Annotated in this window: 75 protein-coding genes and 3 pseudogenes; 37 read left to right on the top strand and 41 right to left on the bottom strand. The window is 54.7% G+C overall.

What is annotated here, in order from left to right; all coding sequences use genetic code 11:
- Positions 1-259, top strand: a 259-nt coding sequence (locus AB1A64_RS15455; protein WP_366552221.1) for a GMC oxidoreductase, incomplete at its 5' end; no start/stop codon positions are given.
- Here AB1A64_RS15455 and AB1A64_RS15450 read toward each other — a convergent pair.
- The 4 genes from AB1A64_RS15450 to AB1A64_RS15435 form a co-directional block, all read right to left on the bottom strand.
- The gene (locus tag AB1A64_RS15450) at positions 225-1,202 is read right to left on the bottom strand and encodes a 2-dehydropantoate 2-reductase (protein WP_366552220.1); all 978 of its coding nucleotides are present in this window, start codon (positions 1,200-1,202) and stop codon (positions 225-227) included. The two genes, AB1A64_RS15455 and AB1A64_RS15450, sit on opposite strands and share 35 nt — an antisense overlap.
- 4 nt (positions 1,203-1,206) lie before the next feature.
- Positions 1,207-2,742 carry an acyl--CoA ligase gene (locus AB1A64_RS15445; RefSeq protein WP_366552219.1) on the bottom strand — a complete coding sequence of 512 codons (1,536 nt, stop codon included), beginning with the start codon at positions 2,740-2,742 and terminating at the stop codon, positions 1,207-1,209.
- A 60-nt stretch (positions 2,743-2,802) separates the two neighbouring features.
- Complete coding sequence (locus AB1A64_RS15440; RefSeq protein ID WP_366552218.1) at positions 2,803-3,486, bottom strand: fumarylacetoacetate hydrolase family protein; 684 nt, start codon at positions 3,484-3,486, stop codon at positions 2,803-2,805.
- A gap of 192 nt (positions 3,487-3,678) precedes the next feature.
- Positions 3,679-4,359, bottom strand: a complete 681-nt coding sequence (locus AB1A64_RS15435) for a FadR/GntR family transcriptional regulator (protein WP_366552217.1) — start codon at positions 4,357-4,359, stop codon at positions 3,679-3,681.
- Positions 4,360-4,498: 139 nt separating this feature from the next.
- Between AB1A64_RS15435 and AB1A64_RS15430 the strand changes: the two genes are divergently transcribed.
- The 5 genes from AB1A64_RS15430 to AB1A64_RS15410 all read left to right on the top strand — a co-directional run bounded on the left by AB1A64_RS15430 (position 4,499) and on the right by AB1A64_RS15410 (position 9,245).
- Positions 4,499-5,419, top strand: a complete 921-nt coding sequence (locus tag AB1A64_RS15430) for a fumarylacetoacetate hydrolase family protein (RefSeq protein ID WP_366552216.1) — start codon at positions 4,499-4,501, stop codon at positions 5,417-5,419.
- 125 nt (positions 5,420-5,544) lie between these two features.
- On the top strand, positions 5,545-6,504 hold the full coding sequence (locus AB1A64_RS15425) for an ABC transporter substrate-binding protein (RefSeq protein ID WP_366552215.1): 960 nt from the start codon (positions 5,545-5,547) through the stop codon (positions 6,502-6,504).
- Positions 6,501-7,310: an ABC transporter ATP-binding protein gene (locus tag AB1A64_RS15420; protein ID WP_170336353.1), complete on the top strand. Its 810-nt coding sequence runs from the start codon at positions 6,501-6,503 to the stop codon at positions 7,308-7,310. Before AB1A64_RS15425 ends, AB1A64_RS15420 begins: the two co-directional genes overlap by 4 nt.
- Positions 7,307-8,179, top strand: a complete 873-nt coding sequence (locus AB1A64_RS15415) for an ABC transporter permease (RefSeq protein ID WP_170716461.1) — start codon at positions 7,307-7,309, stop codon at positions 8,177-8,179. Before AB1A64_RS15420 ends, AB1A64_RS15415 begins: the two co-directional genes overlap by 4 nt.
- A complete protein-coding gene (locus AB1A64_RS15410) occupies positions 8,169-9,245 on the top strand; it encodes an Ldh family oxidoreductase (protein ID WP_366552214.1) in 1,077 nt (358 codons plus the stop codon). The genes AB1A64_RS15415 and AB1A64_RS15410 overlap by 11 nt, the downstream gene beginning before the upstream one ends.
- A gap of 42 nt (positions 9,246-9,287) precedes the next feature.
- Here the strand turns inward: AB1A64_RS15410 and AB1A64_RS15405 are convergent, their stop codons facing one another.
- Positions 9,288-9,965, bottom strand: coding sequence for a GntR family transcriptional regulator (locus AB1A64_RS15405; RefSeq protein WP_366552213.1), 678 nt, complete (start codon positions 9,963-9,965; stop codon positions 9,288-9,290).
- 9 nt (positions 9,966-9,974) lie between these two features.
- Positions 9,975-12,794: an FAD-linked oxidase C-terminal domain-containing protein gene (locus AB1A64_RS15400; RefSeq protein ID WP_366552303.1), complete on the bottom strand. Its 2,820-nt coding sequence runs from the start codon at positions 12,792-12,794 to the stop codon at positions 9,975-9,977.
- Positions 12,795-12,985: 191 nt separating this feature from the next.
- On the opposite strand from AB1A64_RS15400, the gene AB1A64_RS15395 reads away from it, so the two are divergent.
- Both AB1A64_RS15395 and yghX read left to right on the top strand, forming a co-directional pair.
- Positions 12,986-14,149, top strand: coding sequence for an aminotransferase class V-fold PLP-dependent enzyme (locus AB1A64_RS15395; protein ID WP_366552212.1), 1,164 nt, complete (start codon positions 12,986-12,988; stop codon positions 14,147-14,149).
- 97 nt (positions 14,150-14,246) lie between these two features.
- On the top strand, positions 14,247-15,134 hold the full coding sequence (yghX, locus tag AB1A64_RS15390) for a YghX family hydrolase (RefSeq protein WP_366552211.1): 888 nt from the start codon (positions 14,247-14,249) through the stop codon (positions 15,132-15,134).
- A gap of 463 nt (positions 15,135-15,597) precedes the next feature.
- On the opposite strand, the gene AB1A64_RS15385 is transcribed toward yghX, so the two are convergent.
- On the bottom strand, positions 15,598-16,575 hold the full coding sequence (locus AB1A64_RS15385; protein ID WP_366552210.1) for a LysR family transcriptional regulator: 978 nt from the start codon (positions 16,573-16,575) through the stop codon (positions 15,598-15,600).
- Between the two features lie 64 nt (positions 16,576-16,639).
- Between AB1A64_RS15385 and AB1A64_RS15380 the strand changes: the two genes are divergently transcribed.
- Together AB1A64_RS15380 and AB1A64_RS15375 are read left to right on the top strand one after the other, a co-directional pair.
- A complete protein-coding gene (locus AB1A64_RS15380; protein WP_366552209.1) occupies positions 16,640-16,864 on the top strand; it encodes a DUF1127 domain-containing protein in 225 nt (74 codons plus the stop codon).
- A complete protein-coding gene (locus tag AB1A64_RS15375; protein WP_366552208.1) occupies positions 16,854-17,081 on the top strand; it encodes a DUF1127 domain-containing protein in 228 nt (75 codons plus the stop codon). Before AB1A64_RS15380 ends, AB1A64_RS15375 begins: the two co-directional genes overlap by 11 nt.
- 303 nt (positions 17,082-17,384) lie before the next feature.
- Here the strand turns inward: AB1A64_RS15375 and AB1A64_RS15370 are convergent, their stop codons facing one another.
- The 8 genes from AB1A64_RS15370 to AB1A64_RS15335 all read right to left on the bottom strand — a co-directional run bounded on the left by AB1A64_RS15370 (position 17,385) and on the right by AB1A64_RS15335 (position 23,666).
- Positions 17,385-17,645, bottom strand: a complete 261-nt coding sequence (locus AB1A64_RS15370; protein ID WP_366552207.1) for a hypothetical protein — start codon at positions 17,643-17,645, stop codon at positions 17,385-17,387.
- 16 nt (positions 17,646-17,661) lie between these two features.
- The gene (locus AB1A64_RS15365; RefSeq protein ID WP_366552206.1) at positions 17,662-18,585 is read right to left on the bottom strand and encodes a sugar kinase; all 924 of its coding nucleotides are present in this window, start codon (positions 18,583-18,585) and stop codon (positions 17,662-17,664) included.
- A gap of 72 nt (positions 18,586-18,657) precedes the next feature.
- On the bottom strand, positions 18,658-19,401 hold the full coding sequence (locus AB1A64_RS15360; RefSeq protein ID WP_366552205.1) for a 3-oxoacyl-ACP reductase family protein: 744 nt from the start codon (positions 19,399-19,401) through the stop codon (positions 18,658-18,660).
- Between the two features lie 54 nt (positions 19,402-19,455).
- Positions 19,456-20,328 carry an NAD(P)-dependent oxidoreductase gene (locus AB1A64_RS15355; RefSeq protein ID WP_366552204.1) on the bottom strand — a complete coding sequence of 291 codons (873 nt, stop codon included), beginning with the start codon at positions 20,326-20,328 and terminating at the stop codon, positions 19,456-19,458.
- A gap of 25 nt (positions 20,329-20,353) precedes the next feature.
- Positions 20,354-20,773: a heme-binding protein gene (locus AB1A64_RS15350; RefSeq protein ID WP_170558403.1), complete on the bottom strand. Its 420-nt coding sequence runs from the start codon at positions 20,771-20,773 to the stop codon at positions 20,354-20,356.
- Between the two features lie 4 nt (positions 20,774-20,777).
- On the bottom strand, positions 20,778-22,079 hold the full coding sequence (locus AB1A64_RS15345) for a TRAP transporter large permease (protein WP_366552203.1): 1,302 nt from the start codon (positions 22,077-22,079) through the stop codon (positions 20,778-20,780).
- Positions 22,080-22,081: 2 nt separating this feature from the next.
- Entirely contained in the window at positions 22,082-22,615 is a 534-nt protein-coding gene (locus AB1A64_RS15340; protein WP_010437284.1) for a TRAP transporter small permease, read from the bottom strand.
- 76 nt (positions 22,616-22,691) lie between these two features.
- Positions 22,692-23,666 (bottom strand): TRAP transporter substrate-binding protein, encoded by a 975-nt coding sequence (locus tag AB1A64_RS15335; RefSeq protein ID WP_010437283.1) that lies wholly within the window; start codon positions 23,664-23,666, stop codon positions 22,692-22,694.
- A 322-nt stretch (positions 23,667-23,988) separates the two neighbouring features.
- Here AB1A64_RS15335 and AB1A64_RS15330 point away from each other — a divergent pair, with 322 nt between their 5' ends.
- The 4 genes and pseudogenes from AB1A64_RS15330 (at position 23,989) to AB1A64_RS15315 (ending at position 27,040) form a co-directional block, all read left to right on the top strand.
- Complete coding sequence (locus tag AB1A64_RS15330) at positions 23,989-24,657, top strand: GntR family transcriptional regulator (RefSeq protein ID WP_170519547.1); 669 nt, start codon at positions 23,989-23,991, stop codon at positions 24,655-24,657.
- A 266-nt stretch (positions 24,658-24,923) separates the two neighbouring features.
- Complete coding sequence (locus tag AB1A64_RS15325) at positions 24,924-25,631, top strand: IS6 family transposase (RefSeq protein ID WP_366552202.1); 708 nt, start codon at positions 24,924-24,926, stop codon at positions 25,629-25,631.
- 51 nt (positions 25,632-25,682) lie between these two features.
- Positions 25,683-25,838 (top strand): annotated as a pseudogene (locus tag AB1A64_RS15320) (GMC oxidoreductase); the annotation flags it as partial.
- 140 nt (positions 25,839-25,978) lie between these two features.
- Positions 25,979-27,040 carry a tyrosine-type recombinase/integrase gene (locus tag AB1A64_RS15315; protein WP_366552201.1) on the top strand — a complete coding sequence of 354 codons (1,062 nt, stop codon included), beginning with the start codon at positions 25,979-25,981 and terminating at the stop codon, positions 27,038-27,040.
- A gap of 66 nt (positions 27,041-27,106) precedes the next feature.
- Here AB1A64_RS15315 and AB1A64_RS15310 read toward each other — a convergent pair whose 3' ends face one another.
- Together AB1A64_RS15310 and AB1A64_RS15305 are read right to left on the bottom strand one after the other, a co-directional pair.
- Positions 27,107-28,213, bottom strand: a complete 1,107-nt coding sequence (locus AB1A64_RS15310) for a ParB N-terminal domain-containing protein (RefSeq protein ID WP_366552200.1) — start codon at positions 28,211-28,213, stop codon at positions 27,107-27,109.
- Complete coding sequence (locus AB1A64_RS15305; protein WP_226689523.1) at positions 28,210-29,517, bottom strand: AAA family ATPase; 1,308 nt, start codon at positions 29,515-29,517, stop codon at positions 28,210-28,212. Before AB1A64_RS15305 ends, AB1A64_RS15310 begins: the two co-directional genes overlap by 4 nt.
- A 467-nt stretch (positions 29,518-29,984) precedes the next feature.
- On the opposite strand from AB1A64_RS15305, the gene AB1A64_RS15300 reads away from it, so the two are divergent.
- The 7 genes from AB1A64_RS15300 to AB1A64_RS15270 all read left to right on the top strand — a co-directional run bounded on the left by AB1A64_RS15300 (position 29,985) and on the right by AB1A64_RS15270 (position 37,826).
- A complete protein-coding gene (locus AB1A64_RS15300; RefSeq protein ID WP_366552199.1) occupies positions 29,985-30,668 on the top strand; it encodes a DnaA N-terminal domain-containing protein in 684 nt (227 codons plus the stop codon).
- A gap of 50 nt (positions 30,669-30,718) precedes the next feature.
- On the top strand, positions 30,719-31,330 hold the full coding sequence (locus AB1A64_RS15295) for a DUF4178 domain-containing protein (protein ID WP_366552198.1): 612 nt from the start codon (positions 30,719-30,721) through the stop codon (positions 31,328-31,330).
- On the top strand, positions 31,327-32,610 hold the full coding sequence (locus AB1A64_RS15290) for a DUF4178 domain-containing protein (protein ID WP_366552197.1): 1,284 nt from the start codon (positions 31,327-31,329) through the stop codon (positions 32,608-32,610). The genes AB1A64_RS15295 and AB1A64_RS15290 overlap by 4 nt, the downstream gene beginning before the upstream one ends.
- A 176-nt stretch (positions 32,611-32,786) precedes the next feature.
- Positions 32,787-33,011: a DUF350 domain-containing protein gene (locus AB1A64_RS15285; protein ID WP_366552196.1), complete on the top strand. Its 225-nt coding sequence runs from the start codon at positions 32,787-32,789 to the stop codon at positions 33,009-33,011.
- On the top strand, positions 33,008-34,549 hold the full coding sequence (locus AB1A64_RS15280; RefSeq protein WP_366552195.1) for a polyamine aminopropyltransferase: 1,542 nt from the start codon (positions 33,008-33,010) through the stop codon (positions 34,547-34,549). The genes AB1A64_RS15285 and AB1A64_RS15280 overlap by 4 nt, the downstream gene beginning before the upstream one ends.
- A gap of 159 nt (positions 34,550-34,708) precedes the next feature.
- On the top strand, positions 34,709-37,495 hold the full coding sequence (locus tag AB1A64_RS15275; protein WP_366552194.1) for a bifunctional aconitate hydratase 2/2-methylisocitrate dehydratase: 2,787 nt from the start codon (positions 34,709-34,711) through the stop codon (positions 37,493-37,495).
- Complete coding sequence (locus AB1A64_RS15270; RefSeq protein ID WP_366552193.1) at positions 37,461-37,826, top strand: VOC family protein; 366 nt, start codon at positions 37,461-37,463, stop codon at positions 37,824-37,826. Before AB1A64_RS15275 ends, AB1A64_RS15270 begins: the two co-directional genes overlap by 35 nt.
- A gap of 173 nt (positions 37,827-37,999) precedes the next feature.
- Here AB1A64_RS15270 and AB1A64_RS15265 read toward each other — a convergent pair whose 3' ends face one another.
- The gene (locus tag AB1A64_RS15265) at positions 38,000-40,183 is read right to left on the bottom strand and encodes an esterase-like activity of phytase family protein (RefSeq protein WP_366552192.1); all 2,184 of its coding nucleotides are present in this window, start codon (positions 40,181-40,183) and stop codon (positions 38,000-38,002) included.
- A 636-nt stretch (positions 40,184-40,819) separates the two neighbouring features.
- Entirely contained in the window at positions 40,820-41,251 is a 432-nt protein-coding gene (locus AB1A64_RS15260; RefSeq protein ID WP_366552191.1) for a RidA family protein, read from the bottom strand.
- A gap of 85 nt (positions 41,252-41,336) precedes the next feature.
- On the opposite strand from AB1A64_RS15260, the gene AB1A64_RS15255 reads away from it, so the two are divergent.
- On the top strand, positions 41,337-42,056 hold the full coding sequence (locus AB1A64_RS15255; RefSeq protein ID WP_366552190.1) for a WYL domain-containing protein: 720 nt from the start codon (positions 41,337-41,339) through the stop codon (positions 42,054-42,056).
- A 751-nt stretch (positions 42,057-42,807) separates the two neighbouring features.
- On the opposite strand, the gene AB1A64_RS15250 is transcribed toward AB1A64_RS15255, so the two are convergent.
- Entirely contained in the window at positions 42,808-43,704 is an 897-nt protein-coding gene (locus AB1A64_RS15250) for a LysR family transcriptional regulator (RefSeq protein WP_366552189.1), read from the bottom strand.
- Between the two features lie 93 nt (positions 43,705-43,797).
- Between AB1A64_RS15250 and AB1A64_RS15245 the strand changes: the two genes are divergently transcribed.
- Positions 43,798-44,535 (top strand): SDR family oxidoreductase, encoded by a 738-nt coding sequence (locus AB1A64_RS15245; protein WP_366552188.1) that lies wholly within the window; start codon positions 43,798-43,800, stop codon positions 44,533-44,535.
- A gap of 23 nt (positions 44,536-44,558) precedes the next feature.
- Complete coding sequence (locus AB1A64_RS15240) at positions 44,559-44,771, top strand: 4-oxalocrotonate tautomerase family protein (RefSeq protein ID WP_366552187.1); 213 nt, start codon at positions 44,559-44,561, stop codon at positions 44,769-44,771.
- Between the two features lie 62 nt (positions 44,772-44,833).
- On the opposite strand, the gene AB1A64_RS15235 is transcribed toward AB1A64_RS15240, so the two are convergent.
- Positions 44,834-45,739, bottom strand: a complete 906-nt coding sequence (locus tag AB1A64_RS15235) for an AraC family transcriptional regulator (RefSeq protein WP_366552186.1) — start codon at positions 45,737-45,739, stop codon at positions 44,834-44,836.
- Positions 45,740-45,834: 95 nt separating this feature from the next.
- Here AB1A64_RS15235 and AB1A64_RS15230 point away from each other — a divergent pair, with 95 nt between their 5' ends.
- Positions 45,835-46,584 (top strand): SDR family oxidoreductase, encoded by a 750-nt coding sequence (locus tag AB1A64_RS15230; protein ID WP_366552185.1) that lies wholly within the window; start codon positions 45,835-45,837, stop codon positions 46,582-46,584.
- Between the two features lie 57 nt (positions 46,585-46,641).
- On the opposite strand, the gene AB1A64_RS15225 is transcribed toward AB1A64_RS15230, so the two are convergent.
- Positions 46,642-47,487 (bottom strand): hypothetical protein, encoded by an 846-nt coding sequence (locus AB1A64_RS15225; RefSeq protein WP_366552184.1) that lies wholly within the window; start codon positions 47,485-47,487, stop codon positions 46,642-46,644.
- Between the two features lie 48 nt (positions 47,488-47,535).
- The gene (locus AB1A64_RS15220) at positions 47,536-47,925 is read right to left on the bottom strand and encodes a DUF983 domain-containing protein (protein ID WP_366552183.1); all 390 of its coding nucleotides are present in this window, start codon (positions 47,923-47,925) and stop codon (positions 47,536-47,538) included.
- 120 nt (positions 47,926-48,045) lie between these two features.
- Here AB1A64_RS15220 and AB1A64_RS15215 point away from each other — a divergent pair, with 120 nt between their 5' ends.
- Entirely contained in the window at positions 48,046-49,455 is a 1,410-nt protein-coding gene (locus AB1A64_RS15215; protein ID WP_366552182.1) for a PLP-dependent aminotransferase family protein, read from the top strand.
- Between the two features lie 76 nt (positions 49,456-49,531).
- Here the strand turns inward: AB1A64_RS15215 and AB1A64_RS15210 are convergent, their stop codons facing one another.
- Entirely contained in the window at positions 49,532-50,143 is a 612-nt protein-coding gene (locus AB1A64_RS15210) for a TetR/AcrR family transcriptional regulator (protein ID WP_366552181.1), read from the bottom strand.
- A 106-nt stretch (positions 50,144-50,249) separates the two neighbouring features.
- On the opposite strand from AB1A64_RS15210, the gene AB1A64_RS15205 reads away from it, so the two are divergent.
- From AB1A64_RS15205 to AB1A64_RS15195, 3 genes are read left to right on the top strand one after another with little or no spacing between them, the layout of a single operon-like run.
- Positions 50,250-50,711 (top strand): DMT family transporter, encoded by a 462-nt coding sequence (locus AB1A64_RS15205; protein ID WP_366552180.1) that lies wholly within the window; start codon positions 50,250-50,252, stop codon positions 50,709-50,711.
- A gap of 59 nt (positions 50,712-50,770) precedes the next feature.
- Positions 50,771-51,226 carry a nuclear transport factor 2 family protein gene (locus AB1A64_RS15200; RefSeq protein WP_366552179.1) on the top strand — a complete coding sequence of 152 codons (456 nt, stop codon included), beginning with the start codon at positions 50,771-50,773 and terminating at the stop codon, positions 51,224-51,226.
- On the top strand, positions 51,219-52,052 hold the full coding sequence (locus tag AB1A64_RS15195) for an ergot alkaloid biosynthesis protein (RefSeq protein WP_366552178.1): 834 nt from the start codon (positions 51,219-51,221) through the stop codon (positions 52,050-52,052). Before AB1A64_RS15200 ends, AB1A64_RS15195 begins: the two co-directional genes overlap by 8 nt.
- 264 nt (positions 52,053-52,316) lie before the next feature.
- Here AB1A64_RS15195 and AB1A64_RS15190 read toward each other — a convergent pair whose 3' ends face one another.
- Positions 52,317-53,192, bottom strand: a complete 876-nt coding sequence (locus AB1A64_RS15190) for a hypothetical protein (RefSeq protein ID WP_366552177.1) — start codon at positions 53,190-53,192, stop codon at positions 52,317-52,319.
- A 98-nt stretch (positions 53,193-53,290) separates the two neighbouring features.
- The gene (locus AB1A64_RS15185; RefSeq protein ID WP_366552176.1) at positions 53,291-54,325 is read right to left on the bottom strand and encodes an alpha/beta hydrolase; all 1,035 of its coding nucleotides are present in this window, start codon (positions 54,323-54,325) and stop codon (positions 53,291-53,293) included.
- 139 nt (positions 54,326-54,464) lie between these two features.
- Between AB1A64_RS15185 and AB1A64_RS15180 the strand changes: the two genes are divergently transcribed.
- Together AB1A64_RS15180 and AB1A64_RS15175 are read left to right on the top strand one after the other, a co-directional pair.
- Positions 54,465-55,400: a LysR family transcriptional regulator gene (locus tag AB1A64_RS15180; protein ID WP_366552175.1), complete on the top strand. Its 936-nt coding sequence runs from the start codon at positions 54,465-54,467 to the stop codon at positions 55,398-55,400.
- 432 nt (positions 55,401-55,832) lie between these two features.
- Positions 55,833-57,506 (top strand): NAD-dependent malic enzyme, encoded by a 1,674-nt coding sequence (locus tag AB1A64_RS15175; RefSeq protein ID WP_366552174.1) that lies wholly within the window; start codon positions 55,833-55,835, stop codon positions 57,504-57,506.
- A gap of 90 nt (positions 57,507-57,596) precedes the next feature.
- On the opposite strand, the gene AB1A64_RS15170 is transcribed toward AB1A64_RS15175, so the two are convergent.
- The 7 genes from AB1A64_RS15170 to AB1A64_RS15140 all read right to left on the bottom strand — a co-directional run bounded on the left by AB1A64_RS15170 (position 57,597) and on the right by AB1A64_RS15140 (position 67,817).
- Entirely contained in the window at positions 57,597-58,784 is a 1,188-nt protein-coding gene (locus AB1A64_RS15170) for a YbfB/YjiJ family MFS transporter (protein ID WP_366552173.1), read from the bottom strand.
- 213 nt (positions 58,785-58,997) lie between these two features.
- Positions 58,998-60,557 carry a class I adenylate-forming enzyme family protein gene (locus AB1A64_RS15165; RefSeq protein WP_366552172.1) on the bottom strand — a complete coding sequence of 520 codons (1,560 nt, stop codon included), beginning with the start codon at positions 60,555-60,557 and terminating at the stop codon, positions 58,998-59,000.
- A 388-nt stretch (positions 60,558-60,945) separates the two neighbouring features.
- The gene (locus AB1A64_RS15160) at positions 60,946-61,947 is read right to left on the bottom strand and encodes a hypothetical protein (protein ID WP_366552171.1); all 1,002 of its coding nucleotides are present in this window, start codon (positions 61,945-61,947) and stop codon (positions 60,946-60,948) included.
- Positions 61,948-62,265: 318 nt separating this feature from the next.
- On the bottom strand, positions 62,266-63,114 hold the full coding sequence (locus AB1A64_RS15155) for an ABC transporter six-transmembrane domain-containing protein (RefSeq protein WP_366552170.1): 849 nt from the start codon (positions 63,112-63,114) through the stop codon (positions 62,266-62,268).
- Between the two features lie 6 nt (positions 63,115-63,120).
- Positions 63,121-63,540: a DUF2141 domain-containing protein gene (locus tag AB1A64_RS15150; RefSeq protein ID WP_366552169.1), complete on the bottom strand. Its 420-nt coding sequence runs from the start codon at positions 63,538-63,540 to the stop codon at positions 63,121-63,123.
- Positions 63,537-66,665, bottom strand: coding sequence for an efflux RND transporter permease subunit (locus tag AB1A64_RS15145; protein WP_366552168.1), 3,129 nt, complete (start codon positions 66,663-66,665; stop codon positions 63,537-63,539). Before AB1A64_RS15145 ends, AB1A64_RS15150 begins: the two co-directional genes overlap by 4 nt.
- A 3-nt stretch (positions 66,666-66,668) precedes the next feature.
- A complete protein-coding gene (locus tag AB1A64_RS15140) occupies positions 66,669-67,817 on the bottom strand; it encodes an efflux RND transporter periplasmic adaptor subunit (protein WP_366552167.1) in 1,149 nt (382 codons plus the stop codon).
- A 101-nt stretch (positions 67,818-67,918) separates the two neighbouring features.
- On the opposite strand from AB1A64_RS15140, the pseudogene AB1A64_RS15135 reads away from it, so the two are divergent.
- Both AB1A64_RS15135 and AB1A64_RS15130 read left to right on the top strand, forming a co-directional pair.
- Positions 67,919-68,113: pseudogene (locus AB1A64_RS15135) on the top strand (helix-turn-helix domain-containing protein); the annotation flags it as partial.
- A 15-nt stretch (positions 68,114-68,128) separates the two neighbouring features.
- Entirely contained in the window at positions 68,129-68,536 is a 408-nt protein-coding gene (locus tag AB1A64_RS15130) for a TetR/AcrR family transcriptional regulator C-terminal domain-containing protein (RefSeq protein WP_366552302.1), read from the top strand.
- A gap of 289 nt (positions 68,537-68,825) precedes the next feature.
- Here AB1A64_RS15130 and AB1A64_RS15125 read toward each other — a convergent pair whose 3' ends face one another.
- Both AB1A64_RS15125 and AB1A64_RS15120 read right to left on the bottom strand, forming a co-directional pair.
- Positions 68,826-69,581, bottom strand: coding sequence for an isochorismatase family protein (locus tag AB1A64_RS15125; protein WP_366552166.1), 756 nt, complete (start codon positions 69,579-69,581; stop codon positions 68,826-68,828).
- A 26-nt stretch (positions 69,582-69,607) separates the two neighbouring features.
- Positions 69,608-70,039, bottom strand: a complete 432-nt coding sequence (locus AB1A64_RS15120) for a VOC family protein (protein WP_366552165.1) — start codon at positions 70,037-70,039, stop codon at positions 69,608-69,610.
- Positions 70,040-70,124: 85 nt separating this feature from the next.
- Here AB1A64_RS15120 and AB1A64_RS15115 point away from each other — a divergent pair, with 85 nt between their 5' ends.
- Positions 70,125-71,021 carry a LysR family transcriptional regulator gene (locus AB1A64_RS15115; protein WP_366552164.1) on the top strand — a complete coding sequence of 299 codons (897 nt, stop codon included), beginning with the start codon at positions 70,125-70,127 and terminating at the stop codon, positions 71,019-71,021.
- A 115-nt stretch (positions 71,022-71,136) separates the two neighbouring features.
- On the opposite strand, the gene AB1A64_RS15110 is transcribed toward AB1A64_RS15115, so the two are convergent.
- The 3 genes from AB1A64_RS15110 to AB1A64_RS15100 are packed head-to-tail and all read right to left on the bottom strand — an operon-like array spanning position 71,137 to position 73,599.
- Complete coding sequence (locus AB1A64_RS15110) at positions 71,137-71,775, bottom strand: MBL fold metallo-hydrolase (protein ID WP_366552163.1); 639 nt, start codon at positions 71,773-71,775, stop codon at positions 71,137-71,139.
- A gap of 4 nt (positions 71,776-71,779) precedes the next feature.
- Positions 71,780-73,201 carry an MFS transporter gene (locus AB1A64_RS15105; protein WP_366552162.1) on the bottom strand — a complete coding sequence of 474 codons (1,422 nt, stop codon included), beginning with the start codon at positions 73,199-73,201 and terminating at the stop codon, positions 71,780-71,782.
- 26 nt (positions 73,202-73,227) lie between these two features.
- Complete coding sequence (locus AB1A64_RS15100; RefSeq protein WP_366552161.1) at positions 73,228-73,599, bottom strand: DUF1330 domain-containing protein; 372 nt, start codon at positions 73,597-73,599, stop codon at positions 73,228-73,230.
- Between the two features lie 102 nt (positions 73,600-73,701).
- Between AB1A64_RS15100 and AB1A64_RS15095 the strand changes: the two genes are divergently transcribed.
- Positions 73,702-73,959, top strand: a complete 258-nt coding sequence (locus tag AB1A64_RS15095) for a MerR family DNA-binding transcriptional regulator (RefSeq protein ID WP_366552160.1) — start codon at positions 73,702-73,704, stop codon at positions 73,957-73,959.
- Positions 73,960-74,377: 418 nt separating this feature from the next.
- Here AB1A64_RS15095 and AB1A64_RS15090 read toward each other — a convergent pair.
- Positions 74,378-75,075 (bottom strand): annotated as a pseudogene (locus AB1A64_RS15090) (integrase).
- 212 nt (positions 75,076-75,287) lie between these two features.
- Positions 75,288-76,460 (bottom strand): adenylate/guanylate cyclase domain-containing protein, encoded by a 1,173-nt coding sequence (locus tag AB1A64_RS15085; protein WP_366552159.1) that lies wholly within the window; start codon positions 76,458-76,460, stop codon positions 75,288-75,290.
- Positions 76,461-76,591: 131 nt separating this feature from the next.
- Between AB1A64_RS15085 and AB1A64_RS15080 the strand changes: the two genes are divergently transcribed.
- Positions 76,592-78,202 (top strand): arylsulfatase, encoded by a 1,611-nt coding sequence (locus AB1A64_RS15080; protein ID WP_366552158.1) that lies wholly within the window; start codon positions 76,592-76,594, stop codon positions 78,200-78,202.
- Positions 78,203-78,414: 212 nt separating this feature from the next.
- Here the strand turns inward: AB1A64_RS15080 and AB1A64_RS15075 are convergent, their stop codons facing one another.
- A complete protein-coding gene (locus AB1A64_RS15075; protein WP_366552157.1) occupies positions 78,415-79,347 on the bottom strand; it encodes a LysR family transcriptional regulator in 933 nt (310 codons plus the stop codon).
- A 334-nt stretch (positions 79,348-79,681) separates the two neighbouring features.
- Here AB1A64_RS15075 and AB1A64_RS15070 point away from each other — a divergent pair, with 334 nt between their 5' ends.
- The gene (locus tag AB1A64_RS15070; protein ID WP_366552156.1) at positions 79,682-81,361 is read left to right on the top strand and encodes a BCCT family transporter; all 1,680 of its coding nucleotides are present in this window, start codon (positions 79,682-79,684) and stop codon (positions 81,359-81,361) included.
- The last annotated feature ends 291 nt before the right edge of the window (positions 81,362-81,652 follow it).

The following is an 81,652-nucleotide window of genomic DNA, read 5'->3' as shown; positions in this document are numbered from 1 at the left end:
GCTGCGCGTTTATGGCATCCACAGATTACGCGTTGCCGATGCGTCCATCATGCCCGACATTGCAAGCGGGAACACAAATGCGCCCTCGATCATGATTGGCGAAAAATGCAGCAATCTGATCCTCGAAGGTGCAGTAAAACTCCCAAAGACGCTGTATGACACGTTCGTACCAGTCTCAGTTATCCGCCTCAAGCAATGCTCTCGTTGCAAGGCCGACAAAGACTCTAGTAAAGACCTGCGACCTTCGCCCTCAGTTTGATCAGTGATGCGACGGTGTCGATTATGGGCGTTGAGGTCCCTGTAAGTTGCCCCAGTTCTTGCACCGAAGAGACCAAGGCATCAATTTCCATCGGTCGGCGCAACTCCAAATCCTGCCACATAGAGGTTTTGTGCGCACCGACCGCCGCTCCGCCGTCGAGGCGTTTTTCAACATCTATCGGAAATTTCACGCCAAGTTTTTCACCGACTTCTTGAGCCTCGAGCATCATTCCGCGTGCTACCGAGCGCGTGCCTTCGTCGGCACACAGGACATCAAGTGTTGAGTGGGTAAGAGCGGAAATCGGGTTGAACGACAAGTTACCCCACAGTTTCAACCAAATTTCATCCCGGATTCTTGGTCTGACGGGCGCACGCATTCCGGCGGCGGATAGCGCAGCCGAAAGCTTGGCAGCACGGTCTGACTTAGCACCATCGGGCTCGCCCAACGAAAAACGATTGCCTTCGATATGCTTGATTGATCCTGGAGCAATGACCTCGGCGGCAGGATAAACAACACATCCGAGGACGCGATCTGGCCCAAAACCGTCCCACTGCACATTGCCCGGATCGACTGACGCCAACCTCGTTCCCTCGTAAGGACCGCCTAGTTTGTGGAAGTACCACCAGGGCACCCCGTTCACTCCACTAACTACGGTTGTCTCGTCTGCAATCAATGGCTGCATTGAGTCTACGACTGCTGGGACGGAATGCGCTTTCAGTGTGATGAAGACATAATCTTGTGGGCCGAGATCGGCAGCATTGTCTGAAGCGCGTATTGGAACGCTAACAGGATCCTGCCCTTCCTCAAGAAGGGTCAGTCCTTTTTCCTGCATTGCCGCCAAGTGGGGGCCACGCGCGACGACACTGACTTCTGTATCAGTCTGTGCAAGTTTCGCGGCAACGTAACCTCCGATAGCTCCGGCACCAAAGATACAAACTTTCATGTGTCTAAGCCTTTGCCAGTCCCAATTTAGCAGCTAGTCCGATCCTTTGTATCTTGCCAGTCGCGCCTTTTGGAATTTCTTCAAGAACAACCACCGAAGTCGGCACCTTGAATTTTGCGAGCCGCGCGCCGACAAAAGCCCTGACCTCCTGACCTTGGATCGTCGCTCCTTCTGAAAGCACCACAGCTGCCGCTATGTCTTCACCCAGTTTTTCGTGGGGAACGGCAAAACAAACTGCCTGAGCGACTTCTGGGTGGCTTAAGAGTACAGCGTCAACCTCAAGTGGACTGATTTTCTCTCCACCGCGATTGATAAGCTCCTTAAGACGACCGGTCAGTCGCAGATAATTCTCTTCGTCGAACGACCCTTGGTCACCAGTGCGAAACCAAGTTTTTCCGTCCACTTCAAAGAAATTTTCAGCATTTGCCTGCGGGTTGCTTTCGTATCCCGGCGTCACGTTCGGACCGCTGATAACGATTTCTCCGACGTCCCTCGAAGAGATCAGAACATTTTCGTTCTCGTCTGCAATTCTAACTTCGGGGCCTGCTGCTATTCCAACAGATCCGGGTTTTTGAGTTTGGGGAGTAAGCGGGTTGCAACACATTTGATGTGTCGCCTCAGTCATGCCATAGGCTTCGATGACGGGCGCATTAAAAGTTGCCACCAACTCTTCCATTACCGGGCCCGGCAACGAAGCAGAAGAAGATCGAAGAAAGCGCAACCGCGATTGCTCAATGATCGTTTGGTTTCGTGCAGCGCGGGTGAGAATGGCTTGGTGCATCGTCGGAACTGCGGTGTACCAGGTCGGATCAACTTCAGCGACCTGTGAGAAAAAACTAAGAGCGTTGAATCCGGGGGCGCAGCTAATTTGAGATCCAGCACCTAAAGACGCGGCAACAGCCGCAATCAACCCGTGGATATGAAACAGCGGCATAATACTCAGACAACGATCGTCGATTGTCAGTTTTAAAGACGAAGCCACATTCCGCGCGGATGCATAGATATTAGCCTGCGTCAGAGGGACGATTTTGGGACGCGACGTTGTTCCTGACGTGTGCAGTATCAGTGCGACATCATCTTCACCCGGTGCGGATGTGTCAGCCGTGCCAATTGGGTCACAGGACAATATAGAGAACTGTCCGGCCGAATGTAAGCTATCGTGAGAGGCCCTCAAGATTGCGATGCCAAGGTCCCCAGCAGCTTTTACGGCAGGTCCATCGTCGTTTTCGTTTACAAGAAGGGCCTTGGCCTTCAGGTCTTTGAGGTAGAAAACGTATTCTTCGTAAGTGTACGCCGGGTTCAATGGTGCCGTTGTCGCCACTTGGGCAACGGATATGAAGGCCGTTGCCATTTCGGGGCCATTGGGCAACACAATCGCCACACGGTCGCCGCGACCCACTCCGATCTGATGGAGATCCGCTTTGACCTTTGTGCAAAGATCGCGGAGCCCGAGGTAGTTCAGCCAAGATCGACCTGGGGCACCAATAGCATTTGCAGTGCCAGAATGGGGTGCGATCAATTCAGCGACTAAGTGGGGCATCCGGGATCCCTTTAAAAAAGCCATGGCCTATTTTGCGGAGGGGGTTTGACTTTGTACTTGCTAAGTTACGTCGACGGTTAGGCTACCCAGTTTCTCGACCGCCAAAACCATCACATCGCCACGGTTGACGGGACCAACGCCAGAAGGAGTTCCCGAAAGAATAACGTCTCCGGGAGCAAGCTCAAAGTAATCGCTCAGGTAGGAGATCATCTCAGGGACTTTCCAGATCATCTGGTTCAAGTCACCTTCTTGCCGAACTTCACCATTCACCGTCAGAGTTATAGGTCCTTTGTCGAGATGGCCGACTTCTGATGCTTTGTGAATTGGTCCGCATGGCGCTGAGCGCTCAAATGCCTTGCCAATTTCCCACGGGCGACCCATTTTTTTCATCTGCCCTTGCAGATCGCGACGAGTCATATCAAGCGAAAGACCGTACCCAAAGACATGATCTAACGCATCGTCTACCGAGATGTTCGTACCGCCCGACTTGAGCGCAACATACATTTCAGCTTCGTGATGCACGTCGGAGCTGTGCGGAGGGTAAGGGAATTCCCCGGAAGGATCTAAATTGTTCGGGTTTTTTTGAAAGAAAAACGGAGGCTCCCGATTTGGGTCATGGCCCATCTCAATTGCGTGCGCGGCATAATTTCGCCCAACGCAGTAAACACGACGGACCGGGAATGTGCCGCCCCCCGCTATGGGTATCACATGCACCTGCGGCGCGGGAATGACATGATCGGACATCGCTTCCTCCTGAACGTTTATTGCCAAAGATCGGATTTCCAAACGGTCAGACACCTTCCGATCGATGCCACGCCAGATACGATCAGACGTGGCCGCTTACCAAGTCATCGCCAAAATTGGGGCGAGTTTGCAAGAGCTCCAGCCTCCTTCTGGCCCGACCATTTCTAGAATTGGTTGGGTGTTGATGCTGCTTCAGTCGTCAGACTGGATGCTCGTTGGCAGTACACGCGAATAAACCGATTTCAGGTGATCCACCATAGCACTTGCCGCAAGTTCATCGTCGCCCTTTGCTATCGCAGACACGATCACATCGTGTTCGCTAAAACTGGAGTAATCCTCTGCGGGCTTTAGGGTTTCGCGTGGCTGCCCCCAAACAATAGATCTTCGAACCGAATTCAACGTCTCAAAAAAGTATAGAAAGAGTTGGTTCCTAGTCGAGCGGGCTATCGCATGATGCAAATTGTTGTCCCATGCTTCATAAGTACGCCAATCCTCTGCGGTTCGACATTTATCGGCGCAGAGCCTCATTTGTTCGCGGTCTGAACGGGTGGAGTGGAGCGCTGCAAGGCGGCTGAGCTGAGGTTCGATCGTGAATCGCACAGATACAACCTGCTCTGGTTTAATTTGATTGCCCAAATAGGTTACGTCTGTGAGGTTAAGAACCGGTCTGGAACCAACGAAAGTTCCGCGACCTACATGCCGCCAAATGAGCCCCTGCGCCTCAAGCTCTGCCAAAGCTCTTCGCAATTGGTTTCGGGTCGTTCCAAGCTTTGAACAAAGTTCGCGTTCAGGCGGAAGCCTGTCATTATGCCGGTATCCAGCATTGTTAATCAGGTCACGTACGTGTTGCGCGAGTTCGGTTGGGTCGCTCACATCTCCACCCAATTTAGTGATTGGTTGATTGATTGAAACTCCAAGTCGGCAAAAACTCAAGGGCAAGTGACAACCAAATCTGAGTCGCCTGCCAAGATCGGTGACCTAAGTGGGCCCCAGCATGTAGGAGGAGAGCCGAGTGCGTTTAGCGACTGTTTCAGTAGATAGCCACGCCGTTTGCGTCGCATTGCTTGCTAACGGAAGCAGGTTGGATGTTTCGCGTGCGATTAAGATGCTCATGCCGGATACGGCTCTTGATGTAAGCACGATGCAGCTGATTATCGAAGGTGGTCAGACCGCGCTGGAGGCGTTGAGTGCCGCTGTTGCCGCGGGTGAGGCAGGCGAACTCAAGGACTTGCTCGTCCCCGAAGACGCGCCTCTTCTGTCGCCCATTCCCACGCCACGTAAGAACGTTTTCTGCGTGGGGCGAAACTACGCCGAGCACATCGCAGAAGGCGAACGGGCACAAAAAGAGAAAATCGGCATCACCGAGCATCCGGTTTTCTTTACCAAGCCTCCGACATCGGTCGTTGCGCCAGACGCTGACATCCTACTCTTTCCCTCGGTGTCGCAGTCCATCGACTACGAAGTCGAGTTGGCAGTCGTGATAGGGAAGCGCGGGCGTAACATCACCAAGGCAGATGCGTTTAATCATGTCTTTGGGTATTCTATTCTGAACGACATAACCGCCCGCGACATACAGCGCCGCCATGGCGGCCAGTACTTCAAAGGCAAAGGTTTGGATGGATCTTGCCCAATTGGTCCCTACATCGTGACCGCCAATGCCATCAGCGATCCGCAGGCTCTGTCGATCGGACTGACAGTTAACGGTGAGCAGCGCCAAAACGGGATGACGTCGGACATGATTTTCGACATTCCAACGTTGATCGCATCCTTGTCAGAAGGCCTGACACTAGAACCGGGAGACATTATTGCGACAGGTACACCATCAGGTGTCGGATACGCAATGGAACCGCCGCAGTTTTTGAAAAACGGGGACGTCGTAGTTTGCGAGGTTTCCGAAATCGGCACGCTAAGGAACACAGTGCGCGCCGTTTAATGGCTCCTACGCAGCAATCGCTGTGAGGCGTCAACATTCAAGGGAGGAAGACTACAATGATGAACAGAAGGACTTTCACAGCGTCCCTGCTTACTGCTGTTCCGGTAGCAGGAGCACTAGGAACAATGGGATTTGCGCAAGACTTGCGTGAAATCACCTTCGTGCAACCCAGCCCTTCGGCAATCAACTCATTTCCTGTGTTTGTCGCCATTGGAGAAGGGTACTTCGCAGATGAAGGATTGAACGTAACCGTCGAGGCTATCAACGGCTCAGGCGCCGTGCTTCAGGCATTGTCTGCTGGGCAAGCGCATTTCGGTCGCCCTGGACCCGGACCTCTGATTGCAGCGCGGTCGCGCGATGTGGATGCCGTACATATCTACAACGTTGCGGCACGCAGCAATTTCGGCATCGCGGTGCCGGAAGACTCTGAAGTTCAAAGCGTTGAGGAACTGCGCGGAAAGGTCATCGGAACCGGCACCGCAGACGGTGCCGAAGTGGGTTTTGCACGAAACGTCTTGACCGGTGCAGGTATGAAAGAAGGTGAGGATTTCACATTTCTTACCGTTGGCGACGGCGGCCCGGCGACAGCAGCTTTCCTGAACGGCGAAATCGACGCTTATTCTGCATCGACGGCTGATACAGCAATCCTAAACCAGCGCGGAATGAAGGTGCGCGACATCACGCCTGCGGAATTCGGGCGTTTCTTCGGTAACGGCATCGCCACAATGGCTGACACAATCGCCAACGACCGCGAATTGGTCGAAGCCTGGAGCCGCGCATTCGCACGTGGTCATGCTTTTGCGCTCGATGATGCCAACCGTGAAGCCGTGCTAAAACATCTGGCGGACGGCAATCCGCAGGAAGGTGAGGACAAGGAGTTCCAGTCAGCGTTGTTCGATGCCGTACGCTCAAAAACCATAGCAGCAGATCCAAGCAATGGCCTGGGGTGGTATCCCGCCGAAGTCTGGCAAGAATGGCAAGACGCACTGGTCGCAGGGGGCGAAATTCCGGGGCCACTTGATGACCTGAGCGCTGCCTGGACCAATGAATTTGCTGCAATCGGCAACGAGGCTGCCAGCAAATGAACGCTGTAGTCACACATGAATTTTCCGGCGCGCCCTTGGGCACGCCGGTCTATGAGTTGACCCACGTAAGCAAGACCTATGCACGCAATCTTGTTGTCGCTCTCGAGGACATTAATCTGACGCTTCGGAAAGGGAGCTTCACATCTGTCATTGGATCCAGTGGCTGTGGCAAGTCAACTCTGCTAAAAATCATGGCCGGTCTAATCCCGCCCACCAAAGGGCGTGTGATCCTTCAAGGGCAACCAGTGACGGGGACCCGCCGGGACATTGGTATGATGTTCCAGCAGGCGACGCTTTTCCCGTGGAAGACAGCTGTAGAAAACATCGTTTTGCCGATTGAGATCCGCGATGGAAAGGCAGCGGCCAAGCAGGCTATGGCCAAGGCCCACGAGCTTTTAGACATCGTGGGTTTGCAAGGATTCGAAAACGTATATCCGAACGAGTTGTCGGGTGGCATGGCGCAGCGCGCTTCGATATGCCGTATGCTGATCACTGAACCAGCCGTACTTTTGATGGACGAACCCTTCAGCGCCCTCGATGAATTGTCGCGCGACATGATGAATATGGAGTTGCAACGGATTTGCCGGGAACAGGATGCGACTGCTTTTCTTGTGACACACTCCATTCAGGAAGCTGTTATCTTGTCTGACGAGATCGTCGTCTTGAAGCCGCGCCCGGGCAGGATTGCTGAAATCGTTGAGGTCGACCTGCCACGCCCACGAACACTCGATATGATGACGACACCCAAATTCGGCGCTATCGTAGACTACATTCGCAGCCTCCTGGATAAGGGAGAAGAAATGTGAGCGAAGTTCAGAATTACTCACCTTCCGTAAAAGAAGCTGACTCCTCAGAAGACACTGTATGGGAGCAGAAAGTTCACTTTATCGACTCGGTCCCTCGCTGGCTGGCGATGACCTTTGTTTTCGTGGTCTTCGTTGGTACCTGGCAAATTGTGACTAGCCTCAAGCTGGTCTCTCCGATCATTCTGCCGACGCCAATGGAAACCCTCAAAGATATGATCTTCGTAGGGCAAAACCTTATGACCGGCGGGTATATGCTTGGGGCGCTGTGGATCACCATAAAGGAAGTCATCTATGGCTTTGCGCTGGCAATCGCGATCGGGTTTTCGCTGGGCGTTCTGGTTGGCGAAACGGCCTTTGGGGAGAAGGCAGTAATGCCTTACTTGGTGTCAATCGATACGATGCCAAAAGTCGCGTTCGCTCCTCTCTTCGTAGCTTGGCTGGGTTTTGGCATTGAATCCAAGGTCGCACTTGCGGCCTTTATCGCGACGTTTCCAATTGTGGTTGGTACCGCGGCCGGGCTTCACGCCGCCGACGAAAACGCGCGCATGTTGTTCAAGACGATGGGTGCCAGCCGGATGCAGACTTTGATCAAGATGAAGCTGCCAACCGGTCTGCCGCAGATATTCACCGGCCTTAAGATCGGAGCAGTCGGGGTTATGGCGGGCGCGATTACAGGAGAGTTCCTGGGCGGCGGGAAGGGATTTGGTGAGCTTATCCGTGTGGCAGCCTCGCAGCTCAATACTCCGCGCGTTTTCTCGTTGATCCTGTATCTCAGCCTCGTCGGCCTGGCCGTTTTTGCAACAGTGGTTTGGACCCAGCGCAAACTAGTGTTCTGGCATAAAGAGCAGGTTGGCAGAGATGACTTCTGAGCCTTTGAAAATAAACTGCCAGACCTTACGTGAGTTTGTGGCGAGCGCGCTCGAAACTCGAGGTGTGCCAAAAGCGGATGCGGATCAGGTGGCCTCGACGATGGTTGAGGCCGACATATTCGGATATTCCACCCACGGGGTCTTTCGCCTGCGCCAGTACCTTGCCCGATTGGCCGGAGGCGGGTGCAACGCCACGCCAAACGTTGCCGTCATACATCAGACAGTCGCAACCGCGTTGATTGACGGCGATGACGGCCTTGGGCATTTGGCTATGACGGTGGCGCGAGATCTTGCAATAGAAAAGGCGAAAGAGGTCGGCATCGGATGGGTTGGTGTTCGGCGCGGCAATCATGCAGGACCGCTGGCACTTTATGTGCGCCCGCAAGCCGAGGCTGGGTTGCTTGGCTTGGCCGCGGCGGTGGGCAGTGCAAACCACGTACCGCCCTATGGCGGAAGCGACTTGCTTCTTGGCACCAATCCCATCGCATTCTCTGCCCCTGCCGATGGCCCGGACCCGTTTGTGTTTGATATGGCGACGACCGTTGCCGCGATGGGAAAGATCAAAACCCTGTTGCAGCAAGGCGAACCGATGCCCGAAGGTTGGATGGTTGGGCGTGATGGCAATCCGTTAACGGACCCTGCCCGCAAATCAGAAGGGTTTCTTTTGCCGATCGGAGGTCCGAAGGGTTTCGGCCTTTCCGTGGCCATCGGGCTGATGGCCGGGGTGCTGAATGGCGCGGCATTCGGCTCTGACGTGGTCAATTTCACCTCGGACACTACTTCATCCACAAACACCGGCCAGTTCGTAATGGCGCTCAATCCGGCAGCCTTTGGGATGGGCAATGACTTTGCTTCTAACGCAGCCCGCGTCTTCTCTGAAATGCGCGCATCCGCCCCCCTGCCCGGTCATGACCCGGTGCGCTTGCCCGGAGACGGCAAAACGGCTGCCGCAGAGGCCCGCCGCAAAGACGGAGTGAGGCTGAACCCCGCTCTTTGTCGAGACCTCAACAAACTTGCCCTGGACTGTGGGCTGACACCCCCATTTCCTAGTCTCAACACTGAATAGCGGCCGATCCGAAAAAAATTTGTAAGCGCTTTGGAATTGAAGTCAGCAAAGCGACTCGTCCTCAGCCTCAAGCGCTTTCACAAGTGCCGAAAGTTTGTTCATCATGTGAAGCTTCATGGTTTTGCCAAGCCCATCTGCATCGCGAGCCTTAAGCAACTCCATCATGGCTTCATGTTCGTCAATTGCCTGCGCCCACCGTTCGTCCGACAAATTGGCCATAAACCGTGCGCGGCGGACCCGCCCGGCCAACAGCTTGTGGTGGCTTTGAAGGATGTCGTTTCGAGCGCCACGTATCAGCGCCTGATGAATGTCCTGATTGGCCTTAAAATAGGCCTGTCGATCACGTGACTTATAGGCTTTCAGCATATCGGCGTGGCGACGTTCGATCAGTTCAATTTCCGCGAAATCAATGTTCTGACACGCCAGCTCTCCCGCCAGTTGCTCAAGTGTCGCAAGCACTGGAAACGTATTCTCCATTTCCTCTCGCGTTACACTTGCGACGCGGGCTCCCCGGTTGGCTTGAAGTACCACAAAGCCTTCTGATGCAAGCACCTTTAGAGCTTCTCGCAATGGTGTCCGTGAGACCCCCAACGAGTCGCAAAGCTGTTTCTCGGGCACTTTTTCACCCGGTTTTAGAACATCTTCGACAACCAGGTTACGCAGCCTTTCGACCAGTTCTTCGTGAAGGGTCGGGCGATTAATGCTGTCCGTCAGGTTCATTTCCATTTCCTAAACATCAAGAACCATATCCAAGAGGCGCGCGACGTGCATAGCTTGATGCTGCGTACCTTCGTCGATTTGATGGCGGCAAGATGTCCCGTCTGCCACGATAACTGCATCTACGGGCGCTGCTTCCAACGCCGGGAACAAGTCGAGTTGTGCCATCTTTATCGAAACATCGATAGTGTCAGGTGAATATCCAAAAGCTCCTGCCATGCCACAACAACTGCTTTCAATCATGTGAACTTGTGCCCCTGGAATACGCTTCAAAAGGTTTAGCATCGGTGCGACAGCATCGTGAGCTTTCTGGTGGCAATGCCCATGCACATAAATCGGGCGATCCAACGGCTTCAGGGGCAAGTCCGGCTGATCGGCTAGAAATTCCTCAAAGGTACACGTTGCGTTCGACAACATCTCCGTTTCCGGCCCCGGGCAAAGCGCCAAAAATTCATCCCGGAACGTGAGGATAGAGGAAGGTTCGAGCCCGACTACTGGAACACCTTTTGCAACCGCCTCTCGCGTCGCGTCAATCACGCGTTGTGCCTCGTGACGCGCTTCGTCGACGCAGCCCATAGCTAAAAGAGTACGTCCGCAATCCAAGGCCCTGTCAGATCGATCGTCTCGCGCCACGGCCACCCGAAGTCCTTTTGCCCGCAAAACCCGGACAGCAGCGCGTAAATTTTCCGGTTCGAAATACCGGTTGAACACATCAGCAAACAGCAACACCTGCGGATCATTGTCCTTAGCCTCGGCATCACGGAACGGAGCAGAAGACCACACTGGCAGATCACGTCGCGCTGAAATACCAGTCGATCCCTCCAATAGCTTACGCGAGGGTGCAATTTTGTTTCGTAAATTCATAAGCCACGCGACTTTCGCGGCTTTTGGCGCATATCGGGGCAGGTAAGCTATCAATTTGTCTGCCAACGTCAGCCCATCTTTTTTACGTTTTGCTGACAATACTTCGATTTTCATTCGCGCCATATCAACGCCAGTCGGACATTCCCGAGCACAAGCTTTGCAGGACACGCAGTACTTCATTGTGTCCAACATGGCATCTGACGACAAACCGCCCGGTATCTGCCCGCTGATGGCAAACCGCAACGAATTTGCCCGCCCACGTGTAGCGTCTCGCTCGTCTCGGGTCGCTCGGAAAGAAGGGCACATAACGCCGCCCTTGAGCTTGCGGCATGCACCGTTATTGTTGCACATCTCGACGGCGCCCTGAAACCCTCCTCCGGCACCCGGCCAAGCAGACCAGTCCAGCGTCGTTTCGAATTCAGGAACCGAATAGTCCTGGCCGTAGCGGAACAGTCGGCGGTCATCCATGGCAGGAGCGTTCACGATCTTGCCGGGATTCATCACCCCGTTGGGATCAAACCGGTTCTTAACCTGCTCAAACGCAGAAACGATACGTTGACCGAACATCTTTTCATGAAATTCTGATCGTACGATCCCGTCACCATGTTCACCTGAATGAGATCCTTTATATTTTTTGACCAGATCAAATGTTTCTTCGGCGATCGCCCTCATTGTCCGGACGTCTTTGTCTTGCCGCATGTTCAGCACAGGGCGCACGTGCAAACACCCCACCGAGGCATGCGCGTACCATGTTCCCTTTGTGCCATGCCGGGCAAATATTTCGGTTAGGCCAGCGGTGTAATCGGCGAGGTCGGACAACGGGACGGCGCAATCTTCGACAAAAGAGATCGGTTTGCCTGCCTCTTTCATCGACATCATGACATTCAACCCGGATTTTCGGTACTCGGCGATAGCATTCTGCAAAGAGTTGTCCGTAACAGAGACAACGCCGCCCCACCGGTTTTCCGCACCGCTGAAAGCAAACCCGAGATCTCCCATCAGTTGCGAAAGCTCGACTAGTTTTGCAGCATTGGCCTCGGCGCTGCCCTCGGCGAATTCCACCAGCAGCAGGGCTTCGGGATTGCCTTCAACAAATGCATTAATCGTTTCGCGAAACAATGGGATTTCACGCCCCAAGGCAATCATGGTGTCGTCGACCAACTCTACCGCCTGCGGGTTGAGTGTCACGATGTGCTGGGTGGCTTCCATGGCAGCACGGAATGTCGGGAAATGGCACACACCAGTAACTTTCGCGCCCGGCAGATGAGCCAGGCTTAATTCCAGTTCTGTGAAATAGGCCAATGTGCCTTCTGACCCCACCAACAAATGGGACATGTTGATGTCGTTACCTACGAGCGCGTCGATATTGTACCCGCCCACACGGCGCTGGACTTTAGGAAAACGAGCATCAATTTCAGCAGCCTCGCGACGCCCAAGAGCGCGCATATCACCAACAAGATCCGCATAATCGCCTGATGCGGCCGTATCAGCGCTGAACCGCGCTTCCGTGCCGTCAACCATGATTGCGTTTATCGCACGGACGTTGTCTCGCATGATTCCGTATCGCAGAGACTTTCCGCCTGAAGAATTGTTTGCTGCCATCCCCCCAAGAGTGCAACGAGACGCTGTTGACGGATCCACGGGAAACCACAGGCCATGCTTCTTCAAAGCTACGTTCAATTGATCCAGAACAACACCGGGCTGAACGCGCACAATACGTTTCTCAACGTCTACGTCTAGAATTCGATTCAAGTGTTTCGTGTTGTCCAGCACAACACCCTGATTGACCGTTTGCCCGCATTGCGACGTGCCGCAGCCGCGAGGCAGAACCGAACTTCCTTCGTCTCGCGCAATGGACATTACAGCTTGGACATCTTCTGTGGACCGAGGGATCACCACAGCGTCCGGTATCATCTGATAGATTGAGGCATCGGTCGAGTATCGAGCAAGCGATGCCGGATCTGACATCACCTCTCCCCGTACATCAGACAACAGTCGGCGGTACAACGATCCATTCTCTACCATCAGGTTCGCCTTCCCTTCCTTGTACGCCTAATTAGACGCTTCACTTCATCATTGACTGAATAATGAATTCATAATTAACTTTTGCAATAGGCAATAGCGTCACTCTTTTGGCACCAGCGTAAGGATCAGTTCAAATGCGTCAGGCAGGCAGACATTTTTTGCAGATTCCAGGGCCAAGTGCTGTGCCAGAGCGCATCCTGAAAGCCATAAGCACGCAGACCATTGATCATCGAGGACCGGATTTTGCTGAAGTGGGGAATAAGGCCCTAAATGGCATGAAGACGATTTTCAGGACAAAACAGAACGTCTTTATCTATCCTTCATCCGGCACCGGCGCATGGGAAGCCGCACTTGTGAACACGGTTTCGCCTGGCGAAAAAGTTCTGATGTTCGAAACAGGGCATTTCGCCTTCATGTGGTGCAACTTGGCAGGAAAACTAGGGTTGCAACCAGAGCTGATCGAAGGGGATTGGCGTGGCGGTGCGGACCCCAATCAGATTGAAGACCGTCTACGTGCGGACGAGCAGCACGACATCAAGGCGGTTTGCGTCGTCCACAACGAAACGTCCACCGGGTCAGTCTCATCAATTGAGGAAGTGCGCAGGGCCATAGACGCTGCAAAACACCCCGCACTTCTAATCGTGGACTCCATCTCCGGCCTTGCGTCGATTGATTTTCGGTTCGATGACTGGGGGGTCGATGTGTGTGTCTCCGGCTCGCAAAAAGGACTGATGTTACCGCCTGGTCTGAGCTTCAACGCCGTGAGCGATCGGGCGCTGAAACACTCAAAATCCGTGACCACGCCGCGAAGTTACTGGGATTGGCAGGATATGGTCGGACCAAATCAGAAGGGGTTCTTTCCCTACACTCCCGGCACCAATCTTCTCTATGGATTGAATGAGGCCATAGACATGTTGCACGAGGAAGGGTTAGACAACGTTTTTGCCCGTCATGCCCGACACGGAGTCGCGACACGGGCTGCCGTGCGCGCCTGGGGTCTTGAGGTTTTGTGCACACAACAAGGTCAGGAATCGGGCGTCTTGACTGCGGTTAAGGTCCCAGAAGGTCACTCCGCCGATGCGTTTCGTGCTACGGCGCTTGAGCACTATGACATCTCACTAGGAAATGGTCTGTCCAAGGTTGCCGACAAGGTATTCCGCATTGGTCATTTGGGCGACTTCAACGACCTAATGTTGATGGCCACCCTTTCTGGCGTAGAGATGGGGCTAGCCAAGAGCGGTATGCCACATAACGGAGGCGGCACTCAGGCCGCCTTGGAACATCTCAAGGCTGCTTAACGTTGAACAGGGTTTCTAAAAGAACGCGACTAAACCAAGACTCATAGATCGGACAAAAACGAACCTTTTTGACTGCCACCTCAAAAGGAGACTTACAATGGCCCGCATGACGGCAAAGGACTTCGACCAAGAACTTCTCGACCTGTACGACTTTTACGCGCACGGCAAAATCACAAAGCGCCAGTTCCTGGACCGCGCTGGTAAGTTTGCGGTTGGTGGTTTGTCAGCGGTCGCGTTGCTGAACATGCTTAGCCCAAATTATGCTTTGGCCGAGCAGGTATCCTTCAACGATCCCGATATCCATGCAGACTACATCACCTATCCCTCACCAAATGGAACCGGCGACGTACGGGGCTACCTTGTCCGGCCTGCCGGTGTGGATGAGCCGCTGCCAGCAGTGCTGGTGATCCACGAAAACCGCGGCCTTAATCCCTACATCGAAGATGTGGCGCGACGCTTGGCGAAAGCAGGCTTTATGGCTTTGGCTCCAGATGGTCTGACGTCGGTTGGCGGATACCCAGGCAACGATGCTGATGGGCGCGAGCTTCAAAAGACGGTCGATCGGATCGAGTTGATGAACGATTTCTTCAATGGCTTTGAATACCTATTGAACCGAGAAGACTGCACCGGAAAGGTTGGCGCTGTGGGTTTCTGCTATGGCGGTGGTGTGGTCAGCGCAATTGCGGTGGCCTACCCGGAACTGGCGGCAGGCGTGCCGTTCTATGGCCGCCAGCCATCAGCCGAAGATGTAGTCAAAATTCAAGCACCGCTGCTGATTCAGATGGGGGAGCTTGATGAACGTATCAATGCAGGTTGGCCAGATTTTGAAGCTGCTCTTCAATCCAACGAAAAAGTCTATGAGGCCTACATCTACGAAAATGCTAACCACGGCTTTCATAACGACAGCACGCCACGATACGATGAAGCGATGGCAAATCTAGCCTGGGACCGAACCATTGATTGGTTCAACACCTATCTGAGGTAATTGGTGCAAGCTACCAAGTCAGTCATGCGTTGATATCGCTTCATGGCAATCCACGGTTCATCTTGGCCAAGCCCTCAGAGGCCCTAGAAATTTGACTTTCGCAGTCAGCGTGTCCGCGACCAGGTCTTGGTCTACTATCCCAACCATTGGATGTTTTTTAGAGTCGAAACGATTGGAAAATATTGTCGAAGCGGATTTAGGTGAAGCGATCCATCGTTAGGTGTACAGCTCATCTGCGGGTTAAGCGCACTATCACTTTAATGCCGCTGATAGCAGCCATTAATCATGTGTTCGGATAATGGCTCCTCTTAGGTTGAATTTATCAATTCTGCATACACCAACTGCTACCAGATTTTTGATCGCGGGGCCCAGTTAGTTTCTTTGAATCTCAGCTGGGCTTTTAAACAATCACAGCAGATTGGATCGGATAAACTTGGACAACTGCTATCGTTTCTATGCGGAGTTAGCCGTTCTTTTGGTTCTTTTCGGCATCCCGAAACCGCCGCACGAGATAATCTACGAACGCGCGGGTTTTTGGTGCCAGATTCCGCCTTTCGGCAAACATTACGACAATATCTGTGCTGGGTGGTGCATACTCCGGCATGACGTGGACAAGTTCGCCGGAGCTAAATTTAATGTTTGCCATATAGCAGGGCAGCCGTGCGATCCCGATGCCAGCAAGAGCGGCTCGAAAGACGACATCGGTGCTGTTTCCCTCAAAACTGCCCGTTGCTTCAAATTTTTCGCCTGGGTTCGGTTCGATGCTGTTCCAAGCGTTCCGCTGGCTTCTACCAGCAACTCTCAAGCAATTGTGCTCAGCCAATTCGGCAAAATTCGACGGTGTTCCAGAACGCTCAAGGTATTCAGGTGAGGCACATAGCACCCTTCGACTCTGCATAATTCGCCTGATGACCATATCTGGATTCTTGCGTTGTTCCGCAAAGCAGATCGCCGCATCGAACCCTTCACTCCGAAGATCAATTTCTCGGTCGGTCAGATCCAAAGACATTTGAACCTCTGGGTTCTCATTCATGAACTCTGGAAGGGCAGGAATCAGTTGGGACTTACCGAATGCAACAGTCGACGCGATCCTGAGTTCTCCGCGTGGAACACCGTCAAAGCTGTGGATCATCGCTTTGGCTTCATTGAATTTGTCAGCCATCGCTTTGCATTTTTCATAGAAATCTTGGCCTTCTCGCGTCGGAGAGACACCCGTTCTGGTGCGATTAAGAAGGCGGTAGTGCACCTGATCTTCAAGTAATCCGATCTGCTTACTTACTGCCGATGGGGTCTGCCCCATTGATCTTGCAGCCGCAGAGATGCTGCCCTGCTCGACAACCGTAGTAAAGATTAGCATTTGCGCAGAAATGTCCATTTCGTGACCTTTGCTGTTCCAATATGGCATGGGGCCTTTGCCAAATTGTCGAATTGTGAGCGCCACCAAATACCCTTATCTCTGCATTGCAGCATAAATACTGCATTGCAGCAACGGACGAGGCAATATCATGGCAATTACTCGATCAAACAGCGGGCTAGATGTCGTTTTCGAAGCTGGCCGCACGTTCTTTCATCAAAAGCTGGACACGATACGCAGGGCACAGGCCAAACGCAGGGTTTATCGCGCAACGTATTATGAGCTCTCGGTGCTATCTGACCGCGACTTAACAGATCTGGGTATTCCGCGCAGTGGCATCAAAAGACTTGCTATGGAGGCTGCGTATGGCTGCTAACACCGAAACGGCTGGTACAGATCGTGGTCACGCCATCGCCCTATCAATCAGCTTCTTGGCGTGGATCGGAACCACGGCAAATGCTGCCTTGAAGGCGCTTCAATTGGCCCGGATGCTCTCCACACTTTCGAATATGAACGACTATCAGCTCGCTCAGATCGGAATTTCGCGATCCGATATCCCGGAATATGCCGCGAAATTGATGGCTGACGAATAGAGAAGTAGGCCCTCAGGATAGAAGATTGCACGAAATTTGCTGGTCCTCGCTCCTCCCAGAGTAAGCCAGCAAAAGCGGCGGCGAAAAAGCCAACAGGGAGCGCCAACGCAAAGGGCCAGCATTTTCACCTCCTCCCGAAAATGCTGGCCCAAACCACCCTGCCAAGCAGGAGCCGCGAAAAATGAGAGGTAGGAGAGACATCATAATGGTCGTGATTATCGTCACCACCGAGATGAAGATGTGAAACCGGAATGCGTATGTGTCGCCTCAAACGATCCCGCTGATGCCCACAATTTGTTGAATTCAGTGGTTGTCTCGAGGCAGTGACTTACGCGCGATGTCGCGATAGGCGTCAGCATTGCGTAGGTTCATACCCTTGTCAAAAGGTTGCACCAGATCACGGAAATACTGATGCCAAGGAGATTGGCTTTCGGGCACGGGATAGGCGTTTTGATAACCGCGTTTGTAAAGCAGCGTGGCCACAGTCGCTGTGCTGACCTTTGACAAGCGATCAAGCGCATCCGGATGCAGTTTGATCGTTTCGGCAGGCTGAGGGTTCGGCAAGGGCTGGATCCTTCTGCTAAGGTTGTTGGCAACTATCGAGCAGGCTTTGGTTGATGGGAACAAGTGCCCCTTTGCCTTGCACGACATGCCCTGCCAGTTTGCAGGCCAGTGCTATGCTGTCAGGTAAGGGTGTATCCGTTGCCAGCCCCGCCAGAATGCCAGCGTTGAAACTGTCGCCTGCAGCAGTCGTATCCACAACCGAGGCCAGAGGCGGAACATGGACAGAGCCCTCTGCGCCGCGAGTACGATAAAGGACCGTTTCTGCGCCATTCTTGACAACGATCGTTTCTGCACCCGCCCTTGCATAGCGGCGCAAAGTGGCCGCGGGGTTCATGTCGCTGAACCAAAGTGCCTCGTCCTCGAATGATGGCAAGGCGATATCGCTAACGGCGGCCGCCTGCATGATGTTCTCGGTCATCTCAGAGGGGCTGTCCCAAAGATGCGGGCGCAGATTGGGGTCGAAGGCAATCCGTTTTCCGGCACGCCGCGCTGACCGAGCAACGTCGAGCAAGGCAGCGCGCCCTTCAGGGTTCAAGATTGCCAGAGTGATGCCCGAGAAATAGATGAGATCTGATTGCGTCATGGCGTGGGCAAGTGCTTGCCTGTCTTGGGCCAATAGGCGTGCGGCCGACTGGCCGCGCCAATAGTTAAAACTGCGTTCCCCGTTGTTTAGCGTGATAAGATACATCCCCACTGAACGGTTTGGCACGATCCGCACCTGCTGGGTGTTGACCCCGCTTTCGCGCATGACACTCAGCATCCGTGATGAGATGGCGTCATCTCCGACGGCTGTAAAATAGGACAAGGGCGTTTCGGGTGTGAGTTGGGCCAGATACCAAGCTGTATTGAACGTGTCTCCAGCGAACCCCATTTGATACGTGCTTGGCGCGTCAGTTGGGGCCATTTCGGCCATGCATTCACCTATCGCGAGAATTCGCATATTCCGGTTTCCAGTACTTCGAAGTTTGACAAACGGTAGCGTTCGACAATTAGGTAACCTGTTTTGCAGTGGTCACGAGAACAGCATCCCACCATTGATATCGACATTGGTCCCTGTCAGATAAGCCGAGTCCTCGCTTGCCAGAAACGCCACGAGGTTCGCAACGTCCTGAGACTGGCCTTGCCGCTTGAGCGGCGCAGCAGCTTCTAGCCCCCGACGGCCTGCGTCGGGAGTGTGGATGTTATGGAAATCCGTGTCGATCATACCCGGGCAGATTGCATTAACACGAATGTCAGGGCCCAGTTCTTTTGCGAGACAGCGGGTAAATGTCATCACAGCACCCTTTGATGTTGCGTAAGCCGACGCACCCGGGCCGCCGCCGTCGCGACCCGCCTGACTGGCAATGTTTACAATCGCCCCGGATTTCATATGCAGCAGCGCCGCTTTGACCATAAGAAAAGTGCTGGTCAGGTTGAGATCCATGACTGCTTGCCAATGCTCAAGCGACATTTCCGCGATTTTCTTGCGCGCGATCAAACCTCCGGCATTGTTCACCAGAATGTCTAGGCTGCCATAGGTATCGACCGTCTTGGCGATCAACGCATCGACCTCCTCGGGTTTGTTCAGGTCGCCTTGCATTGCAAACGCCTGTCCACCGATCTTTTTGATCTCGGCTACGGTTTCCTCGGCGCCGGCACTACTGGCGAAGTAGTTCACCGCGACATTCACCCCTTCGGAGGCGAGTTTGACAGCGCAGGCGCGCCCGATATCGCGGCCACCACCCGTGACAATTGCGGTCTTTCCCTGAAGTCTCATGGTTGCTCTTTCCCGTTCAATTGGTGCTGCTATGCGTGACTGATGGATCTGACGCTAAAGCTTGGCAAAATAGTCGAAGATTTCCGGCACGTTGCCGTCGCCCATGCCTGCGTCCGCGGCTGCCTGAAGGTTGTTCGCGGTTCCTTCAGCGATCTCGGCACGAGTGCCCACGTCCTCGGCCAGCTTCAGGAAGTAACCAAGATCCTTGTTGGCGTTGTTAATCGAAAACCCCAAATCGCTGACACCATCCACCGCGTAGTTCTTACAAAACTGCATAAAGGGGGAATTGGACGGTCCAGCTGACATGATGTCAAAAAGCTGCTGTTTGTTTACCCCTGAGCGTTCAGCCACAGCAAAGGCTTGGCTCATGGTGCAAGCTGTCGTCATGCCCATATAATTGTTGATGAGCTTGGTCACATGGCCCGCACCCAGTTCGCCGAGGTGAAAGACATTTTCCCCCAGTACATCCAGGACAGGTTTCACCTTCTCAAAGGTGGCTATATCGCCCGCTGCCATGATGTTCAGCAAACCATCCTTGGCGTGCGCGGGTGTGCGCCCCAGCGGCGCGTCAATCATACCAGCACCTTTTGCGGTCAAGTCTGCGCCGATTTTGCGAGTGGACGCTGGGATCGAGGTGCCAAAGTCAATAACCACGGCACTGTCCTTGATGCCTGCCAGGATGCCGTCATCGCCGTAGATCAGGCTTTCAACGACATCCGATGTTGTTACACAAAGCATCACGATATCGCTGTTTTCAGCAAGCTCTCGTGGCGTTGTAACCTCTACAGCACCGCGGTTGACTGTGGCTGCGACGGCATCCTTGTTTCGCCCCATGACAACCAGATCAAAACCGTTGTTTTGCAGGCACTCTGCCATGTTGCCGCCCATAAGACCGAGGCCAATGAAACCGATGACGGGTTTTGTCATATCTGACTCCTTAAACTCTTTCCAATTAGGCTTCGCAGAGCGCCGTGACCCCTGCCTGCGCAACTTCGAGATCCTGGGCTGGTGAGCCTGAGCTAACACCGATCCCGCCAACCACCTGTCCGTCGACCGTCACGGGAAGGCCACCTGCAACGGTCACCATTCGTCCGCCCAGCGTTGAGGATATTCCGTGTGCGGCCATGCCAGGTTGATTTGCTTCACCAAGAGCATCGGTTCCTTTTTGGATGCCGGTTGCAGTGAAACTCTTGTCGATGGCCAAAATGATGCTGGTAATCTTGCCACCATCCATCCGCTCAAAGGCAATGAGGTTGCCGCTTTCGTCTGTGACGGCAATACACATCGGTACGCCGATTTCCTGCGCCTTGGCTCGCGCTCCTGCGATCAACTTGCCCGCGTCATCGATGTCCAGGCGTCTTATTGTCAGCATCGCCTCATTCTCCTTTGATTTGGGGGTCAATGATTAGGTTCGGCAGCGTCAGCGATATTGCCGGTACAAAAGTGATCAGCATGAGCGCGGCAAAGATGGCGAGGTAGAAAGGCCAAATCGTTTTGACCGCTTTCTCCATCGGTAGTTTTCCAACAGCACACCCCACAAAGAGACAGGTCCCGACAGGTGGCGTGCAAAGACCAAGACCGAGGTTCACCAAAAGGATCATACCGAACTGCAGCGGGTCGATGCCCAGCATGTTCATCACCGGTAGGAAAATCGGTGTGCAGATCAGGATCAACGCGGCCATGTCCATGATCATCCCCAAGAGCAACAGAACAGCGTTGATCATCAACAAGATCAGGATCGGGTTTTCTGTGATACCCAACAGGAATTCGACTGTTTTTGTCGGCACCCGGTTGAACGTCAGCATATAGGCAAAGGCACCGGCGCAGGCGATCAGGATCATCACCATAGACGTTGTGCGCACCGAAGAGATAACGGCGGTTTTGAAGTTTTCCCAGGAAAGGCTGCGATAGACAACCAGCGTCACCACAAAGGCGTACATTGCCCCGAACGCGCCGGATTCAGTTACCGTAAAGACGCCTGACAAGACCCCTCCAACAATGATCACGGCCGTCAACAAGCCAGGGATCGAGCCCACAAAGGCGATGGCCAGTGCGGTCCAACCCGGAAACTGTTCGGCCTGATAGCCGCGCTTGACCGCCACGACATAGGCGGCAATCGCAAGGCAGCAACACATAAGGACACCGGGCACAACACCGGCCAGGAACAGCTTTGAGATTGAAACTGCACCGCCTGTTGCAAGGGCAAAGATGATCATGTTGTGGCTGGGTGGGATGATGATCCCGGCAATTGATGATGTCACTGTGACGTTCACCGCATAGTCGGCATCATAACCTTTGTCTTTCATCACCGGGATCAGGATTGACCCAAGCGCCGAGATATCTGCAATTGCCGATCCGGAAATGCCACCAAACAACATGGACGAGAAGACATTGACGATACCAAGCCCACCGCGCACAGCGCCTACGGCGGCCTGCGCAAACCGAACCAACCGGATCGCGATACCACCGTGAAACATCAGCTCGCCCGCAAAGATGAAAAACGGGATCGCCATTAGGGAAAAGACGTTGATCCCCGACACGATACGCTGGAATCCAACAAACATCGGCAATCCTTCAAACCAAAAGGAAGCCAATGCAGCGATACCAAGGGCGTATGCTACTGGCGCACCGATTATGACACAAAGGGCAAAAACCCCCAACAGAATCATGAGTCCCATGACTATCCCTGATCTATGTTGTCTTGGCGTTCGTCTCGGCCCAGAAACAGGCGGATCAGATGGCCAGTGGAAAAAAGGAACACCAACGCGCCGCTGATTGTCAGTGGCAAGGAGCGCAAGCCCTCTGACCATTGGATAAGCGGGATTAGGGTGTTCCATTTGAATATGGTCAGCTCGATCCCGTACCAAAACATCATGCCACCGAAACCTGCCATCAGGACATCAGTGAGCACGACGAAAACCGTTCGCACAGAGGGTGGGACCAAGTTGCGGAACACGACAACAGAGAGGTGCGTGTGATTGTGCACACCCGCAGCCGCACCGAGAAACGCGATGACCATGACCAAAAGCAGTGAAACCTGCTCAACCCAAGTGGGCGTGTTGTTCAGAACGTAGCGACCGAACACCAGCCAGGCAAAGATCGCAGTCATAACGACAATGGCGATGCCAGACAGTAACATGCAAACTCGTGCGAGCAGATCAAGAATCCTGTCCATGTTACGCATGGCGGCAGGGGCGGTATCGGGCTCTTGCATTGGATTTCCTCTGAGACAAAACGCCCGGCATCCAATTGGCGGAGCCGGGCGCTCAAAGTTGAACTGTTAAGACAACTTATTCAGTGGCTTGCGCCATTTCTACCAACGCTTTCATGTCAGGATTTGCAGCCAAGTAGTCTGCATAAACCGAATCCATTGCGGACTGGAATGGGCCTTTGTCGGCGATTTCATTGACGGTGATGCCGGCCGCTTCAACATCTTTACGCGCTTGTTCAGAGCCAATTGCCCAAAGCTCACGCTGGACCAATGCGGCTTCTTCTGCTGCACCGCGCACAGCGGCTTGCAATTCAGGAGACAGCGCATTGAATTTGGCCGTGTTCACGCAGATGCACTCGGGGATAATCAGGTGCTCGGACAAAGAATAATTTGTGGTCACTTCATAGTGACCGACATTCTTGAACGACGGGAAGTTGTTCTCCGCACCATCAACAACGCCGGTTTTCAGCGCTTGCTGAACTTCGGAGAAGGCCATTGGAGACGGGTTACCGCCCATAGCTGAAATCATAGATGTATAAAGATCATTGTTCATCACACGGATTTTCAGACCTTCGACATCTGCGGGCGTGTTGATCGGCTTTTGGCTGTAGAAAGAACGCGCACCGGCATCAAACCATGCCAGTGGCAGAACGCCTGCTTCACCCATCGCAGCTGAAACAACCTCACCGGCGTCGCCGTCCAGCACGCGGAACATGTGCGGTACGTCTTTGAAGATGAAAGGAAGCGATACAAGGTTAGCTTCTTTCACCATTGGGCCAATGGGACCGAGGTTGAAGTTACCAACCTCGATTGCGCCGATACGAACCTGCTCAAGCGCATCCGGTTGGGAACCAAGAACACCACCGTGGAACACATCGACGGTAACCTCGCCGTCTGTAGCAGCGTCAACCAGTTCGGCAAACTTGTCCATTGCAGCCGTGTTGGGATGGCCGTCGTTGTGGATGTTCCAGGCCCGCCAGTTTTCGGCGGAAGCTGACGTTGCAATGAATGCCACAGCGGTCGCAGTTGCAAAGAACGATTTTGTGAAAGTCATGGGTTCTCCTCCCCGATTAATTTTGGACAGGATTTGGCTTTCGTGGAATTTCAGAGACCGTAAGCCACGTAGCTTTCGATTTCCCCCAAGAACCAGAATCGCTGCTGCCTCTAAAGGGACACTAGTATCCAAGTTATGTCAACTGTAGGCATCTAGTATGTCAGATTGCTTGACAGTCGAAAGCGCAGGGCATTTGATAGGTAACGGGCATACATTGGTTCACTCAAGCAAAATAAAATAGAATATTCTATTTATTTCAATGCTATAACAGTGAATCTGTAATTTGAAACGTGACTAAGACAGAGGGCGCAAGCAACATACCGTGGAAGAAATTGTCAGACGAACCACAACCGATGCGGTCTATGAAGCGCTACACGACGAGATCGTTTCGCTTGAAATTCTTCCCGGTACAAAGCTATCCGAAACAGAGGTAGCCAGCCGATTCGGCGTATCACGCCAACCTGTTCGCAACGCATTCACAAGGCTCGGCAACGAAGATCTGCTCTTAATACGACCACAAAAGGCGACCGTAGTTCGAGGATTTTCTATGGAGCGTGTGGCTCTCGCGCGATTGGTTAGAATGGCGGTGGAGCTAGAGATCGTCCATCGAGCAATGGAAGTTTGGGATGCAACACGTGAAGCTAAACTTGCAGAAAATCTCGCCCTACAAGAGCAGGCGATCAGTGACGGTGATCTATCGGCGTTTCACTCGCTGGACTATGATTTTCACAAACTGATCTACGTGCTCAGCGGCAATCCGATGGCATTTGATGTAATGCTAGAATCCAAGCAAAAGGTTGACCGGCTTTGTATGCTCAGTCTTGAAAAGGGCAGTGCCGCAGACGCCATCCTCGCCGATCACCGAGAGATTGCAGAGGCCATGGCGGCAGGAGACCATGACCAAGCGCAAGCCGCTGTCAGAAAACACCTGTCCCGCCTCGACGAAACCATCGACTTCATTCACAAGACGCACCCGGGCTACTTTGAGTAACTGAAGCCATTCGATCTGGTGGTCTCAGGACGTTCCTCGTTCCGGACGATCATTATCAATAGTGAATTTCATGCCGTCCTAAAGCTCTTCCAAATCGGGACGTGCCGCAGGGCCGTTAGAGATATCGGCCAGCATTAGCGTCCCATTCGGACGGATATCAAACGCGCCAGGTTCGGCGAACAGACCCGTCGTTTTTGCATCAGATAGAGGAGATGACGGCACCGTAAAGTTAATGCGGCTGCCCGCGTAAAGTGCGACATGACGGCATGACTAACACCCACCTCTATCGCCGCCACTGTTTCCCGCCTGACGTGATTGCTTATGCCGTCTGGCTGTATTTCCGGTTTCCCCTGAGCCTGCGAATGGTCGAGGATCTTCTAGCCGACCGCGGCATCATCGTTTCGCACCAGACGGTGAGGGCCTGGGCCGAAAAATTCGGACGGGAATTCGCGAAAACGATCAGACTCCGGTCGACAGGTAAGCTCGGCGACAAGTGGCACCTGGATGAAGGTGTCGTCTCGATCAGGGGATGCAAGCATTGGGTTTGGCGGGCTGCCGACCAGAAGGGGTTCGTACTGGATGTTCTGGTTCAAGCTCGGCGTGACCGGAAGGCCGCCCTGCGCCTGATGCGCAAGTTGTTGAAACGACGGGGCTATCCGCCGAGGGTTTTGATCACTGACAAATTTCGCTCATACCCGGCGGCAAAGCGCGAGATCATGCCGGGGGTCGAGCTTCGTTCGCACAAGGGCTTGAATAACCGGGCCGAGAACTCTCACCAAAGAACCCGAAGGCGTGAGCGCATTATGAAACGCCTCAAATCGCCTCGGCATTTGCAACGCTTCATCTCCATTCATGCCCCGATTGCAAACCTGTTTCACCTGCCCCGCCACGAGATGACATCCGCAGAATTTCGCGAACTCCGCACCGCCGCTATGGATGCGTGGCGCAATATCGCTCGACTCCAACCAGCGTGAATAGCGCAATCAGGTCCAGTTTCGGGCTCGGTCAGTTAACTATACAGTGCCGACCCACGGCTGCGCGTTTATGGCATCCACAGATTACGCGTTGCCGATGCGTCCATCATGCCCGACATTGCAAGCGGGAACACAAATGCGCCCTCGATCATGATTGGCGAAAAATGCAGCAATCTGATCCTCGAAGACCTTTGTAGAAAGAAATAGGATTTACACCCCTAATTAGTTGGCGCGCATAATCAACTGGTTTTGAGCGTTACATCAGTCACGTCAGCAATTCACTATTACATTCTATAAGTATCCCTTATCACGTGTAATTGATTTTTCCGGTAATCCGGCACAATATAATGCTCATGAAACCTCCTGCGCCCTATCTTCCTGTCCCCTCACCTGCCCTTTCCGCTGAAGACCAGGCGGCGCTGACCGATCTCTATATCCGCGGCACGCCCGCCAATACGCTCAGGGCCTATGAGCGCGATCTGCTCTATGTGACGGCGTGGAAAGCGGCGCGGTTCGACGCCGCTCTGGACTGGCCTGAGGCCGAGGCCACCGTGCTAGCCTTCATCCTGGATCACGCCCGCAATCTCGGAGACGCCCCGCCCGAAGACAGCGCCCGTCAGACCGCTGACGCACTCATCGCGCAGGGGCTCCGCAAGTCGCTGGCCTGCCCTGCCCCTTCCACTCTGGACCGGCGCATCGCCTCCTGGCTCGCCTTCCACCGGATGAAGAACCTCGCCAGCCCGTTTGATGCGCCACAGGTGAAACAGGCCCGTGCCAAGGCGCGTCGCGCCGCCGCCCGGCCCCCTGCCCCAAAATCCGCGCACCCGATCACCCGCGACGTGCTCGAGACCTTGCTGGCCACATGCCGCGGTTCCCGTCGGGATTGCCGCGACCGGGCGATCCTGATGCTGGGCTGGGCTTCTGGTGGTCGGCGCCGGTCCGAAATCACCGGGCTGATGCGCGAAGATGTCTCGCTGAAGGAGTTCGACAAGAGAGATGTGGTCTGGCTGTCGCTGCTGGAAACCAAGACCACCTTGAAGGGCGACACCCCGCGGCTGGTGCTGAAAGGGCGCGCCGCGCAGGCGCTGGTGCATTGGATCGAGGTTGGAGAGATCAGTAATGGCCCCCTGTTCCGGCCGATCTCCAAAGCTGACCGGGTGCTGAAGCGCCGCCTCTCCTCGGATGCGGTCGCTCAGATCTTGAAACACCGGCTGAAACTGGCGGGATTGCCGGATGGGTACGCCTCGCCGCACGGGCTGCGTTCAGGCTTTCTGACCCAAGCCGCGCTGGACGGTGCGCCGATCCAGGCCGCCATGCGGCTGTCCCTGCATCGCTCCGTGGCTCAGGCTCAGAAATACTATGATGATGTAGACATTGCGGAAAACCCGGCAACAGATCTGTTAGGGTGACACGACAAAAAAGAAACGCCGGGTTTCGACCCGGCGTTTCCTTGCACAAGAATTCAGGTGTGGACCTTACCCGTGGGTAAGATCGTCTTCTTCCTGCAAATCGTCGATCAAGGTGGCAATCGCTTTTTCCAGCTTGGCCCGATCAACCCGTGTAAAGTCCAGATCATAGCGCAGTTCGATCCGCCCGCTTGAGGCCGAGCATTTCGCGACCCCTGCCCGCCCCGACACCTGAAATGTGGTTTTAGCCCGGCGCGTTTTACCACCACCTGATGGCTCCGGCTTTTTCGTCGCCGTGCTGTCCGGTTCTATGAACGTCCGCAAAATGGCAATTTCGCGCGGGCCGTCGCGATCCGGTTCGCTCATGATTGCGGTGCTGACCTGCCGAACCAATCCAGGATTGGCGTCGAACTTTCGTTTTAACTCGACCCCCAAATTACGCGGGATTTCATTTGGGTGCATCAGCGCCTTGTCCAGCATCATCAGCAAACTGGCAAACGCACGAATATAGCTGCGCTTGGTATAGCTGGCGGATTTGAACAGGATCGCAACGGCCTTGTCTACGTCAGCACAATCGTTTGACGGGTCTTCGGCATACGCTCTGGCCAATGCACCCATCTCAGCAAACGAGATATCCTTGCGGATCAGGTTTTCGTCTACCATGCGACGGTAGCTGTCGTTCAGGTCTGCCGCTTCAGAGATGCCGGCTGGTATGCGCGCATAAAGCTCATCCCCCGTTTCCTCATGCAACGCACGATAGGCCGACAGGCGGCGCATGCCCTGTATCAGATCGAACCGACCATCCGCGCGGCGTTCCAGCCGGATGGGATTCGACAATCCGATATCCCGGATCGAGTCCTTCAATTCCTCCAACTCGGGATCGGGGCCGGGCTTGCGGTCACGGGTCAGTTTTTCGGTGACCACATCTGACAAGACCACGTGTTCGGTCACCAAGCCATCCGACCGCAAGCGGACCAACTCATGCGCCAGACGATCATTTTCGGCGCGGATGGTTTCTTCGGTCGATTGCTGGTCGCGCAACGCGTCCGCGTTTTCCGATATTGCGGTGGCCATCGGCCCGCGTCGCTTTTCCAGCACCTTGTCCGGAACCTTGCCGACCGGAATGTCATCCATGGCCGGCATGTCGATGTCAAACATTCTGCGTTTACGGCTCATGCGTCATCCTCCAGCTTGTCCCAGGCCGATAGCATCACGTCCCGGAATTCTTCATATACATTGTCAAAAGTCGAGCGCGCGCGGCGCCAGGTTTCGCGCGTCATCTCTCGGTAATCCATCTCATAGACCGAGCTTAAGAAGCGGCCAGATTGCTCAACTGCGCGGGTCATCTCAACCGGGTGTTCGGCCACGTGGTCACCGAACACTTTCCTAAACGCATCGAACATCGCCAGGTGCAGGGCATTGCCCGGCTCGTAACGCGTCAGCAAAAAGCGCAGCTCGCAAAAGGTTTTGGGCAAGCCGATCTTACCCGTGGGTAAGGTCTTATCGAAACCATAGGCGAGGTCTTCCAGCGCCTCGGCCAACTGCCCGATGAACGACGTGGTCGAGTCATATTCCCAGTAACCGGGACCAGAGGGGACATAGAGCATGTCAGCCGCGAAAACGGCGTTCATGGATTGGTACCCAATCGCCGGGGGGCAATCGAATAGGATCAGGTCGTATGCATCATCCGGGATCTGGTCCAGATAGCGCGACACGGCGGCAAAGAAAGACCACTCGGGGTTCAGGTGCCGATACTGCGCGGACGCAAACTCAACGAAGGCGGCGTTGGCACAGGACGGGATGACGTCAATGGTCGACCAAGAGCTTTGCTTGATGAAATCCGCAATGCGCAAATCGCCCAGCCCCATATCGGTGATCGAAGGCGGCAATTCGCGGCGGGGCAGGGTGGTGCCGGATTCGGCGGCAGCGGGGCGGTTGTTCATCCGCTCAGTCTCGCGGATCAAATCTCGGGCCATGATGCCCCAGACGGTGAAATCTTCGGTCACGTCGGTCAAACCCATCGAGTGGCTCAGCGTTGCCTGCGGGTCGAAATCCACCACCAGCACCCGGTACCCATCCAGCGCCGCGGCATGGGCCAGATGCAAAGCAACGGTCGACTTCCCCGCGCCGCCCTTGAAATTGGCCACCGCCGCGCGGATGGCGCGCTTGCCCACGGGGCGGGGTGGCATCAGGGATTTGCGGTTCACCTTAAGGCGGCGGCGCAGCTCGTTCACCTCTTCCAGGCTGAACCAACGCTGGCGGCCATCCGGCTCAACCTCGCCACTGGGCAGGGACGGGTCTGCCGCCAGCTTGCCGCGAAAGGTCGACTGGTTGACGCGAAAGATCAGCTCGGACACCTCCCAGCTTGAAAAGCGGCGAAGGGTCTTCTCCATCTCAGGGCTGAAGGTCTGCTGGCGGATCCAGCCCTGCAATTTGAGGGATTGATTGCGCAATGCGTTCAGGTCTTCGTGCGTGTACATGCCTCAAGTCTCATTTTTTTGGACGCTATTCTATACGTTTTTACTATTTACGCTTGATTTGTGCTTTACGCAAAAGAAAATATGATAAGAGTGTAATCTTACCCACGGGTAAGAAAACAAGGCGCCACACCGCATGATCCGATTCGGTTGGCGTCCGATTCGACCCCTAGGGTGTCCAGGGCGAGCGATTCAAGATTTAGGGGGGCGTTAAACCCTGAACTGCCCCATATAGGGGGACAAAAGCAGATAATAAGGGGACATACATGGCGTCCCCCATCACCAATACTTCACCTAATTTCATTTTTAATTTGAATTGGAATGCGGGCCGCAGCGACCCAAAATCAGACTCCGCTTGACAGAATCGCCGGTTTGGACGCTAATCAGGGCATCAAGACGAAAAGCGTTGGAAAACAGCGTATCATTGGCGGTATAACCCGCCTGAGGCAGACAGAGCGGTGAGAATAGGAATGCAGGTTGCAAAACCGGTAGGGCGAAATGCGCCTGCCATAAAATACGACATTCTATCAGCGTTGACCGTACACGCCCTGTCTGGCGACAAACATCGCCAGCGCAGCATTCTGCGCATCATTGCCCTGATCACCACCCGGTACAACTGGCGCAACAATGAGCTGTCGATTGGGCGGGAAGAGATCGCGCGTCTGTGGTCAGTAAACGAACGCACGGTGAAACGTGAAATGGCAAAGCTGCGGTCGATGGGCTGGATTGCGGTCAAGCGACCTGCGGCTCGCGGGCGGGTTGCGGTGTATGAGTTGGACCTGAAACAAGTGATGCTTGATACCTCGGACATCTGGCCCACGATCGGGTCCGATTTTCAGGCCCGAATGTCGGATGATCCCGAACCGGACACAAATATCGTCCCCTTCAAAGTCAAACCTGCACCATTTGAACCGTCGGACGAGGGGGTTTGGACACAGGTTCAAGCCATACTGCACAGGCGCGATCCTGAGCTATGGGCGAGTTGGTTCCAACATCTGACAGAGGCTGATAGGGCAGGGGGGGTCGTCACCCTGATGGCACCGTCGCGGTTCATGGCGGATTACATCGCCCAAAAATGGTCCGCGCGGTTGTTGGCCGCCTACGGCCGGGTTGACCCTTCGGTGCGCCGCCTGCGCTTTGAAGCCGCTGAATAGACAGGAATACTGACGCTTGAAATTTCCACTGCTTTGAAAGACCTGAAGGTATGAAGGATTTCAATTGTCTTAATTGCGGGTCTTTGTGCCCGATCTTATTGGACGCGGCCAAGGTCGTGACCTGCTCATCCTGTGGCACGACACTGTTTCTAAAAGGGGACCATGTTGCGCTTGCGGGCGACCAGGGTGTCATGCATGACGCGCCGCAGCTGTTCGGGATCGGGGACACGGTCGAGCTGGGGCGAAAAGCGATCCAGATTCTTGGACACGCGCGCTATTCTTATGGTCGCGGGTTTTGGGATGAATTCTGCGGGACATCTCAGAAAGGCGCGATCTCTTGGGTTTCGGTGGACGAGGGGGACGTGGTCGAACAGATCCGCATTTCCGGCGGGCGGATGCCAAAGTTCCGACCGCCTTTCAAACCGGGCGAGACGCTGGAGTATGAAAACAGCACCTACACGGTCACTGAAGTGGAACAAGCCGAATGTATTGCCCTGCGAGGGCAGTTCGACGAGGAACTGCAAGTTGGGGAGACCTATGACTTCGTCAATGCCACGGGCGAAGACAACAGATTGTTGTCGGGAGAGTTCTGGGGGGCAAGGTCGATGTGGTTTCAGGGGCGCTGGTTCGACCCGTTTGGCATAAAGATACAGCAGTCATGACAAGGTCGCCCGAGCTTACCTCGATCAATTGCACCTCATGCGGTGCCGGGCTGGACGTTTTTGGCGGTGGTCGGGTAATGGTCCAAATCTGCGAATTTTGCGGATCAGAGCTGGACGCGCAGGACAATTATAAGGTGTTGCGTAAGTTCAATGACCTTGAGCGACCGCATACGCCGTTTTCAATTGGGATGCGGGGCACGTTGTATGATGTTGAATTTGTCATCATCGGTCTGATCCAACACACCGAACGCTGGGCGGGCCGTATCTTTACCTGGATTGACCATCAGCTTTATTCCCCGACCCATGGCTATGCCTGGCTGACTTTGGAAAATGATCATCTGGTGTTTTCCCGACGCTATCGCGGTGGAGGGTGGATATCCGAACACTGGGTCGAGACCGCAGATCACCCGCCTATCGTTCGGACAAGCCAGGGCACGTATCGCTATTATGAAACCACGCATAGCGAGATCACCTTTGTTGAAGGTGAATTCACCTGGCGCCCAAAAATGGGCGAGCGGACGGTCACAGTAACGGCCATGTCGGACACGGCAATGCTGGGGTTTTCACAGACGGGTAACGAGCGTGAGGCATATCGCTCGATCTATGTGTTCAAGGCAGAAGCTGAGGCTGCTTTCGGCGTGGCACTGGACCTTGGCCCCTATCGGGTGCATCCGTTGCAGCCTTTTGTCGAGGGGCGGAACTATCGGTTTTTGCGGCGGACCTCATTGATATTTGCAACGATATGTCTGGTGATGGCTGCAGTTTTTCATCTCAGCAGTGGGCCGGCCGTATTGCAGAACCAAATTGTCGAGCTGAACGCAGAGACGGTTGAGGTTAAATTCCCGCTTGAGGCGGATGGCAAGCTGGCCGCGATCAAAGTGACAGGCAATGTGAACAACAGCTGGGCCTATCTAGAGATGGAGTTGCTTGACCCCGAAAATCAGCCGGTTTTCGGAGCTGGCCGCACAATCGAAACCTATTCCGGGCGTGACGCCGACGGCAGTTGGAGTGAAGGCTCGCCCTTCACCCGATTGCGGTTCCGCCCTGAAATCAGCGGGACCTATACCTTGGCACTTACAGTGGCTGAGCAGAACACTTGGGGCAGGTCGGGCCAATACGTATCGCGCCTGTGGGTGGATGTTCGGTCCGGCGTGTCGTCTGGAAAATGGCTGGCGCTGTTGGGTGGGGTCTTCGGGGCGTTGCTTATGATTCAGGTCGGGCGTAAAGCGCTGCATCAACGGGCGCGGTGGTTCGGGTCCGACTGGGTAGACGAGGATTAACGTGACCGCTTTCCGGATCATCTTTCTTGCAATCTCGACTGCGGCCATCGGTGCCACGGGATATGTATCTTATCACGGTTACGGGTCCGAGAGCCGTGACCTTGACACTTCGGTCCGCGTCGGCAGTGGCGGCGGCGGGTATTATCGGAAAAATCGCGTAAAATAGCGGGGAACTCATGGAATATTTTGCAGCCATTCAGATTGCAGAAATTGTCAGCACGATCTTTTACACTTTCCTTGGCGTCTCACTCATGTGGATCGTCTGGAAGGTGATCGACTGGCTGACCCCGTTCCCGATCGTGCGCGAGATCGAGCATGACCAGAATATCGCTTTGGCGGTGCTGATTGGGCTGTTGTTTGTGTCGGTCTCGATCATCATCGCGGCTGTGATCCTGTCATGACGCCGACCGGCGCGGTCGAAGCCCGCGCTGCGTGGCTGCTGGCCGCGACCTTTCTGGTCGCGATTGCCGGGCTGATCTATGAACTGATTGCTGCCACCTTGTCCAGCTATCTGCTGGGGGATTCGGTGCGGCAGTTTTCGCTAGTTATTGGTATATTCCTCTCGGCGATGGGGCTAGGGGCGTGGCTGTCGCGTTTTGTGACCCATGCGTTTTCCGGCTTTGTCTGGGCGCAGATCCTGCTGGGCATCGTGGGCGGTTTCATGGCGCCGGTTCTGTTTCTGAACTATGCCTGGATGGGTCACGTGGCGACGCCGCTTTACGCCGCGTTGATCACGATCGGTGTTCTGTCGGGGTTGGAAATTCCCCTGATTGCGCGAGTTCTGGAAGAAATCGGCGCGTTGAAGTTCCGGTTCGAAAACGTCCTGACCGTGGATTATGTGGGGGCCTTAGTCGCCTCGCTTGCATTTCCACTGCTGGTAATCCCGCATCTGGGGCTGATGTCGGCCAGCCTGGCCTTTGGGGCGTTGAACCTGGTGGTGGCCGGGCTGTCGCTTTTACTGTTTCGGCACTGGGCCAGTTGGTTGCAGGTCACGGTTTGGATGCTGGCCTTTGTGGCGACCATGGTGGCGCTGTGGCAGTCCGAAAAACTGGTCTCCGTGACCGAGGCCGAGTTGTTCGAGGATGATGTCATCTTGTCCGAAGCCACCCCGTATCAGCAAATCACCGTGACGCGATATCGCGACCGGGTGCGGCTGTTTCTGGATCACTCGATCCAGTTCGATACGCTGGACGAGCATCGCTATCACGAGCCGCTGGTGCATCCAGCGATGGCACTGGCCCCGAGGCGCGCAAGTATTCTTGTGCTGGGCGGTGGCGACGGCATGGCCGCGCGCGAGTTGCTGAGATATCCCGATGTCGAAAGTGTGACGCTGGTCGATCTTGATCCGCGGGTGACGCAGATTTTCCGGGAACATCCCGAGCTTTCGGCCTTGAACGGCGGCGCCTTGTCCGATCCGCGTGTCACTATCGTCAATGATGATGCGTGGAAATTTCTGGAGCGCGATGAACGGATTTACGATGTGGTCATCGTCGACCTGCCAGACCCGAAATCCATTGCGTTGTCACGGCTCTATTCCCGTCAGTTTTATGGTTTGCTGGCCGAACGGCTAAGCGGGCAAGGGGTGTTGGTGACACAGGCCGGATCACCGTTTTTCGCCCGACAGGCATTCTGGTCCGTGGTGACGACGCTGGAAAGCAGCCGCAATCCGCAGCAACCGGGGCAGGGGCTGTTTACGACACCTTACCACAGCTATGTGCCCAGTTTCGGGGAATGGGGGTTTGTGCTGGCCTCACCCGTGCCGCTGTCGGGGCGAGATTTGGATGTGCCGAATGGGTTGAGTTATCTGACGCCCGATGTCTGGCAGGCCGCACAGGTGTTTGGTGCCGATATGGACCGCGTTGCGGCCAAGGCAAACACGCTGCAGACCCATGTGCTGGCGGGGTATTATCTGGACGGGTGGGACTATTGGTTCCGCTGAATTGCGGGCCATACCGGACTTTGTGATCGCATTTTTCAGATGGTCACTTGAAGTCTACGGGAAATTAGTATACCGCCGCATACAATTCGATACCGGCAGTGGCCAGACCGCTGAAAACCCGGTAGGCACCCACACGAAACGCAAACAGCCGGAACAGCCATGAGCCTTTATACAGATTACCTCAGCGAGATCGAAACCCGCAAAGGACAAGGGCTGCACCCTAAGCCCATCGACGACGGTGCATTGGTGAAAGAGATCGTCGCCCATATCAAGGATGCGGCAAGTGAACATCGGGACGGGGCGCTGAACTTTTTCATCTATAACACGCTGCCTGGCACAACCAGCGCCGCCGGTGAAAAGGCCAAATTCCTGAAAGAGATCATTCTGGGCGACGCGGTGGTCGAAGAGATCTCGGTTCCTTTCGCGTTTGAGCTGCTGTCGCACATGAAAGGCGGTCCTTCGGTTGAAGCTCTGCTGGATTTGGCGCTGGGTGAAGATGCCTCGATTGCGGATCAGGCCGCTGAGGTGCTGAAATCGCAAGTCTTCCTGTATGACGCCGATACCGACCGTCTGAAGGCGGCTTATGAAGCTGGAAATACAATCGCGAAAGACGTTCTGGAGAGCTATGCCAAAGCGGAGTTCTTTACCAAGCTGCCCGAGATCGACGAAGAAATCGAAGTTGTAACCTATGTCGCGGCCGAAGGTGACATCTCGACCGACTTGCTGTCGCCAGGCAATCAGGCGCACTCGCGGGCTGACCGGGAACTGCACGGCAAGTGCTTTATCTCGGATAAGGCGCAGCAGGAAGTCGAAGCGTTGAAGCTGCAGCACCCCGGCAAGCGTGTCATGCTCATTGCGGAAAAAGGCACAATGGGTGTGGGCTCATCGCGTATGTCCGGCGTGAACAACGTGGCGCTGTGGACCGGTAAGCAGGCCAGCCCCTATGTGCCATTCGTCAATTTCGCGCCGATCGTTGCGGGCACCAACGGCATCTCACCGATCTTTCTGACCACCGTGGGCGTGACCGGCGGCATCGGTCTGGACCTGAAAAACTGGGTCAAGAAGGTAGATGAAGATGGCAACGCGATCCTGAACAATGACGGCAACCCGATCCTTGAAGAGAAGTACTCGGTCGCGACCGGCACGGTTCTGAAGATCAACACCAAAACGCAAAAGCTTCTGAGTGAAGATGGTGAAGAACTGGTTGACGTGCCTTCGTCCTTCACACCGCAGAAAGTAGAGTTCATGAAGGCCGGCGGATCCTACGCCATCGTCTTCGGCAAGAAACTGCAGGCACTTGCGGCCGAGACGCTGGGTGTTGAGGCACCGCTGGTGTTTGCCCCGTCGAAAGAAGTCAGCCACGAGGGTCAGGGTCTGACCGCGGTTGAGAAGATCTTTAACAAGAACGCCGTGGGCACAACGCCGGGCAAGACTCTGCACGCCGGTTCAGACGTACGTGTGAAGGTCAACATCGTCGGTTCGCAGGACACCACCGGCCTGATGACCATGCAAGAGCTTGAGGCGATGGCCGCCACCGTCGTGGCACCCAGCGTTGATGGTGCCTATCAGTCGGGTTGTCATACCGCGTCGGTCTGGGATGCCAAAGCGCAGGCAAACACGCCTCGTCTGATGAAGTTCATGAACGACTTCGGCCTTGTCACTGGTCGTGACCCGAAAGGGGTCTATCACTCTATGACGGACGTAATCCACAAGGTGCTGAACGATATCACCGTGGATGACTGGTCGGTGATCATTGGCGGCGACAGCCATACCCGGATGTCCAAAGGCGTGGCCTTTGGGGCCGACTCGGGCACCGTGGCGCTGGCGCTGGCCACCGGTGAAGCCTCGATGCCGGTTCCGGAATCGGTCAAGGTAACCTTCAAGGGCAAGATGGCCGAGCATATGGATTTCCGCGACGTGGTGCACGCCACCCAGGCGCAGATGCTGGAGCAGCATGGCGACAACGTGTTCCAGGGCCGTGTTATCGAAGTACACATTGGCACGCTGTTGGCGGATCAGGCCTTTACCTTCACCGACTGGACAGCCGAGATGAAGGCCAAGGCGTCTGTCTGTATCTCGAATGACGAGACCCTGATCGGATCGCTGGAGCTGGCCAAGTCGCGCATCCAGATCATGATCGATAAGGGCATGGAGCATGAAAATGGGATGCTGCAGAAGTTGATCGACATCGCTGATGCACGCATCGCCGAGATCAAGTCCGGTGAAAAACCTGCTCTGACTCCTGATAACAACGCGGAATACTTCGCCGAGGTTGTCGTCGACCTGGATCAGATCGTCGAGCCGATGATCGCCGACCCGGATGTCAACAATGCCGACGTGTCAAAGCGCTATACGCACGATACGATCCGTCCGATTTCGTACTACAATGCCGAAAAACATGTAGATTTGGGCTTTGTCGGGTCTTGCATGGTGCATAAGGGTGACATCAAGATCGTCGCCCAGATGTTGAAAAATCTTGAAAAGGAAACCGGTAAGGTCGAATTCAAAGCTCCGCTTGTGGTTGCAGCTCCGACCTACAACATCATTGACGAGCTGAAGGAAGAAGGCGACTGGGAAGTGCTCGAGAAATACTCGGGCTTCGAATTCGACGACCTGTTCCCGAAACAGAATGCGCGCACAGAGTACGAAAATATTCTCTATCTTGAGCGCCCCGGCTGTAACCTGTGCATGGGCAACCAGGAAAAAGCCGCTAAGGGTGACACCGTTCTTGCCACGTCGACCCGCCTGTTCCAGGGCCGTGTCGTGGCAGATGCGCCGGACAAAAAAGGCGAAAGCTTGCTGGCATCGACCCCGGTTGTTGTCCTCTCAGCGATTTTGGGCCGGACGCCGAAGATCGAAGAGTACAAATCCGCCGTGGAAGGCATCGACCTGACCAAGTTCGCACCGCCGGTTGCGCCGGAAGGGACCAAATCGGCCCATTTCTAAGATCTGCAGGGCCGGTTCACCTGTCGCAGGTTGGGCCGGCCCGCTTCAATTCGATGACACGACCTATTTCGTGCAGGAAGCTACCGACGAGCTGAAAAAATCGGAGTTAGCTCTTTATCTGTACGTTCCCGATCTGGACGCAGCCTATCAACGCGCGCTGAATGCAGGCGCGATTTCCATTGCCGAACCAGCGGAACAGTACCACGGCGACAGCCTCGCCATTCTGGCCGACAAATGGGGCAACCAATGGTATCTCGCTTATGCAACCGTCACTCTGGACGATGACCAAGTGCGTGAGCGCCGCCAGGCTGAGGAAGCAAAAGACAACTGACGAAATGGAAGCAGCCGTTGGTTACATGATGGCCAATGGCTGCAAAGAGGGCTGCGACCGCAGCAGTTTGGTTGACTGCTGGATATCGGCTGTAAGCCGGAGCGTGGTGAGGGCCTTGGAATGCAAAACCCCGCGCGGTCTCTGCGCGGGGCTCTTCAATCTCTGATGTTTGATCAGTTCCCAGCCGAAACCGACCCGATCGACCAGAACATTGTCTCGCCCGAGGCATCGTCGACACCGTCATTGTCGGTCATCACAAATGCCTCGCTCGAGGGTAGGATGGCCAGACCTTCGATCTTGTCCAGAACGTAACCGCCGGTCGAGGTCAGGTCGGGCAGCAGGTCGCGGACCTCTTCTTTGCTGACGACGGGCAGGTCGCCACCCAGCGAGGCCGGGGTCATTTCGGACAGCGGGATGCGGTAGATTTTCTTGGTCACGGCACGGTGGTCGTGCTGGTTGTCGCGTTCGATGACATAGACATGGTCCCCGAAAGCCACGATTTCAGACAGCCCGACCCAGCCTTTCTCCGGATCGGCTTTGGGATAATGTACGGCACCCCATTCCTTGGTTTCCAGATTGTAGGCGACCAGTTTCACATGGTTTTTGGGATCGTCCTTCCATTCGCGCTGAACGGCCATCCACAGGGTGTCGCCAACCCTAGTGATGCCCTCAAAGCCAAATCGCTTCTCAACGGCCATCAGTTCCGGCGGCAGACCGATTTCACCCTTGCGGTCCTTGATCAGACCGTCTGCCGAGACGTGATAGATCGCATGCGGGACGACGCGATCAGTGCGGCCTTCGGAGGCGACGTAGAAGCCACCCTCACCGTCCAGTGTGATGCCCTCAAGGTCCAGTTTCTGGGCCGGGTTGCCGTCCTGACGGTGGATGCGGATCACGTCCACGATGCGGGCAGGCTGCTGGCTGGGGTCAATCTTGAAGATCGATGGCTGGAAGCCGTAGAAGCTGTCATTCACCGCATAGATCATGCCGTCTTCGTCAGCCACCAGACCGGACAGAGCACCCCAGCCGATCAGCTCGTCCGCTCCTTCCGAGGTCAGATGCGGATAGCTGGCGGGGGCGTCCTGGTATTCGAAAATCGAAACATGCGCGCGCGGGCCGCCATCTTCGATCAGGTCTTTTTCGTTGGCCGAGATCAGCAGGTTGCGCTCGGGGATGGCAACATAGCCTTCCGGGCCAACACCCGAGGGCAGCAGCTGCTTCAGCGCCGGATTGGCCGGATCGGTGGCGTCATAGACACCCACGACCGAGGCCCGCTCAGCCCCGACAAAGATCATCGGCGTGCCGCCAAAGGTGGCAGCGGTCACGCTTTCGGGCTCAACACCTTTGCTGTCCGAGCGTTTGTCAGGGTAGTGGCCGATCTGGATGATGGCTTTCTCGAAAGCGGTGCCGTTCTCGTAAACAACATTGCCGTCTTTGTGGAAGATCGTCCAGCCACGCGATCCGCCCTCATAATCGCCTTCATTGGCGGTGGCGAAGTGGGTGTCGTCGATCCATTTCACCGCGTCGGGCTCGCGCAGGCGGCCCGGCTGGCTTTCGGTGAAGATCAGCGCGCCGCGCTCGTCGGTGGCGTCGATGTCTTCCAGATCAACCGCACCTGCCGAGAAATGGCTGACCACATTGCCGTCTTTGTCGACAACCGCGATGTGGTTGTTTTCCTGCAAGGTGACGACAGATTCGCCCAGAGCGTTGATATCCACGAATTCCGGCTCGGGGTCTGTGGGGGCAACTTCGGCCAGACCGGTAAGGGATGCCATTTTCATGCCCGTGCAATCCAGCGCGCCGTCTTTCAGCGGCACCAGCGCCAGCGACCCGGCGGGCAGTTGCGGGATGATGCCATCGTTCAGGTCTTCGTCGCGCTCGTTTTCAATGGTCACGGCAACAAAGCTGCCATCAGGGGCGATGGCGACGCTGTCGGGCTGACCGCCCAGATCGCAGGCACCGGATTTCGCCTTGCCCGCAATATCGACCGAGATCAGCTTGCCCGACGGCGCGGTGTAGCTTTCCGAGGTGTTCACACCCACAAAAGCCGTCGCGCCAACGATCCCAACGGATGTCGGCTCACCTCCCACTTCCATCGCACCCAAAGGCGCGGGGTTTGCAGGATCGGTGATGTCGACCATGCCGATCACGCCCAGCGGACTGTCGGTGTAAACCAGCGTCATGCCATCGACAGTCGCCGCGATGATCTCGGGCGAAGTCTCGCGGTTGGTGTCCGCGCCCTCGGCCATGTTTTTAACGACCGGGAAAGACGCAATTCGGTTGAAATTCATCTCTGCCGCAGCCTGACCGGTGGTCAGGGCAAGGGCAGATGTCAAGCAGACAAAGCGCAATGACATCGGTAGATTTCCCCTCTCATTTGGATGAAAGTGGCATGACCATGGTTCGTTGCGGTTTTGTGACGGTTTAGATTCAGTTTGATGACAACCGCAAAAAGGTTGGTCAAAGCGGTATACGCTGGCCAATTCAAACCCCGTCAGATCAACGGTTGTGCCGCAAGTTTTCAGCATCTATTTCCGAGACGAGATACTCGTGTTGGTAGCGTCCTATATTTCGACAAGAGCCAACTGTTACAGTCTCGTCCAACCGCGCGTACTTCCTGTCACGGTGTCTTTATTCCCCGGACGGAGTGTCCTGTGGATAAGTCGCGTGGGTATGATCTTGTCTATCAAAGTAGATAAGGCCCTATTGCTAACTTTTGACAGTTGACGATCTCCTGGTTAGACGGCATCGCACCTGCAGCGAATGTCCGGAAAGAGGGTGCAACGCAGCGACGGTGATCCAGGTCGAACAGCCGGTTTGGGCCGCTCACACCCGAGCGAGGTCGGGCAGTCGAAAATATGCCACGATAGCTCCGACGCCAGCATCGAGCCCAATAATAACCGATGCTGCGCAGTTTGCGAACGTCAGCTTCCACTTCGCAAACCAGGTGGCGTTTGTGATTGCGGCGGCAAGTCACCGCCGCAATCGGGCGCTCAATCCAAATGCACAATGGCCTCGACCTCAAAGAGCATTGGGTCGATGGCGAGTTTCGGTACAGGAACCAACGTCTGCGCGGGCAGCGTATCGCCGAACATCCGCTTCACGTTTTCGGTCAGCACGCCGAGCTTCGACATATCGTGGTCGACCACGAACACGGTCAGCTTTACGACCTGTTTGGGGAGAGCGCCGAGCGCGTCAAGGACCGCAGCCAGATTGGAATAGGCCTCCTCAACCTGATTGCTGAACTCCGGCGAAAGGTTGCCGAATTGATCCTGTCCGCCCTGTCCTGATACAAAGGCCAGCCGCCCTGCAGCAGGAGAGATTACGGCCGTGCTGTAGCCGTTTGGCGTGGGGTCATGCAGATGTGGTGGATTGACGATGATCGGCAGTGCATCGTTGGATGTATTCTGGTCTCGGGACGTCATGTTCATTCTCCTTGCTGAGTGGTCCACGAGCGGCTTAGAATCCTACGGTGACAAAATTTGTCACTAAAAGTGCTAAGGTAAAGAAATGAACATCCGCCTCCGACATGATGCCATCGTGCGCACCCTTCGCCGTAACGGAACTGCAACGGTCGATGAACTGGCCTGTCAGGTCGGTGCATCCAGACGAACGGTATTGCGCGATATCGGGGCGTTGCGCGACCAGGGCTTTGTCATCCATTCCGAATGTGGGCGCGGCGGGGGCGTCCAACTTGATCCCCAATCCGTGCAGACCACCGCCCGTCTCTCGGTCGCAGAGGTGTTTGCTCTTCTCGTCAGTGTCGCGGCCATGCGTGCGGCGCGAAGCCTTCCTTTCTCGGGTCTCGCCGACTCGGGGCTTGCCAAGATCGAGAAGGCACTGCCATCGGACAAGGTGCTGGATCTGCGCAGGTTCCTTGACTGTCTGCATGTCGGACAACTTTCGCCCAAACAGGACATCTCGGACATGGGCACTATTGACCCCGCGCTTCTACCTGCCTTCGAGACCGCGTTTCTGCAGCGGCAAAACCTGCGCTTCTGCTACCGGGACGCCAAGGGCGCGGAGACGAGCCGCGAAGTCGAACCGCAAGCTATGCTTATCTTGCCGCCGCTCTGGTATCTCGTAGCCTGGGATCCCGGCCGTGAGGATTTTCGGCATTTTCGCATGGATCGGATAAGTCGCCCCGAGATCGTCGAGGGAACATCGTTCCGGAGACGCCATGTTCCGTTCGAGGACGATGTCTGCCCATTCAATGAATTACCGCGCTGAACACTAGGAACGCGTGAAGTCCGGGCGGCAGTGTTCCGGTATCTTGAACCATCAACAGCCCCAAAGTGGTGGAACGGGGTCCACGCACAACTCCTTTACCTTTTGCTGGGATACATATTGGAACGTTTCGCATCGACCTGCTTCTTCGTCAGCGCAAGACGGATGATGCGCTGAAGGCGCGGCCTCCCTCCTCGGACAGGACAAATAGACAAGACCGTGTCCTCGCGCGGGGTGCTGCGGGCCGCACCACTCTTGTCGATTTGTCCTGTCTCGCCGCTCTCCGCGTTCGCTACGGGGCAGTTTTTAGAGACGACGCCCTTTCAGAGCTCGGCTCAAAACCAGCCCAAAAGGGGATCAGGCCCGGAGGTCCCACCACAAAAGGAGAGACGGTTTTGAACACCGAAGCGACAAATAATATCGAAAATGACACCAGCCTTCAGGCGGCAGAGATTGCGGCCCAGAATGACCTGTTTCGGAAAGCCCTGATCGATCCGAATGCAGCGATTGAGATGCACTCCAATGGGCATTCAGGATCAGGTTTTCGTCACGCCCGGCGTGTCAGGTGAAGGCGTGGACTTCCAAGTAACGGTTGTTGGGCAACGCAAGTCACGAAGGGCCAAGCTGACGTTCCTTTAGCTTGCGGAGAATGGCGGGAAGGAGCCCAACCACAGGATACCGCGCATTGCGCGTATGGCAGTGATGCGCAGAAAACAGACTTTGCAAAGTCGAAAGGACGGCCCTAGACATTTGGTCAAAGCGCGGCCTTGTCGAAAACGCGAACGACCCAATCGAGGAAAACCCGGACGCGCGGGGAGAGTTGTCGACTTTGTGGGTAAAATGCAGCCAGCGGGGTTGGGGATGGCGGTGTATCCGGTAAAACTTCCACAAGACGACCATCTTCCAAGTCGTCTAGAAAACGATATTTCGGCGCTTGTCCAATCCCGAACCCGTCTCGGACTAGATTATGCACTGTGTCCGCGTCATTCGCTGTGACAAGCGCTGGCAACGTTACATCTTTAACCTTGTCTCCGATCTTGAACTCCAACGGAATTACTGTGCCTGTTCGCGAGGACAGAAAACCAACCATCTGATGACCTTTCAGATCGTTAACCGACGTAGGAGTGCCGTACTTGGCCAGATACTCTGGACTAGCACAGGTGATTTCAGGGAGATCGATCAGGTGCCGTGTGATCATTCCACTGTCATCAGGAATACCTGCTCGGATGACGCAATCAACGCCTTCTCGCACCAGGTCCACCAGGCGCTCTGTCTGACCGAGTTGAAGGGTGATCTTGGGATATGTCGCCAAAAAATCAGCCAAATGCGGTAGCAGGAAAACCCGCGTCAGAGTGCCGGGAGCATCGATTCGCAGTAGACCTGAGGGCTCGTGCCCGCGCAGTGCACCTTCAGCTTCCTCCAGATCAGCCAGAATTGACGCGCATCTTTGGTAATAGGCTTGCCCATCCGGTGTTGGAGCAACATGGCGTGTTGTTCGATCCAGCAGCCGACTACCAAGGTCACGCTCCAGCCTCTGGATCGCTTCACTTGCGGTAGACCGCGGAATGTTCAGGTCAGAAGCTGCCTTTGTGAAGCTCCCGCGTTCCAGGACGCGAACAAACAGGCGCATGGTTTCAAGTCTATCGATCATTGTTCGCTTTTATCGAATTGTAATTCCAAAACAAGACTGATTATCTGGCTGGTCTCCCCGTCTATCTTCGCTGCAAACAGTAAGGAGATTGACATGATACACAGACAGAGAGCCGCAATAGTAACCGGCGCCAGCAAGGGGATTGGTGCAGCCATCGCACTCCGCCTAGCTCAGGGTGGCCATGCAATAATTGCCAATTATGCGAGTGATGAGGTCGGAGCGAGTCGGGTCGTAGACCAAATCAAAAAGACTGGGGCCCAAGCAATCGCAGTCCAGGGTGACATTTCTGATCCATCCTGCATGCCACGATTGTTCGATGCGGCTGAACAGGAATTCGGCTCTGTCGATGTTCTGGTCAACAACGCGGGTATCATGCGCCTGAGTGCCGTTGCATCTACGTCTGATGATGACTTCGAGGCTCACTGCGCCATCAACATTGGTGGTGTCTTTCGCGGCATGCGTGAGGCTGCCAACCGCATGAACAAAGGTGGCGCGATTGTCAGCCTGTCCTCCAGTGTTGTCGGGCTCTATCAGCCGACATACGGGGTCTATGCGGCAACAAAAGCTGCGGTGGAAGCAATGACCCATGTGCTCGCCAAAGAACTGGGCTCACGGGACATCACCGTGAATGCCGTCGCGCCTGGCCCGGTCGGGACCGACCTATTCATGACTGGCAAGCCCGAGGCGGTGATCGAGAACATCAAAAAGGTGAACCCGTTTGGGCGGCTCGGAACCCCCGAAGACATCGCTGCCGCTGTTTCGCTTTTGGCCGGACCTGATGGCCGCTGGATCAGTGGTCAAACACTTCGCGCCAATGGCGGCGTCATCTGAAACCTCCCTGAAAGGAAAATCCAATGCCATTTGCCAACTACAAACTCCCGCAGGACTCGTTGACGACAGCTCAGAAAGAGGACCTGATCCATAAAACGACAGATCTGATGGTCAGCTTTTTTGGAGAGGTTGTGCGCCCGACCACAATGGTTCTGGTCGAAGAGGTCGAAGACGGTGGATACGGCCGTGCAGACGAGGTTTTTGTGATGCCAGAAGAGTACCGAGCCAAAGAATAGTCTAAAGTAACGGAAGGGCAGAGTCGTAAAGCGCAGCCTTCCACTATGGAGCTACGAAAAAACTAGTGTGTCTCGATAGCCTTTGAGTAGCGCGCGGGAGGGCATCCTACATAGCGAGAAAATGCCGTACTGAAGGCACTGGACGACCCATACCCGGTCAGGGCAGAGATTTCGGCAATGCTGAGATCGCCCGTTCGGAGCATATGCTTTGCCAATGTCATCCGCCAGTTCTGCAAATAGTTCATTGGGGGCATTCCCATGACCCCTTCAAACCGTGTGAAGAAAGCAGACCGCGATAGCCCGGCTTCGGTTGCAAGGGCTTGAACTGTCCAGCTGTGAGCCGGGGCCGCGTGCATGGCTCGCAAACTGGGTCCAACGCGAATGTCTGCCAATCCATGCAAAAGGCCAGCAGTCGGGGCCGGGTCCGTGCCAGATCGGAAGGCTTCGATCAGTAGGACTTGCAATAGGTTCTCAACGATCACATCCCGCGCCGGCCGATTTGCGCGAGCTTCATCGCGAACAAGCCCTGTAAGCGCAGCCAACCGCCCCTCACTGCGGACAAAGATCAGATCAGGCAGTAGAGAGATTAATAAATCAGCGTCGGGGCTGGCAAAGGTGCAGTGTCCTACGAGTTGCTGAACTTCTGGATCCGCATCAGCCGCCCCAAGCTGGAAAACTCCGTCTTCCCTCTCCACCGGGTAGTTGACCAATTCAGCGGGCGGTGGAGGATCCATGCTTGAGAAGGTGAATGATTTGACCGCTGGGATCAGCACAAAATCACCCGCATTCAAGACCAGGGGCTCTTTCCCCTCGACCTCCAGGCACGCACGTCCGGTAAGAAGTGAGCAGTAGAAGGCCTCGTCTACATCCTCGCGATGCACCCGAAATGGTCCCGATGCATGCACCAGTTTTGAATAGGACGCTTTAGGTTGAAGGAGGGTGATGATTTCAGAGAATGGATCTGCCATTTTGGACTTTTGATAAACAAAAACGGACTATTGATTATATATAATACTACCATCGTCGTCTACCTTCAAGGCATCAACGAATAGGAGACAACGTCATGAAGACCTTATTGATCACAGGATGTTCTTCCGGATTTGGACTGGCGACTACGCACTTCTTTCTCGAACAGGGCTGGTCGGTTATCGCGACAATGCGTAAGCCAGATGAAGCCTTTTTGCCGGCCTCGGATCGTTTGACGATCCTGCCATTGGATATCTCGGACAGCGAGAGTATTGCAAAGGCTGTGGAAGCCGCGGGCCCCATTGACGCTTTGGTGAACAATGCTGGCGTCGGCTGGCTTTCCCCTTTTGAGGGCACATCAGATGATAACCTGCGCCGGATTTTTGAGACCAACACGTTCGGCACCATGGAAATGGTCCGTGCCGTGCTGCCGCAAATGCGCGCCACGGGATCAAAGGTGATCGTGAATGTCTCTTCCAGCGTCACACTCAAACCGCTGCCTCTGGCTTCGGTCTACACGGCCAGCAAAGCTGCGGTGAACGCCTTCACCGAATGCCTTGCCCTTGAACTGGCTCCTCTTGGTATTCGCGCCCATATCGTGTTGCCAGGTCAGGCCCCAACAACGAATTTCGGCAAGAATGCAATGGCACTGATGTCAGAATTCAATGACACGCCTGAAGACTACAAGCCATTCGTCGAACAGATTATGGCTGCCTTCATGAACGCCGAAGGGAAAGAATTCACCTTCTCCGAGGATGTTGTTCAAGCAATCTGGAGAGCCGTCACCGACAGCACATGCCCATTGCGGATCCCTGCCGGTAAGGACTCGGTCTCTCTGGCGGCGTGATAGCATCAACAATCATAAAAACCCGCATGGCCGACCTCAATGGCCGGCCTTTTTGCCTCAGGCTAGCATTTTGCTCGAAGCGTCCCGAACTTGCCGCGCCTTAATCGCAGCTAGCCACTCAACAGCAGCCTTCGTCCCACCAAAGGGATAAAGGTGAACCGCAACATCAGCTAAATTGCGTCGTTGCAGCCCTTGTTCGATCAAGCAGACCAGACGGGAGAAATCAACGATCCCGTCCACGGTGTCACTCACGTTGTTCAACCCGCCACCCGAAACCCCAAATGAGCGTGCAAACCTGAGCAAGCGATCCTTTTTAGTCGGCCCGGGTATCCCAATTTGGATGGTCTGGCTAATACCAACGTTTCGTAGCGCACTTATCCAGTTGAGAATTCTGTTTGGATCAAAGGCTAGTTGAGTGGTTATGCTCACACTGCACCCGTAGGACACCAGAAGTTTTACTTTTTCCTCTAGTAAGGCCACATCCGAACGATAACCTATGGCTGCGTTTCCCTCTGGAAAACCCGGCAATGTGACCCTCTTGAGCGCGTATCTTTCAATCCACTCCGTTCTAAGGAGGTCCATCGTGTTATTGAATGGACCTGACGCATCTGATGGATCACCGCCAACAACCATGACTTGTCCTTGCGCGCCAGCAAACCGGAGTTTTTCGGTCAGGTCAAACAAGTGTTTTTTTGATTGAAGGCGTCGAGCTGCAAATATCGGCACTGGCAATAATCCGGCATCGTCGATCCGGCGCACCGTTCGCAGCCTGCCGTAATCATCCTCATCGTTCAGCCATGCCACGTTGACAGCGGTTTTCGCAGGAATAAGGGGGGCGGCTGATGTGAGGTCCGCAATCGTCTTTTCTGTCGCCTCAAGTGAAAAGAAATCCAAATCCATCAAGGAAACCATCCTTTGAAAAGGCTGAGAATTCATTGGGAGGGCGGCTGTCTAGAACCCGTGCATTCGTTTGGCCCATTGGTATCCGACAATCAGGCCTTTCATGACCGGCAGCAGTGCCAAGGCACCTACAACTGCAATCACAGACATGCTGAGTGCCAAGACCCAGGGTTCTGGCCTCCATGTCACCCAGGCGATGTGCAACGCGAACCCCATAAGGTGGCCAACGATCAGGATCGTAAGATAAGCCGGACCATCATCAGCCCGCTGATGGCTCAGATCCAAACCGCAATTCGAGCACTCATCGTTCACTTTAATGTAGCTATGCAGCAGTTTGCCTTCCCCGCATTTGGGGCACTTGAGGCGCATCCCATTCATGATCGCCGGTTTGATGGGGCGCTCTTCACTGTCGTCGTGGGCGATAATTGCAAGTTCGGACATCTTTGATCTCCTTCAGTTGCGCCTCAGATAGTTCACCTTCAGACAAAATGCAAACAATATCCAATCAATGTGATGAAGGATGCGACAATATGTTGAAATAAACTTGTAATAAAGGTAAGGATGATAGACACAATCTTCTATATTGAATGGAACGATGCCTTGAAATCATGGACGCCAAATCTGCGCGACGACGGAAAACCACTCTATGTCCAAATCGCAGAAGCGATCAGACATGATGTAGAGACAGGTGTGCTTGATGCAGGTGACAGGCTTCCGGCTCAACGCAGCGTCGCCAAGCTTATTGGCTTGGATTTTACAACCGTGTCCCGCGGGTACTCTGAGGCCGCAAAGCGAGGGTACATCGACACCTTTGTCGGCCGGGGTTCGTTTATCCGGAAACCAGAAGAAACAGCAGAAAAAGCAGACCCACGCCGCGCGCTTGAAGAAGACCCGAATATGAACATGCCGCCGGAGCCAGATGATCCGGCTCTGGTGGACCGTATGGAACAAGGCCTCACACATGTTTCTGCGAACCTTGTTCCTCTGCTTCGCTACCAATCCATTATCGGGAGCCGGCAGGACCGGGAGACCGCAGCGCGCTGGATGAACATCAACGGTATCAAGGTTACAGCAGACCAATTGGCAATCACGCCTGGCGCACATGCCAGTTTACTGTCGATCCTGACGCTGCTCTCCAAGCCAGGAGACATCGTGATCTGTGAGCGTGTGACCTATCCCGGTATTCGTGCCATCGCCGCTCAACTTGGTATTCGGCTTGTTGGCGTGAGATCAGATGGCAGCGGTATTCTTACTGATGATCTGGATGCCGCTATCCAAGAGCACGCACCTTCTGCTCTTTATCTGAACCCGACGCTACAAAATCCCCTGACGCACACAATTCCAATGGAGAGGCGTCAGCAGATCGCATCCGTATTGAGAAAGCATGGCGTGCCTTTGATTGAAGACGACGCTTGTCGCTTTGTGTCTTCGGATGCGCCGCCATCTATCTCACAGCAGATTCCCGAATTGGGGTGGTACATCGCGGGTCTTTCGAAATGCCTTGGCGCTGGTTTGAGGCTGGCACTCACGGTGGTTCCATCAGGTCTGTCGAGAACCCACTTCACTCGGGCTTTGCAGGCATCGAATGTCATGGCGTCACCGATCACAACGGCTCTAATGGCGCGATGGATCGAGGATGGCACAGCCGCAGCGGTACAAAAGTTCGTCCGCAGGGAGGCAAACCGCCGACAAATCCTGGCGACTGACATCATGCGGGGTCAGAGCTTCAAAGGCAGCAGTGACGCCTTCAATATTTGGCTGACGCTGCCTGAAGGGTCCAGCCGAGCCGACGTCATGAGCCACATGGCCAATCGCCAAATCGGGGTCATGCCGAGCAATGCCTTTACGGTGACAGGATCGCCCGATGAAGCGGTTAGGGTATGTCTAGGAGGACCAATTTCATTTAGCCAACTGACAGAAGATCTCGAAGCATTAAACTATGCAATCACCTACCAAAACTGGGTTCCCTAGACAGTTAGGCTGTGCTGAAAAACCGAGACGACCCTCGTCTCCGTTCTTCAATTTGCTTTTTGGCAACTGTTTATTTCTATACACTTAGCACCAGATTGGTAAATCTTTGAATGTCTGCTGATCTGACAGGTCGATGCTGAACAATGACGTGCCAGTAGAGCGGTGCGATAAACATATCCAGGATCATTTGCCGATCTGTGTCTTTTGTCAGTTCACCACGCTCAATAGCTCTGTCCAACATGACCATTGCCTGGGCCCGGCGATCCCTCGTCACGCTCTCCAGCAATTCTGCCAGTTCATCAGAACGAGCGTGCTCAGCATGTAGGTCCGGCAGAATCCGCCTCACAAGCGGATGACGCAGAGTTGCAGCCATTCTGCGCATAAGCCTGGCAACGTCCTTCTCGAAAGATCCTGTGTCCGGAATTGGAGTGATATTCGTGGCCGCTGATTTCACCGCTTCGGTCACTAGTTCAAACTTGGATTTGCTCCGTCGATAGAGCGCCGCCTTTCCGACACCTGCGCGAGCCGCAATGCGCTCCATTCGTAGAGCCGAGTAACCCGTTTCCGCCCATTCCTCGAACAAGGCGCGTCGGATTGCCTCCGTCACCGTGTCTTGCAAAACGGCAGCCCCGGCCGGCTTCCGGCGCGGCCGATCAGAGTTTTTTACGTCGGAACTCTTGCGTTCCATCGTGATTCCCCCTTATATAGGACGAAACAGTATCGTTCCGATGTATTTTTAGGCAAACCCCTAAATTCTGCAACCCATTTTTGGCACTTGTGGAAAGGACGCGAAGATGGACCCCAAAATCGCACTTCTGTGGTTTGCGCCTCTGCTTTGCGGGGCCTTGATACCCATCCATGCCGGAATGAACGCAGAGCTCAGCCGCGCTGCTGGTCACCCGCTCTGGGCAACCCTGTTGTCATTTGGAATCTCATTTGTTTGCCTGATGGTCGGGGTCGCTTGGCTCCGTCCTACATTGCCAAGCTTATCATCACTACATGCGGCTCCTCCCTGGGCGTGGGTAGGAGGTGTGATCGGTGTCATTTACGTGATGGCGACCATGGTTCTGATCCCACGCTTTGGGGCCGCCGCATTTATTGCCGCAGTCGTCGCCGGACAAATGGCGATGGCACTCATCCTCGATCAGAATGGGCTTCTAGGAAACCAACATCGGCCGGCAGACTTCTTTCGTATTGCAGGAGCCGCATTGTCAATCGCAGGCGTTCTTCTCATGCAGCTAGGAAAGACATCATGACCCTAGCCACCACTCACATCGACCCCTCAATAAAGATCGACACAAGGTTAGGAGACATCATGTCTGACACAAACACGATACCAAGCTTTGGTGCGATGCTGCGCGACGCCCTCGGAGATGCCATCATCGCAGATGCCGGTGAGAACTTCCTGGATATGTGTGATGAGGACATCGTGTTCGAGTTCCCCTTCTCACCCGAAGGATCAGTCCGCGAGCTGCGCGGGCGAGACGCGATGGCAGCCTATCTGCCCAAGGCTGGTGGGCTCATCAGCTTCGAATCCATGAGCCCGGCAATCACCCATGTGGCCAGGGATGGCGAAACCTTTGTACTGGAGTTCTCCTGCAAGGGCGCTGGTGAAGCCGGCCGCTATGACCAGAACTACATCTCGGTCATTGAAGTCAAAGATGGTCGCATCACTCGCTACCGCGATTACTGGAACCCCCTGGTTCTGCTGAATGCTGTCGGCGGGATCGAAGTTCTGAAATCAAAGCTGGAGGATTTTATCGATGACTAAATCCATCCTTGTCACCGGTGGCACAGGAAAGACCGGCAGTCGCGTCGTCAAACATCTGCGCGATAGGGAGATCTCCCCTCTCGTTGGGACGCGCAACCCAAAGAATGGTAGTTATGTTCGCTTCGACTGGAGTGATCAGACGACATTCGAGAAAGCCTTCGAAGGGATCGACGCCGTTTATCTCGTGGCACCCACAGACACCGTGGATTCACTGGGAGCAATGCGGCCCGGTCTTAAGGCGGCACTTGCCGCGGGCGTCCAACGCTTCGTGCTACTTAGTGCCTCTTCTTTGGAAGAAGGCGGACCTATGATGGGCGCAGTCCACGCCTGGTTACGCTCCAACGCTCCAGAATGGGCCGTTCTGCGTCCAACCTGGTTCATGCAGAACTTCTCAGAGCTTCATCACCGAGATCCCATTCGCGATGAATCCGCAATCTACACAGCAACAGAGGACGGCCGAGTTGGCTTTATCGATGCTGGCGATATAGCAGCCTGTGCAACGGCGCTTCTGATCACTCCGTCAGTCGAAAACACTGACTATATACTCACTGGCCCGGAAGCGATTTCTTATAATGTCGTTGCCGAAACACTGAGCAATCAATTGGGGCGGAAGATCACCCATCATCGCCTAACCGTCGATGAACTGGAAGAGCGTCATCAAAGCCTCGGATTGCCGGAAGAGTACGCAAGTACGCTGGCGGCAATGGACGGTGAAATTGCTGGCGGGTCAGAGGATCGTGTCACCAACAATGTGTTCAAATTGACCTGCTCGTTGCCAACTTCCATCGATCAATTCGTTCAGCAAAACATAGAAGCATGGACGTAGAGAAAAGATATCAAGATGCGAGTGGCTGAGATAGCGAACATGTGAGATGAGTGTGTCCTTGCTGACCTTCGTGTTGGCTTCGGGGACCGTAGCAATGTTGCGCATGTCGATGATTGCAAAGCTCGGTGATGAATGTCCGCTTTGGGTTGTGACCGCAGCATTGCGTTTGGGAGGTGAATGTCTCTTATGGGCCGCCAGTTAGCTCCCGGTTCATATGCTAAAGGCGAAAGTTTGGCGCCATGGAAACCAGAGTATATGCGCCTATTAGTCGAGATTTTGTGCTGCCTGAGACGGCAATCCCGCGTAAGATGCGTCATAGAAATAAGTCAGCCAAATTGATGCCCCATCGAAGAGTATATCGGAAATCCCACGCGAATGAGACCCGGCGCTCAGGGGATGAATGGTTCCATCAGATTCAACGCGCAAGAGCCTCGCATTCGGGTATTTCTCGTGACCCCGATAGCCTCCGACAACAACTGTGCCGTAGACGATTTCAACGGATTCCAAGTTACCGAAGCTGTTTGCAAGACTTACGGCAGTATCCCCGTTGTCTGAATGCGGCACCCAATACAAGGCGCTATCCCATGCGTCGTCGCTGCCCCAGGACACGGCGTAAATCCCTGTCTCTGCTATTGCAAAACGAGCAAGCCCACTGATGCGCAGATCATTGAGGTAAGGTTGAATTTGTCCGGTTTGGGTCGCAACCGATAGGAACGCGCCGCGCCCAAAATCACTCACGAGAAGGGTGGTCTCGTCCAAAGCTTCGATATCGTAGAGAAAAACGCCGTCGTCATCCAGAGCCTGCCGCCAGTTTACTGTGCCATCCAGCGTGGTAGAAATAACCTCATTGCCATCCACAATGACAATCTGGTTGCCAGAACGCACCATTCCGGTCGGGTTACGCAGGCCTTGCTCATCCGAGAGTTTGATTTCTTCGGTCGCGCCGTCAGGAGTGAGCCTGTATAGCCCGCCATTGGTGGCGTCTGAGCCGAACTCTTCATCTGGTCCACCTGGTCCAATCGATACGGCATAGATATCGTTCCCCATCGGCAAGACGGCCTCAGTATAGGGCGGCAGCGCCTGTTCGGCGACAGCAGGGCAGGCTACAGCGCAGGCAACCAGTATCGAAAGAAATTTCATCTCAAATAATTCTCCTGTGTAGCTGCGCTTCGACGTTGCAGCCCTTTTTCCCTGCGATGACTGCTCTGGGGCGCCCACAATGAACCAAGCGGTCTGCATCAGGTGCTTTGGCCGAAGGCCAGAAAGTGCGGGGCCAGTGCCGCGACGGCAGCGTCAATAGTTAGTGGGTCTTCGTAAAACTGAAGCTGATTGGCATCGTCGATCCAATGAAGCGTCTTCTGCTCTGACGCGATGTCTTCAAAAATGCGGCGCGGAATGTCCTGACCGCTTGCAGCTCTGTCGCCGTGGATCATCAATACGGGCAGGCTCAGTAGTGGGGCTGTTTCGTCGATCCGCCAGCCCCAGATGCCCGCTTCGCTCATCGCGGTAATGCGGTTTTCCCAACCCCCTTTGAAAGTCAGCCAAGGGGCCCTGTTGTCCCAGGGCAGGTACCAGTCTGCGATGGCTGTCGCCGTCAGAAGAGCATCCTCAGAACCGACAATTGGAATGTAGCTGGCTTCCCCTGTTTTTTCGAAATCGGCCGTTGCTTTGGTTGCGCGCTCCATACGCGCTTCAACTGCGGCATCACTGCCAAGGTACATTCTGGCGGTTTCCGCGGTCAGATAATGACCCGCGACAACCCCGAGAGAGGCTACGCGATCATCTATCACCGCGGTTTCAATCGCCCAGTTTACGCCCTGGCAAATCCCGAGAAGATGAAGTCGATTTGCGTCAATTTCTTCCTGTTTGGCGAGAAATCCGAGGGCAGCCTGACAGTCTTCAACCTTGGCTTCGCCAGACTCATAGCGTCGGGGCGCGCCTGAACTTTCTCCGTGATAGCGCGGGTCGAATATCAGAACAGCCAGCCCGCGCGCTGCCAAGCGGGTTGCATATTGCACCGGTGATTGTTCCTTGACGAAAGCGACAGGTCCGATGATCACAACTGCCGGGTGAGGTCCTTCCGAAGCAGGTCTCAACAGTTTTCCAACAAGAGTTTCCCCAGAGCTGTCAAAGGACGCTGTTTCAGCATCGTAAGATCCAAGTACCGATTGATCTACGTCACCGGATGCCTCCGCAGTGCTGGGCCGGACGGCGAAAGCTCCGGTCATGGATGTTGCAATCGCGATTGAGTTGAACATGCGTCGTGTAATCACTGCTGCTGTCCTTTCGTTTTCAGTTTGATGGGTGCCACGCCCAAAAGGTCATGGACAAAACGCCCGATTGGGGGGTGCCCGGTTAGGCTTCGCTTGTCAGTTAGCTCGTGACAGGCATAATTGGGATGACGCAGAAAGCATGATGGTCATACAAAAAATGAATGATGCCCTAACTTCTCTGGATGTGCGGACTCTACGGTTCCTGCAGCTCCTGCTTCGCACAAGCAGCGTGACACGCACGGCCATGCATCTGGGGATCAGCCAGCCCGCCGCCAGTCGAATACTCGCCCGGGTACGCGACCTGATAGGAGATCCGGTGCTGATCCGAACGCAGTCGGGATACAAGTTAACGGATCATGCTCTGGGCCTGGATGACCCTGTCGATGCTGCATTGTCGGCGATTGCGGATGTCTTCAGGCCGTCCACTTTTGATCCGGCACAGTCCAACCATTGCTATCGCATCGCCTCGACGGATTACGGCGTTGCGGCAGTCCTGGGACCCATAATGGAAGTCTTTGCCGTTGCCGCACCAGCATTAAGGTTTGATGTCTCGCCACTGGTGCCGCAGAGCTTTAGCGATTTGGAAAAAGGGGCAATTGATCTGCTGTTATACGCGGATTTGGACGCCAGGGACGATTTGCTCGCTCAGAAACTATTCGATGAGACCTACGAAGTCCTTTTCCGACCAGGCCATCCGCTTGAGGAACAGGCAGCATCAAACCTGGCTCTTACTCCGCAGGATGTGTCCGCTTTCCGGTTAATCGAGTTCAGCTTTCCTGGCATAACAAGTTTGCAACCGGACACGATCATGCGGGAAGATGGAGACGGTTCGAATGCCGTGTTTCAGCAGCCCTACTTTACCACGCTGCCTTTCCTGGTCGGGCAGACGGATGCGGTTTCAGCTGTTCCCAAGCGGCTGGCAAAGCAAGTCCAAAAATTGACCTCTCTTTGTTCAGCTCCGTTTCAGCCAAGTTACGGTTTCCCCTATTACCTGATCCGCCACGAGCGTAGCCGCTTTAATCCAGCGGTTAACTGGTTGAGGGAACAAGCATTGGAGATCACCAAGTTCGGCTGATCAGATGTTCGAGCCGGGATGATGGTTTGCACGTGAGAACTTCATAGTAGGTAGAGGCCATCCAAATCACCACCCGCTCTTGGGTCCTAAAGAAACTACAATCCATTGACGGTATGTCTGTTGGGGTGATCTGCAACATCGATGGTTACCATTGCATCTCTGCCTAAAGCGGTGCTCCAGATCTTCGACTAACTTCCAGCTTTGCAATTGCAGCGAACGGCGGCTTTGGCGAGCCGCACCGAAGAGAAGGTGACCAGGGTTGAACGGCAGGAATGGACCGAATTGTTCGGGAAGGCTGTCGCCCGCGAGCATGCTGGCCCAGTGCGGAAGGATGCGTTCACGTCGTTAGCTCGTTGCATTTGTTGTCGTATAATGCTGACCTTACCGGACTGATGCGTGCAACCTGTGCGTGCCGATCCGAAAGGATAGCCTATGGTCGATTCCAGTCCTGCAAACTTGCAATACTTGACGAACCCACTCTTGAACAAAGGGACTGCCTTTTCATTGCGCGAACGAGAAGAACTCGGATTGATGGGTCTTCTACCGCCACACATCGAAACACTCGAAACTCAGATAGACAGGGCTTATGCCACCTTTGAACGTGAGGAGACACCGCTGGACAAGCATGTCTATCTGCGCGGTCTGCAGGATGACAACGAGGTTCTGTTTTACGCTCTGTTGGTCCGGCATTTGTCCGAGATGATGCCGATAATTTACACACCCGTTGTGGGGGATGCCTGCAAGCGGTTCAGTGAAATCTACGACCACCCACGCGGATTGATTATTGCATACCCCGATCGTCACCGGATTGATGAGATCCTAGAGAATGCCATCCTACCCTCGGTCGAAGCCATAGTCGTCACCGACGGAGAGCGGATTTTGGGTTTGGGCGACCAAGGCGCGGGCGGCATGGGAATCCCGATTGGAAAGCTCTCGCTTTATACCGCTGCGGGTGGAATAAGCCCGTCTGTGACGCTTCCGGTAGTTTTGGACGTCGGCACCAACAACCAGGAACGGCAGGAAGATCCCCTCTATATCGGCTGGCGGAATGAGCGCGTCAGCGGGGACGAGTATTTTGAATTTGTCGATCTTTTTGTGCAGGCGGTCAAACGCAAGTGGCCTGATGTGTTGCTGCAGTTCGAGGACTTTGCACAGCAACATGCTGCACCCTTGCTGGCGCGATATCGTGATCAACTCTGCACGTTCAATGATGATATTCAGGGAACGGCGGCGGTAACGGCAGGCACTTTGCTGGCCGCCTCCAACGTCACCAACGTTCCGTTAAAGAACGCAACCATCGCCTTCCTCGGAGCGGGGTCTGCTGGGGTGGGTATTGCCGAACAACTGGTTCAACTCATGGTCCGACAAGGACTATCCGACACTGAAGCACGCGGGCGCATCTACATGGTGGATCGGGCCGGGTTGTTAACCGATGCAATGACAGACCTTCTGCCGTTTCAAAAGCAAATTGTACAACCCCTCGACAAAGTGGGTGGCTGGACCGGTGGTGAGATTTCGCTGCTGGATGTGATTCATCACGCCAAACCCAACATTTTGGTTGGCGTCAGCGGACAGGCGGGCTTGTTCTCAGAGGAGATCATTCGTGCGATGGCTTCTCACACTGAACATCCTGTCGTGTTGCCGCTTTCGAACCCGACATCGCGAATTGAGGCCGTGCCTGCCGATATTATCCACTGGTCAGATGGTCGTGCAATGGTCGCCACCGGAAGCCCGTTTGAGCCGGTTGTTTACAACGGAAAGACACACCATGTCGCGCAATGCAATAACTCTTATATTTTCCCAGGCATGGGGCTGGGTGTTCTGGCGGTAGGCGCGCGCCGTGTCACTGACGGAATGTTCATGGCAGCCGCTGAGGCGCTGGCCACGTTATCGCCTGCTAAATCCGATCGCACCGCCAGCTTGCTGCCCGATGTAGAGGATATTCGCCAGGTCAGCAAAGCTATCTCATTTGCCGTTGGTCAACAGGCGCAGTTGGATGGGGTTGCACCTAAATCTACAGGGGATGACTTGAAGGCGGCGATAGATGCGAAGTTCTGGACCCCGCATTATAAGGAGATTGCTGGAAGCAGACCCACGTTGGAGTGACCAAAGGGCTCTTCTACGCGCGTTCAGAACCCACAGAGGCTATTGTATGGAATGAGATACGTCATGTTTGCGTGATCCTGATTACAACAGTTACGTCACCTCACGCCTGAGTGGCTTTTGCATCGCAGCAAAAACGGCACCCACCAGCAGGACTACAGAGGCCACGATCAAGCTGTCCCCTATTTCTCCGGTTATGTCCCCGATGACGCCGGCCCCAATTGGCCCCAGTGCCTGTGAGATAGCGAATACCACGGTAAAAAAACTAATGGTTGGACCCCAATCCGGTTGTTCCACATTCTGGCGGACGAAGTTGGTTACAGCAGTGGGCGGCATAAACACCGACAGTCCGAACACGAGTGCCGACAAAATCAATCCATATCCGGATGGAATCAGGATTGGCAGGGCTGAACCCAATGCGACCCCGCTTAGGATCAGTGCCAGCGGCATTCCAGATGAATAGCGAGCCAGCACTCCTCGCCAAAAAAAAGGAGACGCCATAATACTGCAGCCAAGGATCATCCACGTTGCGGTGGTCAACAGGACACTGGAATGTTGCTCCTTCATCCAGACAGAGATGAAGGTGACGTAGACGATATAACCCAACCCAAACAGCCCATACCCGCCGACTTCGCCAAGCATTCTGCGAACCGGGGGGATGGACGGCAGTGCGGTATCGTGCTCGGTTTCGATCAATCTTGTTGAAGCCCAAATCGAGAATGGGCAAATAACCAGGGCTGCCAACCCGACCCCGATCCATGCCCAATCCCAATATTGCGGCCCGAATACGTCCAACATGCTTGGAAGGGTTGCGCCGCACAATGCGATACCAAATCCGCCGCCACCGCCAAAGTATAAGGCGATGGCCAACGCGTTCTTTCTCGGGTTGCCCTGGAAAAGCGTTGCCGCCAGTACGCCGCCTGACACAAATGAAAGTGCGCCGAACAATCCGACCAACGTACGACATGCAGTTTGGAATACGAGGCTTTCATTAAACCCGGTCACCAAAAGACACAGTGCGGTCGCCACAGTGCCCCATGCAAACAACCGCGACGGCTGAAAATGCCGGATCAGAAAAAGCGTCAGAATCGAACCCACTATGTAGCCAATCGAATTGGCCGTATTGAGCCAACCAGATTGAGTGAGACTCCAGCCAAGACTAGTTTTCATAGACGGCAGAATGAGGCCGTAGGCAAAGCGACCAAAGGCGTTGGATATGCTGACTCCAAGCGCAAGGCCCAGCAATATAAGCCACGGGTTCGCAGGTTTTTCTGCGGACATGAATATCCTTCTCGGTTGAACGGCCACCGTGCCCCAATGCGTTTGGTTGTGCAATCCCAGCTGATCTGCCCACGCGGCCTGGGTTCAACTGAAAAGAGGCTGTTCGAAAGTTGAGGAGGGCAGAACAGGTGCCTCAGTTTGCTCGGTGCCTGCGGCCGTCACATACCACCCCATGGCAAGCAATCCGCAATTGTGATCCGGCTGGCTCGGGCGTCACAACACGTGCGCTGCACCGCTTTCTTCCGCCGCCAGCCGTTTCAACGCCATCCGGTCAAGCTTGCCGCCCATGGTTAACGGTAGCGTATCAACTTCCCGCACAACGTCCGGTGCCTTGTACCCAATCTGCTTTCGCGCAAAGTTTATGATCTCTCCGGCGCGCACCGGTGGTGCCCCTTCAACCAAGCTCACAAAGGCCCAAACATCCTCGCCATGCATTTCATCACGGACCCCAACCGCAACTGCTGCCGCGACTGCGGGGTGTGCTGTCAGCGCATCTTCTACCTCTGCCGGGCTGATGTTCGAACCGTCATGTACTATGATCTGCTTGCGGCGCCCCCGGAACCAGAAATAGCCATCCTCATCCTGCCGCATCAGATCGCCTGAATCGAGCCAACCATCGCTAAACGCCGCCTCTGTCGCCTCGGGGTCCTCCCAGTACCCTGTCATCATGGTAGGGCTCTTCACCCAATGCCGACCGTCCACCCCTACGGGCACCTCGTTACCGGCTTTGTCGCGAAGCACCGAGACATAGCCTGGATTGATTAATCCAACTGCGCCCATTTTCGCAGCACCACCATGGGTATTGGAATGCGACGTTCCCATTTCCGTCATCCCATAAAACGCCCCAATTGGCACACCAGCCAACGCGTCGAATGCGTCGACCAGCGTCTGCGAGGGTTTGTCCCCACCAGCCATCATCGTTTTGAGCGAACGAAAGTCATCGCGCACCGCCCCGTGCCCCGTGACCAAAGCCGCCAAAGGTGCTGGTAGAATCTGTGCCACCGTTGGTCGCGTCTGCCGCAAGAGCCCCAAGAGCTCGTCCGGGGTAAATTGCCGTGCAATATTTGTCTTGGCGCCTGCCCAAAGCCCTGCAAACGTTAGCCGTAACCCGGCGGTGTGCGAAATCCAAGACGCCGGCAACACCACGTCCTCGGGTCCCAGCCCAAGCCCCTGCGCATTGCTTGCCACCATGTATCCCATGCTGGCATGGCTGTGCGTAACGCCCTTTGGCTTGCCCGTGGTGCCTGAGGTGAAGAATATGAAAGCCGGAGCCTCAGCCCGAACCTTTGGCAGTGTTCCTAAACCCTCTGCATTCAGCAGGTCCTCAAAGGCGAGCGCTCCGTCCACTTCCCCTGCATAGACAATCACGCCTTTGGGCAATCGCGCTACGCCAGGGACCGCGGTTACATCCCTTGCCCGCTCGCCATGTACCAACAGAGCCGCCGGTGTCGCCAATCCCAGTGCATAGTCGATATCCGATGCTGAATAGCGATAGTTGAGCGGCATCGCCACAAGACCAGCCCGCATGCAAGCTAGGTAATGGATTACCAGCGACGCGCGGTTTGGCATAATGGACGCCACTCGATCCCCCGGTTCGAGCCCCAGGTTCAGATATTGCAACGCCAACCGCGTACAAGCGGTATCCAGCTCCCGCCAAGTCAAAGCACCGTCCAACGCGTAAAGCGCTATCGCCTTGGGGTCCGCTGCCAACCCCTGGCGAAAAAGGTTTGTTAAATCCGCAGGTGCGGCCAGCGATGGTCCGGCTACCGACATGCACTTCTCCTCAAAACAGACCATTTCGGCACCTACACCGCGCCACCCAGACCCCAGCGAGGATGCCGCCCTACTTGCCTCTATGGCTAGGCAACGAGCGGAATCCAATCACGTTATCGATTGGTGCTGGATCGAGCATACTGTATTGATGTCTATCGCCAATAGCGAACGACAGAGACATCCGCGATGTGTGAGTTCGTTACTCTTGAGACAATGCGCCTGCGATGAATGTCCGGTTCGGGGAACGCGCTGCACCGCGGCGTCACGCGACGCGATGAACGGCAGGTTTGGGCCGACTATAACGGTCCGCTCAGAGGTGATTTCGGAAGACACTGCAATGAAGCGGATATCAGTTCGATCCCCCAAGAAGAGGTCGGATAGTAAGATGCTAATCCAATTGAGGCGTGTTCTTTCTAGGCGCGCGAGAGAGCTTTAACCCTAGCAGTGCAATCAAGACGTATGGCCAGATGAAGAGAGTGATCTGTCCAATTGTGGAAGCTGATCGCTCTTTCTCCTTCTCAATTTCGTCGGTAATTTCCCCGCTTTTGGATCGAACATCGTCGATTTTTTGATTGTGGACGGTTTGTGCCTCTTCAAGGGCAGTGATGTGCTCTGCCATAGAAAATTCGCCGCTAAAGACCGCAGATGCTGTTCCTATCGTCACTCTGTATCCGCCGAGCCGTACCAAACGTTTAGATATTCCACTCTCTTCCAGCACGGTTTGCTCGATATCGCCGAACCTTGTCGCTAGCGGATAGTTTTCGACAAAAATGGCCCGCTCTTGTTCGATTCTCGTTCTGGCTGTGGAGCACATTTGTTGAGCAAATACGCGCTCCATTTCTTTTTGATGGTCATCAATGAATGCATCAACACCAGATGGCTCATCTAGGCCGAAGTCGGTAGCCCCAAAGTCAAAGCCGCCTCCAATTAAGCATGCGTCCAGTTCTGCCGCGTCCATCTCGATTTGTAGCGAACGAAACTCGGCAATTTCACGACTAATCTCGCGAACAGATTGCTCTTCGTTCTCTCGGATGAAACGGGCCGCGCCCGTTCCATTTTCGACATCGATTTCAAGCCGATCCACGGTCGACTGAGAGTCCTCCAGCTGAGATCTAAGTTCGGCCAGGTCTCGATACCCGAGAAACTCTGTGCGCTCCACTGACTGCGCGTAGAAATAGAGACAAGCGCCCAACATAGCCGATGTGTAGTAAGTTCGGTCAACGGCTTCTCCGTTCAGAGGGTTGGTTTTCGAGATCGCGAGAGAAGCCACAAAAACTGAAACGGTGACAATCACTAACGCAGCTGGGCTTCCCCCAAATAACGCGGTAAGTAGCGCGCCCATACCAAGAATTACTGCGACAAAAGCAATGCAATTTCGATAGTGAACCATGTAGTTTCCTTGCTTAAAACTCTTTTTCAAAATGAATTCGTGTGGTCTTTACCGGCGTGGTATTCGCGATGTTATTTTGATGGGAATGTGCGACCGTGTCATCATCTGAAACTGGCAATAGCCTCGCGAAAACGACTGCAAAGTCCGCTGTCAGCCCGCAGTCTAGAGTTTCGCCACCACCAATTTCGAGCACATAGAGCGAATGTCGGCAATGTGGGTTGCTGGTGCAACATTGAGCAACACCACTAAAAGGCAGTTGAGGGCCGTTGTACTTTACGGCCAATACCGTTCCACTCAATGAATGGTTCGGCAATTTGATCAACCGCTCTGCAATCGGGTGGTGATTTCGGACAGCCGTGACCAGGATTGCAAGGTCACCGGCAAGGTAAGCGCCGCTTCGGCAAATTCCCACGAATAGCTGACAATCGAAAATATCATCCCCGGCGTTGCTTCCAGGTTTTGCGTCGCGAACCAAAGGTTGAACAGGATCAGACCTATTAGAAGAACGAAGATCACGCCGTACAGAATGGCTTCGGTATCCGACAGTTTTACTTCGAACCGACGCAGTTTTTTCAGGTGGACCAGCACTGGTCGTTCGCGGCGTTGTTCCAGAACGCTGACCTGATGCTCCATTTGCTCATTTAGGGCACGGTTCCATTGCCAAAACGTCGAGTGAAACAGGGCGTAGACGGATATCATCCCGACAAGAACCCCGCAGGCTGACAGGGCCAGAGCCGGCGAGAAGTAAAACAGCAAAACCGCCGATACGACGAATTGCACGACCCCTGAGATTGCCGAGGGCAGGATTTCTTCCAGAAAGTCGGCCAGTTCGCGCCCCATTTCGATCCGGGCGTTCAGCGACGAAATCGGCAGGTTCGAAAACCGTGCAGCAAGCGCCTTGCCCAGTTCGACACGGATCGTTCCGTACACACGCGTATCATAAATTCGCCGGATCACACCGATCAGTGTGAGGGCGACCATGAGCGCGCCCAAATGCACAAAGGGCTGAAACTCTCCGCTGAGCAATCCATCGATGGCAAAGCCAATGAACAGCGGGATTAACACAGTTAATGCCGTCTCTGACAGGATCAGAAACCACGTGAGGATGACTCGCCGGTGAAACACTCTCAAAAGCGTTCCGATTTTCAGGTTTTGATCCCTCAACATAGGGTGCTACTGATCATAGTGGATGCGAACGCGGGCATCGCCCGGCCAAACCGATGCGGCCTTGAAATCAGGCTCATCGTCAGGGTTTGGGGCACCAGTTGAACCCAGCCCTTCCAACAGTTTCGTCGCAGTCATATTCAGGTTTTCATCCTTGTTTTCATCATGAAACAACAGCACAGCATAGGGGCCTGCGTTCAGGTTAGAAAATTCATGGCTGACACTGCCTTTGCGTGACGGAATCTGGGCATAGTCAACGGCGCTCCAGACATCCAAACTGTCAAAGGCGCGGGCGTCATCAAACACAAGGATCACTATGTTTCCTTTGGCATTGCGGATGCCGTCCACGGTCACATTCAGACCATCAGCTGCGGCTGGCGTCGCCAGCGCCATCAGGGCGAATGTCGAGGCAAGAAGGCTCCGTGTCATAGCTTTGTCCTTTCTTCAGAAGGCAGCGGTTGGCGTGGTTTGAAAACGGCGAGGATGTCCTCGGTGATGGCGATCAACACCGGCACCAGCAGCAGCATCAGCGCGGTGCCAAAGAGTTCCCCAAAGGCCAGAGAGATTGCCGCCGGGATCAAGTATTGCGCTTGCTCAGAGGTTTCGGTCAGCAATGGCATCAAACCGATCACCGTTGTTGCGGTGGTCAGAAAGATCGCCTTGAAACGTCCGATGCCCGCGCTTTTCAGCGCTACATCCACAGGCTGACCTTCTTCTCGCGCCTGATTGTAGCGGGTGATCATGACCAGACTGTCATTCACGATCACACCGGTCAGTGCCAGCATGCCGAAGAACGAAAACAGCGACAACGAGACACCCATGATCAGGTGCCCGACGGCGGCCGCGATAAAGCCAAAGGGGACAATGGCCAGAATGACGAAGGGCTGCCAATAGCTTTTCAGCGGCACGGCCATCAGCACATAGATCAGAACAGCCGCCAGCAACAACGCACGTTTCAGGCCGTCGCTGATATTGGCCATCTCTTCCAGTTCACCAGCAGCCAGAACTGTCACGCTCGGGTACTTGTCGCTGAGTTTCGGGGCAAGCTGCTCGAACACCGCCTGACCCACCTCTTCAGGGGCGACACGGTCGCGGTCGATGGACGCGGCCACGATATTCATACGCTTGCCGTCACGACGATCGACCGTGCCCGAGGTGTAGGCGCCTTCGATTTCGGCAACCGTCTCGAGTGGTACCCAGGCACCGGATGCGCTGCGCAACTGGGTCTGCATCAGATCGGCAAGAGTATCGCGGTTTTCCCGCGCGTTTTGCACGACCACGCGGACTTCGGCCCCGTCGCGCCTGACCTTGGTCACCTCAGCCCCACCGAACCCATAGCCAATCTGTCTGGCCAAAGCCTCGGCATTGAACCCAAGGTGCCGCGCGTCCGGGCGCAAGCGGAGTTTCAGCTCGGGTTGGCCACCCGCCAGCCCATCCCGAACATTCGCCACGCCCTCGATATTCGACAGGAAGTCTTTCATCTCGGCGCTGGCTCGTCGCAGCAGGTCTTCGTCTTTTGACGCCAGCCGGATGCGGAACCCTCCGGCGAGCGTTTCCGATCCGGTGAACTCCAACTCGGTTGCACCTTCGACCGCACCAACCCGGTCGCGCCATTCACGAACCACAGTCAGGATCGGAACGTCCGGGCGTTGAGCCACCGGGATCATTTCAGCATATATTTGCGCACTTCCCGCGCCGTTGATGATGCTGAACACCGTCTGAACGGGCGGCGTGGCCATACCTGCATTGTCGGCAAGCTCGGCGTTTAGGTCGTTCAACACGCCTTCGATCCGGTCCACATTCGTGCGAGTCAACGCAAAGGGCGCGCGGGCGTCCATATCCAGATTCATCGTGATGACCTGACCGGGCACCTCGGGAAAAAACACCGTCCTGACCTTGCCCTTGTACATCAGGCCAAGCCCCAACGTTGCAGCGGCAATGAACAGGATCAGCACGGCGTAACGCTGCCGCACTGCCGCAGCGAGCAAAGGCTGGTAGATGCGATCCCGAACCCAGTCCAGGCCGCCCTGCGCAATACCCTGTATGCGGCCCCAGAGGCGGGTCAGCAGGTACCGGCGCTCTTGCCCAATCGAAACCTGCGCCAGATGGGCGGGCAGGATGAATTTGCTTTCGATCAGCGAGAAGATCAGCGTCAGGATCACGATACCGGCAAACCCTGCCAGCACCTTACCTAGCGGGTTATCGATCAACAGCATCGGAAAGAACGCCGCGATTGTGGTCAGCACGCCGAAGACGGTGGCAACTGCCACACGATTCACGCCGCGTTCCGTGTCTTTGATCGGGTCTTTGCCCTTGCGGCGTTCTTCGAAAACGCTTTCACCGACCACAACGGCGTCATCGACCAGAATACCCAAAGCAATAATCAAGCCAAAAGTCGTGACATCATTCAGCGAGTAATCTACCCATTTCGAGCCTGAGACGGCTATTGCCCCCATGACCGAAACGGGAATGCCGATGGCGACCCAGAACGCCAGGCGCACGTTGAGGAACACCGACAGCATCAAGGTGACAAGGATCAACCCTTGCACCCCGTTCGACCGCAACAGCGCAAGGCGGTCCGAGATATAGCCTGCGCTGTCGCCCCAGACCCCAGCCTGAACCTGCGACGGCAACTGGCGGCTGAAGTCATCCACTGTGCTGCGCACGACATCGCTGATCTCCAGCAGGTTCTCTTTCTGCCCGACCAGAACCTCCATCCCCACGGTTGGTTTGCCATTCAGGCGGAACAGGTACTCGCCGTCCTGAAAGCCATCTTCGATCTTGGCAATATCGCCCAAAGGCACAAAGGACCCGTCGCCGCGTTCAATGATCGGAAGGGCCGCGTATTCCGGCACGTATTTTGCCCGGTCATCGGCCCGCAGATAAATCGTGCCGCCCTCGGTCCGCAGACGGCCTGCCTGAAAGGCCAGCGAATTGCCTTCGATGGCGCGAGTCACATCCGAGACGGTCAGCCCATAGTGGCGCAACAGCGCCGGGTCGATTTCGATGCGCAATTCCCGTGGGATCAGGCCCCAGATCTGCAGCCGGGACAGTTGCGGTTGCGCCAGCAGTTCTTCTTTCAGGCGCTGCGCCAGGCTCTGCAATGTGGCGGGATCCGTTTCACCATAAAGGTTTAGATACAGTGCCGGAAAGTCGAACCCCGATGCTTCGATCACAGGACGGCGCGCGGTGTCGGGCAGATCGGTCAAGCCGTCGATCCGAATACGGACCCGGTCCAGAACAGCTTGCAGTTTCTGGCCACCTGCGCGGCGGACGGTGACCACGCTGAGGTCATTCTGAGATTGTGAGGTCACACTTCGTACGCCCTCCAACCCTTCGAGCGCCTGCTCAACTTTCTGGGTCACCAATTCATCGACCTGTTCGGCGGTGGCGTCCGGAAACTCGATTGCGATAGTGACACTTTCCGGAGGAATGCGTGGGAAACCTTCAATCCGGATGTTCACCAACGTCTGCACGCCAAGGAACAAGATCAACGCCATCATCAGATTGGCAGCGACCGGATTGCGGATAAACCAGGATGTCAGAGCGTGCATGACTCAGCCCTCATCTGACTGCGGTGTCACCTGCTGACCCGGCAGAAACGAAGCCAGTGGTGTTCTGGCCACGCGCCACGGGCCAGTCCCATCGGGGGCTACGATAGTAACTGTACCTTCGCTGCGGAACAGAATGTTGGGGCTGAGCCTTTGCAAATGCTCTTCATCGTCCACCAACCAAATGTACCCCGCACGGGTCAGGGCGCTTTCCGGCAGGGTCACGGTGTCTGCAATCCGGCGACCGGGAATATCGACCTGCAAGAAATCTCCGGCGAGTATGCCTTCATCGGGATTTGTGACGTCCAAAAAGACGCGCACCTGCCGGGTGTTTTGATCCAGAAACCCGCCTCCACGTCGCACTTGAGCTTTCCCCAAGGCTCCGCCCGAGCGCTGTGTCAGATCAGCCGTGGCGCCAGAGATCGGGTGATCCAAAAGCGCCCAATCCGCCTGACTTAGTTCGGCAACCAGTTCAAATTGTCTGTCGTCCGAAAGGTGTATCAGGGCGTCGCCCGGGTTGACCGTCTGGCCAAGGCTGGCAAAGCGATGGGTGACAAAGCCCGAAAACGGGGCGGTAACTTCCGCATCTTTCAGCTCATTTCGCGCCGCGTTCAGGCGTGCCTGCGCCGCCGCGACGGTTTTTTCGGCAATGCGCAATTGCGGCAGGTTCACGGCCAATTCATTTGGCGGTTCTTTTTCGTCCCGTTCAAACTGTCGCTGCGCCACGGTGACGTTGTTTTGAGCACGCAGCAATTCCAGCTCCGCTTGCTCAAGCTCCATCTCAGCTGCAGCAACGGCACTTTGATAAGGGGCCTTTTCGATTGAAAACAAATGATCGCCCCGCTCCACCTTAGCACCGGTCAAAGCGGCGGCATGCACTGCGGTGATGCGCCCGGACACCGCAGATCGCAGCTCCGCATCCCATCGAGGGCGCACTTCGGCAAAGGCCGAAACGCGCGCCTGCACGTTTTCCGGGGCAACGCTGACGACAGAGACGGTCGGCGGCGGCGGTGAGGTGTTCGTTGCCTGAACATCAATAGTATCGTCGGTGTCAAACAACAGCATGACGATTACGACAAAAAGCGCCAATGAGAGGCCAATCCAGAGCCATCGTCGGGCTGGCTTTTGCCGATTTTCCAAGATTTTGTCCGTCATCGTCCTGTTTTTCCCGTTCCGTCGAATCCAATGCGCCTTGTAGTATGAGGTAGAATCTCATATACTATGAACGATCGTTCGTTCAATACTAAATGTGAAAAATGACCAAAGACACAAAAAAACCGGGTTCAATCCGGGAAAAGGCAACAGCCAAGCGGCGAAACCAGATTTTGGAGGCCGCAGTTATGTGTTTCCTTGAGCGCGGCTATCATCAGACCGGTGTCCGCGACATCGCCGCGCGGGCGGGCGTCAGCCTTGGAAACCTATACAACCACTTTCGCGGCAAACATGATGTGCTTGTGGAAATCGCAATGCTTGAACGCCGCGAAATGGAGCCGTTTCTGAAAATCCTGAATTCAAATACGACCGCACCAAAAGTGTTGAAAAAGTTCATCAGGGCCTACGCCAAATATCTGGCTGCGCCGGAAAACGTTATTCTCACGTTGGAAATTTCGAGTGAAGCCGTTCGCCAGCCGGACATTGCGCAGCTGTTTGTCGAGAACCGCTCCAGCTTGACTGACGCGCTGGAGACGGTTGTGAGACGAGGAATAACAGACGGTGATTTGCGCGCTGTTCCTGATCCGCTTCAGGCGTCACAGCTGGTGATAGAGGTTCTGGAAGGCAGCGCATACCGCAGTGTGCTGTCAGAAATACCAATGACCAGGGTCATTGGGTGTACTGAAGATTTTATTCTGAGTTCCCTGCTGATGCGTCAGTGATTCGAGTTTTGCGTGTTGACTTAGAGCTCATGAAAGTCTGCTAAGCGGAAGCCGCACTGCAGCATTCGTGCGGACAGCCAAGTTCCGCTTGGGGCCGTTTCAAATTTTGGCTTACTGATTGAAAGGGTAAGTTCTTCAGACACTGAATTTAACAACAGGGGACTCTACCTATAAAACCCCTCAATGCCATCGGCGCTCGCTTTCGCGAATTTGCACACGTGTGTTGGGGCAACCGTAGCTTCAAGGAGATTTCGCTAAGAAGGGCCGAAGCCCCTAACAGATGTTGAGTTTACCACGTCGAATTCGGGTCGACTTTGAACAGATGTTCCATGAACACGCGGGTAACGGCCTGCAGCTTGTCTGCACGCGCGTGGTCGCGCTGCAGCTCTGCCGGAACCACGTTCCATGTGATCGGTTCGACGCCGGCCTCGATCATGCGGCGCATACCATTCTCATGGCTGAGCTGACTGATTGAGCCTACCGTATCTTCCGGTACATAGACATCATATCCGGCAAGTTCGGCCTCAATCGCGGGATAGGCCAGACAGACGTCTGTCCAGAGACCACCCATAATCAGCTTGTTCCGACCGGTTGCTTCGACCGCAGCAACAAATTCAGGTTCCTCCCAGGCGTTGACATTTGTCCGGTCGATAAAGACTGCGTTCGGGGCCAACTCACGCAGTTCCTCGATCATTGGATCATAACCGTTCAGGCCCACGGCGACATGGCTGAAAATGATCGGGATGTCATAGATCACGGCGGTCTTGATCAGACCCGTGGTGTTGTTGATCAGTGCTTCATGATCGATATTCTTGACCCCAGCCAAAATCGGCGGCTGGTAGTCGATCAGGATCAGCGCCGAGTTGGTTGGTGACAGAAACGGGTCTTCGTCGGCGGCCCGGATCGGTGTGCCCTGATAGCCTTCTGGGTATGTCGCGACACCATCCACTGTTTTGATCATCGGGGTTTCCGCCAGCACAGGCAGTGCTGTGGTGGCGATGGCCAAGCTCAGTGCCGCAGCGAACGGTTTTAGGAAAATGATCATGAGAGTGTCTCCTTGAGTGATTGGTATTAGCCGCGTGCATGCTCGGCGATGAGCTGCGCGACGGAGGGACCGGGGCCGACAAGCTCCAGAACATTGCGATCCGGGTCGCGAATGAAGATGGTTTTGGTACCGCGAAATTCTCGACGGCCCGTGATGGGGATGCCGTTTTCGGAAACAAAGGCTTCGGTTGCTTCGGCGTCCTTCACCTTGACGGCCAGGTGGGTGATGCCAGGGTATTTATCGACCTCGTCCATCAGAACGTTTTCGCCCGCCTTTGCCGTTGCCGGGCCGAGCAAGTTGATGTTGATCCCGGACGGGTGCAGCATCACCAGCGGATGACCTTTGTCATAGCCACCGTCTGCGATCAATTCGAATCCAAGCAACCCATAGAAGGCGACGGATGCATCGCGGTTGCTGATACGGATGCCGATGTGATCGAAGTTTTTGATGTCCAACATGGTTTGACCTTTCCTTTTCTTGCAAGAAAGGTAACTATGCTTGAAATGAACTTTAATAACTCATCTGGAACGACATCTATTCCTAATGGATTATAAAAAGGATCTTTTCGACGGCATGGTTCTGTTCTGCACAGTGGTGGAGCAGGAAGGTATGAGTGCAGCTGCAAAACTGCTGGGCCACACACCGAGCCATGTCAGCAAAGAGATCTCGAGGCTTGAAGTACGGCTTGGCGCCCGGCTCTTGAACCGGACAACGCGCCGGATCAGCCTGACGGAATCCGGGCGAATATACTACGAAAACGCCCGCCGGATTGTGGATGACACCCGTGCAGTGCAGGACCGATTGCATTCACTTGGCGACCGGCCATTTGGAGAATTGCGGATGAGCGTGCCTGTAGTGTTTGCGCACGGGTGGCTGAATGAGTGGCTGCCCGAATTCCTCCAACGGAACCCCGAAGTTGATCTGAACATTGATGTATCCGAGCGCCGCGCTGACTTGATCGGCGAAGGAATAGACTTACTGGTGCGCATCGGAGATTTGCCACCGTCCGACTTGATTGCCCGCGAGATTTTTCGCACACAGGGTCTTACAGTGGCTTCCCCCGCTTATCTGAAACGTAAAGGCACACCGCATCATCCCAATGATCTAAAAGGACATGATCTGATTGATTTCTCGTTTCACGGAATCGTACAAAGCTGGACCTATCCGGGGCCCGGCGGAGAAGTGATCACGGTGCCAATCGCGCCGCGCGTTCGATGTAACGACGCCCAAACCGAAAAGGCACTTGCGCTTGCCGGGCGCGGGATTACCCGTCTGCCAGAGCTTTCCTGTCGGGCCGAATTGGATGCCGGGACATTGGTGGCGATTCTACCCGATTTCCGCGCACCATCGATCGGCGTCAACGTGATCTATGCCAGCCGCAACAACCTGCCCGCCAAAACCCGTGCCATGATCGACTTTCTGGTTGAAAAGAGCGACTGAGGTCAGATCCTGTGGATACTTCAATCCCAATCGTTGGCGGCACGCGGCCTGTAGACTCCCTCCGATATCGGCACGTATAACAGTTTCGAAACAAACAGTGCTGCCTGTTTTCTCATCACTGCAAAGACGAGATGGCTGAGTCCAACGCAGCACGCCAGTTGCTCTCGGTCAGTTCGGCTATCTGGTACCTTCCCACGGCGACGCTGGGAATGATCACGTCCGACTGAACGGTTTTTAGCCTTTCGAGCGTCTTGATCAACGTCTTCTTGTTCCCCCCGTGGTTTTCCATGACCAGCGCCTTCCACTCGCCGCTATCCGGGTACAACGTGTCGCCGACAAAGAGGTATGTATTACCGTACGGCGAAGCGTATCTGTAGCAGATGTTGTTATCCGTGTGCCCCGGCGTGTAAATCGCCTCCAACCCGCCACTGATTTTGGTGCGGCCATCCGTTTCAATGCATTGGTCTAGCTTTAGACCTTTCGGAAAGTACTTCTGCATCTCCGCATGTCCAACCAATGGCGCGCCGAGCGTAGATCTCGCCTCGGGCAGCCCGTCAGTGATCTCATGATTATGGCTGAGGAACAGGTGATCGACATTTCCGGATGTCTTGATGGCATGCAACGTCGACGGTTCCTCGGCAATATAGATCATATCTCGCCCTTCAGAATGCTGAAGAAGGTAGGCGTGGGACCTCAATGTTCCAAAGCGCAGTTCAAGCGGTGTTTGCCACAGGTCCGGGAATAGTTGTTCCATCCTGTTACTCCTTTTGCCCGGCTATCAGGGCGCGGCTGGCAAGAATTGCAACACCGGCGACTAACCCGAAAGTCACGAACAGCCACACCGCAGAATTGGCTATGGTCGTCAGGTTCTCAGCGTCTTTGAACCCGGTGAAGTTACCGACCAGACCAGCCGCGGCGGTGCCAAACGCGACAGCAAACATCTGAACCGTAGACAGGGCAGAGGCAGCAATATCCCGCTCGTTCTCATCCGTGAACTGCAGGATGAATGTGTTGAGGTGTGGCCAACCAGAGCCAATGCCGACGCCCAGAACAATCAAGGCGACTGATAACAGCAACGTCATAGCCGATCCTGCCATCCCGAACATCGGCGTTGCTGCGCCGAGCGCCATACAGGCAATTATCATCAGGATTGGTCCGGCAAGGACTGCCTGGTGCATCTTTCGACCGGTGAAGCGTGCGGAGTAGATCTCGGATACTGCCCAGCCGATGGAAACCAACGCCGCCACGTAGCCTGCCATTAACGGGCTAAGCCCATGCAGTCTCTGCAGGTAAAAGGGCATGAAAAACTCGGCATTGATACAAAAGATCAAAAGCGCCATGACCGATATGGCCAGAAACAAAGGTGTTCCAGGGATGGTGGCACCGCGAGGAAACAGTCGCACCGACTTGATCTGTTCGCGGCGCATCAAAGTCAGCAGTAGCAAGACAGACGCAAGCACTGCCGCAACCGCCCAAGTGATTGATGGAGCGATACTGCCGAGAGAAACCGTCAAAACCGACCCTGTAAGTAACGCCAGTTGCACAAAGGCAATGGGCTCAGTCGGTCTGTGATCCTGCTTGCGGCGGGGAAGCAATGTCAGGGTCAACGCAACAAACAAGCCCGTAATCGGTAGCATGATTCCAAATCCCATACGCCACATTCCAAGCTCAGCAAAGATACCTCCGACGGCCGGGCCGAACAGCATCGTGATGCCCCATGTCCCGGACAGTAATGCCATGGCCCTGGACCAAAGACGTTCGGGATAAACGACGATGATCATCGAATAGCAGAGCGTGAACAACATCCCGCCACCTGCGCCCTGAATGACCCGCCCCACCAGCAAAACCGGCATGGTCCACGCCAGTGCAGCCAGCAGGCTGCCAGTTGCAAAGACAAGTCCGGACAACCCAAATCCAAGACGGACACCCGTGCGCCTCAACAGATTGCCAGTGACAGCCGCACTGAGGATCGCCGCAAGCGTAGCGAGCGTCGCATTCCAGGCATAAAGACTGTGTCCGCCAATCTCTGCCACGATGGAAGGCAGCATCGTGGCAGAGAGGGTAATGTTCACCGCGTGCAACGCTATGCCAGCCGCAAGGACGGCAGACGCTGCTGAGAACTCTCCCCTCAGAATTTCCTGCCACCCGGCCTCTGTTTTGTGGTCTACCGCTGTCGTCATGGTTCGCTCCACGCTCAAAATCGTTTTCAGTCTTTTTGTATGTAAGCGTGATCGGGATTCTGCTCGGCCCACTCTTCGGCGTCGAAACCTTCAACCGCAAATGTAAAATTCGGGGGGATCACATCCGTTCTGAGGTGCTTGACGGCCTGATACTCTTCCGAATGCCAAAAGCCTTGCAGCGCTTCCATCGAGGGGAAGCGAAACAAGGTAAATCTGGCATCATCTTTCCATTCACCTTCAAAGTGATCCATAAACTGTCCGGTCTCGCCTGCGACGATCAACTCTCCGCCCCACTTTTCCATAATAGGGTGCGTGGCCTGACCGTAGGGGTCAAGCACCCCGTGGCCTTCCGGCATGAATGAACTGGCCACAAGGTAGGCTGGCTTCTGTTTCGACATTTCAAACTCCGTGTCTTTTCGCCCTTTGATTCGGGCCCACTCTTGCGTTGCTACTTCCTCAACTTAAGTTGAGGTCAATAGGTTGAACGCAAAGGTTGCAAGATGAAGCGAAGAGGTGGTCTGACGGTTGGAGATGTGGCGGAACGAAGCGGGATCGCCGTGTCTGCGGTGCATTTCTATGAGCGTAGGGGGCTGATCGCTTCGGTGCGCAACGATGCTAACCACCGCCGTTATTCTCCGACTGTTTTGCGAAAGATTGCCATTATCCAGGTGGCGCAACGGGCGGGCATACCGCTTCGGGAAATTGCCGAAGCAATGGATTTTCTGCCGCCCGAGGAGAAAGTGACGGTCAAACACTAGGAAAAGCTCTCAACCCGGTGGACCGAAGATCTTGATGATCGTATCGCACGGTTGCAGCGATTGAGAGACGGAATGGTAGGCTGTATTGGCTGCGGCTGCTTGTCGATGGATACGTGCAAGCTCGTCAATTCAGATGACAAAATCAGTGCTAACGGCCCCGGGCCGCGTTACCTTGAGGAAGATGCGCCAGAGGTAGGAGGCTCTATTGGTACATAGTCAAAGTTGGTTTAGTTGAAGCGGTATCGACTGTGTTGTCATTGCCGACTTTTCTCTAAAAGCTCATATTGCTTGCGCGGAGAATTACTGCTTCGGAGAAGCTGCATTGCGGCGTGGCCTGTAGCCGCTAATGACTGCTTTCGGCCGTCGTCGTGATTAGCAATTGGAACGCCAATCATCTTGTCGAGCCGATCTTCAGCCCTTAGCGGAACCCTTCTAGCATTACCCTTGCGCTCTTTAAGTCCGGAGTATCGAAGCCTTCGGTGAACCGTTCGTAGACCGGTGCTAATGTACGATAGGCAAGAACATCCTCGCCCTTGCGTTGGTAGACTTCGGCAAGGCTCAATGCGGCGCGAAGGTTGCCAGTCTTCTTGTAGATCTGAGTGATTTTCGTGCGCCGCTTCGAATACGTGCCATATGCGCTGGCTTCCAGTCCGATCGACGTGACCCAGTCCCGAACGATCTGTGCATACTGGCGTGTCGATATGTGAAGGCGCTCATGAAAACGGTCTGACCAAAGATACTCTGATCCGACCATTAATTCGTCTTCCATCCATTTCTCGACGGATGTGCGGGTGCCTTCCAATATCTCAAACCGGACTGGCTTCTGCGACTTGCTCTGCAGCACTGACGCGCGTTCCTTGATCTGGCCAGACGCCATCACATCCACAACGTTCATCTTCAAAAGCCGCACCCGCGAAGTTTGCTGTCGATTGCCAAATTGAACAGAGCTAGATCACGATGGTTTTCTGCCAATTCAAGCCGCACCCGGATTGCCCAGACTTGCTTAGGTTTCAGTGGTCGCTTCTGACCGATGATGCGGCCCTTGTTCCAGGCTGGTCGAAGTGCGCGAATGGCAGGTAAGATTGGATTTCCCTGACTGATCCTCCGATCCGCCATGCTCTCCCAAAACGACAACCCGACGTTGACACAGACCTCATACCACAGGATGCCGCGCCGACTCCGATGTCAGGAACCAACCCAAACCGGACCCTCATCGTCGGGCTTTGCAAATCCCGAAACGCGTGACAAACCAGCCGTTTGGCACTTGGCGTCCAATACCCGGTTTCTGCTTTTTTGCGATGCAGCCAAACAAAATATGTGACACTGACTCAAAGCTCTCCTTCGACGAGAGAAAACAATTCGATTGGGCGAGCAAGGCCACGAACTTCGTGAAACCCACAAGGGGAAAACAGATCAGAAGAGGCGTCGGCAATCGCAGTTGTCGCCAGCACTCTACGGCGAATAGATTTAGTTAACCCCTCAATTCGACTGGCAACGTTCACTGCGCCGCCGAGAACCGTAAAATCAAGTCTTCCGGGACTGCCGATGTTGCCATAGCTGACTTGTCCAACATTGATCCCGATCCCAACGTCCAAAGGCGGCTTTTTGGCCTCAACGCGGCGACGGTTGAGTGCCGTCAAACCGGCCAATACACTTTGTGCAGCTTGCGCAGCCTTTCGGCATCTGTCGGCGTGATCGGCCTGAGTTGTGATGGTGAAGATCGAGAGAATTCCGTCACCCATAAACTTGAGAACATCGCCACCGTGATCTTCCACAGACTGAACAACCAGATCAAAGTAGCCGCTCAGCGCGTCAAAGACATCTGCCTCGGGTGCAGCTTCTGAAAGTGCCGTGAAACCTCGTAAATCAGAAAACATGACGACCGCATCAAGGGTCGTTCGTTCACCTCGCTTGATCCGCCCGTTCCACACGGCATCGGAGGGCCCATCGCCAAGATATGTTCGTAGTAGACCCTTAGCTGACTTGCGCATCGTAACAGGTTCCAAAGCGCAAGACAGAGCAGGCAGTGCGGCCTCAATCAATTCCAGATGTCGTGGTGAAAAGCCGTCTGGTTCCTGCGTGACAAACGTGCAGCCGTGCAGAGATTCATCGCCATAATACATCAGAGTGGCATAGTAATCTGTGCCACCTAACTCAGCGAATTCAAGATACGATGAATGCTCAGTCTTTGGATCCAGTTGTCGCAGACTTTTGTGCAGCGGCTTTCTGTGCTCCAGAATGTACTCAAACGAGCTGCCAACATACCCTTCTGTCAACATAGTTTCGTGAGTTACGTCGTAGCTGTCGGTTCCGTCAGGGGTCCAAACGACCCCCCATGCGATGAGTAAAGGATTGGCGAAACGCTGACCAATATTGACCCGCCAGAGCGGAACACCTTCCTCAATTAATGACGAGCAGAAATGGGAAACTACTTTCACCGGGTCGCCTGAGCGGCGTCCTTCGGTAATCATCCATTCGGTTAGTCGTGCTACAGAGGCCATGTTCTCAAATTAGTCGCTTAGACAAGATGATCAAAGAACCTTGGTTCTGCCCCTCTATTGTTGTGTCGCTTGGGGACAAGATCAACGTCGATAGTGCGGTAAGCTCATAAGTGCAGCAATGGAGCCTCCGAATGCCGACAAGAAAACGACCGAATGTGATACTGATCTTGGCCGATGATCTGGGTTTTGCAGATTTGGGTGCCACCGGATCGGAAATACGCACTCCAAATATCGATGGCCTTGCAACTGAAGGTGTGTTGCTTACGGCAATGTATAATTGCGCCCGCTGTTGTCCTACGCGGGCGTCTCTTTTGACAGGGTTATACCCGCACAACGCCGGCGTGGGCCACATGGGGGCCGACCTGGGTACGCCCGCATATCAGGGGTTTTTGCGTAATGACAGCGCCACCATAGCTGAGCACCTACGTGCAGGTGGCTATCGGACCTTGATGTCCGGCAAATGGCATGTCGCCGGAGATTTCATGGCACGCGAAGTTGACAGTTGGCGGGTTGGAGATGTTGAGCATCCGACGCCGAGACAGCGCGGTTTTGATCGCTTCTATGGGATCGTCGATGGCGTCACCCACTTCTTCTCGCCGCACTACATGCTCGAAGATGACAGCCGTGTCATGACATTTCCTGATGACTTCTATTTCACAGATGCGATCACGGACAAAGCGATTGAAATGATCGAGGAAACGCCCGACGACCAGCCTTATTTCCTTTATCTCGCGCATACTGCGCCGCATTGGCCTCTGCATGCCCATCCCGAAGACATCGCTCGCTATGACGGGATGTATTCAGGTGGTTGGGACACAATCCGTACCGCACGACACGAAACCATGAACAGCATGAACCTGTTTCAGAGGAACTGGGAAATATCTCCGCGTGATGTTGCTGTTCACCCTTGGGAGGCCGAACAGAACACCGATTGGGAGGCTCGAAAAATGGCCACCTATGCTGCGATGGTAGACCGGATGGATCAATCTATCGGCAGGCTCATCGCTTCGCTAAAGCGTTTGGGGCAGTTTGAAGACACCTTGATTTTGTTCCTGTCCGACAATGGCGGCTGCGCTGAATTCATGGCGGAAGATGGGTGGGCAAAATTCTTTCCGGATACCACAAATGACGGCCGCCGCATTGAAATGGGAAACCGCCCCGATGTGATGCCGGGCGGTGCTCAGACATATCAGAGTTACGACAAACCGTGGGCAAATGTCTCGAATGCGCCATTTCGTTTGTTCAAGCACTATGTCCATGAAGGCGGGATATCGACGCCGCTCATCGCGCATTGGCCCAAGGGGTTTGCCTCTGAGAAAAACGCGCACGCTGCCTGTCATGTCGTCGATATTTTGCCGACTATCTTGGACGCAACGGGTTGTCAGTACCAAAGTGAGGTTGGTGGTCACGAAATTCAGCCTATGCAAGGGCAGTCATTGATGGACCTGTTACGTGGCAAGGACTGGGCGCGAGAAGAGCCTATCTTTTTTGAACATGAAGGAAATTCGGCGGTGCGGCTGGGTCAGTTCAAAATTGTCAGGCAGCATGGGCAAGATTGGGAACTCTATGACATCGAAGCGGATCGTACGGAGTTGACTGATTTGAGGGGGAGCAACGCCGAATTGGAGGCAGACTTGATTGGTCAATATAACAACTGGACCAAACGGACAGGTGTAATGGATTGGGATGTTTTACTTCCGAGGCTACTAGAGGCGTGGAAGATTGAAACCGCAGAGGGATAGTTGGCTTCACCTAGGGTTCAGAACCGCCCACCTCCGCACTCCAGGTAAATGACTGCCCCAGCCCGTAACCGATATTCGCGACCAGACTTTGCAATTCTGTAAAGCGCGAAAAAAAAGAGTTTTCCATGCCGGTTCGAGGCGTTGCTGTATTGCATTATTTTTCGAATTGACCTGACTTAACGGCAGGGTTGACTAAACAATCCGACGACGTCCTATTTCGAAGATGTAGCGAGAACTTGATCCGCGATCCAATCGAACACAAGTCTGGGACCTCGGCCCGAGCTGGTATGGCTCCGCGACATCACATAACCGGCATCGCTAAAAACGAGATCGTCCGTAACGGCCACAAGGGAACCCTTGCTGAGCAGACCATCAATCAACCCAATCCAGCCTAACGCGACGCCTTCACCTGACAAAGCAGCCTGGGTGACCATGTCGTAGTTGTTGAAGCTAATGTAATTTTTCTTTCTTTCGCCCGTTACGCCTAAGCTCTCAAACCATCCATGCCAGGTTTGCCACGCCGCGGTTGCAGGTTTTGAAAGACTCAAAAGTTGAACATCCAGCAAGTCTGCGGGGCTTTGGATTGGTCCAATTTTCTCTAATAGCTGAGGACTGCAAACAGCGGCGACAACCTCTTCCAAGAGTAGTATTTCGTCAGGTTTGATCTGGTCTTTGGGTGCAACGTGGATACGAATGTCGCAATCGGTATCATCCAGACTGGGCGGCACATTTGAAGCCAGAATCTGAAATTCAATTTCATCCCCGATTTCCTCTCGGAGGTAACCAAGACGAGGCAGCAACCAGAATGTTGAGAACGCAAAATCGGCAGAGATTCGAACACTGGGTTTAGTTTTGCGTTCCAGCAAAGAGTTTACCGCATAATTCATCTGCGTCATTGCGGGTCTGACCACATTCAAAAGCCTCAAACCTTCGTATGTCAGTGAGACGCCCCGGTGTTCTCTTTTGAAAAGGACAACACCCAGATCAACCTCCAAACCTTTTATCCGTTGCGAGATCGAGGACTGGGTCAGCCCGAGAGCGTCTCCGGCACTTGTAAAGTTTCCATGTTTTGCGACCATCTCGAACGCATAAAGCGCCACAAGGTTCCGGCTTAGATTGGTATTAACTCTATTAATGTCATCCATAATTACTCAGCTACTGCAAAAGATGGAAAATTTATACCAAAAACTATGCCAATGGGCGCGAGTGCAGCCTTGTGAGTGAAACACGGGAGCCGATGATAACCAAACAATACCGCGGCCACAGGTGCGGACAGCCATCCGATTAACGAAATTCACATGCGTACGCTGGCTCTAAGAAGCTAAGAATTTCAGCGAGTTTTAACTCCCCGGATCCAGTGAGATCGACGAGGCAACTTGTGTGCATCGTTGGGCTCATTGGTTTCCCGGCAATATGGGCGGTCGGGCCAAAACTAGCAGACAGTCCCACCAGAATATCAAAAACAGGGAGAAGTTGATTATGGCGATAAAGCCACCTCTATCAGAACTTCCGATTAAGACCGCTGACAACGGTTTTTATCGGGGGTTCAGTGTAAACGTCACGGTGATCAGTAAGATTATCATTAGTTTGCTGGTCGTCTGGTGCATCGTTTGGCCGACCCAGGCCGGCAGGATCCTTGGCGATTGGAATGCAGCCATTCTGGCTCAGTTTGCAGCTTGGTACATCTGGGTCGTAACCGGGTTTGTTATCGTCTGTATTGGTTTGGCCATTTGGCCAACCGCGGGACGTCTGAACCTGGGTGTCGAAGGCGAAAAGCCGGAGTTCTCGAATTTCTCCTGGTTTTCGATGATGTTCGGCGCAGGTATCGGGGTCGGGATGTTGACCTGGGCAGTTGCAGAACCCGTGGCCCACTTCAAGAACAACCCTTCGGTTATTCAGGGGGTCACTACAGCTCTGGATGCGGACAATGTGCGCACCGCCTACGTGTGGTCCTACCTGCATTGGGGATTGGGCGCCTGGGCGTGCTACGCGATTGCCGGTTTGGCATTGGCATTCTTCAGCTATCGCCGCGGGCTTCCGCTGACGATCCGCTCATCCTTGACTCCGCTTTTTGGCAAAGCACTGTCGGGCAACCTTGGGCACTTGATTGATATCGTCGCGGTTGTTGCGACGATCCTCGGTGTCGCACAGACACTTGGCTTTGGTGTCGAGCAATTCGTGGCAGGTTTGACACGTATCGGCATTGGTGGATTGGCTAATGCGGACGGGTCAGCCACAACGTTGGGCATCATCGTCGCCTTGCTGGTCATTATGGGGGCCTCCACGCTGTCGGCTCTGTCCGGTGTGGGTAAAGGCATTAAGTGGCTGTCGAACATCAACATGGCATTGTCGATCTTTCTGCTGGGTTTCTTCATCCTGTTCGGAGCGACATTCTTCGGCGCTAGAGCTTTCTTTGTCGGCATCTGGGACTACCTGGTCGCTTTGCCCTGGCTCAGCTTCAATGTTTACGCATCAGATGGCGTTGAGGGTTCCGAGGCCTTCCTGCTGGCACAATGGCAAGGCTGGTGGCCGGTGTTCTACTGGGCTTGGTGGATCGCATTCGCCCCCTTCGTTGGATTGTTCCTGGCGCGAATCTCGCGCGGTCGGACCATCCGTGAATTTGTGCTGGGAGCAATGATCGTACCGTCTCTGATGTGCTTTGTCTGGTTTGCGTGGGCCGGTGGCACCGCCATCGACCTTGAATTAAATGGCGGCGCCAATGGCGCGATCCTGGACGCAGCCAATGGTGACAAGATCTTTGCCATGACTACGTACATGCTCGCACCAGTAGCGGAGTTCCTTGCGTGGGCAATGGCAGTAGTGATCGTGATCCTATTGATGACGTTCCTGGTAACATCCGCAGACTCAGCAGTTCTGATCGTGAACACGATCAACGCTGCTGGTGACGAAGGGCCCAAGGCTCGCCCGCACATCATGTTCTGGGGCGCGGCGCTGGCATTGGTCGTTGGCGGATTGCTAATCTCTGGTGGAACAGGAGCAATCCAAACCGCTATGGTAATCGGCGCATTGCCTTTCTCTATCGTGATGGCACTGATGTGCATTGCGTTGATCAAAGCGATCTGGAACGATGGACGCCGCGAAGCCGCCGGAATCGCATCAACTATTGATCCAGAAACATCAACGATGCCAGCCGAATAATATTCGTGTACCCTATGGTGACCCTGGGACATGCCTAGGGTCACTAATATGATGGCAACCTACACTGAAAACTATCAAAAATGCGGGTTTTAGCGCCGCATACTGGCTGCTCGATCATAATCGAAATTGCGTCTTAGGTTGAATTTTGCAAAGTCAGCCTTCTGCGACCTTCTGACGTTGTACAGCCGGGTTGCTACTTGGCAGCGAATTGGAGCTATGTCCGCATACTGAGAGTTCGCTAGGGCCCCGAGTTTGCACTCGCGGCGAATGACGGCTTTGGCGGGCCGCAAT

The organism is Ruegeria sp. ANG10 (assembly GCF_040705255.1).
Classification (GTDB): Bacteria; Pseudomonadota; Alphaproteobacteria; order Rhodobacterales; family Rhodobacteraceae; genus Ruegeria.
Note: the sequence above shows the minus strand (reverse complement) of the source record. Positions and strands in the feature narration are given on the sequence as shown.

What these genes read in the sequence shown, in the direction of transcription:
- AB1A64_RS15265 (WP_366552192.1), bottom strand. Translation starts at nt 40,183, where the DNA reads ATGTCATTGCGCTTTGTCTGCTTGACATCTGCCCTTGCCCTGACCACC.
- AB1A64_RS15355 (WP_366552204.1), bottom strand. Translation starts at nt 20,328, where the DNA reads ATGACAAAACCCGTCATCGGTTTCATTGGCCTCGGTCTTATGGGCGGC.
- AB1A64_RS15165 (WP_366552172.1), bottom strand. Translation starts at nt 60,557, where the DNA reads ATGTCGGTAGCCGGACCATCGCTGGCCGCACCTGCGGATTTAACAAAC.
- AB1A64_RS15285 (WP_366552196.1), top strand. Translation starts at nt 32,787, where the DNA reads ATGGAATATTTTGCAGCCATTCAGATTGCAGAAATTGTCAGCACGATC.
- AB1A64_RS15450 (WP_366552220.1), bottom strand. Translation starts at nt 1,202, where the DNA reads ATGAAAGTTTGTATCTTTGGTGCCGGAGCTATCGGAGGTTACGTTGCC.
- AB1A64_RS15115 (WP_366552164.1), top strand. Translation starts at nt 70,125, where the DNA reads ATGGATTATAAAAAGGATCTTTTCGACGGCATGGTTCTGTTCTGCACA.
- AB1A64_RS15215 (WP_366552182.1), top strand. Translation starts at nt 48,046, where the DNA reads ATGATAGACACAATCTTCTATATTGAATGGAACGATGCCTTGAAATCA.
- AB1A64_RS15350 (WP_170558403.1), bottom strand. Translation starts at nt 20,773, where the DNA reads ATGCTGACAATAAGACGCCTGGACATCGATGACGCGGGCAAGTTGATC.
- AB1A64_RS15440 (WP_366552218.1), bottom strand. Translation starts at nt 3,486, where the DNA reads ATGTCCGATCATGTCATTCCCGCGCCGCAGGTGCATGTGATACCCATA.
- AB1A64_RS15150 (WP_366552169.1), bottom strand. Translation starts at nt 63,540, where the DNA reads ATGACACGGAGCCTTCTTGCCTCGACATTCGCCCTGATGGCGCTGGCG.
- AB1A64_RS15130 (WP_366552302.1), top strand. Translation starts at nt 68,129, where the DNA reads ATGCTTGAACGCCGCGAAATGGAGCCGTTTCTGAAAATCCTGAATTCA.
- AB1A64_RS15070 (WP_366552156.1), top strand. Translation starts at nt 79,682, where the DNA reads ATGGCGATAAAGCCACCTCTATCAGAACTTCCGATTAAGACCGCTGAC.
- AB1A64_RS15230 (WP_366552185.1), top strand. Translation starts at nt 45,835, where the DNA reads ATGAAGACCTTATTGATCACAGGATGTTCTTCCGGATTTGGACTGGCG.
- AB1A64_RS15235 (WP_366552186.1), bottom strand. Translation starts at nt 45,739, where the DNA reads ATGGCAGATCCATTCTCTGAAATCATCACCCTCCTTCAACCTAAAGCG.
- AB1A64_RS15280 (WP_366552195.1), top strand. Translation starts at nt 33,008, where the DNA reads ATGACGCCGACCGGCGCGGTCGAAGCCCGCGCTGCGTGGCTGCTGGCC.
- AB1A64_RS15190 (WP_366552177.1), bottom strand. Translation starts at nt 53,192, where the DNA reads ATGAAATTTCTTTCGATACTGGTTGCCTGCGCTGTAGCCTGCCCTGCT.
- AB1A64_RS15250 (WP_366552189.1), bottom strand. Translation starts at nt 43,704, where the DNA reads ATGATCGATAGACTTGAAACCATGCGCCTGTTTGTTCGCGTCCTGGAA.
- AB1A64_RS15100 (WP_366552161.1), bottom strand. Translation starts at nt 73,599, where the DNA reads ATGTCGAAACAGAAGCCAGCCTACCTTGTGGCCAGTTCATTCATGCCG.
- AB1A64_RS15380 (WP_366552209.1), top strand. Translation starts at nt 16,640, where the DNA reads ATGGCAATTACTCGATCAAACAGCGGGCTAGATGTCGTTTTCGAAGCT.
- AB1A64_RS15400 (WP_366552303.1), bottom strand. Translation starts at nt 12,794, where the DNA reads ATGTCAGATCCGGCATCGCTTGCTCGATACTCGACCGATGCCTCAATC.
- AB1A64_RS15210 (WP_366552181.1), bottom strand. Translation starts at nt 50,143, where the DNA reads ATGGAACGCAAGAGTTCCGACGTAAAAAACTCTGATCGGCCGCGCCGG.
- AB1A64_RS15160 (WP_366552171.1), bottom strand. Translation starts at nt 61,947, where the DNA reads ATGGTTCACTATCGAAATTGCATTGCTTTTGTCGCAGTAATTCTTGGT.
- AB1A64_RS15195 (WP_366552178.1), top strand. Translation starts at nt 51,219, where the DNA reads ATGACTAAATCCATCCTTGTCACCGGTGGCACAGGAAAGACCGGCAGT.
- AB1A64_RS15125 (WP_366552166.1), bottom strand. Translation starts at nt 69,581, where the DNA reads ATGATCATTTTCCTAAAACCGTTCGCTGCGGCACTGAGCTTGGCCATC.
- AB1A64_RS15340 (WP_010437284.1), bottom strand. Translation starts at nt 22,615, where the DNA reads ATGCAAGAGCCCGATACCGCCCCTGCCGCCATGCGTAACATGGACAGG.
- AB1A64_RS15325 (WP_366552202.1), top strand. Translation starts at nt 24,924, where the DNA reads ATGACTAACACCCACCTCTATCGCCGCCACTGTTTCCCGCCTGACGTG.
- AB1A64_RS15360 (WP_366552205.1), bottom strand. Translation starts at nt 19,401, where the DNA reads ATGAGACTTCAGGGAAAGACCGCAATTGTCACGGGTGGTGGCCGCGAT.
- AB1A64_RS15220 (WP_366552183.1), bottom strand. Translation starts at nt 47,925, where the DNA reads ATGTCCGAACTTGCAATTATCGCCCACGACGACAGTGAAGAGCGCCCC.
- yghX (WP_366552211.1), top strand. Translation starts at nt 14,247, where the DNA reads ATGGCCCGCATGACGGCAAAGGACTTCGACCAAGAACTTCTCGACCTG.
- AB1A64_RS15255 (WP_366552190.1), top strand. Translation starts at nt 41,337, where the DNA reads ATGAACATCCGCCTCCGACATGATGCCATCGTGCGCACCCTTCGCCGT.
- AB1A64_RS15120 (WP_366552165.1), bottom strand. Translation starts at nt 70,039, where the DNA reads ATGTTGGACATCAAAAACTTCGATCACATCGGCATCCGTATCAGCAAC.
- AB1A64_RS15300 (WP_366552199.1), top strand. Translation starts at nt 29,985, where the DNA reads ATGCAGGTTGCAAAACCGGTAGGGCGAAATGCGCCTGCCATAAAATAC.
- AB1A64_RS15140 (WP_366552167.1), bottom strand. Translation starts at nt 67,817, where the DNA reads ATGACGGACAAAATCTTGGAAAATCGGCAAAAGCCAGCCCGACGATGG.
- AB1A64_RS15275 (WP_366552194.1), top strand. Translation starts at nt 34,709, where the DNA reads ATGAGCCTTTATACAGATTACCTCAGCGAGATCGAAACCCGCAAAGGA.
- AB1A64_RS15310 (WP_366552200.1), bottom strand. Translation starts at nt 28,213, where the DNA reads ATGAGCCGTAAACGCAGAATGTTTGACATCGACATGCCGGCCATGGAT.
- AB1A64_RS15110 (WP_366552163.1), bottom strand. Translation starts at nt 71,775, where the DNA reads ATGGAACAACTATTCCCGGACCTGTGGCAAACACCGCTTGAACTGCGC.
- AB1A64_RS15080 (WP_366552158.1), top strand. Translation starts at nt 76,592, where the DNA reads ATGCCGACAAGAAAACGACCGAATGTGATACTGATCTTGGCCGATGAT.
- AB1A64_RS15365 (WP_366552206.1), bottom strand. Translation starts at nt 18,585, where the DNA reads ATGCGAATTCTCGCGATAGGTGAATGCATGGCCGAAATGGCCCCAACT.
- AB1A64_RS15175 (WP_366552174.1), top strand. Translation starts at nt 55,833, where the DNA reads ATGGTCGATTCCAGTCCTGCAAACTTGCAATACTTGACGAACCCACTC.
- AB1A64_RS15245 (WP_366552188.1), top strand. Translation starts at nt 43,798, where the DNA reads ATGATACACAGACAGAGAGCCGCAATAGTAACCGGCGCCAGCAAGGGG.
- AB1A64_RS15170 (WP_366552173.1), bottom strand. Translation starts at nt 58,784, where the DNA reads ATGTCCGCAGAAAAACCTGCGAACCCGTGGCTTATATTGCTGGGCCTT.
- AB1A64_RS15105 (WP_366552162.1), bottom strand. Translation starts at nt 73,201, where the DNA reads ATGACGACAGCGGTAGACCACAAAACAGAGGCCGGGTGGCAGGAAATT.
- AB1A64_RS15335 (WP_010437283.1), bottom strand. Translation starts at nt 23,666, where the DNA reads ATGACTTTCACAAAATCGTTCTTTGCAACTGCGACCGCTGTGGCATTC.
- AB1A64_RS15240 (WP_366552187.1), top strand. Translation starts at nt 44,559, where the DNA reads ATGCCATTTGCCAACTACAAACTCCCGCAGGACTCGTTGACGACAGCT.
- AB1A64_RS15445 (WP_366552219.1), bottom strand. Translation starts at nt 2,742, where the DNA reads ATGCCCCACTTAGTCGCTGAATTGATCGCACCCCATTCTGGCACTGCA.
- AB1A64_RS15375 (WP_366552208.1), top strand. Translation starts at nt 16,854, where the DNA reads ATGGCTGCTAACACCGAAACGGCTGGTACAGATCGTGGTCACGCCATC.
- AB1A64_RS15295 (WP_366552198.1), top strand. Translation starts at nt 30,719, where the DNA reads ATGAAGGATTTCAATTGTCTTAATTGCGGGTCTTTGTGCCCGATCTTA.
- AB1A64_RS15200 (WP_366552179.1), top strand. Translation starts at nt 50,771, where the DNA reads ATGTCTGACACAAACACGATACCAAGCTTTGGTGCGATGCTGCGCGAC.
- AB1A64_RS15420 (WP_170336353.1), top strand. Translation starts at nt 6,501, where the DNA reads ATGAACGCTGTAGTCACACATGAATTTTCCGGCGCGCCCTTGGGCACG.
- AB1A64_RS15205 (WP_366552180.1), top strand. Translation starts at nt 50,250, where the DNA reads ATGGACCCCAAAATCGCACTTCTGTGGTTTGCGCCTCTGCTTTGCGGG.
- AB1A64_RS15315 (WP_366552201.1), top strand. Translation starts at nt 25,979, where the DNA reads ATGCTCATGAAACCTCCTGCGCCCTATCTTCCTGTCCCCTCACCTGCC.
- AB1A64_RS15145 (WP_366552168.1), bottom strand. Translation starts at nt 66,665, where the DNA reads ATGCACGCTCTGACATCCTGGTTTATCCGCAATCCGGTCGCTGCCAAT.
- AB1A64_RS15075 (WP_366552157.1), bottom strand. Translation starts at nt 79,347, where the DNA reads ATGGATGACATTAATAGAGTTAATACCAATCTAAGCCGGAACCTTGTG.
- AB1A64_RS15260 (WP_366552191.1), bottom strand. Translation starts at nt 41,251, where the DNA reads ATGACGTCCCGAGACCAGAATACATCCAACGATGCACTGCCGATCATC.
- AB1A64_RS15425 (WP_366552215.1), top strand. Translation starts at nt 5,545, where the DNA reads ATGGGATTTGCGCAAGACTTGCGTGAAATCACCTTCGTGCAACCCAGC.
- AB1A64_RS15085 (WP_366552159.1), bottom strand. Translation starts at nt 76,460, where the DNA reads ATGGCCTCTGTAGCACGACTAACCGAATGGATGATTACCGAAGGACGC.
- AB1A64_RS15180 (WP_366552175.1), top strand. Translation starts at nt 54,465, where the DNA reads ATGATGGTCATACAAAAAATGAATGATGCCCTAACTTCTCTGGATGTG.
- AB1A64_RS15095 (WP_366552160.1), top strand. Translation starts at nt 73,702, where the DNA reads ATGAAGCGAAGAGGTGGTCTGACGGTTGGAGATGTGGCGGAACGAAGC.
- AB1A64_RS15410 (WP_366552214.1), top strand. Translation starts at nt 8,169, where the DNA reads ATGACTTCTGAGCCTTTGAAAATAAACTGCCAGACCTTACGTGAGTTT.
- AB1A64_RS15290 (WP_366552197.1), top strand. Translation starts at nt 31,327, where the DNA reads ATGACAAGGTCGCCCGAGCTTACCTCGATCAATTGCACCTCATGCGGT.
- AB1A64_RS15405 (WP_366552213.1), bottom strand. Translation starts at nt 9,965, where the DNA reads ATGAACCTGACGGACAGCATTAATCGCCCGACCCTTCACGAAGAACTG.
- AB1A64_RS15395 (WP_366552212.1), top strand. Translation starts at nt 12,986, where the DNA reads ATGCGTCAGGCAGGCAGACATTTTTTGCAGATTCCAGGGCCAAGTGCT.
- AB1A64_RS15345 (WP_366552203.1), bottom strand. Translation starts at nt 22,079, where the DNA reads ATGGGACTCATGATTCTGTTGGGGGTTTTTGCCCTTTGTGTCATAATC.
- AB1A64_RS15305 (WP_226689523.1), bottom strand. Translation starts at nt 29,517, where the DNA reads ATGTACACGCACGAAGACCTGAACGCATTGCGCAATCAATCCCTCAAA.
- AB1A64_RS15155 (WP_366552170.1), bottom strand. Translation starts at nt 63,114, where the DNA reads ATGTTGAGGGATCAAAACCTGAAAATCGGAACGCTTTTGAGAGTGTTT.